Here is a 115,343-nt window from a genome sequence, read left to right as displayed (position 1 = left end):
AGACCGAGACCGAGACCGAGACCGAGACCGAGACCGAGACCGAGACCGAGACCGAGACCGAGACCGAAGTCGGCGCAACCCCCACCAGCACTGTCAAGAACGGAACGGACGGCGACGACACCCTGCGGACCTATAGCACCGATGATTCTGTGAACGGCGGTGCCGGCGATGACACCATCCAAGCGGGTGCGGGCAATGACACGGTCTATGCCGGCAGCGGCAACGATACGGTTCTGGGCGGGGAAGGCGATGACCGCGTTTTCCTGCAGGAAGGGGACGATCTGTATCGCACCTTCAACGGCATCGACAGCGGCGACGATCTCGTGCGTGGCGGCGATGGCGCGGATGTGCTGATCGACAGCTCCGGCTCCGACCAGCTTTACGGCGAATTGGGCGCCGATCTGATCGTCGCGCTCGACACCAACCCCGAAACGGCGGGGGCGGATATGCTGTCGGGCGGATATGGCGCGGATGTGCTGGTCGGGGATGACGGCGACACCATGAGCGGTGGCGCGGGCGTTGATGCCTTCGCCGTCTTTGCCTCCAAGGGTGCCGAGGCGGTGACAATCACCGATTTCGATCCTGAAACCGAAAGCCTGATCATCGCCTATGACGCCGATATGATCACCCCTTCGGGTCTGCTCAACGATCCGGGCGATCTGGACAGCCGCGTGGTGGAAAACACCCAAACCGGCGGCGCGGATATCTACATCGGTGACACGCTGGTGGCGCAGCTATCGGTCGATTACGCCAGCCTGAGCAATGAAAACCTGCAGTTCCTGCCCGCAAGCGACATCGACCTCGGGCTTCTGGACGACCTCGTTGCTGGTCAGGACGATGTCGCTGACCCTGAAACCGACCCCGTCACACCGTCGGGTCTGCATCTTTTGGGCACGCAGGGCGACGATGATATCGTCGGCTCGCAAGAGAGTGACGAAATCTACGCCCGCCCCGGCAATGATACGATCGACGATGGTGCGGGCGATGATCTGGTCTATGCCGGAAGCGGCGATGACCTGGTTGTCGGCACGCTTGGGGATGATGAAATTCACCTCGGGCTGGGGGGCGACACCTACCAAGGAAACATCACCTATCCGTCCCACGTGCAAAACGGCAATGATACGGTCTTTGGCGATGACGGCGACGATATCATTGCCGACAACAGCGGGAACGACACGATTTACGGCGGCAATGGCAACGACGCTATTATAGTCGGGGATTATCAGGGGGGCGATGTCGCGTCGGATAATGGCGCCGATATCGTCAATGCCGGAGCGGGCGACGACTATATTTCTGCCGATGCCGGCGACATCGTCACGCTCGGCGCAGGCGCGGATTTGGTCTATTTTGATACAAGCAGCGGCGCGCAGGACAACGTTCTCACCGTCACCGACTTCACTGCCGAAGATTCTTTGGGGATTTTCGGCACAAGCTATACCGCCTTCTCCGAAGATGACTGGATCGAGCCGGTTCTGACGCAGGTCGGCGACAACGTGGAAGTCACCCAGATCGAAGGCGGCAAGGTCATCTTGCTCAACACCACCGTCGAAATCGTTGCGGCCTCGGGCATCCAGTTCACCCAACTCTGAGGCCCCGCCCCCATACACACCCCATACACAAAAGGCCCGCTACGGCGGGCCTTTTTACGTTTCGAGGGCTGTTTGGACCTGTATCAGATCGCGGCTTTGCGCATTTCCTCGGTGTAGATTTCGCGCAGGCGTTTGGAAATCGTTCCCGGCACGCCGGTGCCGATGGTCGCGCCATCAATCGCGATCACCGGCTGGGCGAATCCCGTGGCCGAGGTCACAAAAGCCTCATCGGCTGCTTGCGCTTCGGCAATGGTAAAGGGACGTTCTTCGACCTGCATCTGGGCTTCGCGGGCAAAGCGCAGGATGGCTGCGCGGGTGATGCCGTGCAGGATCTCGGTGGACAGCTGGCGGGTGATGATCACGCCGTCCTTGACGATATAGGCATTGTTGGCGGAACCTTCGGTCACAAACCCGTCCTCGACCAGCCACGCATCGGCTGCGCCCGCTTTCTTGGCTTGCATCTTGGCAAAGGACGGGTAGAGCAGCTGCGTGGTCTTGATATCGCGGCGCGCCCAGCGCTGGTCCTCGACCGAAATCACCTTGATGCCCTCATCGAGCGTCTTGTTGTCCACCAGCGGCTTGGCAAAGGTGAACAGCACGATGCCTGCGGGGACTTTTTCTGGGTCGGGCCAGACGAAATCACGGTCCTCGGCCGCACCGCGGGTGATTTGCAGGTAAATCCCGCCCTCGTCCAGATCGTTGCGCGCCACCAATTCGCGGTGAATGGCGAGCAATTCATCCATCGTGCAGGGCGCGACCATTTCCAATTCGGACAGCGACCGTTGCAGACGGGCAGTGTGACCGGCGAAATCCACCAATTTGCCGCCCAGCACGGAAGTTACCTCATAGACCGCATCGGCCATCAGAAATCCACGGTCGAAAATCGACACTTTGGCTTCGGTTTCCGGCAGGTAGTCGCCGTTGACATAAACGGTGCGGGTCATGGTCTGTCTCCTATCCCCAGAGGGCGCGGTCGGGGGCATGAACCCCTTGGGCGTCGTATTTCAATGCGTTGTCACGGTCTTCGGCCAACAACAGCGGCCCGTCAAGGTCTACAACGCGCGCGCCCTGCGCCAAAAGCTGTGCAGGGGCCATCGCAAGCGAGGTGCCCACCATGCAGCCGACCATGATGCGATAGTTTTCCACCCGCGCCTGTGCCCGCAACCGCAGGGCTTCGGTCAGGCCACCGGTCTTGTCGAGCTTGAGGTTGACCATGTCGTATTTGCCCCTGAGGTCAGGCAGGCTTGCCAGATCGTGACAGCTTTCATCCGCACAGACCGGCAAGGGCCGCGCGATTTCCGCAAGCATCTGGTCCTTGCCCGCTGGCAGCGGCTGCTCCACCATCGACACGCCAAGGCGCAGCAAATGCGGGGCAAGCGCGCTATAGACCTCCGCCGTCCAGCCCTCGTTGGCATCCACGATGATGGTGGATTTCGGCGCCCCTGCGCGCACCGCCTCAAGCCGCGCCATGTCGTCCTCTGTCCCCAGCTTGATCTTGAGCAAGGGGCGATGGGCGTTTTCAGCCGCTTTGGCCTGCATCACCGCCGGTTCGGCCAGCGACAGCGTGTAGGCCGTCACCAAGGGCACCGGCGCGGGCAGTTCGAGGATCTCCCAGATCCGCTTGCCCGCCTGCTTGGCCTCCAGATCCCACAGCGCGCAATCCACTGCGTTGCGCGCCGCCCCTGCGGGCAGCGCCTGTTGCAGTTGCGCGCGGGTGATCCCCTCGGGCAAGCCGTTGATCTGCGCGATCACGCTGTCGATGCTTTCGCCGTAGCGGGCATAGGGCACGCATTCCCCCCGACCACTGTGCCCGTCGCGGGTGACGGTCACCGTCACCACATGGGTCGCCGTGCGCGATCCGCGCGAAATGGTGAACACTTCGGCGAGGCGAAAGGTCTCGGCGCGCGCGTCTATCATAGGAACTTCCTGTATTTTTGCTGGCTCGAATAGTCGCCCGCGCGGCGGCGGGCTGCAAGGCGATCAGATGGCGTCCAGCGCATCGACCAGTTTTTCAGCGCCGAAACGGAACGGATCCGTCGCAGGCAGGCCCATGCGCGTCTCGACCTCGGCCAGATAGGCCAGCGCCTCGGCCTCGGGCATGTGCTGGGTGTTGACCGAAATCCCCGTGACCACACAGGCAGGGTTTGCCACCCGCGCCATGGTCAGCGCCACATCGCGCAAAGCCTCGAGCGAGGGGGCCTGGTAGTCGGGCAGGCCGCGCATATGCGCACGCGTCGGCTCGTGACACAGCACCAGCGCATCGGGTTGGCCGCCGTGGATCAGCGCCATCGTGACGCCGGAATAGGACACGTGGAACAGGCTGCCCTGTCCTTCGATCAGGTCCCAGTGATCGGCGTCGTTGTCGGGCGACAGATATTCGACCGAACCTGCCATAAAATCCGCGATCACCGCATCGAGAGGCACGCCGCCACCGGTGATCAGAATGCCCGTCTGTCCGGTGGCGCGGAAATCGGCGTTCATGCCGCGCGCGCGCATTTCGCGTTCCATGCAAAGCGCCGTGTACATCTTGCCGACCGAGCAATCCGTGCCCACCGCAAGGCACCGCTTGCCGCTGCGCTTGACGCCGTTCGCGATCGGGTATTGCACCGAGGGCACGCGCACATCGTGCAAGCTGCGGCCCATGGCCGTGGCGACGGCCGACAAATCCGCCTCGTCGCGCAGCAGGTTGTGCAGACCGGAGGCCAGGTCAAACCCCGCTTCCAGCGCTTCGATCAACACCTTTTTCCACGCGGGGCTGATGACGCCGCCGCGGTTGGCCACACCAATCACCAGCGTCTTCGCACCGGCGGCTTTCGCCTCTGCCAAGGTCATATCGGCCAAACCCATGTCGGCTTTGCAGCCCTCCATGCGATACTGGCCGATGGCAAACTCGGGGCGCCAGTCCTTGATGCCCTGTGCCACTTTGGCGGCAAGACCATCGGGCGCGTCGCCGAGGAACAGAAGATAGGGCGTGTCAATCATGGGAGACCTCTGGGAGTAGACTGTCAAAAGAATGCGTGTTGCTCGCACTATGGCCCAACTGCGTTGGAAAACTTGTCCAAATGCGGGGGGTGCGCGCAAAACTTTGGGATACAGGCAGCGTAAATTTGGAAAAATCGGGATAAATTCCCGCATGCATTCCGTTTGGCGCAGCAATACCGACAGGCCATGGCCATTTGCGCGGCATTTACGGCGATTCTGCACCTGCGAAACAAGGGTTGAAATTCAAAGCGCAACAATATAATCACAAACGCAGAAAATTAGACACTTCATTACCCATCAAAGTCAGGCCATCCCATGAGCTTTCGCCTTCAGCCCACGCCCCCTGCCCGCCCCAACCGCTGCCAGTTGTTCGGCCCCGGCTCGAACACCAAACTTTTTGCCAAGATGGCCGCCTCTGGCGCGGATGTGATCAACCTTGATCTCGAGGATTCGGTCGCCCCTTCGGATAAGGATCAAGCCCGCATCAATGTTATCGAGGCAATCAACACCATCGATTGGGGCACCAAAACCCTTGCCGTGCGCATCAACTCGCTCGACACCCCCTATTGGTACCGCGATGTTGTCGACCTGCTGGAACAGGCGGGGCCGCGGCTGGACCAGATCATGATCCCCAAAGTCGGCTGCGCCGAAGACATCTATGCGGTCGACGCGCTGGTCACCGCCATCGAACGCGCCAAAGGCCGCATTAAACCCGTCGCCTTTGAGGTGATCATCGAATCGGCTGCGGGTCTGGCCCATGTCGAGGCGATTGCCGCCGCCTCCCCCCGCCTGCAAGCCATGAGCCTTGGCGCGGCGGATTTTGCCGCGTCGATGGGGATGCAAACCACAGGTATCGGCGGCACGCAGGAAAACTACTACATGTTGCAGGGCGAGACGCGTCACTACGCCGACCCGTGGCATTGGGCGCAGACTGCCATCGTCGCCGCCTGTCGCACCCATGGCATTTTGCCGGTCGATGGCCCCTTTGGGGATTTTTCCGACGACGAGGGCTATCGCGCGCAGGCCCGCCGCTGTGCCACGCTGGGCATGGTGGGGAAATGGGCCATTCATCCCAAGCAGATCGCCCTGGCCAACGAGGTCTTCACCCCCTCCGAGGCTGCCGTTGCCGAAGCGCGCGAAATTCTGGCCGCAATGGAAACGGCAAAGGCGCAGGGCGCAGGGGCGACTGTGTACAAAGGACGGCTTGTGGATATCGCATCGATCAAGCAAGCTGAGGTGATCGTCGCGCAATCGGACCTTATCGCGGGGGCATAGGGGCTTTGCTCCTCTCCGCCGGACCGGCACCGCGACCGTCACACATAGGGCCAACCAGCGGAGGGGAGACCGCTGGTGGTGTCCTTAAAGGCGCTCTGGCCCCCTCTGGCGCGGCCGGGGCGTCTTTTTGCCGTTTTCAAACACGCCAAGCCGCGCGCGTCCTCCCCCGCGGCCGCTGCCGCTTGTCGAGTTGCGCAGCGGGATAAAAACCGCCATATAAAGCGCAACAATCCGACCGGAGAGACCTATGGCCCATTACCTCGAATTCGAAAAGCCGCTTGCCGAAATTGAAGGCAAGGCCGAAGAACTCAGAGCCATGGCGCGCGCGAACGCCGAAATGGATGTCGAGAAAGAGGCCGCGGCCCTCGACAAAAAGGCCGCCGACATGCTGCGCGACCTGTATAAAAACCTGACCCCTTGGCGCAAATGTCAGGTGGCGCGCCACCCGGAGCGCCCCCATTGCAAGGACTATATCGAGGCGCTGTTCACCGACTACACGCCGCTGGCAGGTGATCGCAACTTCGCCGACGACCATGCGGTGATGGGCGGTTTGGCCCGGTTCAACGGCGCGCCGGTGATGGTCATCGGTCACGAAAAGGGCTTTGACACCCAAAGCCGGATTGAACGCAATTTCGGCATGGCCCGCCCCGAAGGCTACCGCAAAGCCATCCGCCTGATGGAACTGGCCGATAAATTCGGCATTCCCGTGATCGCCCTCGTTGATACTCCCGGCGCCTATCCCGGCAAAGGGGCCGAAGAACGCGGCCAGTCCGAAGCGATTGCGCGTTCCACCCAGAAATGCCTGCAACTCAAAGTCCCCATGGTGTCGATCATCATCGGCGAGGGGGGCTCTGGCGGGGCGGTTGGCTTTGCTGCCGGCAACCGCGTCGCGATGCTGGAACATTCGGTCTATTCGGTGATTTCGCCCGAAGGCTGTGCGTCGATCCTGTGGAAAGATGCCGCAAAGATGCGCGAAGCCGCAGAAGCATTGCGCTTGACCGCCCAGGACCTGTTGAAACTGGGCGTGGCGGATCGCGTCATTTCCGAACCTTTGGGCGGCGCGCAACGCGACCCCAAGGCGGCAATCGAGGCGGTGAGCAAAGCGATCGAGGCGATGCTCAAGGAGTTGAGCAAGAAAAAGCCCGACGCCCTGATCAAAGACCGCCGTCAGAAATTCATCGACATCGGCTCCAAAGGGCTCGCGGCCTGAACACCGTGCCCTTGCAGAAACCCGAAAGGCCCGCGCGGATGCGTCGGGCCTTTTTTATGGGTTCTGGTTTTATCGGTTCTGGCTTTATCGGTTCTGGCGCCCTAGCTGGGGCTGTCTGACGGATGCACCGCGGCAGCATCGGCGAGCGGGTGAAACCCCGCCTCCCCCATCAGCGCGACAGACGCGCTTTCGATCCGCGTTTCCAGTTCGTTCATAAACGGCTCCATCGCCACGCCTGCGGGCACCGGATCGAGGAATTCGACCACCGCCAGCCCCCGCTTGCGCAAAATGCCCTGCCGTGGCCAGAACACCCCGACATTGGTCGCCGCCGGAACGCATGTCTGCCCCGTCTGGGTGTAGATCAGGCCCACCCCGACCTTGTAGGGGCGCACATCGGCCGGCGCGACCCGCGTGCCCTGCGGGAAAATGATCAACTGGCCTTTTTGCGGGCTGGCAATCACGGCGGCGATCATCTTTTTCACCGCTTTGCCACCACGCCCGCGATCCACCGCGATGCAGCCGATACGGGTGGCAAACCACCCCACGATCGGCGTCCGCAGCAGCTCTTTTTTCATGATGAATTTCGGCTTGGGAACGGTCGAAACGATGAGGATGATGTCGAAAAAACTTTGATGTTTCGAGGCGATGATGACCTCGCCCACGGGTGGCGTCCCGCGAATTTCCGATTTCAATCCGACGATCCAGCGTGCCGAAAACCGCACCCAGCGACAGTAGCTGTGCACCGCGCGAAACGCATTCTCGCCGTTGATCAACGTCGGGATCACCCAAAAGAGCGCCAACACGACCATCATCAGATACATCTGGAAGATGAAAATCACGGACAAAAGATACTGGATCGGTTTGGGCATTACATCAGACCTCTCAACGTGCGCTGCGCCGCCAAACGTGTCGCCACAAAGGCAACGATTGCGGCCAGCGGCGCAATGGCCAGCGGCCAGAACCAGTGTAGCCCCTGAAAGCCTAGCCCGGTGAGAAAACTATCGCCCCCCACCGTGCCCGTCGAGGTCGCAGGCAAGAGGGCAATCGCCGCCATGCCCAGAAACGTGCCGATCAAGGCCCCTCCGAGCGCGCGCAGGGCAAAGCGGCGCACAAAGGCCTGCGCGATGTAGCTGTCTTGCGCCCCGACAAGGCGCAGCGTGCGGATGACTTGGGCATTTGCGGCCAGCGCGGCATGGGCGGCCAGCGTGATCATCGCCCCCGTCGCCGCCGCGATCAGCGCCAGCGACACAATGCCCAGCAAACGCAAACGATCCGCCGCACGCACCAGCGGTTTGCGCCAACGCGAGTGATCGTCAAGCACGGCCCCCGGCGCTTCGGCTGTCAGGCGCAGACGCAGGCCTTCCGCATCAAACCCCAGATCGTCCTCGATAATTTCGATAAGCTGGGGCATGGGCAACTGATCCAGAGGCAGATCGGGACCAAACCACGGCTCCAGCAGCGCCTGTTCTTCGCTCAGGTCCAGCGCCCGGGCCTGCGCCACGCCCGCGGTGGTCGTCAATACCGCAAGGGCCGCCTCCGTCTGGGCGCCGATCTGATCCAGCGGCGCGGAAATCCGCACGGTCGCCGTGCGCGCCAGTTCTTCGCTCCAACGGTCGGCCAATCTGCCTGTGGCAAAAGACAGCGCCAGGGCAAAGACCGCCAGAAACGCCATCGCCGCCGCCGTGAGCAGCGTCAACTGTGCCGTGAACCCCGAGGGGGGCACAACGCGATCCGCATCCGAGCGCAGGAAAAAGTCGGTCAGCCTCATAGGTCCGCTCCCGCCGCTTGCAACCTGCGGTTGGAAATGCGCAGCACGCGGGTCGCGACCTGTTGCTTGGCCACGCGGATCAGGTTCATGTCATGGGTCGCCAACAACACGGTTTTGCCCATGCGGTTCAACTCGACCAACAATGTCAGCAGGCGTTGCGACATGTCCCAATCGACGTTGCCGGTGGGTTCGTCGGCAATGATCACCTCGGGCGACATGATCACCGCGCGCGCAAGGGCCGCCCGCTGGCGTTCCCCCCCCGACAGCTCGGGTGGTAACGCATCGGCCTGTTTGCTTAGACCGACCCAGCCGAGCAGCGCCATCAGATCCTCGCCATCCACGGCCCGCCCCGCCACGGTCAGGGGCAGCGCGACATTTTCCGCGACACTCAGGTGGTCGAGAAACTGGCAATCCTGATGCACGACCCCGATGCGACGGCGCAAATCCGCCACGCCGTCCCGCGACATCTCGCGCACGTCCTGGTCAAAAATATCCAGCCGCCCCGCACTTGGCAAAAGCTCGCGATAGCACATCTTGAGAAAGGTTGTTTTGCCCGAACCCGAGGGGCCGGTCAGGAAGTGAAAGGACCCCGCTTGCAGCGACAGGTCGATCCCCGTCAGCAGATCCCCCCCGCCGTACCCGTAGGCGACATTTTTGAACTCGATCACACCGGTCCCCTGTTCTTGCGCGACAGTTTTGCCTCAGGCAGGGGCGGGTTGCAATGACGGGTTGTAAAAGCGTGGACAATCGGGCCTGTTTCATTAACACTTGTGAAAACAAGAGCGCTTAGAACCCGTTAGCACAGGCGGGAAACGCCGGGATGAGAGAATATGCGGCTAATTTGTCCGAACTGTGGAGCGCAATACGAAGTGGACGCGCAGGTCATTCCTGATGCGGGGCGCGACGTACAATGCTCCAACTGCGGAAACACCTGGTTCCAGCGGCCTGCATCCCAGGATGCAGAGCTTGCGGCTGAGCTGGGCTTTACCCTGCCAGATGAGGACCTGCACGCCGCTTCTGCGGCTGATGTTGTGGACGCGCCGCGCCCGCCCGCGCACGAGCCCTCCGAGGATTGGGACGAGGGCCCTGAGGCGGCTGACGCCCCCCAAGCCCCGCCCGAAAGCCCGCACGACGCGGCCCCCGAGCCAACGCCCGCGCCTGAGACAGCAAGCCCGACCGAAAGCCCCCCCGAGCCGCAAGACGCGCCTGACTGGGCCGCGCCCTCTGCTGCCGTAAGCGCCGCTGTCGCCGCTCAGGATGACAGCGCAGCGGCCCCGCGCCGCACCCAGCATGACGAAAGCATCCTGTCGATCCTGCGCGAAGAGGCCGAGTTCGAGACCCGCGCGCGGCGCGGCGATAGCAACCCGTTCGAAACCCAGACCGAGTTAGGGCTGGAGGAAAGCGAGAGCACATCGAAATCCTCGGCTCTGCGCGCCCGCATGGCCCGCCTGCGCGGCCAACCCGACGCAAGCGATCCGCCCGAACCGCAACCCGAACCCGAAGTTCAGGGCAGTAGCGGCAAGCGCCGTGATCTGTTGCCCGATATCGAAGAGATCAATTCGACGCTGCGCTCTGCGTCCGAGCGCGAGGATGACGGTAGTGTCGCGCAAGATGAGGTGCTGATTGCGCGCGGCAAACGTGCAGGGTTCCGCTTCGGCTTCGGGGTGATCCTTGGCCTCGTGGTCGCGGTGCTCGTGTTGTATCTGCTGGCGCCGATGCTGGCCCAGGCCGTGCCGGCGCTCACCCCCGCGCTGGATGGCTTTGTCAACGCGATCAACAGCCTGCGCGCGGGCCTCGACGGGATTTTCACGGCCGCAACATCGCGCCTGTCCCTGATGCTGGCGCAGATTTCCGGCGGCGCATGAGACTGGTATCCTGACCGCTCGCAGACGGCGTAAAAGCCGCTCTGGCGCGGGCGGGCGCGGCGAGCGTCCCGGGCCGCCTTTTTGGATTTTCGCCCCTTAGAACCTGTCCAAAAGCCGCTTGAGATAGTCCAGTTCCTCTTGCGGGCGCTCGCGCTCGCCCGCGCGTTTGCGGATTTCATCCAGCAAATCCTGAGCGCGGCGGTAGACATCCTCGTCTTGCACCATGTTTTCGTCGCTGCCCAATTGCCCTGCAGCCCCGGCACTTCGGCCCAGCGGATCGCGCTGGCGCCCCTGCGCGGATGGATCTCCCGCCTGCCCCTGCGCGCCCTGCTGCTGGTTTTGCGCCTGCTGCTGTTCGCCAAGGCTGCGCATCCCCTCGCGCAAGGCCTCCATCGCTTGCGCCTGACCGTCCAGCGCGCCGGCGTAATCCTCGTCGCGCAGCGCCTGTTGTGCCTCATCCATCGCGCGCCCGGCACGCTCCAACGCATCGCGCGCCGCGTCCCCTTCGGCAGTGCCCGCCCCGGGAAGGTTGCCTGACTGGCGGTTCAATTCGCGCCGCAAGCTGTCCTGGCGCTCGGCCAGCGTATCGCCCAGATCACCCTGATCGCCCGGGGATTGCGGTGCGCCCGACTGCCCCCCCGACTGGCCCCCCGACTGGCCACCCGGACCTTGTGACGATCCCTGCCCCTCACCCTCCTGGGGGGGCTGGCCCTGCCCTTGGGGGCTGCCCTGTTCGTCGGTTTGCCCTTGTGGCTGCGTGCCCTGACCAAACTGGTTTTGCAAATCCGAGAAGGTATCGTCGTTCAATTCCTGCTGGTCGCGCAGGGTTTCAGCCAGATCGTTCATCGCCTGTTGCCCCTGCCCGCCTTGCCCGCCCGCCCCCTGCGCGACCTGCATGTTTTCCATCAGCTCGCGCAAAACGTCCATCAGCTCGGCCGCTTCGGCCATGCGCCCCTGCTCCATCAACTCCTGAATGCGATCCATCAGCTCCTGCACCTGATCGCCGTTCATCGTCATCTGGCTGTCCGAGCCGCTTTCGCTCGGGTCCTGTTCGCCCTGTTGCTCGGCCAGTTGCTGGACATAGTCATCCATCGCCGCGCGCAATTCCTGCATCAGCTGCGCAATCTCTTCGTCGGTCGCGCCATCGCGAATGGCCTCGGACAGGCGATCCTGCGCGCGGCGCAGACGCTCAAGCGCGTCGGCCAATTCGCCATCCTCCAGCTGGGCGGCGATGTCCCAAAGGGCTTGCGCGATATCGGCTTGCACGGCATCGGACATGCTGGCGCCTTCGGCTTCGATCTGGCGCACGGCCGAGCGCAGACGCAAATAGACCGACATATCGTCAAAAATCTCTTCGGGCTTGTAGCTGAGCGCGCGCAGCACCTGCGCGGCGCGCGGGGCATTGGCACGGTTCCACAACACCTCGCGGCGCACGTCGATCACCGCGCCTGCAAGCGGATCGAAAAACCGCCGTCCGGGCAAAATCCCGTGTACAGGCTCGGACCGGCCCGCCTGATCGCCCGCATCGAACCCCGTCAAAGTGACCGACACCGGCAGACCGGACCACGGGTGCTGGGCCAGGTTTTCAACAAAATCGCTTTCGAAGACCCGACGATCCCCCGAAATCGGCATGGCAACGTCCAGCACGAGGTCCTCGCGCGGCTCGGGGGCGATTTCAAAGCCGTAGCGACGGTCCACGGCCGCAACATCAAGCGAGATCCGCGCCTGAACACGGGTCACCCCGTAGTCATCGCTGACAGAATAGGGCAGCGCCATTTCACCCGACGGTTTGCGCGTGAGCGCGCCCATCGCGACCATATGGGGGGCCAGATCGGGCGTCAGCGTAAAGGTCCAGCTTTCCTCGCCCACACTCACCGTTCCGACGCGCTCGATGCGATAGGTTTGCACCGCCTCGCGGCTGTCACGCGGCGCATCGGCGATATCCTGTGTCACTGTGATCGCATCGGGCGCCCCATAGAGACGCAGGGTCAGCGTGCTTGCGGCAGGGACGGCGACAGGTTGCTCAGTGATATCAGCGAGGTAGCGCGTTGGCGCGCCTGTATAGGCGGGCGGCTCGATCCAGCCCTCAAAGCTCGGGCCGGACAGGGTCGCGCGCGCGCCGTTGCCTTGGGGCAGAGCCGTTTGCGCCAAACGATCCAGCGAGCCGAACAACACCGCCACGGCAAGCGCCGTCAGCGCGACATAGCGCAAGGAGTAGGGGTCGCGATCCGACAGGCGCAGGTCCGGCTCGACCGGTTTTGCCGTGCGCGCGCGGGCCTGCATCCGTGCCAGATGCGCCTGCCACACGGCCGCAGATGCCGCATCCTGCGCGCCAATTGCCTGCGCATCGGCCAGCGTGGCCAGCGGATACCCTTTGAGCGTTGCATCGACCCGCGCCAGTGCCTCGGCCCGCAGGGGGCGTTGAAACCGCCAGATGCCGCCCACAAGAGCCGCGCCCAGCGCGCAGACCCCAACGCCCAGCGCCAACCACAGCGCGATATTGCCCAATGCGGCGAAAAAACCCAGCAAAGCCAAGGCAATCAAAACGATGGCGAGGCTCCACAACGGCCAAAAGGCGCGCGTCAGCCGTTCGGCCCAAAGCCCCGCAAAGGTCAGCCCCAGCGGCCAGCGCAACGCGCGTGCCAACGAGGGATCAAAAGGACGGGCGTCGTCTGCCGGAAATGAAGGGCGGCGGTCGTCAGTCATTCAGTGCCTTTCGCGGGCGCATCGCACTCGCGCGGATGCCAATCGGACCAAGGGTGGCCTGCCACTTACGATAAGGCGCAAATCGCCGGCGTCAAAGCCACTCTGGAACGGTATCGCGGTTTATCATGTCCTCATAGGTCGGACGGGCGCGGATGACAGCGAATTGATCACCATCGACCAGAACCTCGGGCACCATGGGGCGCGAATTATATTCCGACGCCATGACCGCGCCGTAGGCGCCGGCCGAGCGAAACGCGACCAGATCCTCTTCGCCAAGCGGCGTCATCATCCGCTGTTTGGCAAAAGTATCACCGGATTCACACACCGGTCCAACCACGTCATAGGGCACCTGTTCGGTGGCGGCAGGTGCCTCGATCACCGGAACAATGTCGTGGTGCGCGTCATACATCGCAGGGCGCAAAAGATCGTTCATCGCCGCATCGACGATCAGGAAATCGCGCCCCTCCCCCTCTTTGAGGTAGATCACCGAGGACACCAGAATGCCCGCATTCCCCGCGATCAGGCGCCCCGGTTCGATTTCGATTTCACAGCCCAAATGGCCCACGGTGCGTTTGATCACCTCGCCGTATTGCGCGGGCAATGGCGGGGCCTCGTTGGAGCGGGTGTAGGGAATCCCGAGGCCCCCGCCCAGATCGAGACGGCGGATATTGTGACCATCGGCGCGCAAGGCCCGGGTGAGATCGGCAACCTTGAGATAGGCCTGCTCGAAGGGCTCGAGCTGCGTGAGCTGCGAGCCGATGTGCACGTCGATGCCCACCACCTCGATTCCCGCCATCGCCGCCGCTTCACCGTAAACCGCGCGGGCTTTGGCAATCGGGATGCCGAATTTGTTCTCGGATTTGCCGGTCGCGATTTTTGCGTGGGTTTTGGCGTCCACATCGGGGTTCACCCGCACCGCGATCGGGGCTTTGACCCCCAGCGACAGGGCCACCTCGTTGAGGGCGCGCAGCTCGGGTTCGCTTTCGACGTTGAACTGGCGGATGCCGCCTTCCAGAGCGATGCGCATTTCCTCGCGGGTTTTGCCGACGCCGGAAAACACGATCCGCTCTCCGGGAATGCCCGCGGCTTTGGCACGCAGATATTCCCCGATCGACACGGTATCCACACCTGCGCCGAGGTCGCCGATGATTTTCAGCACCGCCTGGTTCGAATTCGACTTCATCGCGAAACAGACAAGGTGGTCCATGCCGTCAAGCGCCTCGTCGAACAGGCGGAAATGGCGTTCCAGCGTTGCACGGGAATAGACGTAGAACGGCGTCCCCACGGCGGCAGCGATTTCGGGAATCGCGACATCTTCGGCATGCAGCACACCGTTGCGGTAAAGAAAGTGGTCCATCAGGTCACGGGCCTTGTTCTGAGAAAGAGATAGAGAGGCAGGCCGCAGCCGACCCCGATAAGAAAGGTGACCGGGATCACCACCAGCGCCGACCAGTTGCGGCGCACAAAGGTTTCGGCCAGCACCCAAACCACCAAAGCCACCGCCGCGATGGTCGCATCCCACATCAGCCCCGTTGTCGCCGCAGTGGCAAACCACGCGTCGATCAGACTTTGTAGCGACCAGTCATGGCGCGACAGCCAGCCGATGAAATAGCGCATCGGCTGGATCGCGCCCCAAAGCGCCAGCAGCAAATAGAGGCTTCGCAAGATCATAGCGCGCAGTCCTGACGGGCTAGTTCAGCGGAATGCTGATGCCGATAGAATTGGCGGTGAACAGGCCGGAATTGCTGTTCACCCCCACCGTCGAATTGGCGGAAATCGTCGGCTTTTGCGGGGCGCCATCGGCCCCGCAGCCAGCCAGACCAAGGCTCAAAGCGCAGGCGATCACAAGACGTTTCATCCCAGGATTTCCTTCCAGCGCGCGATTTGAAGGCGCACTTGTTCAGGGGCTGTGCCGCCGTAGCTGACGCGCGAGGCGACCGAATTTTCCACCGTCAGCACAGAATAGATGCCTTTGGTGATCGCGGCGTTGACCGACTGCATGTCCTCAAGGCTGAGGTCGGGCAGATCGCAGCCCTGTTTTTCGGCCATTGCGACCAGCGTGCCGGTGACATGGTGGGCATCTCGAAACGGCAGGCCCGCTTCGCGCACCAGCCAGTCGGCAAGATCGGTCGCGGTCGAGAAACCCGATGCCGCCGCCGCGCGCAGGTTGTCCACCTGCGCCGTCATATCCGACACCATGCCGGTCATCGCCGCCAGCGCGAGCATAAAGTTGTCTGCGGCGTCAAAGACCTGTTCCTTGTCTTCCTGCATGTCTTTGGAATAGGCGAGCGGCAGGCCCTTCATTACGGTAAACAGGGCGACCATCGCGCCCATGATCCGGCCGATTTTGGCGCGGATCAATTCCGCCGCATCGGGGTTCTTCTTTTGCGGCATGATCGAGGAGCCGGTGGAAAACCGGTCCGACAGCGCGACAAAGCGGAACTGCGCCGAGGACCAGATCACCAGTTCTTCGGCAAAGCGCGACAGGTGCATCGCCGAGATCGAGCAACAGGACAAAAATTCCAGCGCGAAATCGCGGTCCGCCACGGCGTCCAGCGAATTGGCCGTCGGGCGGTCAAAACCCAGCGCCGCCGAGGTCGCAAAGCGGTCAATCGGGAACCCCGTGCCCGCGAGCGCGGCCGAGCCCAGCGGATTTTCGTTCATCCGTGCGCGCGCGTCGGCAAATCGTGACATGTCGCGGCCGAACATTTCAACATAGGCCATCATGTGATGCCCCCATGTGACGGGCTGAGCCGTTTGCAGGTGGGTAAATCCGGGCATCACCCAATCCGCGCCCGCCTCGGCCTGCGCCATCAACGCGCGGATCAGCGCCTCGAGACCGGCAATCGCCCCGTCGACCTGATCGCGGGTCCAGAGTTTGAAATCGGTCGCGACCTGATCGTTGCGCGAGCGGGCGGTGTGCAGGCGACCAGCGGGTTCGCCGATAATTTCCTTCAGCCGCGCCTCGACATTCATGTGGATGTCTTCGAGCGCCGTGGAGAATTCAAAGCTGCCGCCCTCGATTTCTGACAAAACCGTGAGAAGCCCTTCCCGAATGGTCTGGGCATCGCTATCCGTGATGATGCCTTGTGCGGCCAGCATCGCCGCATGAGCGCGCGAACCTGCGATGTCCTGGCCGTAGAGCCGCTTGTCGTATCCGATCGAGGCGTTGATGGCCTCCATGATCGCATCCGGACCGGCAGCAAAACGACCGCCCCACATCGCGTTGGATTTTTTGTCAGTCATGGGCGCCCTCGGATGATCAGGAATTTTACAGTTGCTCTCCTTTATACGGCCCTGAGCCTTACTGCAAATGTCGCGCATGCCCAAACTGCCCCCCTGCCCGCCGCGCAGATCGAGACGCTTCGGGTGGGTGAGATGCGCAAGTTGAGCTTTCTGGAAACACCCAAGGCCGTGCCAGACCTCAGCTTTACAGATCCCGACGGCACAGAGCGGTTTTTGTCGGACTATGCGGGCAAAGTGGTTGTGCTCAATTTCTGGGCCACGTGGTGCGCGCCCTGCCGCAAGGAAATGCCGACCTTCGACGCGCTGGCCCGCGAGATGGGCGCGGAAGTGGCCGTCGTGCCCATTGCGACGGGGCGCAACGCCCTGCCCGCCATCACGCGGTTTTTCGAGGAGACCGGCGTGGAAACCCTGCCGGTCTTGCTCGACCCGAAAGGCCAACTGGCCCGTTCGATGGCCGTTTTGGGCCTGCCCGCGACGCTCCTGATCGACGCGCAGGGATATGAGGTCGCGCGCATGACCGGCGAGGCGGACTGGAACGCCCCGCACGCCCGCGCGGTGATCAACGCGCTTGTGGCGCAGGGTGCGCAGTCAAACGCCGCAGAGCCCTGAAACCGGGCCTGAAATCGGCCTGAAACCCGGCTCTAGCGCAGGGTGCCGTTGATGCGGCGCGGAAGCGCGCTGTCGATATGGTTGGAAATCCGGTCGCCAATATCGTGAATCCGTTCGAGATTGGCGTCGATTTCCTTGTGAAAGCGATCCAGTTGATCAATCACCGGCGCAAGCGCCGCCGATTGTGTCCCCAAGCGCCCTGCTTCCACCCGACACAGGACCCGAATCGAATCAAGCCCTGTTACAAGTTGGCGCAGGTCCCGGGTGGCGCGCACTAGGGCGCGCACATCGGCTGTGACCGATTGCAACTCACGCCCCGCTTTCAGGGTATAATCGTTTAGCATGTCGCCCAGAATGGCATTTTCGCGGTCCCAGTCGATCGGATTGTCCCCGCCGGTGCGCTGGGTCTGCCCATCCTCGCGAACCTCGCGCTGAATGCGTGCGGTCGCCAGAACGAAAAGCGCGCCACGCACCTGTTCCAGCATCACTTCGGAAATGTCGCGCTCGTTCCCGCTGGCCATGAAAGATTTGAGATGATTGGAAATTTCCCCCGACATCAAACGATAGTTCTGTGAAATCGCGGAAATCGGCCCCCCGGCGGGTTCCAGCCGCGACGCGACGATGCGCATATTCGAGGGAATGCCGCGGATGGCCTCAAAACTCAGGAACAGTTTCTGCTGCTCGTCGCACAACGCGCGCAACGGCTCGACCAGGGCGCGCAGGCTGGACAGGCGGCGATCCGCATCGCGCCCCAGCGCCGCGTCCCGCGCCGTCAGCTCCTGCGCCAAGGCATCGGCACTAAAGGCGGAATAGCTGGCATAGCCCAGTTCGGCGAGGCGCGCGCGAATGGCTGTCGCGCTTTGTGCGGCGCTCAGCCCGCCCTCCACCTCGGCTTTGCGAAAGGCTTTATATTCCGCGCCGATGGTTTTGGCCAAAGCGGTGCTTGGCTTGATGCGCACCGACAGATAGCCCCCCTCGACGGGCGAAATCACGGCATAGACCCAGTAGAACCGGCCATCATCCGAGCAGTTTTTCACATAGGCGCCTGTCGGAATCCCTTTCTTGATCCGCTCCCAAAGGATGTGGAACACGCCAGACGGCATATCCGCATGGCGGATGACCTTATGGGGGGCGCCGATCAGGTGATCCCAGCCAAAGCCCGACACCCGCTGGAAGACATCGTTGCCCGCCTGGATCACACCACGCATGTCGGTGCGCGAGAAAAAGATTTCGTCGATGGCAAAGGGCACTTCGCCATGCGCGCTGCGGTGCGAAGACGGCGTGCTAAACTGCGCCATCGTATCTGGTTTGGTCATTGGCTGGTCCCGAAAAAGACATGAGGGCTGATTGATGCCTCACGTAGACCAGAACATCCTTTACAGCCCGTTAATCGGCACGCGACAACGCCGCAAAACAATGGCAGTCGCGCGTGTGATCCATGACCAGACCTGCGGCCTGCATAAAGGCATAGACCGTTGTCGGCCCGCAGAATTTAAAGCCGCGTGTTTTCAACGCCTTTGCCGCCGCGATGGCATGCGGCGATGATCCGGGCACATCCGAGATGGATGCCCAATCATTGAGGACGGGCGCACCGTCGACAAAAGACCACATAAAATTGGCGAACCCCTGTTCGGCATCAATGTCCAGAAACACCCGCGCATTGTGGATGGTCGCTTCGATCTTGCCGCGATGGCGCACAATCCCCGCATCCCCCAGCAAACGCGCGACATCCGCGTCGCCATAGGCCGCAACCTTCACGGGATCGAACCCGTCAAAAGCCGCGCGAAAGGACTCCCGTTTGCGCAGAATCGTGATCCAGCTCAGCCCCGACTGAAAACTCTCAAGCGTCAGTTGTTCCCAAAGCGCCCTGCTGTCGTGCACAGGAACGCCCCATTCATGATCGTGATAGTCGATATAAATTGTTTCATTTCCAACCCATTTACAGCGGTTCACCATAGAACTCTCCTACAAACAACGGCTTAGTCTGACCGCGCAAATTAAGTGAAAAATCGTCAAAAAAACACGCATTTACGCTCTGTTAGACCCTATGGCGCAAATTGGTCGCAATAGAACGGAGAAGCAAGATGTCTGTGATGCGGCCGAGCGAGATCAAGGAAATACTGGACGGTGCGCAAAGTCCGCTGTCCTTTGCCGTTGCCGAACGTGACCGCGACACGCTGAACATGGTGCGCGAGGCGCTGCGCAAACGCGATGTGATGCTGGCCTTTCAACCCATCGTGCAAACCCAGCGCCCCGACCGCCCCGCTTTCTACGAGGGGCTGATCCGTGTCCTCGATTCCTCCGGCCGCGTGATCCCGGCCAAGGATTTCATCGACGTTTGCGAGACCAACGAACTTGGCCGCATTCTGGACTGTCTGGCGCTGGAAATGGGGCTCGAGGCGCTGGCGGCCAACCCCGCGCTGCGGCTGTCGATCAACATGTCCGCCCGTTCCATCGGCTATCCGCGCTGGAAGGAAACGCTCTCTCAGGGCTTGGCGCGCCACCGCCACGTCGCCGAACGGTTAATTCTGGAAATCACCGAAAGCTCGGCCATGATCATGCCCGATCTGGTGGTCGTTTTCATGAACGAACTGCAATCGCAGGGCATTTCCTTTGCGCTGGATGATTTCGGCGCAGGCTACACGGCCTTTCGCTATCTGAAGGACTTCTACTTCGACATGATCAAAATTGACGGGCAGTTCATCAGCGGCATCGCGCGCAGCCCCGACAATCAGGTTCTGGTGCAGGCACTGGTGTCGATTGCGCAGCATTTCGAGATGTTCACCGTCGCGGAATATGTCGAAACACTGGAGGATGCGGAGTATCTGGCGAGCATCGGTATCGACTGTTTGCAAGGCTTCTATTTCGGGGCTCCGACCATTCATCCGATCTGGGAAAATGCACAGATTCGCCGCGCAGCAAGCTGACGAATTATACATGACAGGCGCAACTTTATTGCGACCAATGCCCAATTGCGCGGCGATGAATGCATAATTATTCAACGTTTTAGGGGCACAAACGCGCAGTTCTGTGGTTGCTTAATACACAAGGGTCTTGCACTCTCCCCTTAGAAAAACTGGGAGAGGAACACCATGACCCAAGTCGTTATCGCCTCCGCTGCACGCACTGCCGTGGGCAGTTTCAGCGGCTCTTTTGCCAATACACCGGCCCACGATCTTGGCGCTGCTGTCCTTGCGGAAATCGTCGCACGTGCCGGCATCGAAAAAGGCGAGGTCAGCGAGACCATTCTGGGTCAGGTTCTGACCGCCGGTCAGGGCCAAAACCCCGCCCGCCAGGCCCATATCAACGCCGGTCTGCCCCAGGCCTCCGCCGCCTGGAGCATCAATCAGGTCTGTGGGTCGGGTCTGCGCGCGGTTGCGCTTGGTGCCCAACACATCCTGTTGGGCGACGCTGATATCGTCGCCGCTGGCGGTCAGGAAAACATGTCCATGAGCCCCCATGTCGCCAATCTGCGTCAGGGCCATAAAATGGGCGATGTGTCCTTTATTGACAGCATGATCCGCGACGGGCTTTGGGATGCGTTCAACGGCTATCACATGGGGATCACCGCTGAAAACGTTGCCAAAAAATGGGAAATCTCGCGCGAGGCGCAGGATGAATTCGCCGTTGCCTCCCAGAACAAGGCCGAAGCTGCCCAAGCCGCGGGCAAATTCAAGGACGAGATCGTCCCCTTCCTGATCAAAACCCGCAAGGCCGAGATCACCGTCGACTCGGACGAATACATCCGTGCCGGTGCCTCCCTTGAAACCATGCAAAAACTGCGCCCCGCCTTTGATCGCGACGGCTCGGTAACGGCAGGCAATGCCTCGGGCCTCAATGACGGTGCGGCAGGCGTGCTGTTGATGTCGGCCGCGAATGCCGAAAAACGCGGCATCCAGCCGCTGGCGCGCATCGTGTCCTACGCGACCGTTGGTCTCGACCCGACGATCATGGGCGCAGGCCCCATCTACGCCTCGCGCAAGGCGCTGGAAAAAGCGGGCTGGAAGGCCTCCGATCTGGATCTGGTCGAAGCCAACGAAGCCTTCGCCGCACAGGCCTGCGCGGTGAACAAGGATATGGGCTGGGATCCGTCCATCGTGAACGTGAACGGCGGCGCGATTGCCATCGGCCACCCCATCGGCGCGTCCGGCTGCAGGATCCTCAACACGCTGCTGTTCGAAATGCAGCGCCGCGATGCGAAAAAGGGCCTCGCCACCCTGTGCATCGGTGGCGGCATGGGCGTCGCCCTCTGCGTCGAGCGCGACTAACCCCACTGCAGTGCGCATCAGCGGTGCGCACTGCCCAAAAAACTATCTAAAATTAAGAACTTAAGGGAGGAAACTATGGCCCGAGTAGCATTGGTTACCGGAGGATCGCGCGGCATCGGCGCATCCATTTCCAAAGCATTGCAAGCCGCAGGCTATACCGTCGCTGCCAACTATGCTGGCAACGATGACGCCGCGGCGGCCTTCACCGCCGAGACCGGCATCAAAACCTACAAATGGTCCGTTGCGGATTATGACGCCTGCGCCGCAGGCATCGCGCAGGTGGAGGCCGATCTGGGCCCGGTGGACGTGCTGATCAACAACGCAGGGATCACCCGCGATGCGCCGTTCCACAAAATGACCCGCGAGCAATGGACGCAGGTCATGGACACCAACCTGAGCGGCGTTTTCAACATGACCCATCCGATCTGGCCGGGCATGCGCGAGCGTAAATTCGGGCGGATCATCACGATTTCTTCGATTAACGGCCAAAAAGGCCAATTTGCCCAAGCCAATTACTCGGCGGCAAAAGCGGGCGATATCGGCTTTACCAAGGCGCTGGCCCAAGAGGGCGCGCGCAATGGCATCACCGTCAATGCGATTTGCCCCGGCTACATCGCGACCGAAATGGTCATGGCGGTGCCGGAAAAAGTGCGCGAAAGCATCATCGGCCAGATTCCCGTGGGCCGCTTGGGCGAACCCGAAGAAATCGCGCGCTGCGTGGTGTTCCTGGCCTCTGATGACGCAGGTTTTGTCACCGGCTCGACCATTACCGCCAACGGCGGGCAGTATTTCATCTGATCCGCGCGCTTGAACGTCAAAAGCCATCCTTCGGGGTGGCTTTTTTCGTTGCAGCTTCGGGCGCAGTCGGTTCAATGGCAAGGCCATTGCACAAAGGCTGACCATGACCCGACGCGCTGCAACCCTCACCGGCCTCATCGCCATTTTACTCTGGGCGCTTTTGGGCGTTTTTACGGTCGCAACGGCGCCGGTGTCCCCCCTTCAACTCAATGCGGTTTGTCTTGGCATCGGCGCTTTGATCGGCTTTGGCTGGATCGCCGCGAAGGGCACATGGGCAAAGCTGCGCGACGTGCCCATTTGGGTCTATGCCTTTGGAACCGCTGGAATTTTTGGCTACCACTTTCTCTATTTCACCGCATTGCGACTGGCCCCGCCCGCGCAAGCTGGATTGATCTGCTATCTTTGGCCGCTGCTGATCGTGTTGTTTTCGGGATTGCTTCCCGGCGAAAGAGTGCGCGCCGTACATTTGATCGGGGCGGGCCTTGCCTTTGCAGGGGTGGCGCTCATTTTGCTGGATCGGGGCGCGGATTTTGACCCCGCTGCAGGCGCAGGCTACGCCGTCGCTTTGGTCGCGGCGCTGTTTTGGTCGGGCTATTCCGTTGGTTCGCGCCGTCTGGGCGACACACCGACAGAGGCCGTCGCGATCTTCTGCGCGGCCTCTGCGATTTTGGCGCTGGCAGCGCATCTTGCCCTTGAGCAAACACTCTGGCCAAGCCGCCCCACGGGCTGGCTTGCTATTCTTGGGCTCGGGATCGGGCCGGTGGGCGCCGCCTTCTATGTCTGGGACATCGGCGTGAAAAAGGGCGATATCCAGCTTCTTGGCACGGCCTCCTACGCCGCACCGTTGCTTTCAACAGTCGCCCTTGTGGTGACGGGCGCGGCAATGGCACGCCCGTCCCTGTTCGTGGCGGCGGCTCTCATCACTGCGGGCGCTTTATTCGCCGCGCAAGGGAGCCGCAGGGTCACGCAAAAAGCGTGATCCGGTTTCAGTCAACAGGGTATGTCGTTACAGGGTTTGTGTTTCAGATCAGGCGTTTGCGAGCCGGTTAATCTGTTCTTTGAGACGAAGTTTCTGTTTCTTCATCTCGGCGATCCGGAGGCCATCGGTTGCCGGACTGCGCTGGGCAGATCGGACAGCCTCCGAGAGGGTTTGGTGTTTCTTCTTCAACTCCAAAACGTGAGAACTCAAGTTCATGTCGTCTCCTCTCGCTGTGTCGCGGACACTGTAACATCCGCATGACAAGTGCAGCATATTTTTTGAGTCGTGTCACGCAGCGCTGCGAATTTTTTGTGACAATCACAGGGTGCCACGCGAAATCTTACCAAAGAGTTAAGAGCATTCCGGCAACTTTTGGCCATCGCGTAAAATTGCGACCACTTCGGGGGTGTAATCGTCGCGATCACTCATATGTCGCGCGCCCGCATGCATCCGCAACGGCGGCTCAAGCACAAAGGCCGCGCGCCCCTCTTTGCGCGCCTGAACCAACACAAGGCTTGCCGCACGCCCTGCTCGCGGTTCGATAGCGCGCAGCCGGATCGAGCCGAGCGTGCCTGTGATGCAGGTCATAATTTCGGGCAACCGCTCCGCGCGATGGATCAACGACAGATACCCGCGCGGTGCGAGACGGCGCGCGGCCACCGCAAGCCAGTCTTTGAGCGGCGTCGCCTCCCCCATCGCCGCTTCGCGCGCCGCTTGTGTCGAGGAAATCGACGCAGTGCGATCAAAATAGGGCGGGTTCATGATCACATGGTCGAACCGTCGGGATTTCACCGCCATGGGCAGCGCGCCCAGATCGGCCTCGATCACGGTCATATCCACGCCGTTCTCGCGCGCGTTGCGGCGCGCCAGATCGGCATAGGCGGGCTGCAGTTCCACCCCCGTTACGCGCAAACCCGACACGCGCGCGGCCAGACAAAGTGACGCAGCCCCCGCCCCGCACCCCAATTCCAGAACGCTGTCGCCTGCGCGTGCGGGCACGCTTGCGGCCAAAAGCACAGGGTCCACGCCTGCGCGATAGCCGCGCGCAGGCTGCCACAACCGGACTTTACCGCCCAGAAAATCGTCGCATGTCAAAGGGTTCATTCTTCCAGCTCGAACCCCGCCTCACGCAAAAGCGCCCGCGCACGAAACAGGTCGCGGTCGATCACCATCAGTCGGCGGGGCAAAATTCCCAGCGAGCCATCGAGGACGCTCATATGGACGTCCAGTTCGAAGCAGGCTATATCCTCGCCTTCAAGAAGGGCGCGCGCGTAGGCCAGATCAGCCGGATTTGTACTGCGTAAAAGCTGTTTCATATGACATGACTTAAGAGCATTCGCGACGCAGTGTCGAGGGCGCGAAAAGGAGAAGGCAATGGGGCTTGATAACGCTTCGGTCAAACCGCACGAACGTCTTGCAGCGCATCTGTCGGATGACATGGCCGCCGTCAATGCGCTGATCCGCGAGCGGATGGCCTCCAAACACGCGCCGCGTATTCCCGAAGTGACCGCCCATCTCGTTGAAGCAGGCGGCAAACGTCTTCGCCCGATGCTGACCTTGGCCGCAGCCGGTGTGTGCGGCTACGAGGGCCCCTATCACATCCATCTCGCCGCGACGGTCGAATTCATCCATACCGCCACGCTGTTGCACGACGACGTGGTCGATGAAAGCGCGCAGCGGCGCGGACGCCCCACCGCGAACCTGTTGTGGGACAACAAATCTTCGGTGCTGGTGGGCGACTACCTTTTGGCGCGCGCCTTTCAGTTGATGACCGACACCGGCTCGATGCGCGTGCTGTCGATCCTGTCCAACGCGTCGGCGACGATCTCCGAAGGGGAGGTCTTGCAATTGACGGCGGCGCAGGACCTGCGCACCGGTGAGGACATCTATTTGCAGGTTGTGCGCGGCAAGACGGCCGCGCTGTTTTCCGCCGCCACCGAAGTGGGCGCGGTGATTGCGGGGGCTGACGAGACCGTTGTCGATGCGCTGCGCGATTACGGCGATGCTTTGGGGATCAGCTTCCAGATTGTCGATGACCTGCTCGATTACTGGGGCACGGGCGAGATCGGCAAAAACATCGGCGACGATTTTCGCGAACGCAAGCTTACGCTGCCGCTGATCAAAGCCGTGGCAAAAGCCGACGCCACGGAACGCGCTTTTTGGTCCAAAGTGATCGAGAAAGGCAATCAGGAGGACGGCGACCTCGAACAGGCCATCGCCTTACTCACCAAACACGGCGCCCTCGAGGACACCCGCAAAGTCGCGATCGCGTGGTCCGACAAGGCCAAGGCCGCGCTCGAGATCGTTCCCGAGAGCGACCTGCGCGACATGCTGTGCGACATTGCCGATTACGTGGTTGCGCGGTTGAAATAACGCCCGCAGGGATTGCCGCGGCGCCTAGCCTGGCAAGGTGCTTGCGGCCTGCACCCACCACCACGGGTTCATGCGCGCGATTTGATAGGCCGCCGTTTCCGCGTGAAGGCGGCTGGGGTAAAGGCCGAAACAGGTCGCGCCCGAGCCCGACATCCGCACCATCAACACGTCCGGCGACAAGGACAGCGCCACAAGCGTCGCGCCGATTTCCGGTGCCACTTTGCAGGCGGGTTTTTCCAGATCGTTGCGCTGCAAGGCCAACCAGTCGATGAAGGCAAGACTGTCAGGCCAGCGCGAGAGCCCGGCCTCCATTGGTGGATTATTCTTTGTGGTCAACCCTTTGAAGACATCGGGCGTTGCGACCGGCACGCCGGAGTTCACCAGAACCATGTGCAGCGGGGGCAAGGGCTGCGCTGTGATCACATCGCCAATGCCCTGCATCCGCGCTGACACGCCGGCAAGGCAGACCGGCACATCCGCCCCCAGCGCCAGCACCTCCTGCGCTGACGGGCGCGGCGCGCCCAATCGGCCAGCGGCTTTCAGCGCGGCGGCGGCGTCTGTCGATCCACCGCCGATGCCCGAGGCCACAGGCAGATGTTTGTCCAGGCCAAGCGCCAGCGGCACACCGCCCAATCTTGCGGCACGCAGCACCAGATTATCGGCTGTGTCCCTCAGGCCTGCCGCCATGGGACCGCTCAGCGCCAGAGAAAACATATCCGCGCGCGCCGCGCTGATTTGATCCCCAACATCGACAAAAACCACGAGGCTGTCGAGCAGGTGATACCCATCGGCACGCTGGCCGGTCACATGCAGGCTAAGATTGATTTTGGCGGGGGCAAAGACGCGCACCGCATCGGCCGTGCGCGCCACGTCAAGGTCCGGCATTGCGCGCTCAACCGTCACTGAGCGGACGTGTCGGCTCCTCGCCCTCGTCGATGAGCACGCGGTCCAGTCCGACGTCCAGCTTTTTGCGAATCCGCTCAAGTTCCTCCGGCTCCGGCTCAAAGGAAATGGCGCGGCGCCACTGGAAACGCGCCTCCCGCGTCCGCCCGACCGCCCAGAGAACATCGCCAAAGTGATCGTTGATGATCGGATCGGAAGGCATCAAAAGCGCCGCACGTTCCATTGGCGGCAGGGCTTCGTCGTATCGGCCAAGGCGAAACAGCCCCCATGCCAGAGAGTCGGTGATATAGCCGTCATCGGGGCGCGCCGCGACCGCCCCGCGGATCATCTCCATCGCCTCGTCGTAGTTGGTTTTCATTTCGAGGAAGGAATAGCCCATGTAATTGAGCACCTGCGGCTGGCCCGGCTGCAATTCCAGCGCACGGCGGAAATCGGCCTCGGCCTTGGGCCAGTCATCAAGGCGCTCATAGCTGATGCCCCGCGCAAAATGGATGAACCACTCATTGGAGGTTTCCGTTTCAAAGGTCGCAAGCGCGTCCGTATAGGCGCTGACCGCCCCTGCGTAATCCTCCTCGCGGCGCAGCGCATCGCCCAGTTCGACCTGGGCAATCGACAGCGCGGGATGGCTGGCCACAAGGGCACGCAGCACCTCCAAGGCCCCCGCATCATCGCCCGCCGCGCGCAGCGCATCGGCCTGCCCCAAGGCGGCCATCGGATAGGTCGGGGCGTCAACGGGAATGAGCGCATAGGCATCAATCGCAAGCTGCGCATTGCCCAAACGCGACAACAAATCCGCCGACAAAAGCTGTGCGTCGATCATCGTCGGGTCAAGATATTGCGCAAGCCGGACATAGAGCAGCGCATAGGCGTCATCCAATTCGCCTTCCAAGGCGCTGGCGACAGAGAAAAACACTTCGCTCGCCCCCTGCACAGGCGTCGCGACGCTGTCAAAGGGGATCAGCTCGCCTGCCTCCAGCCGCGTGCGCAGCGTCAGCAGGCCGGGGGGCAGATCACGCCCGAACACCGTGTCGAGCATGGCGATGGCGTCCTCGTTGCGCTCAAGCTGGCTCAGCACCTGCGCAAGCGCGATGGCCCCGTGACGGGTGGGCGGAAGTTCGGGGCTTTCGAGAATATCCGCCGCGCTTTCGAAATCGCCAACCTGCGCCAGCGCCAAGGCTTTGTGATACAAGCCGAATGCCCCAAGTCCGGGTCCGTCAGACACGGCATCAAAACCGTCGAGCGCCGCACTCATGTCGCCCTTGCCAAGTTCGGCCCAAGCGCCAAGCAAACCGTTGACCAGCGGGCTGACGCCAACGCCTGTCGTGAGGTCGCCGGTCAGCGCGTCGTAGTTCTGTTCGCGAAACTCCTGCGCGAGCAAAACCATATTGGCCGCCTGATTGTCGGGAAGCAGCGCGCCAAGGCGGGTCGCCAATTGCACCGCATCATCCCAGTTTCCCGCAATCAGCGCCGCCGTGGTCGCGGCTTCCAGCAAATCGACGTTCTCGGGATCGGAAATCAACGCCCGCAAAGCGTAATCCGAAACGGCAGAAAAATTGTTGTCGCGCTGCGCGGCACGGATCGCCAGATAGGCCCCCGCATCGGCACCGATGTCTTGTGCGCTGGCGCCCTGCGGCACGCAAGCAAGCGTCAGAACAGCGGCGCAGACAGCGCCCGACATCCACAATCGCGCCTGCCGCCCTGCCTGTGCAAAGCGGACCGGCACAGGCAAACTGTGGACGAAATCGGGTCGGGCGGTGGGTCGGGCAGGCATGCAAGCCCCTTTTTGTAATCGGTTTCAGGCAGATATTTCGCCCAAGCCTAGCCATACACCCGCGCAGGCGCAATGCACGAGGCGATTTGGCGCCCCCGCCTCGCAGGATGGTGAGCGCGCGCGCGCCAACCTGCGCAAATCGCGGGCGCGGCCTTACATATTGCCGTAGTTGGGCCCGTCACCGCCCTGGGGCACCGTCCAGTTGATGTTCTGGCTGGGGTCTTTGATATCGCAGGTTTTGCAATGCACACAGTTCTGGAAATTGATCTGGAACTTGCTCTGCGCGCCCTCGCCCAGAAATTCATAGACGCCTGCGGGGCAATAGCGCTGCGACGGTCCGGCAAATTGCGGCAAATTCACCTTAACCGGCACATCCGGATCGGCCAGATGCAGATGGCACGGCTGGCTTTCCTCATGGTTGGTCGCGGCAAAAGACACGTTGGTCAGGCGATCGAAACTGAGCGTGCCATCCGGTTTGGGATAGGCAATCGGCGCGTAGTCTTCGGCTTTGCCCGTCGATTGCGCATCGGTCTTGCCATGTTTGACGGTGCCAAACACCGACAGGCCAAAGAGGGAATTGGTCCACATGTCCAGACCGCCCAAAGCCAAAGAGGCCCAAAGGCCGTATTTCGACCAAAGCGGTTTGACGTTGCGCACTTTCTTGAGGTCTTTGGCGATTGGACCGCTGTGCAGTTGCGCCTCATAGTCCTCCAGAATGTCTCCCGAACGCCCCGCTTGCAGGGCAGCAAAGGCAGCCTCGGCGGCCGCTTTGCCCGACAGCATCGCGTTATGGTTGCCCTTGATGCGCGGCACGTTGACCATGCCCACCGAACAGCCCAAAAGCGCGCCGCCGGGGAAAGCGGCCTTGGGCATGGATTGATACCCGCCCTCGGTGATGGCACGCGCGCCATACGCGATGCGTTTGCCACCTTTGAGCAACTCGGCAATCATCGGGTGATGCTTGAGGCGCTGGAATTCCATGTAGGGATAGAGATGCGGGTTCTTGTAGTTCAGATGAACCACAAACCCGATGAAAACCTGATTGTTTTCGGCGTGATAAATAAAGGACCCGCCGCCTGCGTTGCCCCCCAGAGGCCAGCCCATCGTATGGGTCACGGTTCCGAGCTTGTGTTTCTCGGGGTCGATTTCCCAGATTTCCTTCATCCCGAGGCCGAATTTCTGCGGCTCGCGCCCCGCAGACAGATCGAATCTCGCGATCACCTCTTTGGACAGGGACCCGCGCACGCCCTCGCCCAGCAAAACATATTTGCCGTGAAGTTCCATGCCCGGCTCATAGGCATCCCCGATGCTGCCATCGGAGTTCTTGCCGAATTCACCGGCCACAACGCCTTTGACTTCGCCGGCATCGCCCCAGACCAGCTCGGAACAGGACATGCCGGGGAAGACCTCAACCCCCAGTTCCTCGGCCTGCTCGGCCAGCCAGCGACAGACATTGCCCATCGAGACGATGTAGTTGCCGTGGTTGTTCATCAGCGGCGGCATGGGGAAATTGGGCACCCGCAACTGCCCCGCCTCCCCCAGAATATAAAAGTTGTCCTTGGCGACCTTGGTCGACACCGGCGCGCCCTTGGCTTTCCAGTCAGGGATCAGCGCATCCAGCCCGACAGGGTCCAGAACCGCGCCCGACAGGATATGCGCCCCCACTTCAGAGCCTTTTTCCAACACAACAACGCTTAAATCGGCATCCAATTGCTTGAGACGGATCGCGGCGGACAGACCGGCGGGGCCTGCGCCGACGATCACAACGTCATATTCCATCGTTTCGCGTTCAATTTGGGACATAAAATGATTCCTGTAGCTTATCGCTCTTGCCTCGTGCATAGCTGCATTGGAGGGTAACGGTCAATTTAAGCCGTAAAATTTCCTTCCGTCACAAGCCGTTTCACAGGGTTTGGGGCAATTTCGCGCAGCTTGCCACTGCATTTGCTCCAATCCCCGCTCGCTGGGCTGTGCCGCCACGGACCTTGCGCGCTGAATCTCTTGCAATCCCCTCCCGATTTGGGTCAGGTGGTGCGACGAAAGCGCCTTGCTGGGCCCCCGCGCGGGACCCTGCGGGGTATCTGTGTATCCAACGCGTCCAAAGAGATGCGCAAACAGCGTGAACTGAGTGCTATGGAAAAGATCCTGATGACACGCGCGGGCCACACCGCGCTGAGCAGCGAGCTGAAACAGCTCAAGTCCAAGGACCGGCCGGAAATCATCCGCGCCATTGCCGAGGCCCGCGAGCATGGCGATTTGTCCGAAAACGCCGAATACCATTCCGCGCGTGAAAAGCAGAGCTTTATCGAGGGGCGGATCAAGGAACTTGAGGGGGTTTTGTCCCTCACAGAAGTCATTGATCCCAAAACCCTTTCCGGCTCGATCAAGTTTTCCGCGACCGTCACCATCGTCGATGAAGACACCGATGAGGAAAAGACCTATCAAATCGTCGGGCAATATGAGGCCAATATTGAAAAGGGTCTTTTGAACATCAAATCGCCCATCGCTCGCGCCCTGATCGGCAAGGAAGAAGGCGATAGTATCGAGGTTTCGACCCCCGGTGGCGTGAAAGGCTATGAAATCCTGAAAGTGGCGTATATCTGACGCCAAACGCCCGATTTGGGGCAGCACAGGGACGCGTGAAGTGACCGAAGCCAAAAGCGAAACCGTCGACATGGGCGTTTACCGCCGCCCCGAAGAACAGCCCCGCATCACCTCGACCGAGCTGATCGCGGCGGTGCTGTCGCTTCTGTGGCTGCTGTTCACCGTGGCCTATTTCCTGATCGCCAGCCCCGCCGAGGGGGGCGATGGCTTTGAGTCTATCCGCTTTGTGATGATCTTGATCGCCATTTTCATGCCCATCGGGATGATTTGGGTCGGCGCGATGTCGATGCGCGCGGCGACCATCATGCGCGAGGAAGCAACGCGGTTGGACGCGGCTATTTCCGCCCTGCGCACAAGCTATCTGCAATCCAAACAGGGCGGCGCGAACCATTCGGTCGAGAAAAAACTCGAAGAAATCGCCGCGGCCCAGCGCAAGACCGAGACAACCTTGGCGATGTTCACATCGATCCGCCCCACCTCGATGGCGGATGACAAACTTGCCATCGCCGCGCCGGTTTTGACCGAGGATCAGGGCAGTCTCGCCCTTGGCACCCCCGCCGAGGCGCTGTCGACGCCGCTATCCGTGGCCGATTTTGTCAAAGCGTTGAACTTCCCCGAGACGGCCGAGGACAAAGAGGGGTTTCGCGCCCTGCGCCGTGCGCTTTCGGATCGCTCCGTCAGCCAGTTGATCCAGGCCGCGCAAGACGTTCTGACCTTGCTCAGCCAGGACGGTATCTACATGGACGACCTCAAACCGGACCGTGCCAAACCCGACGTGTGGCGCAAATTTGCACAGGGCGAGCGCGGCAAGGCCGTCGCCCCCTTGGGGGGGGTGCGCGACCGCTCGTCTCTGGCGCTCACCGCAGGGCGTATGCGCCAGGATGCGATTTTCCGCGACGCGGTGCACCATTTCCTGCGCAAATTTGACAAAACCTTTGCCGAGTTCGAAAAAACCGCCTCCGATAGCGAGATCGCCGAGCTGGCCGATACCCGCACCGCGCGCGGTTTCATGTTGCTGGGGCGTGTGACGGGCACTTTCGACTGACCGCCCCCTTTTCCCTCAGGATATCGTCTCAGGCCATGACCCAACCCGACCTCTCCCAAAGCCGCTATCGCGGCGCATGGCTTGCGACCGAGGCGCAGCGCTTGCTGGATTTTCACGCCGGATCGCTTGCCCCCGAAGGCGGGTTTGCCGTGCTCGACCGCCAAGGCCGCCCGCTGCCCGCCAGCCCGCGCGCGCTGCATGAAACCTGCCGGATGGTGCATTCCTACGCCATTGCCGCGCCGCTCGGCCATTTGATGACCTCGCAAGTCGTCGATCACGGCCTGACCTATCTGCTTGAGAGCCATTTTGACGCGCAAAACGGCGGCTTCATCTGGTCGCTGGACGCAAACGGCCCCCTCGACACCCAAAAACAGGCCTATGGCCATGCCTTTGTCCTGCTGGCCGCGAGTTCTGCAGGCAGGCTTGGCCACCCCAAAGCCGCCGTGCTGCGCGACCATGCGCTGGCGGCTCTTGAGGATCATTTTCGCGACGACACCGGACTGGTGGCCGATACCTTCGCCGCCGATTGGTCTGCCGCTCTCCCCTATCGCGGCATGAATGCGAATATGCATCTGACCGAGGCGCTGCTTGCCGCCTATGCCACCTGGGGGCAGCAGGCGGTGTTGGACTGGGCCCTGCACATCGCGACGTTCTTCATCGACAGGCAGGCCCGCGCCGCAAACTGGGTCGTGCCCGAACATTTCCACACAGATTGGACCGTTGATCGCAGTTTTGACGGCGATGCGATGTTTCGCCCCTCAGGCACCACCCCCGGCCATGCGATCGAATGGGCCCGCCTTCTGGTCGAGTTGCACAGCGCCCATCCGACGCCGCCCGAATGGCTCATCCCCGCCGCCCAAGCGCTGTTCGAGCGCGCAATGCGCGAAGCTTGGCTGGCGACAGGCGGGCTTGCCTACACGTTGGACTGGGACGGCAGCGTATCGCGCGACTGGCGGTTCTGGTGGCCCTGCGCCGAGGCCATCGGCGCGGCCTACCGCCTTGGACAAGTCACGGGCAAAGCACAGTTTTTCGAGGCCTACGAGCGGGTTTGGGCCTTTGCAGACACCACGTTGATCGACCATGAAAACGGCGGGTGGTTTCACGAAGTGGACGCGGCAGGCGTGCCGAAGGAAACCGTTTTCGCCGGAAAGCCGGACATTTACCACGCGCTGCAGGCCTGTTTGATCCCGCTGGAAGCCGAGCTTATCCCTCAGATCACCTGACGGCGCATCTGGACGATCTGGCGCAGCAACTCGATCGGCGAGGCGCTGGAAAACAAATCGCCCATCATCCGCAGATCGGCTTTTACCCCCGCCCAAACGCCGAATTTCGCGGATTTGAGCGGGCTGTCGACCGCATCCCAGCGCACCACAGCGATGCGCGCGCGATGTGCAACGCAGCGCCGGTTCAGCCAGACCTCAAAGCCAAAGCGCGGCAAAGCGGCAAGTTCGTCCAGCCCGTCTTCCAGCAAGGCGCGGCGCATCATCCGTTCACCCGAAATATAGTCCAGTCCGATCCAGTGCCACGGGCGCGGCGCATTGCGGCGCAGGCTGATCGACATATCCGCACGCCCCGCGCGCACCGGCGCAATCAAGCGCTCCAGATCATCGGCGGCCAAGCCGCTCAGATCCGCGTCGATGAACAAAAGGCTGTCACCGCGCGCGCGCGCAATGCCCGCCGCCAAGGCACGGGTCTTGCCGCCGTTTTGCCCCATACGGTGAACCACTACGCCCGCAATCGCTTGGGCCACTGCCACCGTATCATCGCTTGAGCCGTCATCGACCACGATGATCTCGTCGATCAACGGCTGCGCCAGCAACGCCTCCAGCACCGCCCGCAGACGGGGCCCCTCGTTATAGGCAGGAACGATGCAGGAGACCTGCACAGGCTGAGAAACGGTCATGTTTTACACCGGTGTTTGAGGAACATGCGCAGCAAGAGGGCAAGGCAGATGGCAAAGCCGACCAGCGTGGCGACGAAAACCAGATGGGCAAGCCCCTGATCCGTGCGCCCGAACACATAGCCCAAGGCCAACAGAGCGGCCGTTTTGGGGAGCGTGCCGAGAAGGTTGAAAAAGAGGAACGATCCGAATGGCATCCGCGCCGCGCCCGCAGCGACAAGGGCCGCAAACCCCAAACTATGGGTAATCTTGGCCACGAATAGCGTCCGCCCGCCTTTCTGCGCGAAATGGGCGACCATCGGCGCGATCTGGTCGGGGGTTGCATGACAGCGACGCTGCCAGCGTTCGGGCAAAATCCGCAGGCCCGACCGCCCCAGCGCATAGTGAAGCGCATCTCCGGTCAGATCGCCCGCGACCAGCACCCCAAACGCCCAACCAAGCGGCAGCAATTCCTGACGGGCCAGAAACCCTGCCAGAACCGTCACGATCGGCCCCTCGAGCACCGAAAGCGGAAACAGCAACGACAGCCCGTAGGTCTGCACAAGGTTATAAAGGTCCGCGCTGGTCATGAGAGGTCCTTTGCGCGCTGAGGGCCTGCGCCCATGGCGTTGCCGCGCCATTCAAAACTGCGTCCCGCGTAGCCGGCGCCCCAGATCGCGGGCAACAACAGGTCGCGCGCCACCCAGGCCACGCGGTCTTTGGGACCACAGGGCCATCCGGCCACGGCCGCCAGCGCCCATTCGCTGCCGTACCACACAAGGATGAACAAAACCGCCAGAACGAGCGGGGCCTGCCCCCCGAGGACAAGCGCCAGGAGCGCGAGAAACGGCACAAGCGCCATGGACAGAAGTTCCGCCCCATAGAGCGCCGCAAACCCGTCGCGGCGCACTTTGGCCCAGCGCACTTGCCGCTGCCAGACCGCCGCAAAGCTGCGCGGCCCCAGGGGCTGGGCAAAAGGCTGCGCCAGGACGCGCACCCGCAACCCCGCGCTGCGCACCACTTTGGTGGAGGCGACATCTTCTGCAAGATTATGCGACAAGGCCGCAAGACCGCCACGCGCATCAAGGAAATCTTTGCGCCACATCAACACCTTGCCCTGCGCGTATCCCATGCCAAAGCTGTCGGCGGCCAACTGCCAGCGATCCTGATAGGTATTGAGACAGGCCGCCTCAAGCCTTGCGCCGAAATCGGGCGCACGGATAGCGACCGGCGGGGAGGTCACAAGGCCGACCTGCGCGCCGCCCGCCTGCCAGGTCGCGCTTAGAATTTGCAAATAGTCCTGTGGTAACAAGACATTGCTGTCGATCATCACCACATGGTCCTGCGTTGCCGCATGCCAGCCTTTGTGAAGATTGTTCAGTTTGGGGTTGCCGCTGATCTGGGTCTCGCCGATCAGCACCCGCGCCACATCGGCGTGGCGCGCCACAACCCGCCGCACCGTTGGCAGCGCGGGATCGCTGGCGCTGGCAAGGCAAAAGATCACCTCGCTCGGGGCGCGCAGACCGGCAAAGCTGGTTTCAAGCGTTTCCTCCATCAAGGGATCGTCGCCACAGACCGGACGCAGGATGCTCAGGGGCAAAGGCGCGGCCACTGGTGGCGCAGGGCGCTTTCGAAACCGCACCGCCACGACAGCGCAGGTCACCACATGCACCAGCAAGGCTGCCAGCGCGAACAGGCCCAAAATGATCCAAAGCAAGCCCATCAGATTGCGAGCGCGTGCTCGCCCTCCTCGGCAGCAACGTCAAACCGCCGCGACGGATGCGGAGCTTGCGGGCTACCGATCAGGCGCAACCGGCCGTCCGCGCCTTCGACCATCGCCGTATTCGACCCGACCCAGTCGCCGCAATTGGCATAGGTCACGCCCTCGATATCGCGCAGGCTCGCTTGGTGGAAATGTCCACAAATGACCCCGTCATACCCGCCTGCGCGCGCCAGATCGCTCAACCGTTCCTCGAAACGGTCATGCTTTCGGATCATGGCGTTGGTGGCCGAAATCGTACGCTCGATCCCGTCCCAGTCCCGCCAGTCCAAGCGCCGGGTCACCGCTTTTTGCAGGGCATCAAGGCTGCGCACACCGGTTTCGATCATGGCCCCGAGGCGCGACAAAATCGGGGCGCGGCGCGAAAACACGTCGCAGCAATCGCCATGCACCACAAGATATTGCGCCCCGTCAGCCGCGCGATGCACCGCGTCCAGACGCACTTCGATGCCCTCGTACATCCGTCCAGCGTATTGGCGGAAAAACGCATCATGATTGCCTGGCACATAAATCACCCGCGCCCCCTGGGCAGGCAACGCAAGCAGATGATGCAGCACATCGTGATGCTCCTGCGTCCAGTTTTGCGCCAGCGGGTGCCAGTTATCGACGATATCCCCGACCAGATAGACCGTATCGGCGGTATTCTGGCGCAAGAATGCCAGAATCAGATCGGGGCGGGCCGATTTTGCGCCCAGATGGAGGTCGGACAAAAACAGGCTGCGGTGATGCGTCGCTTCGGGAGAAATCCGCGCCCCGCGCACCGCATCCGGCAGCCTTGCAGCACCAGCGGGCGTTGGCGCGGTGGGGGGGACGGTCGGGAACCCGGCTGGGGAGCGCAAGAAACTGTCTGATGTCCGAAAGGTCATATCAGTCTTGGATCGGGGGCCCGAAAAAGTCGTCATTGCTCCGCCTCATGCGCGTATTGCTGTCTGTCTTTGGATATGGCGCGCCCGTGCCGCGTTCACATCTCATTTTGATTACAATTTTGTGATATTCGCGCCAGCACGGTTCTCCACGCTGGGGATCGGGCATTTTATGCTAGAAATCAGCGTGTTAAACGCCGCTCAAAAGACGCTGCGTTGCAGAATATACGAGGTCCAGCACGGCTTGCGGGCCGTTTTTTGCGTAAAACGATCCCATCGGCACCTCGACGCCAACCGGGATATCGGCGCGCATCCCAGCCAGAAGCGTGGGCAGATCAATCGCCCCCTGCCCCGCAGGAAGGCGATCCTCACGCGCGGTGTGCAGCAACTCCTGGGTGTTGTAGGGCGGGTGCACAGGGGCATCGCACAGATGCACAAAAGGCAGTCGCTCGGGCGGGATCTGCGCAAGGTCGGCGAGCGTCGATCCGGAGCGGTCGAAATGCAAACTATCGACCAACACACCCGTGTCCGGACCTGCCGCCTGCACCACACGCCACGCGCTTGCAAGGTCGGGCACCACCGTCCAGGGGAAGAATTCCAACACGGTGACGATCCCGAAGGTCTTAGACAGCGCGCTGAGCGCCCCCAAATTCTGCGCGAGTCGCGACAAATCCTCGTCATAGGGTGCCGCAATAAGGTGTCGGGCACCAAGGGCCGCGCCGCTGTCCAGAATCGGGCGCAAGGCCTGCACGTCGAAATCCGGCGTAATTTTCACGAATTCGATATCGGGCACCACCAATCCGGTGTCGCGCAACGCCGCTTGGGTTTCGCGCAGGGCGACGCTGCCCAGCGGCACGGGATAGGCCGCGCTCGTGTCGGTCACCTGCAGCAACCGCAGGCCCACCCCGCCGAAACCGGCACGCGCGGCGGCCTCGATGAACGGCACAGGCGCAAGGTCCAGCGCGGTCAGATGGGCGACGGAAATCAAACGGCTCATGGGGGGGCTCCTGTGCTGGGCTGCGCCGCGCAGCTGTGAGGTTGTGCGGGACGCCAAATTTTGGTGAACGGTCACCCTTTGACGCGGCGGGGTCAAATACCTTACAGGTCATAGGGGTAACCTCGGGTTAAGCCCCCACCCCGCCGCGCGCCAAGTATTAACATCATGTTCACAGGTGTCCTCGCAATGTATTTGACGTTATCCGCGACTTCGGGAATCCTATTTTACGACGGAACGCAGTCATCGGGACTGCGCCGCATCCAATCTCTGGGAGGAGAGACATGAAACACCTTATTCTCGGTGCTGTTTCGGCACTTGCACTTGGCGTCACCGGTGCAGTTGCCCAAGATTACCCCACCAAAGAAATCCAAGGCATCATCCAATGGGGTGCCGGCGGTTCGACCGATACCGTGATGCGTTCGGTCACCCCCCACGCCGAAGAGGCGCTTGGCGGCACCATCGTGATGCAAAACGTCACCGGCGGCGTGGGCGCAATCGCGCTGAACCAGGTCGCAAACGGCGATGCCGATGGCTACACTTTGATGATGGGCGCGGAAAACCCGCTGCTCTACAAGGTCATGGGCCTTGGTGACAAAGACTACAACGACTTCACCCCCATCAACATTCTGGCGCGCGGCACGCCGATCCTCGTGGCTGGCCCCGATGCCCCCTTCGACGATTACGCCGGCATGATGCAGTTCATCGCCGACAATCCGGGCGATCTGCGCTTTGGCTCGACCGGCCCCGGCGGTCTGCCCTCGGTCGTGACGGCGATGATCGAATCCGTCGAGGGTGACCTCGATGTGATCTTTGTGCCCTACGACGGTGACGGCCCCGCGCTGACCGCTCTGCAAGGTGGCGCAATCGACGTTATGCCCGCCGTGCTTGGCGCTGCCGTGGAAGGCATCCGTGCCGGCACGATGAAACCGCTGGCCGTCTTTGACAACACCGCCTCCTCGGCGCTGCCGGATGTTCCCACGATCTCTTCCGCCCAGCCCGACTATGAGTCGCTGCTGCCTTGGGGTCCGTTCTTTGGCGTTTTCGTCAAAAAGGGCACGCCGGATGACGTTGTTGCCAAGCTGTCGGACGCCTACGCCACCGGCGCAGAAGCCGAAGACTTCAAAGCCCTGATGGACGGTCGTGGGTTCACCATGATGAACATCTCCGGCGATGAGGCCTCCGACTTCCTGACCAAATGGCAGGAAACCACTGCCTGGCTGATGCAGGACGCAGGTCTGACCAAGACCTCGCCCGAAGAGTTCGGCATCGCACGTCCGGGTGAATAAGCCCTCGCGCTTTCCCTGACGACAGTTTTGTCCGGCACGCGCACCCGTGTCGGACATCCAGAACCGGCGCCGCTCTTTTCCTCGACAGAAGGGCGGCGTTTGTCGTTTCAGAGGCAGGCCTGCCGTTGCGGGCGGCCCCTCTACCCCCTTTCCGGCCCATAAGGGACAGATCATGACCTCCACACCTACTGCCAGCCAAACCGCAAGCGAGGCGCCCGACGTGGCAGCCGTCGCCCCTGCCGCTCCCCGCCCACAGATGAAACGCAAGCCCGGCGAGGCCGTCTTTGCGCTGCTCGTCGCGCTTGCGAGCGCTGGTCTGATGTGGAGCGCCTATGATATTTCCGGCTTTGAAAGCCTCTCTGCGCCGGGCACCGTGCCGATGGTCACCGCCTTTGCGATGTTCGTGGCGGCGGTGATCACCGCTGCGCAGACCCTGCGCCTGCCCGCGATGGGGGGCAGCTTCCTGCGCGAAGTCCTGCCGCTGAACGTCGTTTTGATGGCGCTTTTGTTGCTGGCCTACGGTTTTGCCCTCAAGCCGCTCGGTTTTTTGCCCACATCGGCAATTTTCCTGATCGCCGCGATCAAGCTGCTCGCCAAGCGCAGCTGGGGCTTTACCGTCCTGGTGTCCCTTGCCAGCCTCATCGGCATCTATTTCGTGTTTCGCGTGGTGTTCACGGTGTTGATGCCTGCGGGCATCGTCCCCGAGGGCGAAATGATCCAATTCTTCCGTAATCTTTTGTCGAAGGGCCAATCGTGATGGAAATGCTCTCTGCCTTCTTCATGGTCTTCACCCATCCCCAGCTGTTGATGCTGGTGGGCCTGGGTACCTTGGCGGGCGTCTACGTCGGCGCCATTCCCGGCCTCTCGGTCACGATGGCTGTGTCGATCCTGATCTCCTTTACCTTTTCGTGGGATGTCCATCCGGCCATCGCGCTGATGATCGGGATTTACATGGGCGGCGTCTACGGCGGCTCGCGCACGGCGATCCTGCTCAACATTCCCGGCGCGCCCTCGGCGATTGCCACCGCGATGGACGGCTACCCGATGGCCAAACGCGGCGAGGCGGGCACGGCCATTGGCGTCACCACCGTCATGTCGTTCTTTGGCGGATTTATCGGCATCGGCGTGCTGGCACTGGCCGCGCCCTTCGTGTCGGATTTCGCGCTCGGGTTCCAGCCGCGCGACTACATGCTGCTGGCGATCCTGGGCATTTTGCTGGTCGGCTCCCTCTCGGGCGGCAGCCTTGTCAAAGGCATCTTCGCCGGTGCATTCGGCATCGCGCTTGGCGCTGTGGGCATGGACCCGCTGACCTTCACCGAACGCTTTACCTTCGACCTACCGGTCATGCGCTCGGGTATTTCCTTTATCGCCGTGATGATCGGGATGTTCGGGGTGTCCGAAGCGCTGGCGCAATTGCACCACGTCGATACCGTTGCCGTGAAACAGAAAATCAGCCGCATCGTGCCCTCCTTTGGCACCATCCGCAAACATCTGCCGCTCAGCCTTCAGACCTCGACCATCGGGGTGATCATCGGTGCCTTGCCGGGCACGGGCGGTGATATCGCCGCGCTCATGGCCTATGACCATGCCAAACGCGTCACCCGCAATCCCGAGCGTGAATTCGGCGATGGCGCCATCGAGGGCCTCGTGGCCCCTGAAACCGCGAACAACGCCGCCGTTGGCGGGGCCTTCATCCCGATGATGACCTTGGGCATTCCCGGGGATGCGGTGACCGCGATCATGATCGGCGCGCTGTTCATCCATGGCCTCAACCCCGGCCCGATGCTGATGGTCGACCAACCCGATATGTTCTGGTTTATCGTTGGCTCGCTGGTGGTTGCGAACTTCTTCATGCTGATCTTCGGCCTCACCGGCATCAAGATCTTTACCAAGATCGTGGAAATGCCGCGTGCGGTGCTGATCCCGCTGATCCTGCTGTTGTCCATTGTCGGGGCCTATGCGGTGAACAACTCGATCACCGATGTCTACTGGATGCTCGGCTTTGGCGTTCTTGGCTATTTCATGCGCTACTACGGCTATCCGCTTGGCCCTGTGATCCTTGGCGTGATCCTGTCGCGCCTGCTGGATGATAACTGGCGGCGTGCGATCATTTCGGCCAAGGGCGACTTCGGCCTGTTCATGCAGGGTATCGTCACCAGCCCGCTGTCGCTTGTGCTGTTCATTGCGGTGATCTTCATCTTTGTGAACCAGACGCCGCTCTGGCCGATGATCAAACGCCGCGTCTTTGGCCGTGGCAAAGCGGCGGAGTGACGTCCATGTCTGACACCGCTCCTGACCTTCACCTTGGCCTGATCGGCGATAATATCGCCCGCTCTCGCTCGCCGCTGTTGCATCGGCTGGCGGGGGCGCAGAACGGGATGGACGTGGTCTATGACCGCCTGATCCCCGCCACCCTCAAAACGGATTTCGAGGCGACATTTGCCAATTGCGCGCGCCACGGCTTTCGCGGCATCAATGTCACCTATCCCTACAAGGAACGCGCGGCCCGACTGGTCGAGATCGACGATCCGCTCGTGCGCGCCATCGGTGCGGTGAACACGGTGATTTTCGACACCGATGGCCCGAAAGGCCATAACACCGACTACTCCGGGTTTGTCGCCGCCTACCAAAGCCTGCGCGGTGAGGCCCTCCCGGGGCCCACGCTGATGATCGGCACGGGCGGCGTCGGGCGGGCCGTGGCCTTTGGCCTGATCGCGCTGGGGGTGGAGCGTCTTCACCTTGTGGATCGCGACCGTCAGAAAGCCGAAAGCCTTGCCCAGGATCTGCGCGATGCCGCCCCTGCGGTACAGGTTACGGTGTTTGACGACGCAAGCGCCGCGGCCCAAGAGGCGCAGGGCCTGATCAATTGCACGCCGGTTGGCATGGTTGGCCTCGAAGGCACCCCCTTGCCGCGCGCTGCCATGCGCGGGGCCCATTGGGCCTTTGATGCGGTCTATACCCCTGTGGATACACAATTCCTGCAAGACGCCGAGGCCGAGGGCCTGCAAGTCATTTCCGGCTGGCAGCTCTTTTTCTTTCAAGGTGTCCATGCGTGGAAACTCTTCGCTGCCCGCCCCCTGAACGAGGCACAGCTGATGGCGGATCTTTTGGCGGATAAAGACGCCTAGTCAAAGACCTACACATGACATCCCTGCCCTGCACGCCCCGTCGCGCGCAGGGTTTTTTATGGCTCCCGGCGCCGGTGACAAATCGTCACCTATAGCGCAAGATTATGAGTTCACGACAAATCTAATTGGCAGGCATGACCCGGTGACTCCACCCTAAGTGCCGGAGAGAATGCTTATCGCAAGTCTGGGAGGGCTTCATGATCAAATCAACACTCATGGCAGGTGCCATGTCGATGCTTCTTGCGTCCACGCTGGCAACAGGGGCAATGGCGCAGGATCGCGTGTCCATCGGTACCGGCGGCACGGGCGGCGTATTCTACGCGGTCGGCGCAGGGATGGCCGATATCCTGAGCCGCAACCTTGAGGGTGTCAGCGCCAATGCCGAAGTGACCGGCGCATCGGTGGAAAACGTGCGCCGCGTGTCGAACGGCGAGATGACGATGGGGTTCTCCTCGGCCTCGACCCTCTATGAAGGCAAAGAAGGCACAGGGACCTTCGAGGGCGACGCCCAAAACGTTGCCGCCATCGCCTATCTCTATCCTGCCACGCTGCAAATCGCTGTTTCCGCTGCAAAAGCCTTGGACGATGTGGCCGATATCGGTGATCTCAAAGTGTCTGTCGGCCCGCCGGGATCGAACGCCTCGGTGATTTCCGAGCGGTTGCTGACCTCGGTGGATGCGTTCAACCTGGGCAGAATCTCGTTCCTGTCCTATGGCGAAGCCACGGGCGCGATCCAGAACGGCCAATTGGACGGCACCTTTGTGCTGGCGGGGGTGCCTGCCGCAGCGCTGATCGAACTAAGCACCACCAAAGACGTCAAGCTGGTGCCGGTCACGCGCGCGCAGGCCGACGCAGTGATTGCCGACTACCCGTTTTATGAATTCAACGAAATTCCCGCAGGGGTCTATGCAGGCAACGATGACACCATCGGCGCTTTGGGCGATCCGGCGATCCTGTTTACAGCCGCAGATGCCGACCCCGAACTGGTCTACAGCATCACCAAGACGCTGTTTGACAACCTCGAGGCCCTCGGCGCGGTTCACCCCGCCGCCAAAAGCATGACCCTTGCGGGGGCGACGGCGACACCGATTGCCCTGCACGAAGGCGCGCAGCGCTACTTCGACGAACAGTAAGTCGGCTTCCCCCCCTATAAGCAGGCCGGCGTTCACGCGCCGGTCTGTTGCCTTTTGCGGAGCATTCCCATGAGCGAATTCTGGACCATCCTGCCGCAAGGCACCCTGTCGCGCGCCGAACATCGCGCTGCGACGCTGGCCTTGGCGCTGCTGTCGTTTCTTGCCACCGCCCTTGTCATCAACTCGGCGTGGTATGGCAATGTCACCGCGCTGATCCTGCGCTCGACCTTCTTTTCCTTGCTGGTTTCGGCGGGGCTTGTTGCGGTCGCCACGAAACGCACCAGCGTCTTGTGGCGCGGCGCGCTGTACCTGCTGGCGCTCGCTGTGCTGATCCCCGGTCCTTACCTTTGGACCAACTACATGAACATCATCCGCTCGGGCGGAATCGCCAACGAGACAGATATGGCGCTGTTCATCGTGTCGGCGCTCGCGACGCTGGTTCTGGTGCGCTACCTGATCGGCTGGGTCATGGTGGGCCTTGGCATCCTTGCGCTTGCCTATGCGTTTTTCGGGGATCTGATCCCGGGAACCTACGGCCATGCGGGCTATTCGCTGGGGCGCGTCACCTCGAACCTGTTCTTGCGCACCGAGGGCCTGTTTGGCCTGCCGATGGGGGTGGCGGCGCAGTATATCGTGCTGTTTTCCCTGCTTGGAACGCTGTTGTTGCGCACGGGACTGGGGCAGGTCTTTGTCGACCTCGCCCATTCCCTGACCGGTCGCATTCAGGGCGGTCCGGCCCTGACGGCGGTGATTTCCTCGACCATGTTTTCCTCGATCAACGGCTCTGCGGTGGCCGGCGTTGTGACCACGGGCACCTTCACCATCCCGCTGATGAAGCGCACAGGCTATCGCCCCAAAGTGGCGGGCGCGATTGAAGCGGCGGCCTCGTCGGCGGGGCAGATCATGCCGCCCGTGATGGGAGCTGCGGCCTTCTTGATGGCCGAGCTGACGCAGACGCCCTATGCCACGATTGCGGCGGCGGCGCTGATCCCTGCCCTGCTCTATGTGTTTGCCCTGTTGGTCGGCGTGCGCGAAGAGGCGGGAAAATACGACCTCGGGCGCGGTGATGATGGCGAGATCCCCAAGCTGCGCGAAGTGCTGTTCAAACGCGGCCATCTGTTGCTGCCGCTTCTGGCGTTGATCGTCTTTCTCGCCATCGGCTACACGCCCGCTGCGGCGGCTGTGCTGTGCCTGATTGCCACGCTAATCGTCGCCACCGCCACCAAAGCAACCCGCATCGGCCCCGTTGCCATCCTCGAAGTGATGATGAACACGGTGAAAAACGTCTTGCCCGTGGTCGCCGCCGTGGCCGTCGCGGGCATGTTGATCGGGGTTCTGACGCTCACGGGCATGGCGCTTAAACTCAGCTCGTTGATCCTCGACTTTGGCGGCGACAACCTGTTTTTGGTGCTGATCCTCACGATGGTTGCAAGCTTCGTCTTGGGGCTCGGGATGCCGACCTCCGCCGCCTATCTCCTGCTTGCGATCCTCATCGCCCCCGCGCTGGAAAGCTTCGGGCTGCCGGTCATCGCGGCGCATATGTTCATCTTTTACTACGGGTTGCTGTCGGCCATCACGCCCCCTGTCGCCCTTGCGGCCTATGCGGGGGCCTCCATCGCGGGGGCCGAGCCGAATGAAACAGCCGTTGAGGCAATGCGGCTCGGGTTTGTGAAGGTGGTCGCCCCCTTCCTCTTTGTCTATGCGCCGCAATTGCTGCTGATCGGCACGCCGCTGACAATCACGCTTGCAACGGTTGCGGCCTTTACCGGCGTCTTTGCTGCGGGGACGGCGATGACAGGCTGGTTCGTGCGCCACCTCAGCTGGGCGCATCGCATCGGGCTGTTTTGCGCCGCAGCGCTGACGACTCTGGCTCTGGTTTGGCCTGTGGGCAGTGCTGCCAGCCTCATCGTCGAGGCCGCCGGACTGGTTTTGACGGCGGTCATTTGCTGGATCAACGCCCGCAGCGGGCGCGCGCAGGTCCAAGAGACTTCGCGACAGGACGGCTAACCCTTTCGAATCCATTCGGTTTTTCGCAAACCACGCCCCTGCCTGCCCGCCTTGCAAAACCAGCATGGCGGGCATGTTCTTTTGGCATTGGCGTTCTTAAACCGCCTAACTTATGTGCGGATTCAGAACACGATTGACCGCGCAATCAGCGCAAAATGAACAAAGGCATCCTAACCATGGCGACCCTCACCTCCTCCGCCGTTTCCACCCCTGTTGCAAACAGCGCTTTTGCCGGCCTCAAGCGCGTGGCACAAAAAGCCATCCGTGCGCTCCAAGCCGAAAAAACCATCCGCATGCTCAACGCGATGTCCGATCACGAATTGAACGACATCGGCCTGAGCCGCGGGGCGATCAGCAGCGTTGTGCGCGGCACCCGCTAAGGCCAGATTTCGCCATCAAAAGGGCCGCCCCAGCATTGGCTGGTGGCGGCCCTTTTTTATGTTCCGGCTCTGGTAAATCAGCGTGACGGCATGCCCTTGGCGCGCATGTGGCGCTTCTGGCTGGCGATCCGGAAGGGCGCGTTGGGCGCGCCGTAGCCATTGTACCCTGCGCAACGCTGGATAATTTCAAAAAAAAGACCACCGGCCTGCGGGCGGCTGTAAACCTGGAAAAACTGCCCCTGCGCATCCTCGTCATACAGGATATCGAGCGCCTGCATTTTTTCGATCAATTCGGGCGCAAGACCAAAGCGCGCCGCAAGATCGTCGTAGTAGTTTTGCGGCATATCGAGCGGTTTGAACCCGCGCGCCACGATCCCCTCCATCGTCGCGAAAATATCACCGGTCTCGAAGGCGATATGCTGGACCGAAGAACCAAAGCTATCGGCCAGAAAATGCCCCGCAAAGGTACGGTGGGTTTCAGCCCCGTTCAGCGTGAGGCGCAGCGCACCATCGGGGGTTTCGACCGCCTGACTGCGCACCAGCCCGTCAGGGTCGATCACATCGACCATCGGACTTTTGCCCATCTCAAACAACGAGGTGTAAAACAGCGACCAGCTGAGCATTTCATCGTAGCTCATGGTTTCGGCAACGTGATCGACACGCGTCAGGCCTGCGCCGGTGGTGTCGGTGTCGAGATGGTCGAATTCCACATCCCACACACGGTCCAAACCGCTGGTTTCATCCAGAAAATGCATCACCGAACTGCCGACGGAGCGGATTGCGGGGATCACCAATTCCCCCGGCCCGACCTCCTGCGCAAAGGGAACAGCCCCCAAGGCCTGCGCGCGGGTGACCGTAGCGGCGGCGTTATCCACCCGCAGGCCGATATCACAAACGCCGGTGCCATGCGTGGCGTAGGACGCATGGGCAAAGCCCGCTTCCTCGGTGTTGATCACGATGTTGATCGCCCCTTGCCGCCACAATGCCACCCGTTTGGATTTATGCTGTCCGGCGTGGGAAAACCCCAGTTGCGTCAGGGTGGTCGCAAGCTTGTCAGCCTCCGCGCCGTGGCTGGCGAATTCGATAAATTCGACACCGTCGATTTTGGTGGGGGCGGGCAGCGCGGGCTGACCCAGAACGGTGGTCGGTTCGGCGCGCTGCACCTGATCCGTCAGGTTGATAAGCGAGCGATACCCATCGCGCGCCAAGCCGCGCGGACTGCCGCCCCGAAACTGGTCGTTGAAAATCTCAAGGCTCATCGGGCCGGAGTAGCCCGTCGCGGCCACAGCGCGCATGAAATCCACCACCGGCAGGTCGCCCTCGCCGGGCATGGAGCGGAAATGGCGCGACCAATAGAGGTAATCCATTTCGATCAGCGGCGCATCGGCGAGCTGGAGAAAGAAGATCTTGTCCCCCGGAATGGCGTGGATCGAATTGCTGTCGATGCCGCGCGAGAGCGAGTGGAAACTGTCGAGACACAGGCCGATATTGGGGTGATCGGCGCGGCGCACGGTTTCCCAGGCATCACGGTGATCCCAGACATATTTCCCCCAGGCCAGCGCCTCATAGGCGACCTTGATGCCGCGCGGTGCGGCCATCTCGCCAAGTTCGCGGTAATCGTCGGCAGCGCGGTCGATGCCGCCCAGAGCCTTGGGGTGCAGCGTCGAGCAGAACAGGATCGTATCGGTGCCAAGCTGGTCCATCACGTCGAATTTGCGCGCGGCGCGATCAAAGGCACGCTGGCGCAGATCGCCGGTCAGACCTTCGAAATCGCGAAACGGCTGGAACAGGGTGATCTCGAGCCCGTGGTCGCGGATCATATTGCCAATCTCGCGCGGGCTGCCAATGTCTGCGACGAAATCCTGTTCGAAAATCTCGATCCCGTCAAAACCTGCGGCTGCAATCGCTTCCAGCTTTTCGCGCAGGTTGCCCGAAATGGAGACGGTGGCAATCGAGGTTTTCAACGGCGAGGTTTTGATCAGCGAAGATGGCGCAGGGCGGGTCATGGCACGTCTCTTTTTTTGGGGGTCAGAGCGATTGTGACAGAATAGCGCAGGCTTTGGGTTAACGGCAAATACATCTTCACCACCCCAGATAACATGACGTTAAGACGAGGACTCGATCTGCCCCCCCGATTTGGACCTGCTGGTCGGGGCATCGTCCCATGCCGTGCGCTCGGTGGCTTTGGTCAGTTCGCGGCGGAACTGTTCGATGGCGAATTCCGCAAAGGACGACATCTGCCGCCCCTTTTTCGTCACCACATAGGCGGTGATCTCGCCCCCTTCGACCAAGGCGCGGCGCGCAACGCCGGGCATATAGACTTCGGCGACGGAAAATTCGTCGATCAAGGCCACCCCCAACCCGTGACGCACAAGGCTGACCACGGATTGGGCAAAGCGGCCACGCATCGAATAGGGCACATCAAGGCCCGCGTTGGTGAAAGGCGCCGCCAGAATGCGGCCATAGGGGTCTTTGGGATCGACGCCGACGATGGGATAATTCACCAAATCCTGCACCGACACCACGGGCTGCGCGGCCAGCGGGTGATCGTCAGGCATGATCGCCACAACGCGCCCGACGGCCAATTCGGCACTCTCGAGGGCGGCGTTATTGGTGAGCGACGACATGACCACGAACTCGCCCTTTTCAAGCAACAGATAGTCTACCATCTCCTCGATCTTGAGGATGTTGAGGTCGATCGCCAGGTCGGGAAAGCGGGTGCGGATACCACGGATCGAGCGCGCGGCAATGAATTGCGCAATCGAGGGCGCGCAGGCAAAGGCAACGCCGACGTCCTCGCCTTTGCGCAGGGCAGCGACGCTTTCGTTGAGGTTTTCGACCTGTCGGTAAACCTGATGCACCATTTCGAAAATCGCACGCGCTTCCTCGGCGGGAACGAACAGACCCGCTTTGCGCTCGAACAGACGCAGGCCAAGGCTGTCTTCGAGGTGGCGGATAAGACGCGAAATGCCGGGGGAGGACACGTTGAGCAGGTCGGCTGCACCTTTGATCGTGCCCGCCAGCATCACGGCGCGCAGCACTTCGATCTGGCGAAGGGTCAGCTCTTTCATTTTGGGTCCCGTTTTTTGCCTGCGCCGCAACTTGCCCGATTTTTACAGGCTTGGCGAGGGGCGATCAAACGGGCATGCGCAGGGTGATATCGGCTTCCAAAGGAGCGGCGCGCACCCGTGCGGCATTGGGCAAGTCGTTGGATTCGGCCCGTTGCAGCGCCGCCTCCGCCGAAAGCCCGTGATCCAGCCAGCGTTGCACCAGCCGCGCGCGCAGCACGCGTTCAGGCACATCAAGGCAGATCGACAAGTCCCATAGCGACGCCAGTTCGCGCCAGTTCTCGTCGTCAAACAACAGGTAATTGCCCTCGAAAATCGCGATTTCCGTATCGGCGCTGATCACATCCGCCCCGTTCAGCGACAGGTCGCGCGCGCGGTCAAACAGCGGGATAAAGACCTCCGGGTCGGTGCCAATGGCGCGCACCAGTCGGGCAAACCCGCCCGCATCAAAGGTTTCGGGGGCGCCCTTGCGCGCCAAAAGCCCGCGGGCCTCAAGGAGGGCATTGTCGAGGTGAAAACCGTCCATCGGCACGACTTTGGCACGCCGCCCCTGCGCGTTCAGGCGTTCACACAGCACGTCGGCCAGCGTGGATTTCCCGCTGGCCGGCGCTCCGGCAATCGCGATGCGATACCGGATCATTTCAGAGGGTCCCGCGCGCAGACCGCTGCCCGAAAAGCGGGGAGGAAGGGCAGCGATCCGCGCAACGAGACTGTCGATCATGCCGCTTCAACTGCCCCCTCGGGAAGTTTCGCGCCGGTCATAAAGGCCACCGCATCGGACATGGAATACTCTTTGGGATCGATCACGCACAGACGCTTGCCCAGACGATGGATGTGGATTTTATCCGCCACCTCAAAGACATGGGGCATGTTGTGCGAGATCAGGATGATCGGAATGCCGCGCGAGCGCACATCCAGAATGAGTTCCAGCACGCGCCGGCTTTCCTTCACCCCAAGCGCCGCTGTCGGCTCGTCGAGGATGATGACCTTGGACCCGAAGGCCGCAGCGCGCGCAACGGCGACACCCTGACGCTGCCCCCCCGAAAGGGTTTCGACCGGCTGGTCGATGTTCTGGATGGTCATCAGGCCAAGTTCGGACAGCTTTTCGCGGGCAATCTCGCGCATTTTGGCGTGATCAAGTGCCCGAAAGACCGACCCTGCGATCCCTTCTTTGCGGATTTCGCGCCCCATGAACATGTTGTCCACGATCGACAAGGCAGGCGACAGCGCAAGCGTCTGGTAGACGGTCGCAATGCCCGCATCCTGGGCCTCAAGCGGGGAGGAAAAGCTGATCGGCTTGCCTTCCAACTCGATGGTGCCCGCGTCGATCGAAACCGCGCCGCTGATCGCCTTGATCAGGGAGGACTTGCCTGCCCCGTTGTCACCGATCACCGCCACGATTTCACCGGGCATGAGGTCGAAGTCACAGTGATCAAGGGCCGTCACTTTGCCGTAGCGTTTTACCAGACCACGGGCTTTGATTACGGGTTGTGTCATGCCGAAACCTTTCTAATCCATTGGTCGATGGCAACTGCGAAGATGATGAGCCAGCCGATGGCAAAGACCTGCCAGAGCACGTCCACCCCGGCGAGGCGCAGACCGGACTGGAAGACCCCCACGATCAGCGCGCCAAACAGAGCGCCCATGATCGAGCCGCGCCCGCCAAAGAGCGAGATGCCCCCGATAACCACTGCGGTGATCGACTGCAGGTTGCCCTCGTAGAAGGCTTGCGGCGAGATCGAGCCCACGCGGCCGATCGAGGCCCAGGCGGCAATCGCACAGACAAAACCGGACAGCGCGTAGACGGAAAGCAACGTGCGGTCGGTGCGGATACCGGCAAGTTCTGCCGAGTCCTTGTCGTCGCCGATAGCATAGACGTGGCGGCCCCAGGCGGTTTTGTTCAGCATATACCATAGCACCGCAAAAACAGCGACCATCAGGATCGAGCCGTAGGTGATGCGCGCGCCGCCCAAGGCGATGTTATTGCCAAAGAATTTCAGGATCGAGGCATTGGCGTCAATGTCTTGCGAGCGGATGGATTGCGCGCCCGACAGCCAGAGGTTCAGCGCGTAAAAGATCGACCATGTGCCCAGCGTCGTGATGAAGGGCGGCAATTTCACGCGCGTGACCAGAAGGCCGTTCATCAGGCCCGCCGCCGTACCGCCAACGAATGAGGCCAGCAAGCCAAGCACGGGCGGCACACCCATGTAGACCGACAGATTGCCCGCGATGACGGCCATCAGCACCATGATCGCGGCGACGGACAGGTCGATGCCTGCGGTCAGAACGATCAGCGATTGCGCCGCTGCCAGAATGCCGATGATCGACACCTGCTGGATGATCAAAGACAGGTTGAAGGCGGAGAAAAACTTGCCCCCCGCAATCAGACCGAACACGGCAACGGCCCCGATCAGCACGATCACGGGCACAAGCGTGGGATTGCTGTGCAGCGCGTGCTGAAGACGGTCGACGAACCCGCGACTTTCGTGTTCGAAAGAGGCGACGGTTTTGTCGGAGGCGTCCAGTGTTTGTTCAAATTCCTGACCCTTGCGGGTCGGTTGGGTTGTATCGCTCATGAGGCCCCCCATGCTCGTGTCTGAAATAAAGAAGAGAGGCGGACAGAGCCGCCTCCCCTCAAACGGTTAGGCGGGAATTAGCCCCAGCACTTGCCGAGCGCTTCCTCGGAGGTGATCGAGGGGATGCCCTCGACGGGCGCATCTGTCACCAGCTCGACGCCGGTGTTCACGAAATCAAGGCCGTCGGTGTTTTGCGGCTTTTCGCCGGTTTCCGCATAGGCTTTGATCGCTTCGATGCCCTTGGAGGCCATCAGCAGCGGGAACTGCATGGAGGTTGCGCCGATCACGCCGTCCGCGACGTTCTGCACGCCCGGGCAGCCGCCATCGACGGAGACGATCAGCGCCTGATCTTCAAGACCGACCGATTTCAGGGCCTCATAGGCACCCGCAGCGGCAGGTTCGTTGATGGTGTAGACCACGTTCACACCGCTGTCTTTTTGCAGCAGGTTTTCCATGGCGGTGCGCCCGCCCTCTTCGTTGCCGTTGGTCACGTCGTTGCCAACGATGCGTGCGTCATCTTCGTCACCCATTTTGGTGGGGTCTTTGATGTCGACGCCAAAGCCCTGCAAGAAGCCGTTGTCGCGCAGGTAATCCACGGAGATTTGCGAGGGGTTGAGGTCGAGCAGCGCGATTTTCGCCTCCGACGTGTCGCCCATCGTGGCCGCGGCCCACTGGCCGATCAGCTCACCGGCAAGGAAGTTGTCGGTGGCAAAGGTTGCATCTGCCGTCTCGGCAGGCTCAAAGGGGGTGTCGAGGGCAATCACAAGCAGACCTGCGTCGCGGGCCTGACCCACAACGGGAGCCAAAGCGCGGCTGTCGGAGGGGGTGATCAGAATGCCTTTCGCGCCCGCAGCGATGCAGGATTCAACGGCGGCGATTTGAGTTTCCACGTCGCCGTCGATTTTGCCGGCGAAAGTGTTGAGATCAATACCGTTTTCAGCCGCCGCTGCCGAGGCGCCTTCTTTCATTTTCACGAAGAAGGGGTTGGTGTCGGTTTTGGTGATGAGGCACGCAGTGGTGTCAGCAGCAAAGGATGCGCCGGACATGGATGCAAATGCGAGGGCCGTACCGGCCAGAAGTTTTTTCATGGTATTCCTCCCAGAAATTGGGTGCCAACTCCCCTTGGCCCCTTCATGTCCTGTGCCACTCGGGCCATCAGGATTGCCCACAAGAAACCCGATTCACCGCAACACGTCAATAAATAAATCTACTTGATTTATTAATTAAACCGGAGGCTAGATGTGATCAGGAGGAGACAGAATATGGACGGAGACCAGATCACCGCCATCAGCGCTGGCGTGAACCAGCGCGGGGTACGTGACCATAACGAACGGCTGATCATGACGTTGCTGCAACGCCATGGCGCCATGCCCGGCAGCGATCTTGCACGCCTGTCCAACCTGTCTCCCCAGACCGTTTCGGTCATCCTGCGCAAACTGGAAACCGACGGGTTTCTTGAACGTGGCGAACCGGTTCGCGGCAAAGTGGGCAAGCCGTCCATCCCGATGAAACTGGCCGCTTCGGGCGCGTATTCCATCGGAATGAAGGTCGGGCGCCGCTCTGCCGATCTGGTCATCATGGACTTGCACGGCGCAATTCACGGGCAAAGCCAGCTCACCTACCGCTACCCGATGCCCGACCTCATTCTGGGCTATCTGCGCGAGGGAATCACCAAGCTGACCCTTGGCCTGCCCGCCGACCATCGCAACCGCATCACGGGCATCGGCCTTGCGGCGCCCTTCGAGATCTGGAACTGGACCGAAGCCCTCGGCGCGCCGCCCGAAGAATCGGTGACATGGCGCGATGTGGATATCGTCGCGCGGATCGCGGAGTTTTCCGACCTGCCCGTCTACATCGAAAATGACGCAACTGCCGCCTGTCGGGCCGAACATGCCTTTGGCCGGGGCCGCGCCTTTCGCGACTATGCCTATTTCTTTCTGGGCTCGTTTATCGGGGGCGGTGTGGTGCTCGACAACTCGGTTCTGGAGGGCCATCAGCGCAACGCCGGCGCCTTCGGGTCGCTGCGCACCGCAGACGCCGCAGGCAATCCGCGCCAACTGATCGACACCGCGTCGATCTACCTTCTGGAAGCCGATCTGGTGATGGCGGGGAAAGACCCCAGCATCCTGTGGCAGCAACCGCAGGACTGGACCACCATCGAACCTTTTGTCGCAGCATGGATCGAACGGACGGGGCGCGAAATTGCCCGCGCATCGATTTCCGTCTGCGCCGTCATCGACTTCGAGGCCATCGTCATCGACGGCGCTTTTCCAACGGATGTGCGCGCGCGGCTGGTCGAGGTGGTGCGCGACAGCTTCGCGTCGCTCGATACACGCGGGCTGATCCCGCCGCGCATCGAACAGGGCAGCGTCGGCGGCAATGCGCGCGTGATCGGCGGGGCGAGCGCGCCGATTTTCGCGCAATATTTCCTGAACTAGCCCTGAAAACCCCGCCGCGTGCCCCCGCGCGGCGCAGCCTGCGGTGCGCCTGTCCGCAGCCGCCAAGGCGTTGGCCAAGACCCCGCCAACAAGAGGCGCACCGATTCCTGCACGCGCAGAAATCAGGCATTTTGCACAATTATTGACCATCGGCGCATTTATTCATCGCCGCATCAATGCCCCCTTTACACCGTCTTAACAGAGCGCCGGTTCCGAGCGAGCCGCACCAAGCCCTGCCCCGCGACGTGCATCTGCGCAGGGCCGGTCCTGAAAAAAACTACAATCTTTTATGCGCTTTACTCATCTCCGCGCACGGCAAAAGCGCCCCGCACCCCCCACAGGGAATCACGGGCGTGCCGGGGCCTCAGGCCCGAACCCGCCCCCGCGCGCCTCCGGTCGGCCCAGTGGCTGTGCCAAAATTTTCGACAAGACAAAACCCCGTGACCTCCCGCAGGGTCATCCACGGACCGAGGCACAGGCTCGACGCCGCGCCACGTCCAACAGGGAAAAATAAACTGGGACATCTACCATGAAAAAGCTTCTCGCGACCGCCAGCCTGAGCGTTCTGGCCGCCACGACCGCAGCACATGCCGACATCAAAGTCGGCGTCTTGCACTCGCTCTCCGGCACGATGGCCATCTCCGAAACCACGTTGAAAGACACCGTTTTGATGCTCATCGAAGAGCAGAACAAAAAGGGCGGCATCAACGGCGAAATGCTGGTGCCCGTGGTCGTGGACCCCGCGTCCGACTGGCCGCTGTTTGCTGAAAAAGCCCGCGAGCTGATCACCGTCGAAGGCGTTGACGTGATGTTCGGCTGCTGGACCTCCGTGTCGCGCAAATCGGTACTGCCCGTGATCGAAGAGCTCAACGGCCTGCTGTTCTACCCCGTGCAATACGAGGGCGAGGAATCGTCCAAAAACGTGTTCTACACCGGCGCGGCCCCGAACCAGCAAGCAATCCCCGCCACCGACTATTTCCTCGAAGAACTGGGCGTCGAGAAATTCGCGCTGCTGGGCACCGACTATGTCTACCCGCGTACCACGAACAACATTCTTGAGGCCTACCTGGGCGACAAGGGCATCGCGGACGACGATATTTTCGTGAACTACACCCCCTTTGGCCATTCCGACTGGTCGAAAATCGTTTCCGACGTTGTGGCACTGGGCGCGGACGGCAAAAAGGTCGGCGTGATTTCGACCATCAACGGCGATGCGAACATCGGCTTTTACAAAGAACTCGCCGCGCAGGGCATTTCGGCCGATGACATCCCCGTCGTCGCCTTCTCGGTGGGCGAGGAAGAACTGTCGGGTCTCGACACCTCCAACCTTGTCGGTCACCTCGCAGCGTGGAACTACTTTGAATCCGCTGACACCCCCGAAAACGAGACCTTCATCGAGGCGTGGCATGCGTTCACCGGCGACGACACCCGCGTGACCAACGATCCCATGGAAGCCACCTACATCGGCTTCAACATGTGGGTTCAGGCCGTTGAAGCCGCCGGCACCACCGATGTGGACGCCGTTGTCGATGCGATGGTCGGCCAGACTTTCCCCAACCTCACCGGCTCCACGGCGGAAATGCTGCCCAACCACCACCTCACCAAGCCGGTTCTGATCGGCGAGATCCTTGAGGATGGCCAGTTCGACATCATCAGCCAGACCGATCCGGTTCCCGGCGATGCCTGGACCGACTTCCTGCCGGAATCTGCAGTGCTGACCTCCGACTGGAGCGAACTCGACTGCGGGATGTACAACACCGAAACCGAGACCTGCGTTCAGGTCAAATCGAACTACTGATCGGCCTTTGCATGATCCTGACGGGAGCCTCTTTGCGGGCTCCCGTTTCGCCCCCTCCTCCTCAGTCAGGCGACCCCATGATTTTCAAGACTTCCGGACGGCTTGCCGCGCTTTTGTGCGCCCTTGCCCTTGCCCATGGCACAGCGGCGCTGGCGCAAGATGGCGCGCCCACGCAAACAGAGACACCACCTCAGGCCAGTGAGGCACCCGGTGAGGCACCCGGTGCGACAGCCAGTGCGGCGATGCCCGCGCTTTCGCCCATCCAGTCCCTGTTGCAAGCCAACCGCGACCTCATCGAGGCCGCGTCGCGGCGTACCATCCAGCCCGCAATCGATGCCCTTGCCACCTCCGGCCTGCCCCAAGCGCAAAGCGTGCTGGAAAAATGGCAAGCGCGCGAGATGTGGCAGCGCGACAGCGACGGTTTGTTTTTCTACGCAGAGGAAGTGGACCGCGACACGCTGCGGATTTTTGATTTTTCGACCGGCGAGCCCCTTGGGGACATGCCCGAGGATGACTTCACCCAGCTCAAGCCCAACTCCGGCATTCGCGGATTGATGGGGGCGGCTCTGGTGTCCTTCCAGCTCAATTCCGACGATCCGGCCGTGCGCGGCGCGGCTTTAGCGGGCATCGAACGCGACGGCGACGCCTCGCATCTGGCCCCGCTGCGCAGCGTTCTGGACAAAGACATGGATGCGGCCAATCGCGCCCGCGCCGAGCGGCTGGAACGCCTGTTAACCGTGCGATTTGGCGAGAGTGACGCAGAGCGCGTCGAGGCGATTGGCTATTTCAACGGCGATCTGGGGGTCGATGCGCGCGCCGCGTTGAACCCGCTGGTCGCCACCACCCTGCGCGTCGGCACAACCCTGCCCGAGGGCGGAAATGTCGCGCGCACGCTCAAAGTCGGTTCGGACGCCCTGCCGCGCCTTGAGGCCTACGCCTTGCTGGTCGACAACGACCTTGCGCCGCCGCTCCTTACGGTGGCGGACAACCGCGCCGCGCTTGAGGCCAATATCGTTGATGGTCAGGTCGGCGGCATCGCCGTTGCCGATCTCGACAGTGATGAGACCCGCGCGCGCGCCTATGCGGCCTTGGCCGCCGAGGGCACAGTGCCGCTGGCCGCAACGCCGGATGAAATCGACACCATTCTGGACGGCTTTACCTTTTACGAGACCTTCGCAGAACCCTCTGCGCTGGTCACGGATGCGGCCAGCGACGCGTTGACAGGGATCGGTACGAAAGTGGGCTTTAACCAGTTCCTCGATCTGTCGCTGGACGGGCTGTCGCTGGCCTCGATCTATTTCCTTGCCGCCATCGGCCTTGCCATCACCTTTGGCGTGATGGGGGTGATCAACATGGCCCATGGCGAATTCATCATGATGGGCGCCTACACGGGCTACGTGGTCCAACAGATCATTCCCGACTACACCCTGTCGCTGATCGTTGCGATTCCGGCCGCCTTTGCCGTGACCTTCGCGGCCGGCGTGGCGATGGAGCGGCTGATCATCCGCTGGCTCTACAACCGCCCGCTCGAAACGCTGCTTTCGACCTTCGGGGTGTCGATTGCCCTGCAACAACTTGCCAAGAACATCTTTGGCACCCAGGCGCGCCCTCTTACCTCGCCCTCCTGGCTGGATGGGTCGTTCCAGCTCAACGATGTGGTGGGGATTTCCTACATCCGCATCGCGATCTTCGTGCTGGCGTTGATTTTCCTTGGGATTTTCCTGTTCATCATGAAGAAAACCCGACTGGGTCTGGAAACCCGCGCGGTGACGCAAAACCCGCGCATGGCCGCCTCCATGGGGATCAACCCCGACCGCGTGAACATGCTGACCTTTGGCCTTGGCTCGGGCATTGCCGGTATCGCCGGTGTCGCCATCGGGCTTTATGCCAAGGTAACTTCCGAGCTTGGGGCGGATTACATCGTCCAGTCCTTCATGACCGTGGTCGTGGGCGGGGTTGGCAACATCTGGGGCACGCTTTTGGGCGCGACCATGATCGGCTTTTTGCAAAAGGGAATCGAGTGGTTCAATCCGGCCAATACGCTCGCCGCCCAGACCTACATGATCATTTTCATCATCATTTTCATCCAGTTCCGTCCCAGAGGCATCATCGCCCTCAAGGGCCGCGCGGCGGGAGACTAACATGCAAAATACTTTCTTTGCCAAGAACCCCTCGATCCTCATCTTTATCGGCCTGCTGGCGCTGTTCACGCTCTTTGTGACCGTCGGCTCCGAGGCCACCGGAATGGGCTTTATTTCCACGTCTTTCGTGAAAACCCTCGGCAAGACCCTGTGCCTGTGCCTGATCGCTCTCGCGATGGATCTGGTCTGGGGCTACATCGGCATCCTGTCGCTCGGGCATTTCGCCTTTTTCGGCCTTGGCGGCTACATGATCGGCATGTGGCTGATGTACGAGCGCACCCGCGACATCGTCATGGGTTCCTTGATGAACGCGGCCCTGCCCCCCACCCCGACCGAAATCCGCGACGCCATCGGCGGGCAGATTTTCGGCGTCGTCGGATCGAACCAATTCCCCGCTGTCTGGGCCTTTGCCCATAGCCTGCCGCTGCAACTGATCCTTGTCGTGCTGGTGCCGGGCCTTTTGGCGCTGGTGTTTGGCTGGCTCGCGTTTCGCAGCCGCGTCACGGGCGTCTACCTGTCGATCCTGACCCAAGCGATGACGCTGGCCCTCTCGCTCTACCTCTACCAGAACGAAAGCGGGTTGCGCGGCAACAACGGCCTGTCGGGCCTGCAAAACCTGCCTCACCTCGACGCAGTGCCCCAATCGCTGATCTCGATCTGGTTCTTCTGGGCCTCGGCGCTGGCGCTGGCGTTGGGCTATCTGCTCTGTGCCTGGGTGGTGTCGGGCAAATTCGGCTCGGTCATTCGCGGCATCCGCGACGACGAGCAGCGCGTGCGCTTCATGGGCTATTCGGTCGAGGGCTATAAACTCTTCGTCTTTGTCCTCACCGCCGTGATCGCAGGCATCGCCGGCGCGCTCTATTATCCGCAGGCGGGTATCATCAACCCCGGAGAAATGGCGCCGATTGCCTCGATCTACCTCGCGGTCTGGGTCGCCATCGGCGGGCGCGGACGGCTTTACGGCGCCGTGCTTGGCGCGGCCTTTGTCAGCCTCGTCTCCACCTGGTTCACGGGCGGTCAGGTGCCGTCCATCCCGCTTGGGTTCTACACCGTGGACTGGGTGGATTGGTGGCTGGTCCTCCTGGGCCTGTCCTTTGTGCTGGTCACGCTGTTTGCCCCGCAGGGCATCGGCGGTCTGGTGGACCTGATCGCGGGTAAACTTGCTCCCAACCGTCACGGCGCGCCGCTTGGCCCCGATCAAGGGTCGTTGCGCGAAGAGGAGGCCGAAAAATGAGCCAGCTTCTGGAAGTGTCCGGCGTCTCCGTTTCTTTTGACGGGTTCAAGGCGATCAACAACCTGTCGTTTTCCATCGGTGAGGCCGAAATGCGTGCCATCATCGGGCCCAACGGCGCGGGCAAGACCACCTTCATGGATATCGTGACCGGCAAGACCAAACCCAACGCCGGAACGGTGCTTTGGGGCGAGATGTCGCGCAACCTGATCGGCATGAACGAGGCAAAAATCGCGCGCATCGGCGTGGGCCGCAAATTCCAGCGCCCCACCGTGTTCGAGGACCAAAGCGTCTTTGACAACCTGATGATGGCCGTCAAAAACACCCGCGCGCCCTGGTCGGTGCTGTTTTTCAAACCCAAGTTCAAAGACATCGCCAAGGTCGAGGAACTGGCCTCGGAAATCGGCCTCTCCGACCAGCTCAAACGCAAATCGGGCGAACTGAGCCACGGGCAAAAACAGTGGCTCGAAATCGGCATGTTGCTGGCGCAGGACCCGCGCTTGCTGCTGGTTGATGAACCGGCGGCGGGCATGACTCTGGCCGAGCGTGAACACACGACCGACATTCTCAAACGCACCGCCAAGACCCGCGCGGTCGTGGTCGTCGAGCATGACATGGAATTCGTGCGCCGTCTTGAGTGCAAGGTTACCGTGTTGCACGAGGGGTCGGTTCTGGCCGAAGGGTCACTGGACCATGTTACCGCCAATCCGCAAGTCATCGAAGTCTATCTGGGACGCTGAGGAACCAACATGCTCAAGACTGAAAACCTCACGCTGCACTACGGCGGATCGCAAATCCTGCATGGCCTTTCGATCGAGGCGAAAGTGGGCGAGGTCACCGTGATCACCGGCACCAACGGGGTTGGAAAGACCTCGTTTTTCAAGGCCGTGTCAGGCACGCACCCTGCCTCCTCCGGCAAGGTCTGGCTGGATGGCAAGGATGTCAGCGGTCAGCCTTCGCACCAGCTTGCCCATGGGGGAATCGGCTATGTGCCTCAGGGCAGGATGATTTTCCCCCTGCTCACCGTGCGCGAGAACCTCGAGACCGCCTATGCCTGCCTGCCACGCTCCGAGCACCATATCCCCGCTGAAGTTTTTGAACTTTTCCCGATTCTCAAAGAGTTTTTACATCGGCGCGGCGGCGATCTTTCAGGGGGGCAACAGCAACAACTTGCCATTGCGCGCGCGATGATGACCAAGCCCAAGGTGCTGCTGCTTGACGAGCCGACCGAGGGCATTCAGCCCAATATCATCCAGCAAATCGGACGCGTGATCGAGTATCTGCGCGACCAGGGAAACATGGCGATTATCCTTGTCGAACAATACTTTGAATTCGCCTATGCCCTTGCTGATACCTTCTATGTGCTCACGCGCGGCGCTGTCTCGCTTGAGGGGCGCAAAGGCGTGCTCACCAAAGAAGAAGTCATGGCCTCTGTGTCCGTCTAGTCGGGACACGCGCGAAGGGCGCGGGGTACATCGGGCGGGATTAAGCGAAAAATAGGAAATTGGTCCTAGGCTGCAGAAGAATTTTTTGCACCCGAAAGGCTGATCCATGAAACTTTCCCTCGTCTATGCGCTCGCCCTGAGCAGCCTGACCGCAACTGCGGCGCAGGCCACCGATTTCACCGCTGTCTTGCAAACCTACCTCGACACCGAGGTCAGCACTTGGGCCGCGAGCCCTGAAATCGTTGCCGCGTTGAAGGCGCAAAACGCGGTCACTGCGGATTTTGATCAGGCCAAAATCGACGCACTGGATGCCGAGTGGCGGGCGACGGTGGCCTCCCCCGACACGCCGATCATCGCCGATGTGCTCAATGATCCGCTGTCGGACTATCTGCGCGGCGTGATGATGCAGGCAGGCGGGCAGATCGCCGAAATCATCGTCATGGATGCCAAAGGCCTGAACGCGGGGATCACCGGCGTCACCTCCGACTACTGGCAGGGCGATGAAGCCAAACACCAGAAAACCTATGGCGCGGGCGCGAACGGGCAATTTGTGGATGAGGTCGAATTCGACGAATCGACCCAATCCTATGTCGGTCAGGTGTCTGTTGTGGTGGTCGATCCCGAAAGCGGTGCCCCCATTGGCGCTGTCACCGTCGGTGTCGACGCGGAATCCCTGCTCTAACCTTCGCTAGTTGATCGGAAAAGATTATGACCAAAGACTCCACACGCCCGAGAGGTCGCGGGCTGCGTTCTATCATTGCGAAAATGCTCGCCGCCGTGGTGCTGATGGGTCTCGTCGTCGTGGTGCCGCTGGTTTTGACAAATATCAAAACCGTCAATCAAACCGCCGGCACCGCCATCAAAGAGACGGGGCGCATGATGTCGCCCATCTTGGCGGATGCCGCGCGCGGCGCGGTCGCCTTTGGAAAATTCGACGCGCTGGAGTCTTTGGTCGCCTCGGTCAATGAAACGACAAGCGGAAGTCTGGTGCGGGTTATTTTGCTCAATGCCGACAGCGACGTGTTGTTCGAATTTGGCACCACGACCGGCACAGACACCGCCCTCGCGCAGGCGCTTGCCACCGCTTTGGACACGGGCGAGGAAGTGATTACCAGCGACGGGTTTGGCGTCGTGGAGCCCATCCTTGGAAACTCTGCCAGCGCGCCCATGGGCGCGATTGCCGCCGTCTGGTCAGAGACGGTCCTTTTGAACAAGGCCGGGGAAAACCGCCAAACCGCGCTGATGCTGGCAATTGGCATTTTCGCAATCGGCACTGTGGGACTTGGCGCAGTGATCTACTTCGACATTTCCAAACCCTTGGGAAAGCTCGCCAAAGCCGTTCAAGCGATTGCGCAAAAGGACTACACCACCACGGTCGCGGGTACGAAACGCCACGACGAAATCGGTGAGATCGCCAAATCCGTTGACCGGTTCCGAACCGATCTGGGCGACGCGGAAACGGCGTCCATCGAGGCAAGCTATCGCAGTTCGGCCTTTGAGGCCTGTTCTGCGGCGCTGATCGTTATTGACCGCGATTTGGAAATCAAATTCGCCAATGCCGCGTTTCAGAACATGATGACCTCCCACAGCGACGAATTGAAGCGCCGCATCCCCAAATTCGACCCCGAGGCAATTGTGGGTCAAAAAATCGACTTCTTTCATGGGCCCGACAACCGGTCGCACAGCATGCTCTCGCAGGCGACCAGCTGGCCGATGCTTGTGCCTGTCGAACTGGAAAACCTGAGCCTCGAGCTTGAAATCAATCCCGTCCGCGACGCAAGCGGCGCGCCCAACGGCTATGTTCTGGAATGGAAAGACACCACCAAAGCCTCCTTTGATTCGGCCATCATGGATGCGATTGACAGCAACCTGGCCTTTGCCGAATTCTCGAAAGACGGCAGCCTCTCGCACCAGAACACGAATTTTGCCAATGCGTTGAATGTCACCGCCCAAGACCTCAAGGGGCAGCGCTTTTCGAACCTCTTTGAAACTGTTGGCGACCTGACGCCAGAGGTGATCTGGGAGGCCGTCAGCGGGGGTGATCCTGTCACGGGGCAGTTCCATGTGTCCCTCAATGGCGGGAAAACCGCGATCTTTGATGGGTCGATCTGCCCGATCCGCACCGCCAGCGGCAAAACCAGCCGCGTTGTTCTGATGGCAAATGACATCACCGCAGCGCAAACGGCCATCGAAGCCGCGAACACCGCGCGGCGTGACTTCGAGGCCGCCCAAGGCCTTGTGGTCGAGCGCCTGCGCGATGGTCTGGCCCGCCTGTCAGGCGGCGATCTTACCACCGTGATCGAGGACCCTTTCTCCGCCGATTACGAAAGCTTGCGCCTCGATTTCAACAGCGCCGTCACGCGTCTTCAGGATGCAATCCTGAGCGTTGTGGAAAATGCCGATATGATCCGCGGCGAAGCATCGGAGATTTCCAATGCCGCCGACGATTTGTCACGGCGCACCGAAAAACAGGCCGCAACACTGGAAGAAACCGCAACAGCGCTGGATCAGTTGACAGCCTCTGTGCACACCGCAGCGGATCGCGCCAACCAAGCCAGCACGATGGTGGGCGATGCCCGCAAGAATGCCGAAGCCAGTGGCGACGTTGTGCGCGAGGCCGTGACGGCCATGAGTGAAATCGAAAACTCTTCGAACCAGATCTCCAAAATCACCTCCGTGATCGACGATATCGCCTTTCAAACCAACCTCTTGGCGCTCAACGCCGGTGTCGAGGCGGCGCGGGCGGGCGAAGCGGGCCGTGGCTTTGCCGTCGTCGCCTCCGAAGTGCGTGCCCTTGCACAGCGCTCCTCGGATGCGGCGCGCGAAATCAACCAGCTGATCACCGCGTCCAGTGGTCAGGTCACCCGCGGCGTGAACCTTGTGGATGAGGCGGGCGGAGCATTGAAAGGCATCGTCGTCTCCGTGACAAATATTGCCACGCAAGTCGAGGAAATCGCGATCTCTGCGCGCGAACAATCCAGTGGTCTCGCTGAAATCAACTCTGCCGTGAACCAGTTGGATCAGGTCACCCAGCAAAACGCCGCCATGTTCGAGCAAACAACGGCCGCCAGCCATGCACTCAACCGCGAGGCCGAAACCCTGTCGCGCACCACGGCGATTTTCACCGTCGCGACCACCCCAAGCGCGCGCAGGGCGCATCCGGCGCCCGCTTCAGTGCCGTCTCCGCCACGCCCCACTGCGCCGACGGGCCACCCCCAGGGCGCAGCAACGGCCGTGGCGCTGGCCCCTGACCCCGCATCGGATTGGGAAGATTTCTAGGCCCCGCACATGCCCGCGCCGCCCGTCCTGCCCCCCCCCGTCCTGTAAGGGCCAAGGGGCGTCAGGGCGGCGGCGCGGGCTAAGCGCCAGAGCGATACCTCAGTCGTCAGCGCGCAGAACCCGTGCTGGCGCACTGCGCAACGCCACCGAAATCACCCGCAGCGAGGCCAAGACCGACAGGCCAACCCCGATGCCGCCGATCAGACCTGCAATCACAAGATCCGGCACGAAATCGGCCTCCATCACGAAACGCATCACGCCCCAGGCGCCCGCCATGCCCAACCCCACCGACACAAGGGCCGCCGCCGCGCCCAAAAGGGCCGAGCGCAAGGCAAAACTGGTGAAAATCACCCGCCGCGATGCCCCCAGGGCTTTGAAGATGGCCGCGTCGTAGCGCCTGCGCCCCTCGCCTGCGGTGGCCGCGCCGATCAACACCAGCGCGCCGGTTACCAGCGTCGCACCGGCCCCCGCCAAGGAAGCCGCCGCCAAACTGCGGACGATATCGGCAACTTGTGCAATCGCGTCGCGCACCCCGATCACCGTCACATTGGGCATGTCGCGCCCCAAAAGGCGTGAAATATCGCCTTCAGCCGTCGTCGACGCATAGATCGTCGCGATAAATGTGTGGGGGGCGCCCGACAGGGCGGCGCTATTCATCGACAAAACGAAGCCCATCCCCGCGCCGGAAAAATCGACCGCGCGAAAACTGGTGACTTCGCCACGAATGTCGCGGCCCAGCACGTTGACCGTCAGCGTGTCGCCAAGCGCCAACCCGATTTCCTCGGCCTGCTCCTGCCCAAAGGAAATTTGCGGCGGGCCGCTGTAATCCTCGGGCCACCACGCACCGGCGGTAACTTCGGAATTGTCGGGCGGCAGGTCGGAATAGGTAATGCCGCGATCGCCGCGCACGACCCAGCTGTCGGGCGCCACTTCGGCGGCGTCCTGCCCGTTGATCTGGGTGATAATCCCGCGCAGCATCGGCGCGGTCTCCAGGCGATCCACACCGGCGGTGCCGGAAATTGCGCTTCGAAACGCCGCGATCTGGTCGCTTTGGATATCGACCACGAAAAAGGACGGGGCTTTGTCGGGCAAATCGCGCGTGATCGCCCCGCGAATGTTGGAATCGACCTGTCCGATTGCGCAGAGCACCGTCAGCCCCAATCCAAGCGACAGCACAACCGAGCGTGTTTCGGCAGGCGAGGCCGCAATCGAGGCAAGCGCCGCACGCAGGGCAAAGCGTTTGCGCACAAATCCCACCTGACTGAGGCGGCGCGCGAAAAACCGGATAGCCGCCGACAGGCCCAACAACACGCCAAAGGACACCACGACACCGGCGCAAAACCAGACCGCGAGTCGCGTCGATCCGGTAAAGACCACCGCCATGGCGACAAGGGCTGCAACAAGGCCCGCCAAGACGCAGAGGTAGCGCGCGCGCGGCCAGCCCGTGGGTCCGGCCAGCGCCGAGCGAAACAGGGCGGCAGGGCGAATATGTTCCGCTTGCGCCAAGGGCCAGAGCGTGAACAATCCCGCGCTGAGCACGCCGTAGGCCGCGGCCTGCGCCAGTGCGACGGGGTAGATGCCGGTGAGGATCGGCACGGGCGATCGGGCGGCGATCACCGGCATGACCGCCAGCGGAATCAGCGCCCCCAAGATCGCCCCCACCGCAATCCCGGCAAGGGCGAGCACAAAGATTTGCAGAAAATAGACTTGAAACACAAAACTTTGGCTGGCCCCGAGCGTGCGCAGCGTGGCGATCACACCGGTTTTGCGATCCAGATAGGCCCGCACCGCGGCCGAGACACCGACACCGCCGACCGCAAGCCCTGCAAGCCCGACAAGCACAAGGAAATCGGCCAGCCGGTTGACGAAACGCTCGACACCGGGGGCCCCGCGCCGCGCGTCCCGCCAGCGAAAGCCCGCACCGCCCAGCGCCTCGGTCGCGCGGGCTTCAACGGCGTCCAAATCCGCGCCCTCAGGCAGCAAGAGCCGATACTGGCTTTCGAACAACGTGCCCGCGCCGAGCAATCCTGCCGCCTGCAAATCACGCGTCAGCGCCAGAGTGCGCGGCCCCAGGGCGATGCCCCCGACCAGATTGTCGGGCTCGTTCACAAGGGCCGCCATCACCACGAAGGGCGCGCCACCCAGCGTGACCGGATCGCCCGCGACAACCCCGAGGCGTTCCATCAATTCGGGGGCCATGACCGCCCCTGCCAGACCGTCTTTGCCCGCGAAGGCCTGCGCGAGCGGCATGGGCGGGTCAAGTTCGACCGCGCCGATCAGCGGATAGGCCGCATCAACCGCTTTGATCTGTGTGAGGCTGCGCGCAGGACCGCTGCCCGCCCCCGCAGTAGACGCCCCCGCCGTGGCTGTCCTGTCCGCTGGCAGGTTGGCCGCGGCCATGGAGCGGAAATCGGCGGTTTCCGACAGGGCGGTGGTGTTTTCCTCCATCCACGCGCGTTCGCCCGGCGCGGCAAACCGGTAGGTGAATTCCATTTCCGCATCCCCGCCGAGCAGGCGTGCGCCCTGTTGGGCCAGCCCCGCCTCGATCCCGCTGCGCAGGCTGCCAACCGCTGCGATGGCCATCACCCCCAGCGCAAGACAGGCCAAAAAGATGCGAAAGTTGCGCAAACCGCCGCGCAGTTCCCGCCCGGCGTAGCGCGCGGCAAGGCGCAGGCTCATGCAGGGACCCCGGCGGCGAGAGGCGCACTTGTCCCTGCGCCCTCATGCACCCGCCCGTCGCGCAGTTCGATCACGCGGTCGCAGCGCGCGGCAAGATCGGGCGAATGGGTGACCAGCACCAGCGTCGCGCCGTGGCGCTCTTGCAGGCCAAACAGCATGTCCATGATCGCTGCGCCATTGGTTTCGTCCAGATTGCCGGTCGGCTCATCCGCCAGCAGGATATCGGGACGTGCAACGCTGGCCCGCGCAAGGGCCACCCTTTGTTGCTCGCCCCCCGAAAGCTGCGCGGGATAATGACTCTGGCGATGGCCCAGCCCGACAAGGTCAAGTTCCGCCTTCGCGCGGGCAAATGCGTCCTTCACCCCCGCCAGTTCCAGCGGTATGGCGACATTTTCCAGCGCTGTCATCGTCGGCACAAGGTGGAAGGATTGAAACACAACCCCCATATGATCCCTACGCAGGCGCGCCAGCCCGTCCTCGGACAACACCCCAAGGTCGTGGCCGAGCACCTGCACCATACCACCCGTGGCGCGTTCAAGCCCGCCCAGCAACATGAGGAGAGACGATTTGCCAGAGCCCGAAGGCCCGATCAGCCCGACCGAAGTTCCCTTGGCGATGGCAAGGGTGATGCCCTTGAGTATCTCGATCCGCCCCGCATTGCCATCCAGCGTAAGCTGCGCCTCTGACACGGAAATTATCGCATCCGCTGCATCGGCGCGCTCGATGGCGCGCAGGTCTGGGGTCGCTGGGGTCATAGGATCACTTTCTGCTTGGCTCCAAAGAGGATATGGGCGCTTGGCGCGGGCAAGCAAGGGGAGCCTGGCAATCGTGGTAACCACGGCGGGCCTGCTGGGCGCAGGCCCCGCGCTTGGGGATCCGCTACAGGTTCTGGCGCTGGGGGACAGTTTGACGGCGGGCTATGGGCTCGCGCGCGACAGCGGCTTTGTCCCGCAATTGCAGGCAGCGTTGGATGCGCGCGGGACCGATGTCGTCATCGTGAACGCGGGAGTATCGGGCGACACCACCGCGGGCGGACGCGCACGGCTGGATTGGAGCCTGACCCCCGACATTGACGCGGTGATCGTCGAATTGGGCGGCAACGACTTGCTGCGCGCGCTTGATCCGGCGCAATCCAAGGCCAATCTGGACGCGATTGTCGCCACGGCGCAGGCCCGCGACCTGCCGGTTCTGATCGCCGGCTTACAGGCCCCCGCCAACTACGGCGCTGCGTACAAAGCGGCGTTTGACGGGATGTTTCGCGACCTGTCGGTGCAATACGACACGTTGCTTTACCCCGACTTTTTCGCCGGCCTGCGCAGCACGGCGGATCGTGCCAGCGTGTTTCAGGCGGATGGCATCCACCCCAACCAGACAGGCGTCGCGCTGATTGTGGCCGACATTCTACCTCAGGTTGAAGCCCTCATCGCGCGCGCGCAGCCCTGACCTCAGGATTTGGGCGCATCGTCATAGGCCTGCGACAGAATGCGCTGCGCGTCGCCTTCAGGGTCATCGAACTGGCCGCTGCGGATCGCCCAGAAATAGGCGCCAAGCCCCACACCCCCGAGGAAAATCGACACCGGAATAAGGTAAACAAGAACAGTCATACCCTGCGCCTCGCGGTCGCGGCGCGGCGCAGGCGCACGGCGTTCAGCGACACCAGAACGGAGGAGCTGGACATGGCAATCGCCGCCGCAAGGGGCGTGGCAAACCCCGCCAAAGCCACCGGTACGGCGATCAGATTGTAGACCACCGCAACGGCGAAGTTTTCCTTGATCCGGCGGCGTGCAGACACGGCGACCTCAAGCGCCTGCGCGACCGGCGCAAGCGAGCGGCCCAACAGCACGATGTCCGACACGACCCGCGCAGCCTCAAGCGCCGAAGCCGGCGAAATCGACACATGCGCCCCCGCCAAAGCTGCGGTGTCGTTCAACCCGTCGCCCACCATCAGCACCCGTTTGCCACTGGCCGCCAGCGCCGCGATCCGCGCTGCTTTGGACTGGGGCAGACAGTCAGCCTCCCACGACACGATGCCCAAGCGCGCGGCGATCTGAGCGACCGCTTGCGCGCTGTCGCCCGATAGCAGCACCACCTGCTTGCCCTGCGCTTGCAAGCCTGCGACCAATTCCACCGCCCCCGCGCGCAGCTCGTCGGTAAACTCAAAGGCGCGCGCAGGGGCCTTCGCGATGACAAGCCAGGCGGCCGTCCCGCCCTGCCCGACCGCCCCCCCTGCCCAAGCGGCGCGGCCCAATCGCACGGTCTGCCCGCGCCAGAGCCCCTCGACCCCGAAACCTGCGACTTCGCGGATATCCGTGACCTGCGCCGCGCGATGCCCCGCCGCGCGGGCGGCCTCGCTCAGGGCAAGGCTGAGCGGATGGGCAGACCCCTGCGCCAAGGCCAGCGCCACACCGATTTCATCCGCACAAAACGCCGCAAGGTTGGTCAGCTGCGCTGTGCCCGTTGTCAGAGTGCCCGTTTTGTCAAACACCACCGTGTCGACCTCGGCGAGGCGTTCGAGGGCGGTGGCGGATTTGATCAACAGCCCCGCGCGAAACAACCGCCCCGACGCCGCAGTGACCACCGCCGGCACGGCAAGGCCAAGCGCACAGGGGCAGGTGATAATCAGGACCGCCACGGCGATATTGAGCGACAGGCGCAGGTCGCGCGACGCGGCAAACCACGCCACAAAGGCCAAAAGCGCCAGCAGATGCACCAGCGGCGCGTAGATGCGCGCGGCGCGGTCGGCCAGCGAGGTATAGCGGTTGCGGGCGGTTTCCGCCAAAGCCACAAGATCCGCGATGCGGTGCAGGCTGCTGTCGCGCCCCGCCGCCGTGACGCGCAGCACGAGCGCACCGGTCAGATTGACCTCCCCCGCCGTGACGCGATCACCGGTTTCAACAAGCGCCGGCAGGCTTTCACCCGTCAACCACGCGCGGTCCACCTCGGAGGTGCCGCTGATGACCACCCCGTCGACCGGCACCCGCGCGCCGGGAACAACGCGCACCGTCGCGCCGGGCGCAACTTCGGCCACGGGCACGATGCGGCCATCTTGCAACGTGGCGCGCGGCACTTCGAGAGCGGCCAACTGTTCGGCTGCAGAGCGCGCGAGCGAGCGGGTGCGAAAATCCAGATACCGCCCCGCAAGCAGGAAAAAGGTAAGCGAGAGGGCGGCATCGAAATAGGCTTGCTCGCCGCCCTGAACGGTCTCAAACAGCGACATGGCACAGGCCAACAGGATCGCCAGCGAGATCGGCACATCCATGTTCAACCGCCCCCCTTTCACCGCCCGCCACGCCGCGCCGAAAAACGGCTGCGCCGCAAAGGCCACCGCAGGCAGGGCAATGGCCGCCGACACCCAGTGAAACATGTCGCGCGTGGCCGCTTGCGCCCCCGACCAGATCGCGACCGACAACAGCATGACGTTCATCATCGCAAACCCCGCGACCGCGATGCGCGTCAGGATCGCACGGCCCCGTTTGTCGGTCTCGCTCGCCGCCAGGGCGTCGGGGTCCAGTTCATACGCCTCGAAGCCCACGCGTGTCAGCGCCTGCACCAATGTTTGCGCGGTGACCTGCGCGGCCGCATCGACCTGCACACGCTTGAGGGTCAGGTTCACCCGCGCCGCGCGCACACCCTCCTGTCGCAACAGGGTGCGCTCGACCCCGGTGATGCAGGCCGCGCAATGTATGGCGGGCAGCGAGAGGCAAAGGCGCGCCGTGCGCAAGGGCTGCGCGCGCGCCAGTTCCGCGGCCGCAGGCGCAGCCACACAGGCCGGACAAGCGGCAAAAGACACGTCAGCCATGAGGGGCTACCTTTGAATATCCAGAGGGATTTTTTGATGAAAGGGCGTGCCATCGGGTGCGATGGCGGTGACGCGCAGGTCCCAGTTGCCCGGCAGCAACGGGCCGATATGCGCCAGATAGACGCCGCCGTCGATCTGCAACTGCGGGCTGAAATCGGCAGCTTGCGTGGTGGCGCGACCAATGCTGACATTGAGCGCGCGCGGAACCACAACAGCCCCCTGCGCATCTGTGATCTCAAGGCGCAGCACCTCCTGTGCAACGCGCGCGTCTATCGTCCAGCCCAGCCGGATCTGGTTGGCGCGCTCGATGTCGAAGGTCTGGCTTGCGATGTAGGAATTCTTGACCTCAAGGCCGGGAAAGCTGCGGACCGCCTGGACGGCCATAAACAGGTTGACGGCGATGATCAGGGCAAAGGCGCACAGAGTGATCGCCAGAACATGCGTGCCCGTGAGGCGAAAACCGCTGTCGTGCGGGGGGCGGGCGGGACTGTCAGGCAGGGTCATGGTTGGGCCTCCTTTGCGTTGAACACAGTGGCGGTTGCGACCGACAGGCCGCTGATATCATCCGTCACGACCAGATCGATTTTGCTTCGATCCCGATGCGCGGCCAGCGTATGCGGGCCCGCAAGGACAAAGACCCGCGCAATCGCCATGGCATCGACACCCGCGCGAATGTGGTCGGTGTCAGAGCCTTCGACCACCACGCGCGCGCCCTCGATGCCGGTGACGGCAACGGAGAAATCGGTGGCATCCCCGCCCTTGTTGCGCACCCGCACATCATAGGCGTTGCGGATCGTGCCATCGGAAAGCGTGACGAAGGTCGGGTTGCGCAGCGGCGCAACGGCCACATCAAAAGGCGAGCGCAAGACCATGGCCACGACCAACCCAAGGCCGATCCCCGCCCAGAGCAGGCTGTAGAGCAGCGTGCGCGGGCGCAAGATATGCCGCCAGACCGATCTGGGCGCCCCACCGGCGCGCTCGCGGGTCTCATCGGTCAGCGCCATGTAGTCAATCAGCCCGCGCGGCTTGCCGATTTTATCCATCACCTCGTCGCAGGCGTCGATGCACAGCGCGCAGGTGATACATTCAAGCTGTTGCCCGTTGCGAATGTCGATGCCCATCGGGCAGACATTCACGCAGGCCATGCAGTCGATACAATCGCCCAGCGCTTGGACATGGTTTTGGGGCAGAGCCACCTGCGTCTGGGGCGCTTTTCGCAAGCCCGGCATCGGAGTAGAGCGGTATTTTGGCCCCGTGCTGTCCTGGGCTGCATAGGTCACAGCATCATGGGGCGCTTGGGCGGCCTTGCGCCGGATCTTTCCCTTGCCACGCGGCTCGCCGCGCCAATGGCGATAGCCCACAACCAGCGTGTCCTCATCCATCATCGCCGCCTGAATGCGCGGCCAGGGGCAGGCGTAGATACAGATCTGTTCACGCGCAAACCCGCCAAAGAAAAACGTTGTCGCGGTGAGTAACGCCATCGTGGTGTAGGCAATCGGGTGGGCTTCACCGCGCAAAAGGCCCAGCAAAAGCGTTGGCGCATCGGTAAAATAAAAGACCCAAGCCCCCCCCGTGGCAAAGCCGATCCCCAACCACAGCCCCCATTTCGTGAGCCGCAAGCGGGCCTTGTGCCAGGAGTATTTTTGGCGCCACAGGCGCAGGCGGGCGTTGCGGTCGCCCTCCACCCAGCGTTCGACGAGGACAAAGAGGTCGGTCCAGACTGTTTGCGGGCAGGCATAGCCGCACCACACCCGCCCCGCCGCCGAGGTGAAAAGAAACAGGCCAAGCCCCGCCATGATCAGCAATCCCGCCACGAAGTAGAATTCGTGGCTCCAGATTTCGATCATGAAAAAATAAAAACGCCGGTTGGCCAGATCTATCAGCACCGCCTGATCGGGCAAGGCCGCACCGCGATCCCAGCGCAGCCACGGGGTGACATAATAGATGCCAAGCGCAACAGCCATGATCGCCCATTTGAGGGTGCGGTACCGTCCTTTGACGCGCCGCGGAAACACGGGGACATGGGCAGCGTAGAGGTCTGTTTCCAAGCTGGAAGACGGGCTGGGGGGGCGCATGCAGCGGCCTTTTTACAAAGTAGCAATACCACCTTGTGCCCCCCTTTGTCCGCGCTTGCCTTGACACAGGTCAAAGCGCGCAAATGAAAACAGGCGCGAGCTTGTGCCCACGCCTGTTGTCGTCGATGTCCAAGGCCGTTCAGCTGGCTTTGCGTTCGTCCATCAAGCCTTTGAAAATGGCGTAGCACATCACCAAAAGCACGATCGTGAACGGCAGGCCGGTGGAAATCACCATCGACTGAAGCGATTGCAAACCGCCTGCTGAGAGCAACAATGTCACCGCGACCGCGCCTTCGAACACGCACCAGAACACACGCTGGGGAACGGGGCTGTCGACTTTCCCGCCCGAGGTGATCGTGTCGATCACCAGCGAACCGGAATCCGAGGAGGTCACGAAGAACACGATGACCAGCACGATGCCGATCAGCGATGTAATCCCTGCCAAAGGCAAAACGTCGAGCATTTTGAACAACTTGAGTTCAAGAGCCGCCTCTTGCGCCGCCGTGTAGCCATCTTGGACCACCTGCTGGATCGCAACGCCGCCAAAGACCGACATCCACAACACGCAAACGATCGAGGGGATCAGCAGCACACAAATCAGGAATTCGCGCACCGAGCGGCCCCGGCTGACGCGGGCGATGAACATGCCGACGAAGGGCGACCAGCTGATCCACCAGGCCCAATAGAAGGCCGTCCAGCCCTGCATAAAGTTTGTGTCGTCGCGCCCCACGGGGTTCGACAATGCAGGCAGGTTCTTCACATAGGCGGCAAAGTAGTCGACAAAGCCGGTGAGGATTGCCAGTGTCGGCCCCGCAATAAGCACGAACAGCAGCAAAAGCGTCGCCAACCCCATGTTGATTTCCGACAGGATCTTGACCCCGCCATCAAGGCCACGCACGACCGAAAAGGTCGCCACAGCCGAAATGGCGGTGATCAACAGCACCTGCGTTGTCGCCCCCATCGGGATGCCGAACAATTCGTTCAGACCCGCATTGGCCTGGGTCGCGCCAAAGCCGAGCGATGTGGCAAGGCCGAAAAGCGTTGCAAAGACCGCCAGAATGTCGATGGCATGGCCCCACCAGCCCCAAACGCGTTCGCCCAGGATCGGGTAGAACGCCGAGCGGATAGTCAAAGGCAACCCTTTGTTATAGCTAAACAAAGCTAGCGCGAGCGCGACAACCGCATAGATTGCCCAAGGGTGCAGACCCCAGTGGAAAATCGTTGCCGCCATGCCGAGGCGAATTGCGGCCTGGGTGTCGCCTTCGGCCCCGCCAAGCGGCGCCCAATCGGTGCGCGCCCCGTTTTCCAGCGCGGTCCCTCCGATGGAGGACGAAAAATGCGACAGCGGTTCGGACACGCCATAGAACATCAAACCGATGCCCATGCCGGCCGCAAACAACATCGCAAACCAGCCTGTGTAGCTGTAATCGGGTGTTGCCTGCGCGCCGCCAAGACGGATACGCCCCAGCGGAGAGACGATCAACGCAAGGCAAAACAGCACGAAAATATTGGCCGCCCCGAGGAAAAACCAATCGAATTTCTGCGTCACCTCGGCAAAAAGCCATGAAAACACGCTCGACGCCTGATCGGGCAGCGCCAGCGTGAAGAACACGAAGGCCACAACCGCTAGTCCCGAAAACAGGAACACCGGATTGTGGATATCGAAGCCGAACGGTCCTATCGAGCTTTCGATATTGTCCTGTCCGATTTCGTAATTTGTGTCGATGACATCCGATGCGCCTTCTGGCGCGGGAATGCCGCTTGCGGAAGTATCCGTCATGAAACCTCGATTTCCAAGGTGTACGCAAAAGCAAAACGGGCCGGAATGCTTCCGGTCCGCGCGGCAGGACATACACCGTTACATTTCTAGCGAGCGCATCTGCGAGCCCGCATTTTTCGTACAGATTTATGCCTGCCTCGCCGAAGTGCGGCCCTCACCGGTTGCAGTGAAATGCCCCGAAGAACCACGGCAAAAACCGTGAGGCGATGCAGAGGACCAAATTCCGTACCGGCCCTGCGTTGGGTTCACTATAGGCGGATTTTCGCAAAATTCTACCCACAGCCTCGCGGTTTTGTGAAAGGGCACTGTTGCACCGCAGCAAGACCACGGGCCGCCCCATGGGTAAACACTTACTTCTAAACATAAAAAGAGCGGCGCACCAAAATATGCGCCGCTTTGGAGAAACAGGTGCACCAGCCCGAGACATCGTGAACACGGCCACTGACAGACCCATGGGCTGGTGCTCTTGCGCGCGAAACCTCCCCTGCGCGCAAGATTTGCTGGCGCGCGCGGCGCTATTCTCCGCCCCCTTGGGCGTGGACATAGGTGACAACGGCGTTCACTTCGGCGCTCGAAAGCCGCAGGCCCATGGCAGGCATGACCCCGAACCGCGCGTTGGTGACGCTATCGGTCAGGGTGACGGCATCGCCGCCATACAGCCAGATCGCATCCGTCAGGTCCGGCGCGCCAAACGCGCGCATCCCCGTGCCATCCGCGCCGTGACACGCCGTGCAGTTGTCCTCAAAGACCGCCGCCCCCGCGCGCGCGAGACCGGCATCAAAGTCCTGCCCCGATATCTGCAGAACATAGTTCACAACCTGCGCGATCTGCGCATCCTCCAGAATCCCGTCCGCGCCGAATTTGGGCATTTGCGAATAGCGCGCATCGGCGTCATCGGTGTTTCGCACGCCGTGGGTCACACTGTACTGGATATCGGCAAGGGTGCCGCCCCAGAGCCAGTCATCGTCAAGCAGGTTGGGATAGCCCACATTGCCCGCCGCCCCGGCGCCGTGACACTGTGCGCAGTTGTTGAGGAACACCGAATGCCCCGCGTTCAGCGCGTAGGTGTAGAGGTCGCTACCGGGCGTGATTTCGGTCAGATCCGCCGCTGCCAGGGCGCTGTCGATGCTGGCATTCAGCGCCTCGAACCGCGCGATATCCCCGGCCACTTCGCCGCGCGTCGAAAAGCCTAAGAACCCCGCACTTGCGCCGCGAAGACCGGGCCATGCAGGATAGGCCAGCGCGTAAATAAACGCCCAGACGATGGTGACGTACAGCGTGTACAGCCACCATTTCGGCAAAGGATTGTTGAGTTCCTCAATGCCATCCCAGCTGTGGCCGGTGGTTTCGACCTCTTGGTTTTGCGGTGATTTTCTCGTCATTTCTGCACCTCCTCGGGCGACGTTGCGCGATCGGCCGCAGGGGCGTCTTCGTGGCGGAACGGCGTGCCTGCCGCCTCGGCATGGGACGCGCCGCTACCGGGGCGAAAGACCCAAAGGCTGGCCGCCGTAAAGAACACGAACATGGCCAAAAGCACCCAGCTGTCCGCAATTTCGCGAAAGATATGATAGGTCATAGCGGCCCCCTAGCGGCTGGCATCGGGCGTGAAGGTCGAAAAATCGACCAGCGTTCCGAGCATCTGGAGATAGGCGATCAGCGCATCCATTTCTGAAATCCCCGGTTCCATATCAAAGTTGCGCACCTGTGCTTTGGGGTAGCGGGCAACCATGTCTTCCCAGTCGCCGTAGGGGTCGATCTGGACGTTGAAATCGGCAACCGCGTTTTCGATCATTTCATCCGTATAGGGCACGCCCACCGCGCGGTGCGCGCCAAGCAGGTCCCTGATGTAGGTGGGTTTGATGATGGTTTCGGTCAGATAGCCGTATTTGGGCATCACCGATTCCGGCACCACCGATTGCGGATCGCTCATGTGATCGACATGCCACTCGTCCGAGTAGCGCCCCCCAACCCGCGCAAGATCCGGTCCCGTGCGTTTGGACCCCCATTGAAACGGGTGGTCATACTGGCTTTCGGCGGCAAGGCTGTAGTTGCCGTAGCGCTCCACCTCGTCGCGCATGGGGCGGATCATCTGGCTGTGGCAGTTGTAGCAGCCCTCGCGGATGTAGATTTCGCGCCCCGTCAGTTCGAGCGGCGAATAGGGCCGCATCCCCTCGACATCCTCGATGGTGTTTTCAAGGTAGAACAGTGGCGCGATTTCCACGATCCCGCCGATGGAGACCACCAAAAGCGAGGCGACCAGCATCAGCGTGGCGTTCTTTTCGAGCATGGCGTGTCTGGACAAAAATGACATGCGATCCCTCCTTATTGTGCCGCTGCCATCACCGGCGTCTCTGCTTTTACAGGCGCACGGCGGATGGTCATCAGCAGGTTGAAGCCCATGATCAGCGCGCCGGTGAGGTACAACAAACCTCCGGTTGCGCGGACCACATACATCGGGAATTTGGCACCAACGGTGTCGGCAAAGCTGTTCACAAGGAAGCCCTGCGGGTCGACTTCGCGCCACATCAGCCCTTCCATGATTCCGGTCACCCACATCGACGCCGCGTAGAGAACGATCCCGATGGTGGCGAGCCAGAAGTGCAGGTCCACCAGTCGCAGCGAATACAACCGATCCTTGTTCCACAGGCGCGGCGTGAGGAAATAGAGCACCCCGAAGGTGATCATCCCGTTCCAGCCCAGCGCGCCGGAGTGGACATGACCGATGGTCCAGTCGGTGTAATGGGACAGCGCGTTGACGGCGCGGATCGACATCATCGGGCCTTCAAAGGTCGACATGCCGTAAAAGCCGATGGAGATGACCATCATGCGGATGATGGGATCGGTGCGCAGCTTGTCCCACGCGCCCGAAAGCGTCATCAGCCCGTTGATCATGCCGCCCCAGCTTGGCATCCAGAGCACGATCGAGAACACCATTCCCAGCGTCGAGGCCCAATCGGGCAAAGCCGTGTAGTGCAGGTGGTGCGGCCCCGCCCAGATATACAGAAAGATCAGCGCCCAGAAGTGGATGATCGACAGTTTGTACGAATAGACCGGGCGTTCGGCCTGTTTGGGAACGAAGTAATACATCATGCCCAGAAAGCCTGCGGTGAGGAAAAAGCCGACCGCGTTATGGCCGTACCACCACTGGGTCATCGCGTCCTGCACGCCCGAAAACAACTGCACCGAGCGCGAGCCGAAAATCGACACCGGCAGCACGAGGTTGTTGACGATGTGCAACATGGCGATGGTCACGATAAAGGCGAGGTAAAACCAGTTCGCCACATAGATGTGCTTTTCCTTGCGGATCAGGATGGTGCCGAGGAACACGGCCAGATAGGCGACCCAAACGATGGTAAGCCAGATATCGACGTACCATTCGGGTTCGGCGTATTCCTTGCCCTGGGTGACGCCCATCAGATAGCCGGTCGCGGCCAGAACGATGAACAGGTTGTAGCCCCAGAACACGAACCACGCGAGGTTGCCGCCCCAAAGCCGCGCCGCGGATGTGCGCTGCACGACGTAAAAGGAGGATGCAATCAAGGCATTGCCGCCAAAGGCAAAAATCACCGCAGATGTGTGCAGGGGACGCAAACGGCCAAAGTTTCCATAGCCCTGTAGCGCGGCGAAATTGAGCGCGGGAAAGGCCAGTTGCAAGGCAATCACCAGCCCCACAAGGAAGCCGACGATGCCCCAGACAGTCGTCGCGACAACGCCAAAGCGGATGACCCCGTCCTGATACCCCGTGTCACGGGGTTTGGCCGGCTCGCCCGTGGCGCGCAGCACATACACAAAGGTGACAGCCGCCGCGAGCATCACAATGAACGCATGGACCTGATAGGCAAAGTCCCTGCCGTAATTCGAGGCCATCGCCGCCAGCAATGTGATCAGCGCCAGCCCCCCCAGTTTAACAGTATTCCACATAGTTTAGCGTCCCTTCGTCTCCTCTGTGCGCCGATACCGCGCGCAGGTCGCAGGACACGATATCGGTCCCGATGCGTGGCTGAGGGTGTGACGGTTTCGCCCGCGCTGCTCTTTGATCTGTGTCAATCGGCTGCGGTTTTCTTGCGTTGCGCCCTGTGCTGCAGCTTGTGCAGGGGCGGTTTGTTCAGGGGCGGTTTGTTCAGGGGCGGTGCGATGGCGGGGTTGATCAGGATCAAGGCACGCGCCCTTCGCCCCGCCTAGCCTTCGCTCATCGCCACAACCGCAGGGAGGCTGCCATGGCTTACAAGACCCTCACCACCATCATTTGCGATCCCGAGCAGGATCAGCATGCCCTTGGCGCGGCCATCGCGCTGGCGCGCCGCTTCGAGGCGCATCTTGACGTGCTGTGCCTTGGAATCGACCGCACCCAGCCGGGGACATTTTATGCCGGTGCCAATGCGATGATCTTGCAAAACACGCTGCAACAGGCCCGCGCAGAGGCGCTCGACATCGAAGCCGCAATGCGCGCGCAACTGGAGAAAAGCGATATTTCATGGGCGACCGTTGCGATCACCACGCAGATCGCGGGGCTGACATCCCAACTCGCCCATGCCTTGCGGTTTTGCGATCTGACCGTGCTGGCGCGCCCCTATGGGGCCGGGCGCGGGCATGAGCACGAGCAAATTCTGGAAGCCGCGCTCTTTGCCGGAAAAATTCCGGTGCTGGTGATCCCCGAAGGCGTGGACCTGCCCGACAGCTTTGCGCGCATCACCGTGGCATGGAATGAAAGCAGCGAGGCGATGACGGCCATTCGCGCCGCCCTTCCGGTTTTAAGCTGTGCGACCAATGTCGATATCACCCTGATCGACCCGCCCCAACATAGCCCCGACCGCTCCGATCCGGGCGGTGCGCTGAGCCAGATGCTGGCGCGCCACGGCGTCTGCGTCGAGGTGTCGGTGCTGGCAAAAACCATGCCACGGGTGTCGGATGTCTTGAGCCGCCACCTGCGCGACAGCGCCGCCGATTTGCTGGTCATGGGGGCCTATGGCCATTCGCGGTTTCGCGAATCCATTCTGGGCGGCGCGACGCGCCACATGTTGGAAACCGCCACAGGGCCCGTGCTTATGGCGCATTGATCACAGCGCCAGCAACACCGCAAAGCCGGATCAGGCGAAGACGCCACCATCCACGTCATCGCCTGTTTCCGCCACCAAGGCGTCGAAATCGGGGATGACGATCCGCCGCTTGCCGTCCAGCACGATCACCCCGTCCCGTTTAAGGGCCGAAACCTGCCGCGACACGGTTTCAAGCGTCAGGCCCAGATAGTCGGCCATGGCTTCGCGGGTCAGCGGGAGGTCAAAGGACATATCGTCCTGCCCCCGCTCCGGTGCCAGCGAGGCCTCACGCCGCGCGATGATCGCCAACAGCGAGGCGATTTTTTCGCGCGCGGTTTTGCGCCCCAGAACCAGCATCCATTCGCGCGCCGCATCCAGTTCATCCAGCGTCATTTCCAGCAGGCGCTGCGCCAGATGCGGGGTCGCCCCCATCATCGTCTCGAAGGGTTTGCGCCGAAAGCAACACAGCGTGGTGTTGGTCACGGCGACCACGTCATAGGGGGCCGCCGCACGTCCCGGACGGCCCAGAAAATCGGACGGCAGCAAAAGACCCACCATCTGCGTGCGCCCGTCTTCCATCGCCTGGCTCAGAGAGGCCACGCCCGTCACCACCGAGCCGACAAAATCCATGCGATCCCCCGACCAGACGATGGGCTGGCCCGCCTCGAAGCTGCGGTAGTATTTCATCGCTTCCAGCGTGGCCAGTTCGTCGGTCTCGCAGCGCGCACAGACCGCTCGGTGCTGGATCGGACAGGTGCCGCAGTCTTTTGCATTGAAACCAAGGTCAGTCATACCGCATCCATCCTGCGCAACGGGGTATCGCCCCGTCAAATCCGCGCCAGCTTGATCCACGTCAAAGTGCACGCCCGCGCCTGCGCTAAAACCTATCCCCATGACCAAACATATTCAACTCCGCAGCCTCGGCCTGTTTGACGCACGCGTGCCGCGCTACACAAGCTACCCCACGGCCAACCATTTCAGCGCCGGTTTCAAGCCGGAGCGTTTTGCCGACTGGCTTGGCGCGCTCGACCCCGCGGTGCCGGTGTCGCTTTATGTGCATGTGCCGTTCTGCCGCCGTTTGTGCTGGTTTTGCGCCTGTCGCACGCAGGGCACCACCACCCTAAGCCCCGTTGCCGCCTATGTTGACACCCTCAAGGCCGAACTGGCGCTGGTGGCACGTCATTTGCCAAAGGGGCTGCAGCTGGGGCAGATGCATTGGGGGGGCGGGACGCCGACCCTGTTGGACGCGGGGATGATCGGCGATCTTGCGCAGGCGGTGGCGCAGGTGCTGCCCTTTGCCAAAGACGCGGAATTTTCCGTCGAGATCGACCCCAACGAAATCGACGATGCGCGGCTTGACGCCTTGGCGCAGGCGGGGATGACCCGTGCCTCCATCGGGGTGCAGGATTTCGACCCCGCCATCCAGTCCACGATCGGGCGCGCCCAAAGCTACACTGTCACGGCGCAGGCGGTCGAGGGGCTGCGCGCGCGTGGCGTGCGCTCGCTCAATGCCGATATCCTCTACGGTCTGCCCGAACAGACGCCTGCGAAAATGAGCGACAGCGTGCAAAAACTGCTGTCTCTCGCGCCCGATCGTGTGGCCTTGTTCGGCTATGCCCATGTGCCGTGGATGGCGCGCCGCCAGACCATGATCCCCACCGACAGGCTGCCCGACCCCGAGCAGCGGCTGGCGCTGTTTGACACCGCGCGCGATCTGTTCGTCGCAGCGGGCTATGTCGAGATCGGCATCGACCATTTTGCCCGCCCTCAGGACAGTCTTGCCAAGGCCCAACGGGGCGGCCGGCTGCGGCGCAATTTTCAGGGGTACACCAGTGATGACTGCCCGACGCTGATCGGGCTTGGCGCCTCGTCGATTTCGCGCTTTGCCCAAGGATTTGCGCAAAATGCCCCCGCCACCTCGGCCTATACCCAAGCGATCCGCGCAGGCCGTCTGGCCAGCCACAAAGGTCATGGTTTCGCCGGTGATGACCTGCTGCGCGCGCGGCTGATCGAGGCATTGATGTGTGATTTCAACGTGCGGCTGGGGGATCTGGACCCGCTCGGGGTGACGGCTGAACAATGGCAGGGCTGGTGTGCCACCGCCACCGCCGCCTTCCCCGAGATGCTTGATGTCAGTGCGCGCCACATGGCCATTTTGCCGCACGCCCGCCCGCTCACGCGGATGATTGCCCGCCATTTTGACGCCTACGACGTGAAGGCGGCGGGGCATTCCAGCGCGGTTTAGGCGCTACGTCCAGTCGAAAAAGCCCGGCCCCGCGCGGGCCAAAAGCCCCCGCGCCAGGGCATGGCCCAGCGCCGCGGCGTCTTCGAGCGGCGCGGTTTGCACATCGCTCAGCGCCTCGGAGCCATCGGTGCGCAGGATTTCGCCCGACAGGCGGATGGTACCGCCCTCCAGCACCGCGAGCCCCGCAATCGGTGTCTGGCACGACCCGTCGAGCGCCGCCAGAAAGGCGCGTTCTGCGGCAAGACGCTGACCGGTTTGCACGTGGTGGATCGCCGCAAGCATTTCGCCCATCCGCGCATCCGACGCGCGGCGTTCGATCCCGATGGCCCCCTGCGCCACGGCGGGAAGCATCTCGGTGACCTCGATCGGGGTGCAGGGCACATCGTCGCGCCCCAGACGGTTCAGACCGGCCATCGCCAGAAAGGTCGCCTGGGCCACGTTGTCGGTCAGCTTGCGCAGGCGGGTCTGAACGTTGCCGCGAAATTCCACGACCTGCAAATCGGGGCGCTTGTTCAAAAGCTGCGCTTTGCGGCGCAGGCTGGAGGTGCCCACCACACTGCCCGCCGCCAGATCCGCCAGCTTGCCGCCCGAAAGCTGCACGAAAGCGTCGCGCGGGTCTTCGCGTGGCAAATAGCAGTCCAGCGTCAGCCCCTCAGGCTGGTCAACCGGCATGTCCTTCATCGAATGCACGGCAATGTCGATGGCCCCCGACAACAGGTCGTCCTCGATCTCGCGGGTAAACAGCCCCTTGCCGCCCAATTCCTTCAGCGGGCGATCCGTCACGCGGTCGCCTTGGGTGGAAATAACGACGATTTCAAAGGCCTCGACCGGCAGGGCAAAGGCCGTCATCAGCCGCTCGCGGGTTTCATGCGCCTGCGCCAGCGCAAGCGGCGAGCCACGGGTTCCGATCTTGAGCGTCTGGGCGGGGGTGGGAAGCGCGAAAGTCATGGCCAAAGCCTTAGCCGTGCGGGGGCAAGCTGACAAGCTGCGCGCGGGCGAAAAACCCTGCGTCACCCTGTCCTGCGACGTTTTTTTCAAGCCTTTCGCCCCCCTGTCTGCCTTGACTTATCATGCGCAGCGCTAGACCTAGGTGACGACAGTTTGAAGGGGACGACCATGACGCAAAAAACCATCCTCAAGGCGCTCGCGGGCGAAACGCAGGCCGTGCCGCCGATCTGGATGATGCGTCAGGCGGGGCGCTACCTGCCCGAATATCGTGCCACCCGCGCGCAGGCCGGCGACTTTTTGAAACTGTGTTACAATCCCGACCTCGCCGCAGAAGTGACCCTGCAACCGATCCGCCGCTTCGGGTTTGACGCCGCCATTCTGTTTGCCGATATCTTGCTCGTCCCCCAAGCGCTGGGGGCGGATCTTTGGTTTGTGACCGGCGAAGGGCCGCGCCTCTCGACGATCACCACGGCGGATGATTTTGCCAAACTGGGCGGCAAGGATGATATCCACGACACGCTTGGGCCAGTGTATGAAACCGTGCGGATTCTTGCGCGCGAATTGCCCCGCGAGACGACGCTGATCGGCTTTGCCGGTGCGCCCTGGACCGTGGCGACCTATATGATCGCCGGTCGTGGCACCCCCGATCAGGGCCCTGCCCATGCGCTCAGAATGGGCAATGTGGCGGTGTTTGACGCGCTGATCGACCGTATCACCGAGGCCACGATCGAATATCTCGATATGCAGGTTCAAGCGGGCGCGGAGGTGGTCAAAATCTTTGACAGCTGGGCAGGCTCGCTCAAGGGCGAGGCATTTGAAAAATACGCGGTCGCGCCTGCGGCCAAAATCACCGCCGAATTGAAGCGGCGTCATCCCGGCCTGCCGATCATCGGGTTCCCGCGCGAAGCGGGCGAGGGCTATATCGGCTTTCACGCCAAAACCGGTGTCGATTGCGTGGCGCTGGACAATTCGATCACCCCCGAATGGGGCGCGGCCAACGTGCAAAAGGACGGCTGCGTGCAAGGTAACCTGGCCTCGTCGCATATGGTTACGGGGGGGCAGGCGCTGGTGGACGAAGTGCTGCATGTGCGCGCGGCCTTTTCGAAGGGCGCGCATATTTTCAACCTTGGTCACGGGATTACGCCCGATGCCGATCCCGACAACGTCGCCCTGATGATCGAGGCGCTGCGCGCTTAGGCGCAGCGCCTCACGCGCCGCTCACACCCATTTGGCCATCGGCGGTAGGCTCATCAGAACCGCATTGGCGTCATGGCCGGTTTCCAGCCCGAATTTCGTGCCCCGATCATACACAAGGTTGTATTCGGCATAGAGGCCGCGGTGCACAAGCTGGGCGTCCTTGTCGGCGGCGTCCCACGGGGTGTCGCGCCGGGTTTGCGTCACGCCGGTAAAAGCGGGCAAAAAGGCGCGCCCGACATCTTGGGTAAAGGCGAAATCGGCCTCCCAGTCCCCTGTGCAATGGTCGTCGTAAAAAATCCCCCCGACCCCACGGGCGCGGCCACGATGGGGAATGAAAAAATACTCGTCCGCCCATGCCTTGAACCGCGGGTAGTAATCGGGCGAATGCCGGTCGCAATGGGCCTTTTGCACGGCGTGAAACGCGGCGGTGTCCGCGTCGTATTCGATGCAGGGGTTCAAATCGGACCCGCCCCCGAACCACCACGCATGGGGTGTCCAGAACATGCGGGTGTTCATATGCACCGCCGGCGTGTGGGGGTTTTGCATATGCGCCACAAGGCTGATGCCGGCGGCCCAGAACCGCGGGTCATCCTTCATTCCGGGCAGACCCTTACGCGCGGCCATCGCGTTTTGCGCGCGCGCGCCCAATGTGCCGTAAACGGTAGAAATATTGACGCCGACTTTTTCAAACACCCGTCCGCCGCGCATCACGCTCATCAGACCGCCCCCCGCATCCGATCCGTCATCCGCGGTGCGCTTGGTCGGCGTGACGTCGAAGCGGCCCGCGGGCTGGTCGGCAAAGGGGCCACGCGTCTGCGTGTCCTCCAGCCCCTCGAACGTCGCAACGATATCGTCGCGCAGCGTGCGAAACCACGCAGAGGCGCGGGCTTTTTCAGCCTCCATCGGGGCGGGATTTGGTGTGGTCATCGGGGTCTCCAGCCATGACAAGCAATTGCGCGTGAGGTAGCAGGTTTCCGCCTTGGGCGCCAACGGCGCTTTTGTCGCGGCAAAACTGCGCTATGATCATGCAAACCCTATCCGGAGTGATCCAATGCGTTCCATCCTCTTTGCCGCCCTGCCCGCTGCTCTGGCCCTGTCAGCCTGCACGCAACAAGATATTTGCATCAACGGGGCCACGCGCGATTTGCGGGTGGTCAATTCCCTGACCGCGCAGGTGCAGCGCAATCTGGATCGCGGCTATGCCATGGAAGAATATACCGAACGCACGTTTGATCGCGAACGCTGCGGCACCAACAAAGAGGGCAAGCCCGTTTATTGCACCGTGCCGAGCGAAATCACCCGCGAGCGTCCGGTCGCGATTGATCTGGCCGCCGAGGCACAGAAACTTGCCTCTCTGCAAGCCAAGCAAAAGCAACTGAGCGCCCGCGCGGCGCAAACGGTCGCCAGCTGCAAAGCCCAATTTCCCGAAAGCTGAGTCAGTGGAAGGGTGAGGGCACGCTATCGACCAGCGTGCGCCCGCCATCGACGGTGATCACCTGACCGGTCATGAAACCGGAGGCCTCGCTGGCCAGGAAATGCACCGCTTCGGCGACTTCACTGGCGGATGCGATCCGCGCAAGCGGCGTGTGGTTGATGATTTGCTCGCGGTACTCGGGCTGCTCGACCAGAAACCGTTGCAAGGAGGCGCTCATCACCGATCCGGTGGACACGGCGTTGACGCGGATGCCGTGCGGTGCCAGGGCCAGCGCCATCGAGCGCGTCATCTGATCCACCGCGGCGGCACTGATCGAAAAGCCCGTCAACTCTGCTAGCGTGCGCTGGTTGGCAATCGTCGTGAGGTTGACGATGGAGCCGACATTGCCCTCGCGGCCCTCTTTTTCGGCGGCTTTGATCATCCATTTGGACACGTGCTGGATCACGCGCAGCGAGGTCATCAGGTTTTGCTCAAGCAGGGTTTCCACCCCGTCCGTTTCGGCGCAAAGCGGGTCGCCGTAGCTGACCTGCCGCGAGGCGTTTACCAGAATATCGACCCGCTCGAAGGCGTCGATTGTCGCGGACATCAGGTTGGTCACCGTCAGTTTCTTGCGCAGGTCTCCGGCGTAAAAGCGGATGTTGCTGCCCTCGTCGCGCGCCTCTTCGCCCATGGCCTCGATCAAAGCGGCCTCGTCGATATCGGCGCACATGACATTGGCACCGGCCTCGGCCAGATGGCGGGCGATCGCAAGGCCGATGCCATTGCCGGCACCGGTGACAATCGCGGTTTTTCCAGCGATAGAAAAGCTCATGGCAGGCTCCGATTAAGCGGTTTGGGAGGGGCGTGTGTTTGGGCGTGCGGCAAAGAGCACTTTGAACCCCTTGGAGGTTTCCACTTCACGAACGTCGCGAAACAGGTCGGCCAAAGTGGTTTCATAGGGCAATTGCCGGTTTGCGACCAGCCATAATTGCCCGTTGGGCTTGAGCATCCCGGCCCCTGCACGAATAAAGGCCTGACCGAGCGCCGGATCGGCCGCACGGCTGGTGTGAAACGGCGGGTTCATCACCACCGCGTCCAGTTTTTCAGGCGGCCTCCACCCTGTGGCGTCTGCCCAGTGAAACTGCGCGCGCGGGTCGGTGACATTGCGGCGTGCACAGGCAAGCGCGGCCTGTTCGGCTTCGACAAGATGCAGAGTTTTGACACCGGCGCGCGTCAGAATGTGGCGCGACAGATATCCCCAGCCCGCCCCGAGATCACCAACCGTCCCGGCCAGTTTCTCCGGCAAGGCGTCGACCAGGAGCCGGCTCGCAACGTCGATCCCGTCGGCGGAAAAAATCCCCGCGCGGGTGACAAACCCGTCAGCGACCTGTTTGTCTGCAGGCAACGCCCAATCCGCAAGCGCGTCACCGATCTGCGCGGTCGTGATCCCCAAAGCCTTGCCGTGGGATTTGGACAGGATCGGGCCAATTGCCCCTTCCCCCAGCCGCTTGCGCAGATCACGTGACAGGCTGTCGATCCCATCGGTCTTTTGCCCGTCCACGACAACGAAATCCGCGCAGGCCACGGCATCGTGGATCATCGCGCGCGTCAACAGTTTCGAGCGATCTGCAAAAACGACGGCCGTGCGATAGCGCCCTGACGGGGCGGTGACCGTCCAGCCACGCGCCTCCAGCGCCGCGATCGCGGGGATAAACCCGTGCACCACATCGCAGCGCTCGGGCAAGAGCCCCGCCAGATCCGCGTCGGGAGACGGGCGGAACACAACGCAACGATCAGGCGTGTCGCCGGCGGCGGGCTGTGCGTCGAGCACTTGGGAGAGGCGTGTTGCGCACATGGCAATCGGCGGGCGAGCGCCCTATTCCTTTTCCATGGTGCATTGCAGCGGATGCTGGTGACGGCGCGCAAAATCCATCACTTGGGTCACTTTCGTTTCGGCGATTTCATAGGCGAAAACCCCCACGACAGCCAATCCCTTTTTGTGGACGGTCAGCATGATCTCGATCGCCTGGGCATGGGTGATGCCGAAAAACCGTTCCAAAACGGTGACGACAAATTCCATTGGCGTGTAGTCATCATTGAGCAGCATCACCTTGTACATCGGTGGCCGCTTGGTTTTCGGACGGGTTTCGAGAATGACCCCGAGGTCACCATCGTCGTCACGCGTCGAGCGCTTGTCCGACATCATGCGAGGCAAGTCGTGCAAGAGAGGCTCCAGAATTCTGTTCGTTCGTGAGTGAACTGCACTATATAAGGGCTCTCCCGAAAGAGAAAAGGGGGTGCTGTGCAATCCCGCGCCAAGGTTTAACCGATGACGAAAAAATGTCTGTAAAAAAGAACATATCCCCCCTGACCACCATCGCTTTTGATGCGGACGATACGCTTTGGGAAAACGAACAGTTCTTTCGCCTCACCCAGGATCGATTCGCTGCCTTGCTGGCGGATCACAGCGACCCCGACCACCTCGGCGAACGCCTGTTGGCGGCCGAGCGGCGCAACCTGGGGCACTACGGATTCGGTGTGAAGGGGTTCGTGCTTTCAATGATCGAAACCGCCATCGAAGTGACCGAACAAAGAGTCCCCGCCGCTGTCATTGCCGAACTGATCGCCATGGGTCAGGAGATGCTTGCCCATCCCATCCACCTGCTGGACGGGGCTGATGCGATCACCCGTGCGCTCGCCAAGGACTACCACCTGCTGCTGATCACCAAGGGGGACCTGCTGGATCAGGAACGCAAACTGGCGCAATCGGGGCTTGGGGACCGTTTTGACGGCGTCGAAATCGTTTCGGATAAAACGCCCCGCGTCTACGCCGACCTTTTCGCGCGGCGCGGACTGGACCCCGCGCGCACCCTCATGCTGGGCAATTCGATGAAATCCGATGTGGTCGCGCCGATTGACGCGGGGGCTTGGGGCGTCTTTGTCCCCCATGGCACGCCCTGGGCGCTGGAAGTGGCGCAAGCCCCCACCCATCACCCCCGCTTTCGTCACATCGACAGTCTGCGCGACCTTCCGCTTGTTCTTGACGAAATTTCAACTGCGCAGTCTCGTTAAACAAGCGTCCTTCGACATGGCGATCACACATGTAGATGAATGGCAAATTCCCACCACTACATGCGGCGTTGCACATGGGTCGCAGGATAATTTTCCCAATAATTTTCGTAGTTTCCAGCCCGAAAAACCCGTGTTAGCCTGTCCGGTATAAATGCTGGGCGACAATGATCCGGCAAATCGAGGCAGATGAATATGGCAAGCAGCGCGACAGCGTTTGGACGGCTTTTGGGCCGTCTTGGACGACGCATTTTTCCTTCAAATCTACTTGGATTGGGCGCTGGTCTGATTCTCTGCGCCCTTCCGATCGCTTTGCAGGCGGGTGAATTTGCCTCGATGGTGATGGATGCACGCAGCGGGCAGATCTATCAGGAAGAAAACGCCGATGCGCGGGTGCACCCTGCCTCGCTGACCAAAATGATGACGCTCTACATTGTGTTTGAAGCCGTCGAACATGGCGAGTTGTCGCTTGATCAGGAGGTCACCATCAGCGCCAATGCCGCCAAGGAACCCCCGTCGAAATTGGGCCTGAGCGCGGGTCAAAAGATCAAGCTGCGCTATCTTGTGCGCGCCGCTGCGGTGAAGTCGGCAAATGACGCCGCCACCGCTTTGGGCGAGGCCGTTTCAGGGTCCGAAAGCGCCTTTGCCGAGCGGATGAACCGCACCGCCAAACTGCTGGGCATGACCCGCACCACGTTCAAAAACGCCCACGGCCTGACCCGCGAAGGACATCTGTCCACCGCGCGCGACATGACCAACCTCGGGCGCCACCTGTTCTATGATTTCCCCGAATACTACAACCTTTTCAGCCGCTTGACGGCGGATGCCGGTGTGCGTCAGGTCGGCCACTCCAACGCGCGGTTCCTGTCGAATTACGCCGGCGCGGATGGCATTAAAACCGGCTATACCTCGGCAGCCGGTTGGAACCTTGTCGCATCGGCACAGCGCGGCAACGAACGGATCATCACCACCGTGATGGGTGGTCGCTCCTCGGCGGCGCGCAACGCGAAAGTGGCGGAACTGATGGATTTCGGCTTTCGTAAAGCCCCCTCGAATGTGGCGGTGAACAAGCCGGCGCGCCCGCCCTACATGGGCCGTGGCACCAGCGCGACCAACGAGATGTTGCTTGCCGGAGCCGCCTCGAAAACGATTCGCATGAACCTGACCGTCGCCGCAAGCCCGATCCCGCAACCGCGTCCCGGCCGTGCCCCGGAGATAGCCCCAGAGCAAGAAGAAATCCTCGTCGCCATGTCGAGCGACATTCTGGTCGCCGTACAGGCCGCTCAGGCGCAGGTCGCCGCCGAAGCCGCCGCCGCCAATGCCCAAGCCGCCGCCTCAGCCGCCGCGCAGCTTGCACAGGCCCAAGAAGCCGCCAAGGCCCAAGCCATTGAAGAGGCGCTGGAAAACACAACAACCGCGCGCATCACCAGCATCTCGCCGACCCCGCGACCCGAGCGCATCGAATTGGCGGCTGTTCAACAGATCACCGCCGAAACCGGCACGCAGGTTGCGGCGATCGACCCGAGCGGCCCCGAAGTGGTGACGCGCATGTCCACCTCGGGCGGGCGCGAATGGGGCATCAAGATCGGCACCTACAACACCCAGTTTGCCGCTGAAAAAGAACTGCTGACGGTGGCTTTGCGCGAAATGAACACGCTTTCGGGCGCCCTGCGCAAGGTGACGCGCGGCAACCGTGGCTGGGAGGCCAATTTCGTTGGCCTCACGCAGGAGAGTGCCGATCTTGCCTGTCGCAAACTGGTTGCGCGCGGCTCGGATTGCGCGCAATTCGGCCCCAGCTAAGCAGGAGCCAACCAAACGAAAACGGGCGCAGCGGATCACTCCCTGCGCCCGTTTTCGTTTCAGAACAAGGTGGTTAGACCCCTGCCCCCTCCATTTCCTTCAGATCAAATGCAGCCGCCATCAGCGCGCGCGTATAGGCGGTTTTGGGGGCATCGAATATCTCGTCCGCGCTGCCGGCCTCCACGACATCGCCGCGCTTCATTACCATCACCTTATGGCTCAGCGCGCGCACGACACGCAGGTCATGCGAAATGAACAAATACGCCAGCTTGTGTTTCATCTGCAAAGAGCGCAGCAAATCGACGATCTGCACCTGCACTGTCATATCGAGCGCAGAGGTGGGTTCATCCAGCACCACCAGACGCGGACGCAGGATCATCGCGCGGGCAATGGCGATGCGCTGGCGTTGCCCGCCGGAAAATTCGTGGGGATAGCGGGTCATGGTCGCGGGATCGAGGCCGACCTCGCGCATGATGTCGCTCACGGCCTCATGGGGCGAGGCGTGCTCGCCCAAACCATGCACGCCAAGCCCCTCGGCGATGATCTGTTCGACCGTCATGCGCGGCGAGAGCGAGCCATAGGGATCCTGAAACACGATCTGCATGTCGCGGCGCAGCGGGCGCATCTGGGCAGAGGTCCAGCCCTGCACATCCTGCCCCAGAAACACGATCGGCCCGTCGGAGGCGATCAGGCGCATCGTGGCCAGCGCCAGCGTGGTCTTGCCCGATCCCGATTCGCCTACGATCCCGACCGTTTCGCCCGCACGCACACTGAAAGACGCCGCGTTGACGGCCTTAACATGCCCCGTGACGCGTTTGAGCAGCCCCGTCTGGATCGGAAACCAGATCCGCAGGTCCCGCGCCTCGATGATCGCTTGTGCATCGTTGGGCACAGGTGCCGGGCGCCCTACCGATTCGGCTTCCAGCAGGATGCGGGTATAGGGGTGCTGGGGATTGTCGAAAATTTCCGCCGTGGGACCCGTTTCGACGATTTCCCCGTCCTTCATCACGCAGACACGGTCGGCAATTTTGCGCACGATCCCGAGGTCATGGGTGATGAACAACATCGACATGCCTTCGGCCCGCTTGATGTCAGCCAAAAGGCTGAGAATCTGCGCCTGAATGGTCACATCAAGCGCGGTTGTCGGCTCGTCCGCGATCAACAAATCCGGCCCGTTGGCCAGCGCCATCGCGATCATCACCCGCTGCCGCTGCCCGCCCGACAACTGGTGCGGATAGGCGCCAAGACGGCTTTGCGCGTCGTTGATTCCAACTTTTTCCAGCAGATCAAGGATGCGCGCCCGCGCCTTTGCCCCCGACAGTCCCTGGTGGATCAACAGGCTTTCGGACAGTTGTTTTTCAAGCGTATGCAAGGGGTTGAGCGACGTCATCGGCTCTTGGAAAATGAAACTGATGTCATTTCCGCGCACGCGGCGCAGGTCCTTTTCGGACGCGCCGACCATCTGCACGCCCTCATAGGTGATCGAGCCGTCCAGCACCGCGTTGTCGGACAAAAGATTGACCGTGGAGAGGGCGGTGACCGATTTTCCCGATCCGCTTTCCCCCACCAGCGCGACGGTTTCGCCCTTGTTGACGTGAAAGGACACGCCTTTGACAGCCGGATGCAGCTGCCCGTCCTGACGAAAAGACACACGCAGATTTTGGACGTCTAGAACTTTCATTGGAACGTCTTTCTCGGATCGAACGCATCGCGCACGCCCTCAAAAATGAAGACGAGAAGCGAAAGCATGATCGCGTAGGTGAAAAAGGCTGTGAAACCAAGCCAGGGCGCTTGCAGGTTTTGTTTTGCCTGAAGGGTCAGCTCCCCCAGCGAGGGATAACTTGACGGCAGGCCATAGCCGAGAAAATCGAGCGAGGCGAGCGTGCCGATCGTGCCGGTGACAATGAATGGCAGAATGGTCAGCGTGGCCACCATCGCGTTTGGCAACATGTGGCGGAACATGATCACGCGGTTCGACACGCCCAATGCCCGCGCGGCGCGCACATATTCAAAGTTGCGCGCGCGCAGGAACTCTGCCCGCACAACCCCCACCAGCGCCGGCCAGCCGAACAGGATCGTGATAAACACCAACAGCCAGAAACTTCGCCCCAGAATGGCAAAGAGAATGATGATGACATAAAGCGACGGCATTGCGCCCCAGATTTCCAGAAAGCGTTGAAATCCAAGATCGACCCAGCCGCCAAAAAAGCCCTGAACCGCACCGACAATCACCCCGACGATGGAGGTGACGACCGAGACCACCAACGTGAAGAAAATCGACAGCCGGAAACCGTAAATCACCCGCGCCAGCACGTCGCGTTTCGTGTCATCCGTTCCAAGCCAGTTCTGTGCCGTCGGGGCGGAGGGCGCCGCACCGGGACCGTCGACGGGCGTGCGGAAACTATAGGGAATGGGCGGCCACAGCATCCAACCCTTTTCGATTTTCTCGCCGTTCACCTCGCCGTCCGCCGCATCATCATAGAGCCCTTGCGGATCGTCAAAGCAGTCTTCCATCCCGCCGGTGCGCACCAGACATTTCACCTCGATGTAGCGATAGACCGCTTCGGTGCGAAAATCCCCGCCGAATTCGGTTTCGGGGTAAAAGTTGAAAATCGGCGTGTAGTAGCTGCCGCGATAGTTCACGAGGATCGGTTTGTCGTTGGCGATGAATTCCGCAAAAAGCGACAGGATGAACAGGGTGCCAAAGATCACCAGCGACCAATAGGCCCGCTTGTTGGCTTTGAAATTGCGCCAGCGGCGTTGGTTAAGGGGAGACAGGATCATGAGGCGCGTTTCTCGAAATCAATGCGGGGATCGACGAAAACATACATCAGGTCGGACACGATCCCGATGAGCAGGCCGATGAGACCAAAGAAGAACAGCGTGCCGAAGATCACCGGATAATCGCGCTGCACCGCGGCCTCGAACCCCATGCGGCCCAGCCCGTCGAGCGAGAAAATCGTCTCGATGATCAGCGAGGAGCCAAAGAAGACCGACAGGAACAGGGCGGGAAATCCGGCGATCACGATCAGCATCGCGTTGCGAAAGACATGCCCGTAAAGCACGCGGCTCTCCGAGAGGCCCTTGGCCTTGGCGGTGGTCACATATTGCTTGCGGATTTCATCGAGAAAGCTGTTTTTGGTCAGCAGCGTAAGGGTGGCAAAACTCGAAATCAGCGAGGCCAGCACTGGCAGCGTGATGTGCCACAGGTAATCGGCGATCTTGCCAAAGAACGACAGCTGGTCAAAGTCGTTGGAGGTAAGGCCGCGCAGCGGGAACCACTGCAAATAGGACCCGCCCGCGAACATGATCAAGAGCATGATCGCAAAGAGAAACCCCGGAATCGCATAGGCCACGATGATCAGGGCCGAGGTCCAGGTGTCGAATTTGGAGCCGTCGCGCACGGCTTTGCGAATGCCAAGCGGGATCGAGATCGCATAGGCGATCAGCGTGGACCACAAGCCCAGCGTGATCGACACAGGCAGTTTTTCCCAGACCAGATCGAGCACGCCAACCGAGCGGAAATAGCTTTCGCCAAAATCAAACCGCGCATAGTCCCACATCATCGTCAAAAAGCGTTCCAGCGGCGGCTTGTCAAAGCCGAATTGCGCTTCGAGTTCCTTGATGAACTCGGGCGGCAAGCCGCGCGCGCCGATATATTGCGAGGTGGAGGCCCCGCCCCCCAGCGCATCATCCATGGAGGACAGGCTGTCGCCCTGCATATCGCCGGAGTTGTTAAAGGAGGAAAACGCGTCCCCCTCCCCCTGCATTTTGGCCAGCACCTGTTCGATCGGGCCACCGGGGACGAATTGGGTCAGCGTGAAGTTGATGATCATAATGCCCAGCAGGGTGGGAATGATCAGCAACAACCGCCGCAGGATATAGGCACCCATAGGGGAGGCTCTCCGCTTGGTCAGGGTTTGTTGTGGCGCGCGTTAGCGAATGGCACCCGCGGCTTTCAACTCGGCCGCTTTATCCGCGTTGTACCACCAGAAATCGAGATACCCCAGCGCATAGGGCGGCATTTGCGCCTCGGGCGGATGTTCGAACATGGCGTAATAGGCGACGAGGAATTTATTGTTAAACCACGTTGGAACAATGAAAAATTCATACCGCATCACCCGATCCAGCGCACGCACACCTGCCGCCATCTCGTCATAGGTCTGCGCCTGGATAATCGTGTCGATGATTTTGTCGGTCGCGGGCGACGCAAACCCCGAGGGGTTGAAAATATCCTCAGTGCCGGAGCTGCCATAGCGTTGCATCAGCCCCGTGCCTTCCTCAAGCCCGTTGTTATAGCCGTCGATGATCATGTCGTAATCGAAGTTTTGGGTGCGCGCCTGATATTGGTTGGGGTCAACGCGCGTATATTTCGCGTTCACGCCAAGCGCTTTGAGGTTTTCGATATAGGGGTTGATGATCCGGTCATACCCTTGATAGCCCGACAGAAATTCCAGATCAAAGGTCATGCCATCGGCATTGCGCAACATCCCTGTATCGTCGGGTTCATAGCCAGCCTCGGCAAATAGCGCCAAGGCCTTGCGCAGGTTCCCCCGATCCAGCGCACGATCGCCCGAACTATGGGGCATGCGCACTTCCTCGGTGAAAATTGCCTCTGGCAAATCGTCCTTCACGCTTTCAAGGATTTCCAACTCGCGCCCCTGGGGAAGGCCAACGGCCTTGAGTTCGGGGTTTTCCCAAAAGCTTTCGCGCTGTGCAAAGAGGCCGTATTGCAGGTTATCGTTGGTCCAGCTGAAATTATACATCAACGCAATGGCGTCGCGGATGCGCGGGTCGTCGAATTTATCCTCGCGGATGTTGAAAACAAAGCCGGTGGCAGGCGGCAAAGACCCGTCCGCCAGCTCTTCCTTGATCACATCCCCCCGATCAAGCGCGGGAAAGTCATAGGCCGTCGCCCAGTTCAGCGAGGAATTTTCCTGACGGAAGGTGATATCCCCCGCTTTGAACGCCTCGAACGCCGCCGAGGTATCGGCAAAATACTCGACGCGGATCGTGTCGAAATTCTCCGTGCCGACCTTGAGCGGCTGGGTGATCCCCCAATAATCGGGGTTACGGCGGTATTCGATCCACTCGCCCGGTTTGTAGTCGCCCAGCATGTAGGGGCCGGTGCCAAGCGGCACATTATAGCTGGCCTCGTCAAGGCGCGTGCCGGTTTCTTCGAACCAGGCCTTGGAAAACACCGGCGTATTGCCCGCTTGAGAAATCAAGGCCTTGCGCGGGACATCGGGGTTGAAATCATAGCGCACGGTCAGCGGGCCGGTCGCCTCGACCTTGTCAACGCGCTTGGACACCGCCTCGCGAAACGATGGTGTCGCCTGTTCAAGCAGCAGATTGAACGAAAAGGCCACATCCTCGGCCGTCATCGGGGTGCCGTCGGAAAAGGTAACGTCGTCGCGCAGATGGAAAATCACGTAGTCCTGATTTTGCGGATATTCGATCGTGGTGCAGAGCAGGCAATATTGCCCCGACACATCATCCGCCGTGCCAACCATCAAGGTCTCGGATGTGATCGACGACAGCGCCCCCGGCGTGCCGGACAGGGTCGCATAGGGCATCAGGCTGTCAAAGGTGCCATTGGCAGAAATCGTGATGGTGCCGCCCTTGGGTGCCTCGGGATTCACGTAGTCCAGATGCGCGAAGGGCGCATCGTATTTGACCTCCCCCCATGTCGAAAAATAGCTTGAGGTGATCAGGGTCTCGCCCTCTGCCGCAGCCTCGGGCGTCTCGGCCTCCGCCGCCTCTTGGGCCAGCGCGGGCCACGCCAGACCGCCCCCCGCTAGCGTGCCCAAAAGCAGGGCGTTCAGGGTCAGGCGACGGGACAGATGGATCATGGGGCCTCCGGTATCGGCATCGGCACGCGCCGCAAGGTACGGTCGGGTGCCATGATGCGGGCAATTGCGCTTTTTCACAGAGTGCGGCGAAAATCCGCTCCTGCCAATGGCGAACTGCACCTCATGCGTTCACGAGAGGGAGAATGGCCTGTGATTTGCGCAGCGCCCATTGCAGAACTTGGCGTGCAGAACTCGGGCGTGAAGTATTCAGACGGGCGAACATGGGCGGTTCCTTTGGGCGCGTTCCACAAAAAAGGCCCCCGCGCCAAAGCACGGGAGCCTCTTGAAACGCGGGTGCGCCGCAGCACCCCCAATGGCCTTAATTGGGCATCGTCGCGAGATAGGCGATGATGTTGGCGCGATCTTCCACTTTGGGAAGGCCGGCAAAACCCATTTTCGTGCCCGGTGCGTAGCCTTTGGGGCTTGCCAGGAATTCCGACAGATGCTCGGGTGTCCAGGCGTTGTCGAGACCGGCCAGCGCGTCGGAATAGGCAAAGCCGTCCAAGGACGCGACCTGACGATCCACAACACCGTCAAGGTGCGGACCGGTCGAATTGGTGCCGTCCAGCTTGTGGCAGGCTTTACATTTGTTGAAGACTTTCGCGCCCGCATCCGCATCCGCCATCGCGTAGACGTCGGCAAAGGGGATCGCTTCTTCTTCGCTTTCGCCACCGGCGTCCGCGACTTCAATCGCATAGGCCTGAGCAACCTCGTTTTCACCGTGCGAGCCCGAGGGTCCGACGTGGTAGATGGTTTCTGCCACCCAGTTGCCAAGCAGGAAGATCAGAAAGGTGCCGCAAAGGCCACCGACGACCTTCGTCAGAGTCATAGTGTTGAACATGTCGCGTCCCGTTCGATGCAGGTTTCGGCGTTATCTACATGCTTCCCTCACATGATTTCAAGGTATAAGACCCGCGACCGAATGACATAGTCGCAATCAATCCATAAAATAGGGGCATATCATGGCAAAACACATCGCATTCCAGGGCGAACCCGGTGCCTATTCACATCAGGCCTGTGTCGAATCCTGCCCCGACTTCACGCCGCTGCCCTGCCCCACCTTCGAGGATGCGATGGAAGCGGTGCGTTCGGGGGCTGCCGATCTGGGCATGATCGCGGTGGAAAATTCGACCTATGGCCGCGTGCAGGATGTCTACCACCTGCTGCCCGATTCCGGCCTGCATATCATCGACGAGACCTTTGTGCGGGTGCATGTGAACCTGCTGGGCCTGCCCGGAACCAAGGTGAGCGACATCAAAACCGTGCGCGCCATGTCCGTACTTTTGGGGCAAGCGCGCGGCTTCGTCAAAGAGCACGCGCTGGCGACACGCAACTGGTCCGACAATGCCGCCGCCGCCCGATCCGTTGTGGAAGACGGCGACGCGAGCTGTGGCGCCTTTGCCTCGGAACTGGCGGGGGAAATTTTCGGATTGGACGTTTTGGCGCGTCAGATCGAGGATCACAAACTCAACACCACGCGCTTTTTGATCATGGCGCGCGCGCCCGATTATACGCGCCGCGCTGACAAAATGGTCACCGCTTTCATGTTCCGTGTGCGCAATATTCCCGCTGCGCTCTACAAGGCGATGGGGGGCTTTGCGACCAATGGTGTGAACATGACCAAACTCGAAAGCTACATGGTCGACGGCGTGTTCACCGCAACACAGTTCTACGCCGACATCGAGGGCCACCCTGACGATGAAAACGTCAAACTGGCGCTGGATGAACTGGGGTATTTCACCGAGATGGTCAAAATTCTGGGGGTGTATCCCGCCGATCCGCGTCGCCAGTAAGCGCGCACAAGCGGCTCAGGCCACCGTTGAATAGCGCTCTTCGACGGTGGCTGCGAGGTCCGAAATCCGCGTATCAAAGCGTTTTTGCACCGAGCTTTTCGCCAGTTTCACGGACTGGAGCAACAGGCGCGCCGACAGGGTTTGCGGGCGGACATCCAACCCCACCGTCACGCGGGTCGATGTTCGCGACAAGGCCACCACATCGACCTCAAGGACTCCCGACAAGCCCGCCGAATGAAACGTCAGGCTAAAGGCGTTGGGCGGATCATAGGTGGCAACTTCGGTTTCGACTTCACGGACTGCCCCCCGAAAGGAGGCGCGGATCGACCACGCCAGTCCGACAGCGGCAACAAGCGTGTCCTGCTTGCGTTTCACACGAATGCCCCGACGCAGGGCCTGACGTTCAAAAGCGGAAAAATCGGTAATCTGGCCAAAGACATAGTCGATTGGTGCTTCGATATCCTGACGCGTCGAAAATTTCATAACCACTCTTCCACTTTTAGCCCTCGCGAGGCGTTTATCGGGTCAATCCAGCCGATCTGCAAGCCACCTCTCCAAAAGAAACGCGGCAATTGCCCCTTTGCGCGGAGGGCTGATCAAAGGGTGATCACCGGCCACAATTTCCATCGCCTTCTCGCGCGTCACCCAGCGCGCATCTTCCAGTTCCAGCGGGTCGATCGTGATCTCTCGCGTCAGGGCCTGCGCGGCGCAGCCAAACATCAAGGATGCGGGGAAAACCCAAGGCTGTGAGGCAAGATAGCTGACCGCGCCCACCCGGATGCCGGCCTCCTCGAAGACCTCGCGCCGCACAGCCGCCTCCATGGTTTCGCCCGGCTCGATAAAGCCTGCCAGCAGGGAATACATGCCCTCCGGCCAGCCGGGCGAGCGGCCCAACAGCAGCGAATTTCCATCGCTCACCAGCATGATCACCACCGGATCGGTGCGCGGGAAATGCGCCGCGCCGCAAGTTGGGCACTGGCGTTGCCAGCCCGCCGCGCTGATCTGCGAGGCAGAGCCGCAGCGCGCGCAAAACCCGTGACTGCGATGCCATTCAAACAGCGCCCGCGTCATGGCCGCCAGTTCCGCCTCGCGTGGGCTAAGCTGCGTCATGATGCTGCGCAATTCGGCAAATCCGGCAGTCGGGGGCAGGTCCGGATGGCGCTGGAGGGATGTGTCGTCAAAGCTGTCCTGCGCCTCGTCCGGCGGGGTAAACCCCGTTAACTCCACGGCAAAAAGCGGCCGCTCGTCTTCGGACAGCCCCAAGAAGAGGGGTGTTTTTGTGGCAGCAACAAGCGGGTGTGTTGCGGGCGCAAAATGCAAATGCACCATGCTATCCGCTGCGATGTTTACCAGGATTTTTCCGCGCCACGCCAGCACAAAGCCCGCCTGCGGATGCTGCGCCAACTGCGCCAAAGCCGCCCCGTCGTTGCGCAAATGCGCCGCCCGCTCAAGGCCGGAGCCACCGAAAGTCACCTGTTCCGCATCGCGCATATCGTCCGAATCTCTCTTTGCTGTCCGCCCTGACGCAAGGGTTTTGCCACGCCAGGGCCGCCAATACGAGGCACAGCATCCCCCCAACGCGGGCAAAGCGCGATCAGGGCGCGCGCAGGCCGCGGCCAGGCTGTTGCAACTGTGTCACATTTTCGCGCAACACAACCTAAAGTTGTTCAAATTCGCGCTAAATTCCCCCAGTCAAGGTGACTCCGGACAGAAAGCTCCCCTAACACAGAGACATGTCATGCGATCTTCGTGTCAGCATGCCTTCTTGGAGCAATCCGTGCGCCGCGACAGGCGCGTCACCCCAGGAGGTCAAATTGACACAGGATCACAATTCTTTCTCCCGCCGCACGTTCCTGTCCGGCACCATCGCAGGTGCGTCTATGATCGCTCTCCATCCTTTTTCCGCCCATGCGGCCGCTGGTCAGGTTCACCTGCGGGTGATGGAGACAACCGATCTACATGTCCATGTGTTTCCCTACGACTATTATGCAGACAAGCCGGTCGATACGGTCGGGCTGGCGCGGACTGCATCCCATATTGACAAAATCCGCGCCGAAGCCACGAATTCTATGTTGGTAGACAACGGCGACTTTCTACAGGGCAATCCGATGGGCGACTACATCGCCTATGAACGCGGTATGAAAGAGGGCGACATGCACCCCGTCATCACCGCGATGAACACATTGGGGTTCGATGCCTCGACGCTTGGAAACCATGAATTCAACTACGGGCTCGATTTTCTGATGAAGTCGCTTGCAGGGGCAAAATTCCCTGTTGTTTCAGCGAATGTCGTCAAAGAACAGGGCGCGACAGCCCGCGACGATGTCACCTTGGTAAAGCCCTATATCATTCTCGAGAAAACGGTGATGGATGGCGCGGGCCAGCCGCAGAAAATCAAAGTAGGATTTATTGGCTTCGTCCCGCCCCAGATCATGACATGGGACCGCAAGCACCTTGAAGGCGCGGTCACCGTGCGCGATATCGTTGACACCGCGCAGGCCTATGTCCCGCAGATGCGCGAAGAAGGGGCGGACATTATTTTCGCCCTCTCGCACTCGGGGATCGGCGCGGCCAATCACACCGATCTGATGGAAAATGCCTCCGTCCCGCTGGCCGGCGTGGCGGGCATTGACGCGCTGATGACCGGCCACTCGCACCTCGTGTTTCCCTCGCCCGCTTTCGCGGATATGGCCGCCGTCGATGCCGCCAGTGGCACCGTGCACGGCAAACCGACGGTGATGGGCGGATTTTGGGGCTCGCATCTGGGGGTCATCGACCTGATGCTCGAACGCGAGGCGGGTGCGTGGCGTATTGTCACCACCAGCGTGCAAACGCGCCCCATCTTTGAGCGCGGCGAGGACCGCACGGTCACGCCCCTCGTTGAAAGCAACGCCCGCGTCGAAGCCTCGGTCGCTGACATCCACAGCCAGACGTTGGACTATGTGCGGCGCGCTGTTGGCAAAACGGCCGCCCCGCTGCACAGCTATTTCGCGCTGGTGGCCGACGACCCTTCGGTCCAGATCGTGTCCAATGCCCAGATGTGGTATATGGCGCAGATGATGAAGGGCACCGAATTCGAGGCCCTGCCCCTGCTTTCTGCGGCGGCGCCGTTCAAGGCGGGAGGGCGCGCGGGGCCGGACTATTACACCGATGTACCCGTTGGGGATGTCGCCATCAAAAACGTGGCCGATCTCTACCTCTACCCCAACACGATCCGCGCTGTAAAAATCAACGGAGCACAGTTGAAAGGTTGGCTGGAGCGCTCCGCTGGCATGTTCAATCAGATCCCGCAGGGCAGCACGGACGAGATGCTGCTCAATGCCGAATTTCCCTCGTATAATTTCGACGTGATCGACGGGGTCAGCTATAAAATCGACCTCAGCCAGCCGCTGATGTTCGACAGGGATGGCGGTGTTATCAACGCACAAGCCAATCGCATCGTGGATCTGACCTATGCGGGCGCGCCGGTCACCGATGACATGGAATTTATCGTCGCCACCAATAATTACCGCGCCGGAGGCGGTGGCACCTTTCCCGGCGCCGATGGTTCGACCATTGTTTTTGAAGGACCCGACACCAATCGCGATATCGTTGTACGATACATTGTGGATCAGGGCACCGTCGACCCCAAGGCCAATAACAACTGGTCCTTTGTGGCGATGCCCGACACCACGGTCCTGTTCGAAACCGGCCCCAAAGCCGCCGATTACGTTGCGGCGATGACCGCACTCGACATCACCCAAGAGGGCGCAGGATCGGATGGGTTTGCGCGGTTCCGCATCGCTCTCTGAGCCGCTGCGAGCCGACCAAAGCGGGCGGCAACCCCCGCTTTGGTCCTTGCAGGGTCACCGGCCCAAAGGATTCTGGCCCAAAGGATTCTGGCCCAAAGGATTCTGGCCCAAAGGATTCTGGCCCAAAGGAATAGCGCCCCTCCCCCTTGCTTTTATAATCCGCCTTCCTTAAGTGGGGCGGTGAGAGGTTGGCGCGGGCGAGCGCCTCGCCAACCCGGTCAGGTCCGGAAGGAAGCAGCCGTAACGAGCCCCGCTTGGGTCGTTGTCCAGCCTCTCACCTTTTCGCCTTTGGCATCCGGCCTGCGCGCAGCCGGGTGCGTTTCTACAGGGTGCGTGATCGGCATCGCAGCGCTAAACGCGCGCGCCAAGGCATCCCTATTCCTCCTCCCCGGACGTGTCCCCTTCGCCCACTCGATTTAGCCCTCGTTTGGCGCGTCAAACCCGCGTAGACTGCGCCCAAGCGCCTGCGCACCCGTGCGCCCAACGGAATGCACTCATGAATGACCCTGACGTCACCCTTTTGGGGTGGTCCGACACTTTTGCCGATCAGATCACGCCCGAGGAGGCAGGCCTTGTGCCGCTGCGCCTGTCGGAGGTGCGGCGCAACCGTGTCATGGCCCTGACGCCCGCGCTTGACGTGGTCGAAATGGCATTATCAGGCGACATGGTGGCGACCGATCTGGCCGTGGGCGACTTTGCCCTTGGCGACATGGACGCTGGCCGCCTGGCGCGCGTGCTGGAGCGCCGCTCCGTGATTCGCCGCCGCGCCGCCGGGGCGACCGCCGCCGCGCAGTTGATCGCCGCCAACATCGACACGCTGTTCATCACCACCTCCTGCAATGCCGATTTCAACGAGGCGCGGCTGGAACGCTACGTGGCCTTGGCCATCGAGGCCGAAACAACCCCCGTGGTGATCCTGACCAAAGCCGACAAGGCGCTTGGCACCCCGGCCGAGTATCTTGCACGCGCCGAGGCAATTTCCCCCCGCGTCGAGGCAATCGCGATCAACGCCAAAGATCTGGACGATATCGCGCGGCTCGAACACTGGTGCGGGACGGGCCAGACGATTGCGCTGGTGGGCAGTTCCGGTGTCGGAAAATCGACCATCGGCAAGCGGCTGTCGGGGGCCGATCTGGCGACGGGCGACATCCGCGAGGACGACGCCAAAGGGCGTCACACCACCACCGCGCGCTCGATGCACCGGATGCACGCGGGCGGCTGGCTGATCGACACCCCTGGCATGCGCGAACTGGCGCTGGTGGATACGGCGGCGGGCATCGCCACGCTGTTCGAGGACATCACCGATCTGGAAACCGACTGCAAATTTTCCGACTGTAAACACCAGACCGAACCGGGTTGTGCGGTGCAGGCAGCTGTTCGGGCGGGCCGTCTGAACGCCGAACGTCTGGAGCGCTGGCGCAAGCTCAAGGCCGAAGATGCGGCCAATTCGGAAACCATCGCGGAAACCCGCCAGCGCGGGCGCAAGTTTTCCAAAACCTATAAATCCGCGATGAAAGCCAAGCGCGGCAAGCGCGGCGAATAACCCGCAGCGCCGCGCTTGGGTGGTTGCAGGGCCACGCGCGCGCCCTTAGTTTATGGCGACACCACGGGAGACGACGATGAGCAGCCAAGCGGATTACAAGGTTCTTGCGCGCAAGTACCGCCCTGAAACCTTCGCCGATCTCGTCGGGCAGGATGCGATGGTGCGCACCCTCAAAAATGCTTTTGCCGCCGACCGGATCGCACAGGCCTTCATCATGACGGGCATTCGCGGCACCGGCAAAACCACCACCGCGCGCATCATCGCCAAAGGCATGAACTGCGTTGGTGCGGATGGCACGGGGGGGCCGACGACCGAACCCTGCGGGACCTGCGAGCATTGCGCGGCGATTTCCGAGGGCCGTCATGTCGATGTGATGGAAATGGACGCCGCCTCGCGCACGGGGGTGGGCGACATCCGTGAAATCATTGATTCCGTTCACTATCGCGCCGCATCCGCCCGCTATAAAATCTACATCATCGATGAGGTTCACATGCTCTCGACCAGCGCCTTCAACGCGCTGCTCAAAACGCTGGAGGAACCACCGGAACACGTCAAATTCATCTTTGCCACGACCGAAATCCGCAAGGTTCCGGTCACGGTCCTGTCGCGCTGCCAGCGGTTCGATTTGCGCCGGATCGAACCCGAGGTGATGATGGCCCTGCTGCGCAAGATTGCCAGCAGCGAGGGCGGCGACATCACCGATGACGCGCTGGCGCTGATCACCCGCGCCGCCGAAGGGTCGGCGCGCGATGCGACCTCGCTGCTGGATCAGGCGATCAGTCACGGCGCGGGGGAAACCACGGTCGATCAGGTGCGCGCCATGCTTGGCCTTGCGGATCGCGGGCGGGTTCTGGACCTCTTTGATCTGGTGTTGCGCGGCGATGCAGCGGGGGCGCTGACCGAACTCAGCCGCCAATATGCCGACGGGGCCGACCCGATGGCGGTCCTGCGCGATCTGGCGGAAATCACCCATTGGGTGTCGGTGATCAAAGTGACCCCCGAAAGTCTGGATGATCCCACCATCAGCCCCGACGAGCGCGACCGGGGCAAAGCCATGGCCGATGCGATTGCGATGCGGGTGCTCACCCGCCTGTGGCAGATGTTGTTGAAAGCCCTCGAAGAAGTCGCCGCCGCGCCCAATGCGATGATGGCGGCGGAAATGGCCGTGATCCGCCTTACCCATGTGGCCGACCTGCCCGCCCCCGAAGATCTGGTAAAACGGCTGAACGCCGAAAGCCCGCCCCCGCGCCCGCCCTCGGGCGGCGGCGCATATGCGGGCGCAGCGGGCAGCAGTTTGAACGCACAGGGCAACATGGCCTCCGGCCCGCAGGTCACCCATGGCGCGGTCATGGCCTCGGGTGCGGCGACCGCCCTGGCCCAAGCGCCCGAAGAACAGCTGGCCCGCTACGCAGGCTTTGACGATGTGGTCGAACTGATCCGCCTGCACCGCGACGCCGTGCTCTTGTTCGAGGTGGAAACCTACGTCAGCGTGGCGAAATACACGCCCGGACGCCTTGAGTTCGTGATGAAACCCGGCGCGCCCGGCGATCTTCCCGGCCGGTTGAAATCGCGGCTGGTAAGCTACACGGGCGCAAGCTGGACAGTGACGCTTGTCAACACCGGTGGCGCGCCGACCATGGCCGAAATCCGCGCCGAAGAAAAACTGGCGCGTGAGGCCGAGGTGCGCGCGCACCCGCTGGTCAACGCGGTATTCGAAGCCTTTCCGGGCGCGAAGATTACCAACATCAAAACCCCGCAAGCCCTTGCTCAGGAGGCCGCCGTCGAGGCGCTGCCTGAGGTCGAGGACGAATGGGACCCGTTTGAAGAGGATTAAAACATGCTAAAAGGTTTGGGCGGTCTGGGCGATATGGCCAAGATGATGAAAGCCGCACAAGAGATGCAAGGCAAAGTGGGCGAGCTGCAAGAGCGGCTCGACACGATCACCGTTGTCGGCGAAAGCGGTGCCGGATTGGTCAAGGCGACAGCCACCGCCAAGGGCGTGCTGACCGGCCTCGACATCGATCCCTCGATCTTCCAGCCCACCGAAAAAGAGGTGGTCGAAGACCTGATCCTGGCGGCCATCAAGGATGCGCAGGCCCGCGCACAGGAACGTTCACAGCGCGAAATGGAAGAAATCACCCAAGGCCTCGGCCTGCCCGCCGATTTCAAGATGCCGTTCTGAGGCGCGCGTGAACGACGCCGCCCGCGAGATCGAGGCGCTCATCGCGCTGATGGCCAAGCTGCCCGGCTTGGGCCCGCGTTCAGCGCGGCGCGCGGTGTTGCATCTGCTTAAAAAGCGCAGCCGCGTGATGGTGCCGCTGGCCACGGCCATGGCCGAAGTGGCGACGCGCGCCCGCGATTGCGTGACCTGCGGGAATATCGGCACCGCGGAAATCTGCGACATTTGCGCCTCGGACAAACGGGCAACGGGCGAGATTTGCGTGGTCGAGGATGTGGCCGATCTTTGGGCGATGGAGCGCGCGCAGGTGTTTGGCGGGCGCTACCATGTGCTGGGCGGCACCCTCTCGGCGCTGGATGCCATCGGCCCCGATGAGCTGCGTATCCCCCAACTCAAAGCGCGGGTCCGCGACGAGGGTGTGCGCGAGGTCATCCTTGCGCTCGGGGCGACGGTGGACGGCCAAACCACCGCGCATTACATCGCCGACGAGTTGGGCGGCCTGTGCACCCTCACCTCCCTCGCCCAAGGGGTGCCCGTGGGCGGCGAATTGGACTATCTCGACGAGGGCACGATTTCCGCCGCCCTGCGGGCGCGCAAAGGCCTCTGACCCCCGCACGCCCCAAAGCAGGAACGCTCAGCCGGCCTAGAACTTCTTTTTGGCCTGTCCGCGATAGCTGCGCGTGCCGCCTTTGCCGCCCGTCGAGCGCCCGCGCGCGCTTGACGCCGCTTCGACCGCCGACTGACGCGCCATCGGGTCGTCCGCAATGGCCAGCTCGACCGCTTCGAGGCGCTTGACCTCGTCGCGCAGTCGCGCCGCTTCCTCGAACTCCAGGTTTTCGGCGGCTTTGCGCATATCGGCCCGCATGCCCTCCAAAACCGCCGCCAAATTTCCCCCCGCAAGTGGCGCGTCGATCGTTGCGGTGACGCGGTTCATGTCCACATCGCCCTTGTAGAGGCCGGCCAGCACATCCTCGACGTTCTTTTTGACCGTCTGCGGCGTGATGCCATGCTCAAGGTTGTAGGCCATCTGGCGTTCGCGGCGGCGTTCGGTTTCGCCCATCGCCCGCTCCATCGAGCCGGTGATCTTGTCGGCATACAGGATCACCCGCCCGTCGGCATTGCGCGCCGCGCGCCCGATGGTCTGGATCAGCGAGGTTTCCGAGCGCAAAAAGCCCTCTTTGTCGGCATCCAGAATCGCCACCAGCCCGCATTCGGGAATATCGAGCCCCTCGCGCAACAGGTTGATCCCGATCAGCACGTCAAAAGCGCCAAGCCGCAGGTCGCGCAGGATTTCGATCCGCTCGATCGTGTCGATATCGGAATGCATGTAGCGCACTTTGATGCCCTGCTCATGCATGTATTCGGTCAAATCCTCGGCCATGCGTTTGGTCAGCGTAGTGCACAGAACCCGCATTCCGTTGTCGATCACCCGCCGCGCTTCGTCGATCAGGTCATCGACCTGCGTATCGACGGGACGGATCTCGATCACCGGATCCAGCAGGCCGGTAGGACGGATGATCTGCTCGGTGAACACACCGCCGGTCTGTTCCAGTTCCCAAGCGGCGGGGGTGGCGGACACGAATACCGACTGCGGGCGCATCGCATCCCATTCCTCGAATTTGAGCGGTCGGTTGTCCATACAGGATGGCAAGCGGAACCCGTGTTCGGCCAAGGTCATCTTGCGCCGGAAGTCTCCTTTGTACATGCCGCCGATCTGGGGCACGGAAACATGGGATTCATCCGCAAAAACAATGGCATTATCGGGGATAAACTCGAACAAAGTGGGCGGCGGCTCGCCGGGCGCGCGCCCTGTGAGATAGCGCGAATAATTCTCGATTCCGTTGCACACCCCGGTCGCTTCCAACATCTCGATGTCAAAATTCGTGCGCTGTTCGAGCCGCTGCGCCTCAAGCAGTTTCCCCTCGTTTGTGAGTTGATCCAACCGCACGCGCAGCTCTTTCTTGATGCCTTGCAAGGCGGTGCGCATCGCCGGTTTGGGGGTGACATAGTGCGAATTCGCATAGACCCGCACATGGTCCATCGCGCCGGATTTGGCCCCTGTCAGCGGGTCGAACTCAACGATTCCCTCCAGTTCCTCGCCAAAGAACGACAACCGCCATGCCGCATCATCCAGGTGGGCGGGCCAAACTTCGACGCTATCGCCGCGCACCCGAAACGTGCCCCGCTGGAAGGCGGCATCGTTGCGCTTGTATTGCTGGGCAATCAGGTCACCGATGACCTGACGCTGATCATAATTTTCACCAACCTTCAGGTCCTGCGTCATCGCCCCGTAGGTTTCGACGCTCCCGATCCCGTAGATACACGACACCGATGCAACGATGATCACATCATCGCGCTCCAGCAAAGCGCGCGTCGCCGCATGGCGCATCCGGTCGATCTGGTCGTTGATCTGGCTTTCTTTTTCGATGAACGTATCCGAGCGCGCGACATAGGCCTCGGGCTGGTAGTAGTCGTAAAAGGACACGAAATACTCAACGGCGTTATCGGGGAAAAACCCTTTGAATTCTCCGTAGAGCTGCGCCGCCAGCGTCTTGTTTGGCGCAAGAATGATCGCGGGGCGCTGGGTCTCCTCGATGATTTTCGCCATGGTGAAAGTCTTGCCGGTGCCCGTTGCCCCCAAAAGCACCTGATCGCGTTCGCCCTGCAATACGCCGCCCACAAGTTCCTTGATTGCGGTCGGCTGATCCCCTGCCGGCGCAAATTCGGAATTCAGCACAAAGGCTTTGCCGCCCTCCAGCTTGGGGCGGTTGCGCACGTCAGGGGTCGGCGCGGTCAGCGGATAATCTGGGGCGTCCAAAGCGGGCTCCTTGCGGCAGGTCGGTGCAAGACTAGAAATGGTCCGCATTTGTTCCATTATCAAGGGCGCCGGCCAATACATCGCCCTATCTGCGCAAAGGTTAAGAAATTGTTACCACTTTAGGCTGAATTTTTTGAATTTATGCACAACTTAAGCGATTATTTTTCTTGTTTTGTCGGAAAAATCGACCTAGCCTGAAGAGGCAAGCAGCAAGATCGATTGACCCGACCCGCGACATATACCCACCCACCCCACCCCTCGCTCCAGTGTCGCAGGTCGGGCGATCACCTCTTAACCACTCACGGTTCCTTCCCAGACCGTCGACCTCTCACGGGTCGGCGGTTTGAGGGCATCTTTGTCCGATCCTGCGCTAGATGGGCAGAATTTCAACGTAAATCACACTTGATCGGGCGACGTGGCTGGGGGATAAAGCTCGCAACCGGCTGGCCGCCCCCATGCGGCGGCGTCCCAGCCTTTTCCAGCCTCTAGCTCAAGGAGCCGCAGATGCGCGCACGTATCTACCAACCCGCCCGCACAGCGATGCAGTCCGGCCAAGCCAAGACCAAAGATTGGGTGCTGGATTTCGCACCGGCATCAAGCCGCGAAGTGGACCCTTTGATGGGCTGGACCTCCTCTGACGACACCCAAAGCCAGGTCCGCCTCCGTTTCCCCACCAAGGAAGCGGCACTGGACTATGCCAAAGCAAACGGCATCGACGCCGCCGTCCAGGACCCCAAATCCCGCGCCCACAACGTGCGCGCCGGCGGATATGGCGAAAACTTCGCCACAAACCGCCGTCAGGTTTGGACGCACTGACGTTTGTAAAACTAACCTGAGTTTTTCCCAACGCAGGCTAAGCTTTCCCCAAGATCTATATATAGGGCGCCCACTGGGCGCCTTTTCCATATGCTGATTTCCCCTCGCCATCGGCTAGGCTAAGCCGATCTCTCAGACCCAAGGGCGTATTTCATGGCCGGCAAATCCCTCAACAAAGCCAACCTGACCGCGCTCGGAGCGGAAGTGCTGGCCGATCTGCTTCTTGAGGCAGTGAAGGGCGATGCCGCGCGGCAGCGCAGGGTGCGGATGGCTCTGGCCGCCGATGACGGGCCCGAGACGGTTGCCGCCGATATCCGCAAGCGCTTTGCCGCGATCCGGCGGGGCAAGAGTTTCCTCAACCGCCCCTCGCAGAAAAAGCTCGCGCAGGAGCTGACCGAGGCGATTCAGCTGATCGAGACCCGTATCGCGCCCACCGCGCCGGGCCTGGCCTTTGACCTCCTTTGGGCGCAGCTGCATCTGGCCGAAGCCATCCACGAGCGCACCGATGACAGCTGGGGCACCATCGGCGACACGATGCACGCGGCGATGGAGGCGATCGGTGAGATCGCTCCGCGTCTGAAGCTTACACCCGACATGCTGGCCGAACAGATCCTTGAGGTTACGGTTGCGGATGGTTACGGCGCTTTTGATCGCGCGATTAAGGCCCTTGCACCCGCGCTCGGCCCAGAGGGTCTGGCCGCGCTGAAGGAGAAGGCCACCACAGCATGCGAGGCGCCGATCACGGCAGCAGAGCTGGCCCGCCACGACTATGTCCGCAAATCCGACCGCGAAAACCGCGCCCGTAGGCATCGTAACAGCACGCTCGAGCGCATCTTGCAGGAGGTGGCTGATCAGCAGGGCGACGTGGATAGCTGGATGGCGAAATACACGCCCGAGCAGTTGACCTACCACACCATCGCCCCCGATGCCGCGACCCGCCTTCTGGACGCGGGCCGCCCCGAGGAGGCCCTCGTGCTGATCCGCACGGCCCTCGCCGCGCAGAAACTTGATCAGCGGTCCGACTGGCATGACCCGCGCGAGCTCGATGATGCGCATTTCGCCTGCCTCTCGGCGCTCGGGCGAAAGAACGAGGTGCGCGATGCGCTTTGGGCGCGGTTCGAAGCGCGGCTCTGCCCCGATGCGCTGCGCCATCATCTGAAGCTGCAGCCGGATTTCGAGGATATCGATGCAGCCGACGCCGCCCGCGCGATCGTGCTGGCCTATCCATCGATGACCAAAGCGCTGTGGTTCTGCCGCGCCACGCAGGACCTACAACTGGCCCGCCAGTTGATCGACGCGCGCCACGCCGATCTTGATGGCAATGTCTACGAGATCCTGACGCCGCTGGCAGAGGAACTGGCTCCAAACCACCCGCTTCAAGCCGTGCTCCTCTGGCGCGCCCTGATCGATTACGCGCTCACTCAGCAACGCAAAGGCCGCTACGGTCACGCCGCTCGCCACCTCCAAAGCTGCGCCGAGGCTGACACCCGTATCAGCAACTACGGTCCGCACCTCCCGCACGCCGCCTACCTGCAGGCGCTGGAGGACGCCCATGCCCGGAAGTCATCCTTCTGGGCAGAGGTCGCAAGATAATCAACGCAGCGCAGCATACGACTAAGATGGGCGGATTCTGTTGAAAAACACCTGTTTGCTCGCGCAGAAATTCAGGTGCTGATGAGCGCGCAAGCGCCTTTCTTGTCAGGCTGGGCGATCATGCTGCGGTGCAGGAAGGATCTTGGCCAATTTCCGGAGGTTTTGGGCGGTGGCGGCGAGCAAGAATTCGTCATTCGCGCCGTTGGGACCGCGCAATCGGAGCCGCACCAGCCGCAGAATGCGGTTGAGGTGGGCGAAGAGCATCTCGACCTTCTTACGGAGCCGCATTGAGACGGCGTATTGCGCCGTCCTGGCGATATCGCGGGCAACCTGGCGGGCGTCTTCATGCTCTTCGCGGGTGATCTTGCGGGCGTCGGCATTCGGGCAGCATTTCGGCTTCGAGGGGCAGGATTGGCAGGTCAGCTTCAGGGCCTGATACTTGGCTACGCCCTTGCCGGTCGGGCCACGGTTCGGGTCTGAGTAGTTGCGTCGGAATTGCTTGAGGGTTTCGCCTTGCGGGCAGATGTATTGGTTGTTCTCGGCGTCCCATTCGAAGTCAGCGCGAGACCACGTGCCGTCTGTGCGGCCCGCCTTGTCGATGACCGGAATATGCGGTGCGATCTTGCGGTCCACCAGCCAGCCCAGCATCGGCCCGGAACCGTAAGCGGTGTCTGCGATGATGCGCTCGGGATGCAGGTCGAACGTGTCTTTGACCCGATCCAGCATCGTGCGAACGGACCCGACCTCGGCCTGCCGGATCGACCGGGTCGCTTCAACATCGACGATGACGGCGTGGTGGGTATCGATCAGGTAGTTCGTCGAATAAGCAAAGAACGCAGGGCCTTTGCGGGCAGCCGTCCACTGGCTTGACGGGTCGGAATGGGACGTGAACTTCGGCTTGACGGGCGTGGCCGCGCCGAAGGCGGCATCATCGAGAACTTCGAGATATTCCCGAACGGCCCGCGACGCATCCGCTGGATTTATGGCTTCAGGGTGCCAGTCTTCCTTGGCGGACGAGTTCTGCTTGTTGGCATCGGCTTCGATCAGGCTTGCGTCTGCTGCGAAGCGCTGGCCGCTGACCAGACCCTCCGCGATACACCGCGCGACAACCGTCTCGAACACGTGACGCAACAGGTCGCTGTCCCGGAACCGGCCGTGGCGGTTCTTCGAAAAGCTGGAATGGTCTGGCACCCGATCCGCCAGATCGAGGCGACAAAACCAGCGGTATGCGAGATTCAGATGCACCTCTTCGCAGAGCCGCCGCTCCGACCGGATGCCCAGGCAATACCCGACCAGGAGCATGCGGATCAGCAGCTCGGGATCGATGGAGGGGCGGCCGGTATTGCTGTAGAACGGAGCCAGATGCTGGCGGATACCTGTCAGATCCACGAAGCGGTCGATGGATCGCAGCAGGTGATCCTGCGGGACATGATCCTCTATCGAGAACTCGTAAAACAATGCGTGCTGCGCCTCTTGTCTTGGTCCCAGCATCGCAGATCCCCCCGCTTCACTAACGAAAGTGAATCAGCGACCAAGCCACAAATCAACAAGAGTTTTTCAACGGAATAGGCGGAAAGCAGACCTTCGCTGCGTTATATTCTAATGTCTGGTGAGCATGGGTAGAATGTACAAATTTCAAGTCAGCGACGGCGAAAAAACTACTGGTTTGGCCAGTTTGCCGCATCAAGTTGACATATTTCGAAAACATATCGGTCAATAAGTTCGCGCAAGGTAGCGGTCTCGCCATCCCACGTCGCCAATATATCTTTCAGATGAGGATCGCTCCGCTCGTCGATTCTTTTGCTTTCGCCGCGGCGAATGCGAATTTCTTCCGAAATATCCGGCGATAAGCAGTTGCTGGAGCGCGCGTGGTTTCCTTTTTCGAAGGCCAGTCTATAAGGGCTACCGGGCCGATCTTCATCGTAGGTTGCGTTTACACGCAAGCTTACGAAGAATGAGTGCCCTCTGACTTCCAAACGGTAACGACCGCCGAATAGGCCTATCTTTCTTGCCTTTCCGAACTTCCCACTAGGCTGCATTTCCTCGAGAATACGGCGCGCAGCAGAACGATCCATCGGGTCAGGCGATGCATATTCAAATGGCGTCCATTCAGGAAGATCCTGAGCCGTATTATAAAGCTCGGTCCAGCGGTCAAGGAATTGATGTTGATTGTCACTGAGAACTGACCCGGTATTTTCACCGAGATTTGACCCACCCTCAGTTATGCGTCGTGGTTTATGACGTGGTCAATGTTTTGGCCTCCTTTCGTGTTTTCTTTGCAGCCTCAGCGCTGGCTTTGAAGCGGTAGCTATCGTTTCCGGTTTCGAGGATGTGGCAGCGGTGGGTCAGCCTATCGAGGAGCGCGGTTGTCATTTTTGCATCCCCGAAGACCTGCGCCCATTCTGAGAATCTGAGGTTTGTGGTGATGATGACGCTGGTGCGCTCGTAGAGTTTGCTGAGCAGATGGAAGAGCAGCGCCCCGCCAGATGAACTGAACGGCAGGTAGCCGAGTTCGTCCAAGATGACCAAGTCGACCTTCGTCAGCATCTCAGCGAGTTTGCCTGCCTTACCAAGCGCCTTCTCCTGCTCCAGCGCGTTGACCAATTCCACGGTCGAGAAGAAGCGCACCTTACGCCGGTGATGTTCGATGGCTTGGACGCCGATTGCTGTGGCTGTGTGGCTCTTGCCCGTTCCGGGACCGCCGATCAAAACGACATTCTCGGCCGCTTCGATAAACTCGCATCGGTGTAGCTGCCGCACTGTTGCTTCGTTGATCTCACTCGATGCAAAGTCGAAGCCCGTCAGATCTTTGTATGCGGGGAAGCGGGCAACCTTCGTGTGGTAGGCGATGGACCGTACCTCACGTTCGGCGATCTCGGCTTTGAGCAATTGTGACAGCATTGGCGTGGCAGCCTCGAATGCTGGCGCGCCCTGGGCGACCAGATCGTCGACCGCATTTGCCATGCCATAGAGCTTGAGGCTGCGCAGCATGATGACGATAGAGGCTCCTGCCGGGTCATGACGCATGGCGCTTCTCCTCAGTCTGGCGCAACCCGTCATAGCGACCGACGTTGGCAACTGGCGTTGTCTGCAATGCCAGTGCGTCCGGCGGATCGACCTTGGGGTGATCTGTCGGTCTGCGGTCGATCAATCGATGTAACAGGTTCAGGATATGCGTCTTGGTGGGGACGCCTGCTTCAAGTGCCAGTTCCACTGCACACAAAACGTCCTCTTCGTTGTGCTGAAGAACCAAAGACAGAATGTCGACCATCTCTCGGTCACCGCCTTCTTTACGCGAGCCATGTGATCCTGCAATTGACGGAAGGCATCGGGCATCTGCGTGAACGGCGCACCATTCCGAAGTGCGCCCGGTTTGCGTTGGAGCGAGGCCTTGTCCGCCATTGGTCCGAGGACAATGGACGAGCGCGAGATAGTGGCGCCAGTCATAGATGACCTTGCCGGGCTTGCCCCCTCTCATGCATGTAAACATGCACTGCCGGGGCAGTGGATGAGACCGCTCGATGATCCGCGCATGCTCGCACACCGTTTGCCCTTCAGCGACCACGATCAGCCGTTCGGGATAGACATGCAAACTGACACGGCGGTTCGCAAAGCTGGCGGGAACGCTGTAGCGATTGCGTTCGAACGTGATCAGGCATGTGGGTGACACACGCTTACTGTGTTCGATGAAGCCATCGAATGCCGGGGGCAGTGCCATCAGCGTAGGCTTCTCGGCCTCCCACACGTCAGCGATGGACCCCGGTAGAGCCTTGTGCGGTGTCTCTGTCCAAAGGGCGATGTCGTGCTGGAAGCACGCCTGTGGCGTGACGATCTTCAAGCCATTGGTTCAGCTCTGCCAGATCGGCGCAGACCGGCATGACCTGCCACATGCGGTTGCGCGCATCCTGCACATTCTTCTCAACCTGGCCTTTCTCCCAACCGGCCGCCGGATTGCAGAACTCCGGCTCAAACACGTAGTGGCTGGCCATAGCCTTGAAGCGTGCATTGACGTCTCGCTGCTTACCTTTGCCCACACGATCAACGGCGGTCTTCATATTGTCATAGATCCCGCGACCAGGCACGCCGCCGAACACACGGAATGCATGCCAGTGGGCGTCAAACAGCATCTCATGCGTTTGCAGCGGGTAGGCCCGCACCAAGAAAGCGCGGCTGTGTGACAGTTTGATATGAGCGACCTGAAGTTTGACGCGCTCACCGCCGATGTCGTGCTGAAAGCACGCCTTTGGCGTGACCCCAGTCCTCGCTCCAATCGAATTGGAAGGCTTCGCCGGGCGCGAACACCAAAGGCACGTAGGTGCCGCGCCCCGTCGTCTGTTCCGCTCGATGCCGATCTTCACGCCATGCCCGGGCGAAAGCTGCCACGCGTTCATAAGAGCTATCATATCCCAGCTTCACCAGATCAGCATGCATTTGCTTCACTGTCCGCCGCTCTTTGCGTGACTTCCGCGTCTGGATCAAAAGCCAGGCTGACAGCCGATCCGCGTAGGGATCCATCTTGCTTGGACGCTTGGGCGTCTTGAACTGCGGTTCCACCGCACCTTCGCGCAGATACTTCTTGATAGTATTCCGAGACAAACCCGTCCGCCGGGCAATCTCGCGTATCGGCATTTTGTCACGCAATGCCCAGCGTCGAATGACACTCAAAAATCCCATGTCGATCACTCCAAATCACCCCAACCAAAACCGTCGGGGAAGTGTGTTCACATGGGTCAATTCTCAGTGACAATTTATGGGGCTACCGGGTCAGTTCTCAGTGACAATCAACAAGGTTCGGGGCAATGTTGAACGTGTGATCACTGTCTGTCGTCACCTTATGTTTGCGTGTTCTCACAACAGATATGCCGTTCTGACGCATTGATCTGCCAACACGGCGATGCCCCACGTCCAAGCCGATCTCCTTCAGCTCTTCGGTCATCCGCAGCCTGCCATAGCTGCCCAGGCTGAGACGAGACTGTTCCTTGATGTGTGCCAGCGTCACCAGATCACTGCGTTGTCTACGGCTGGCCGGGCGACTACGGAAAGCCCGCAATCCGCGCGCGCTAACCTCCATGACATGACACAAGCGCTCTGTCGGAAACTGACCTCGGTGTTCTTCCACAAACCTGAACCTCACGGCTTTTGGCACGTGAAGAACTGCGTTGCTTCCTAAGAAACAGCCTCTGGGTTGGGCATGGGCGCCAAGGCGTAACCCAAGGTCTTTGCGCGCCGCTTACGGTTAGCCAGAACCCTTTGGCGATGCCTCTCGTCATAGGCCGCAGCGCCCTGATCCTGATATGTCATGCGATGTCTGATGGCGTTATAGAACAGGACGGCGATCTTGCGGGCGGTTGGCGTCACCGCCTTCTGCTTTCCAATCCGTGCCGAAAGGCGACGGTAGAAGGCACCATCGGCCGTGTCGCTCCGGCCGTGTCGCTCCGGCCGATGGTCGTGGCGGCCAGCCGTAATAAGGCCGCAGCCCGACTTGATGATCGCCGC

101 protein-coding genes, 1 other RNA gene and 3 pseudogenes (1 of these 105 running past the window's edge) are annotated in these 115,343 nt (G+C 61.6%); 44 read left to right on the top strand and 61 right to left on the bottom strand.

Going from position 1 to position 115,343, the window contains the following annotated elements; translation table 11 throughout:
* Positions 1-1,589, top strand: partial view of a calcium-binding protein gene (locus AQS8620_RS10120; RefSeq protein ID WP_085836759.1) — the 3' portion only. 148 nt of this gene lie to the left of the window's left edge; 1,589 of the gene's 1,737 nt are visible here — the last part of the coding sequence; its start codon lies off the left edge, out of view; the stop codon is at positions 1,587-1,589.
* 83 nt (positions 1,590-1,672) lie between these two features.
* Here AQS8620_RS10120 and AQS8620_RS10115 read toward each other — a convergent pair whose 3' ends face one another.
* The 3 genes from AQS8620_RS10115 to dgcN all read right to left on the bottom strand — a co-directional run bounded on the left by AQS8620_RS10115 (position 1,673) and on the right by dgcN (position 4,571).
* The gene (locus tag AQS8620_RS10115; protein WP_085836757.1) at positions 1,673-2,533 is read right to left on the bottom strand and encodes a D-amino-acid transaminase; all 861 of its coding nucleotides are present in this window, start codon (positions 2,531-2,533) and stop codon (positions 1,673-1,675) included.
* A 10-nt stretch (positions 2,534-2,543) separates the two neighbouring features.
* Complete coding sequence (dgcA, locus tag AQS8620_RS10110; RefSeq protein WP_085836756.1) at positions 2,544-3,506, bottom strand: N-acetyl-D-Glu racemase DgcA; 963 nt, start codon at positions 3,504-3,506, stop codon at positions 2,544-2,546.
* A gap of 63 nt (positions 3,507-3,569) precedes the next feature.
* Positions 3,570-4,571, bottom strand: a complete 1,002-nt coding sequence (dgcN, locus tag AQS8620_RS10105) for an N-acetyltransferase DgcN (RefSeq protein WP_085836755.1) — start codon at positions 4,569-4,571, stop codon at positions 3,570-3,572.
* Between the two features lie 315 nt (positions 4,572-4,886).
* Here dgcN and AQS8620_RS10100 point away from each other — a divergent pair, with 315 nt between their 5' ends.
* Positions 4,887-5,846: an L-malyl-CoA/beta-methylmalyl-CoA lyase gene (locus AQS8620_RS10100; RefSeq protein ID WP_085836754.1), complete on the top strand. Its 960-nt coding sequence runs from the start codon at positions 4,887-4,889 to the stop codon at positions 5,844-5,846.
* A gap of 247 nt (positions 5,847-6,093) precedes the next feature.
* Complete coding sequence (locus AQS8620_RS10095; protein ID WP_085836753.1) at positions 6,094-7,056, top strand: acetyl-CoA carboxylase carboxyltransferase subunit alpha; 963 nt, start codon at positions 6,094-6,096, stop codon at positions 7,054-7,056.
* Positions 7,057-7,157: 101 nt separating this feature from the next.
* On the opposite strand, the gene AQS8620_RS10090 is transcribed toward AQS8620_RS10095, so the two are convergent.
* Genes AQS8620_RS10090 through AQS8620_RS10080 form a run of 3 tightly spaced genes read right to left on the bottom strand, consistent with a single transcriptional unit; the run spans position 7,158 to position 9,492 of the window.
* A complete protein-coding gene (locus tag AQS8620_RS10090) occupies positions 7,158-7,925 on the bottom strand; it encodes a lysophospholipid acyltransferase family protein (RefSeq protein ID WP_085836751.1) in 768 nt (255 codons plus the stop codon).
* Entirely contained in the window at positions 7,925-8,824 is a 900-nt protein-coding gene (locus tag AQS8620_RS10085; protein WP_085836750.1) for a cell division protein FtsX, read from the bottom strand. Before AQS8620_RS10085 ends, AQS8620_RS10090 begins: the two co-directional genes overlap by 1 nt.
* A complete protein-coding gene (locus AQS8620_RS10080; protein ID WP_085836749.1) occupies positions 8,821-9,492 on the bottom strand; it encodes a cell division ATP-binding protein FtsE in 672 nt (223 codons plus the stop codon). Before AQS8620_RS10080 ends, AQS8620_RS10085 begins: the two co-directional genes overlap by 4 nt.
* Before the next feature lie 162 nt (positions 9,493-9,654).
* On the opposite strand from AQS8620_RS10080, the gene AQS8620_RS10075 reads away from it, so the two are divergent.
* A complete protein-coding gene (locus AQS8620_RS10075; protein ID WP_085836747.1) occupies positions 9,655-10,689 on the top strand; it encodes a zinc-ribbon domain-containing protein in 1,035 nt (344 codons plus the stop codon).
* Positions 10,690-10,785: 96 nt separating this feature from the next.
* Here AQS8620_RS10075 and AQS8620_RS10070 read toward each other — a convergent pair whose 3' ends face one another.
* The 5 genes from AQS8620_RS10070 to argH form a co-directional block, all read right to left on the bottom strand.
* On the bottom strand, positions 10,786-13,395 hold the full coding sequence (locus AQS8620_RS10070) for a DUF4175 domain-containing protein (protein WP_085836745.1): 2,610 nt from the start codon (positions 13,393-13,395) through the stop codon (positions 10,786-10,788).
* A 91-nt stretch (positions 13,396-13,486) separates the two neighbouring features.
* Complete coding sequence (lysA, locus tag AQS8620_RS10065) at positions 13,487-14,752, bottom strand: diaminopimelate decarboxylase (RefSeq protein ID WP_085836744.1); 1,266 nt, start codon at positions 14,750-14,752, stop codon at positions 13,487-13,489.
* On the bottom strand, positions 14,752-15,066 hold the full coding sequence (locus tag AQS8620_RS10060) for a DUF2834 domain-containing protein (RefSeq protein WP_085836743.1): 315 nt from the start codon (positions 15,064-15,066) through the stop codon (positions 14,752-14,754). The genes lysA and AQS8620_RS10060 overlap by 1 nt, the downstream gene beginning before the upstream one ends.
* 19 nt (positions 15,067-15,085) lie before the next feature.
* Entirely contained in the window at positions 15,086-15,253 is a 168-nt protein-coding gene (locus AQS8620_RS16900) for a putative periplasmic lipoprotein (RefSeq protein WP_143267497.1), read from the bottom strand.
* The gene (gene argH, locus AQS8620_RS10055) at positions 15,250-16,641 is read right to left on the bottom strand and encodes an argininosuccinate lyase (RefSeq protein WP_085836741.1); all 1,392 of its coding nucleotides are present in this window, start codon (positions 16,639-16,641) and stop codon (positions 15,250-15,252) included. Before argH ends, AQS8620_RS16900 begins: the two co-directional genes overlap by 4 nt.
* Positions 16,642-16,653: 12 nt before the next feature.
* Here argH and AQS8620_RS10050 point away from each other — a divergent pair, with 12 nt between their 5' ends.
* Positions 16,654-17,250 carry a TlpA family protein disulfide reductase gene (locus AQS8620_RS10050; protein WP_085836740.1) on the top strand — a complete coding sequence of 199 codons (597 nt, stop codon included), beginning with the start codon at positions 16,654-16,656 and terminating at the stop codon, positions 17,248-17,250.
* Between the two features lie 32 nt (positions 17,251-17,282).
* Here AQS8620_RS10050 and AQS8620_RS10045 read toward each other — a convergent pair whose 3' ends face one another.
* Positions 17,283-18,566, bottom strand: coding sequence for a PAS domain-containing protein (locus AQS8620_RS10045; RefSeq protein ID WP_085836739.1), 1,284 nt, complete (start codon positions 18,564-18,566; stop codon positions 17,283-17,285).
* Positions 18,567-18,636: 70 nt separating this feature from the next.
* Positions 18,637-19,206 (bottom strand): DNA-3-methyladenine glycosylase I, encoded by a 570-nt coding sequence (locus tag AQS8620_RS10040; protein WP_085836738.1) that lies wholly within the window; start codon positions 19,204-19,206, stop codon positions 18,637-18,639.
* A 128-nt stretch (positions 19,207-19,334) separates the two neighbouring features.
* Here AQS8620_RS10040 and AQS8620_RS10035 point away from each other — a divergent pair, with 128 nt between their 5' ends.
* The 4 genes from AQS8620_RS10035 (at position 19,335) to yddG (ending at position 23,295) form a co-directional block, all read left to right on the top strand.
* Positions 19,335-20,177, top strand: a complete 843-nt coding sequence (locus AQS8620_RS10035) for an EAL domain-containing protein (RefSeq protein WP_085836737.1) — start codon at positions 19,335-19,337, stop codon at positions 20,175-20,177.
* Between the two features lie 165 nt (positions 20,178-20,342).
* Positions 20,343-21,518, top strand: a complete 1,176-nt coding sequence (locus AQS8620_RS10030) for an acetyl-CoA C-acetyltransferase (RefSeq protein WP_085836735.1) — start codon at positions 20,343-20,345, stop codon at positions 21,516-21,518.
* A gap of 75 nt (positions 21,519-21,593) precedes the next feature.
* Positions 21,594-22,316 (top strand): acetoacetyl-CoA reductase, encoded by a 723-nt coding sequence (phbB, locus tag AQS8620_RS10025; protein ID WP_085836733.1) that lies wholly within the window; start codon positions 21,594-21,596, stop codon positions 22,314-22,316.
* A gap of 103 nt (positions 22,317-22,419) precedes the next feature.
* A complete protein-coding gene (gene yddG, locus AQS8620_RS10020) occupies positions 22,420-23,295 on the top strand; it encodes an aromatic amino acid exporter YddG (RefSeq protein ID WP_085836732.1) in 876 nt (291 codons plus the stop codon).
* A gap of 48 nt (positions 23,296-23,343) precedes the next feature.
* Here yddG and AQS8620_RS10015 read toward each other — a convergent pair whose 3' ends face one another.
* The 3 genes from AQS8620_RS10015 to AQS8620_RS10005 form a co-directional block, all read right to left on the bottom strand.
* A complete protein-coding gene (locus AQS8620_RS10015) occupies positions 23,344-23,511 on the bottom strand; it encodes a YdcH family protein (protein WP_085836893.1) in 168 nt (55 codons plus the stop codon).
* A gap of 135 nt (positions 23,512-23,646) precedes the next feature.
* Positions 23,647-24,399 (bottom strand): tRNA1(Val) (adenine(37)-N6)-methyltransferase, encoded by a 753-nt coding sequence (locus AQS8620_RS10010; protein ID WP_085836731.1) that lies wholly within the window; start codon positions 24,397-24,399, stop codon positions 23,647-23,649.
* The gene (locus AQS8620_RS10005) at positions 24,396-24,611 is read right to left on the bottom strand and encodes a putative signal transducing protein (RefSeq protein ID WP_085836730.1); all 216 of its coding nucleotides are present in this window, start codon (positions 24,609-24,611) and stop codon (positions 24,396-24,398) included. The genes AQS8620_RS10010 and AQS8620_RS10005 overlap by 4 nt, the downstream gene beginning before the upstream one ends.
* 58 nt (positions 24,612-24,669) lie before the next feature.
* Between AQS8620_RS10005 and AQS8620_RS10000 the strand changes: the two genes are divergently transcribed.
* Positions 24,670-25,668, top strand: coding sequence for a polyprenyl synthetase family protein (locus AQS8620_RS10000; RefSeq protein ID WP_085836729.1), 999 nt, complete (start codon positions 24,670-24,672; stop codon positions 25,666-25,668).
* Positions 25,669-25,692: 24 nt separating this feature from the next.
* Here AQS8620_RS10000 and AQS8620_RS09995 read toward each other — a convergent pair whose 3' ends face one another.
* From AQS8620_RS09995 to AQS8620_RS09985, 3 genes are all read right to left on the bottom strand, one after another.
* Complete coding sequence (locus tag AQS8620_RS09995) at positions 25,693-26,553, bottom strand: 4-(cytidine 5'-diphospho)-2-C-methyl-D-erythritol kinase (protein WP_085836728.1); 861 nt, start codon at positions 26,551-26,553, stop codon at positions 25,693-25,695.
* A 7-nt stretch (positions 26,554-26,560) separates the two neighbouring features.
* Complete coding sequence (locus AQS8620_RS09990) at positions 26,561-28,342, bottom strand: tetratricopeptide repeat protein (RefSeq protein WP_234990446.1); 1,782 nt, start codon at positions 28,340-28,342, stop codon at positions 26,561-26,563.
* Between the two features lie 153 nt (positions 28,343-28,495).
* Positions 28,496-30,145 (bottom strand): electron transfer flavoprotein-ubiquinone oxidoreductase, encoded by a 1,650-nt coding sequence (locus AQS8620_RS09985; RefSeq protein ID WP_085836726.1) that lies wholly within the window; start codon positions 30,143-30,145, stop codon positions 28,496-28,498.
* Between the two features lie 330 nt (positions 30,146-30,475).
* Here AQS8620_RS09985 and greA point away from each other — a divergent pair, with 330 nt between their 5' ends.
* From greA to AQS8620_RS09970, 3 genes are all read left to right on the top strand, one after another.
* Positions 30,476-30,946, top strand: a complete 471-nt coding sequence (gene greA / locus AQS8620_RS09980) for a transcription elongation factor GreA (RefSeq protein WP_085836724.1) — start codon at positions 30,476-30,478, stop codon at positions 30,944-30,946.
* Between the two features lie 70 nt (positions 30,947-31,016).
* Positions 31,017-31,991 carry a hypothetical protein gene (locus tag AQS8620_RS09975; protein WP_143267501.1) on the top strand — a complete coding sequence of 325 codons (975 nt, stop codon included), beginning with the start codon at positions 31,017-31,019 and terminating at the stop codon, positions 31,989-31,991.
* Between the two features lie 35 nt (positions 31,992-32,026).
* Positions 32,027-33,214 (top strand): AGE family epimerase/isomerase, encoded by a 1,188-nt coding sequence (locus AQS8620_RS09970; protein WP_085836721.1) that lies wholly within the window; start codon positions 32,027-32,029, stop codon positions 33,212-33,214.
* Here AQS8620_RS09970 and AQS8620_RS09965 read toward each other — a convergent pair.
* The 5 genes from AQS8620_RS09965 to AQS8620_RS09945 all read right to left on the bottom strand — a co-directional run bounded on the left by AQS8620_RS09965 (position 33,202) and on the right by AQS8620_RS09945 (position 37,510).
* Entirely contained in the window at positions 33,202-33,894 is a 693-nt protein-coding gene (locus AQS8620_RS09965) for a glycosyltransferase family 2 protein (RefSeq protein ID WP_085836720.1), read from the bottom strand. The genes AQS8620_RS09970 and AQS8620_RS09965 overlap by 13 nt on opposite strands.
* A complete protein-coding gene (locus tag AQS8620_RS09960; protein WP_159453230.1) occupies positions 33,891-34,460 on the bottom strand; it encodes a DedA family protein in 570 nt (189 codons plus the stop codon). The genes AQS8620_RS09965 and AQS8620_RS09960 overlap by 4 nt, the downstream gene beginning before the upstream one ends.
* A complete protein-coding gene (locus AQS8620_RS09955; protein ID WP_085836718.1) occupies positions 34,457-35,593 on the bottom strand; it encodes a glycosyltransferase in 1,137 nt (378 codons plus the stop codon). Before AQS8620_RS09955 ends, AQS8620_RS09960 begins: the two co-directional genes overlap by 4 nt.
* Positions 35,593-36,489, bottom strand: a complete 897-nt coding sequence (locus tag AQS8620_RS09950; protein ID WP_159453229.1) for a UDP-2,3-diacylglucosamine diphosphatase — start codon at positions 36,487-36,489, stop codon at positions 35,593-35,595. The genes AQS8620_RS09955 and AQS8620_RS09950 overlap by 1 nt, the downstream gene beginning before the upstream one ends.
* A gap of 214 nt (positions 36,490-36,703) precedes the next feature.
* On the bottom strand, positions 36,704-37,510 hold the full coding sequence (locus AQS8620_RS09945) for a sugar phosphate isomerase/epimerase family protein (RefSeq protein ID WP_085836716.1): 807 nt from the start codon (positions 37,508-37,510) through the stop codon (positions 36,704-36,706).
* 281 nt (positions 37,511-37,791) lie between these two features.
* Here AQS8620_RS09945 and AQS8620_RS09940 point away from each other — a divergent pair, with 281 nt between their 5' ends.
* The 7 genes from AQS8620_RS09940 to AQS8620_RS09910 all read left to right on the top strand — a co-directional run bounded on the left by AQS8620_RS09940 (position 37,792) and on the right by AQS8620_RS09910 (position 45,444).
* Positions 37,792-38,796 carry a Bug family tripartite tricarboxylate transporter substrate binding protein gene (locus tag AQS8620_RS09940; protein ID WP_085836715.1) on the top strand — a complete coding sequence of 335 codons (1,005 nt, stop codon included), beginning with the start codon at positions 37,792-37,794 and terminating at the stop codon, positions 38,794-38,796.
* A gap of 172 nt (positions 38,797-38,968) precedes the next feature.
* Positions 38,969-39,553 (top strand): tripartite tricarboxylate transporter TctB family protein, encoded by a 585-nt coding sequence (locus AQS8620_RS09935; RefSeq protein ID WP_085836714.1) that lies wholly within the window; start codon positions 38,969-38,971, stop codon positions 39,551-39,553.
* Entirely contained in the window at positions 39,553-41,067 is a 1,515-nt protein-coding gene (locus tag AQS8620_RS09930) for a tripartite tricarboxylate transporter permease (protein ID WP_085836713.1), read from the top strand. Before AQS8620_RS09935 ends, AQS8620_RS09930 begins: the two co-directional genes overlap by 1 nt.
* 5 nt (positions 41,068-41,072) lie before the next feature.
* The gene (locus AQS8620_RS09925; protein WP_085836712.1) at positions 41,073-41,924 is read left to right on the top strand and encodes a shikimate dehydrogenase family protein; all 852 of its coding nucleotides are present in this window, start codon (positions 41,073-41,075) and stop codon (positions 41,922-41,924) included.
* A 197-nt stretch (positions 41,925-42,121) separates the two neighbouring features.
* Entirely contained in the window at positions 42,122-43,057 is a 936-nt protein-coding gene (locus AQS8620_RS09920) for a TAXI family TRAP transporter solute-binding subunit (RefSeq protein WP_085836711.1), read from the top strand.
* 69 nt (positions 43,058-43,126) lie between these two features.
* On the top strand, positions 43,127-45,064 hold the full coding sequence (locus AQS8620_RS09915) for a TRAP transporter permease (RefSeq protein WP_085836710.1): 1,938 nt from the start codon (positions 43,127-43,129) through the stop codon (positions 45,062-45,064).
* Positions 45,065-45,240: 176 nt separating this feature from the next.
* Entirely contained in the window at positions 45,241-45,444 is a 204-nt protein-coding gene (locus AQS8620_RS09910) for a DUF1127 domain-containing protein (protein ID WP_159453228.1), read from the top strand.
* A gap of 77 nt (positions 45,445-45,521) precedes the next feature.
* On the opposite strand, the gene AQS8620_RS09905 is transcribed toward AQS8620_RS09910, so the two are convergent.
* The 6 genes from AQS8620_RS09905 to AQS8620_RS09880 form a co-directional block, all read right to left on the bottom strand.
* Positions 45,522-47,408 (bottom strand): bifunctional sugar phosphate isomerase/epimerase/4-hydroxyphenylpyruvate dioxygenase family protein, encoded by a 1,887-nt coding sequence (locus tag AQS8620_RS09905; RefSeq protein WP_085836892.1) that lies wholly within the window; start codon positions 47,406-47,408, stop codon positions 45,522-45,524.
* Positions 47,409-47,549: 141 nt separating this feature from the next.
* Positions 47,550-48,515: a LysR family transcriptional regulator gene (locus tag AQS8620_RS09900; RefSeq protein WP_085836708.1), complete on the bottom strand. Its 966-nt coding sequence runs from the start codon at positions 48,513-48,515 to the stop codon at positions 47,550-47,552.
* A 64-nt stretch (positions 48,516-48,579) separates the two neighbouring features.
* Complete coding sequence (locus tag AQS8620_RS09895) at positions 48,580-49,233, bottom strand: nucleoside/nucleotide kinase family protein (RefSeq protein WP_085836707.1); 654 nt, start codon at positions 49,231-49,233, stop codon at positions 48,580-48,582.
* Positions 49,230-50,009, bottom strand: a complete 780-nt coding sequence (locus AQS8620_RS09890; protein WP_085836706.1) for an ATP-binding cassette domain-containing protein — start codon at positions 50,007-50,009, stop codon at positions 49,230-49,232. Before AQS8620_RS09890 ends, AQS8620_RS09895 begins: the two co-directional genes overlap by 4 nt.
* The gene (locus AQS8620_RS09885; protein WP_085836705.1) at positions 50,006-51,088 is read right to left on the bottom strand and encodes an ABC transporter permease; all 1,083 of its coding nucleotides are present in this window, start codon (positions 51,086-51,088) and stop codon (positions 50,006-50,008) included. Before AQS8620_RS09885 ends, AQS8620_RS09890 begins: the two co-directional genes overlap by 4 nt.
* 77 nt (positions 51,089-51,165) lie before the next feature.
* Positions 51,166-52,176 (bottom strand): sugar ABC transporter substrate-binding protein, encoded by a 1,011-nt coding sequence (locus AQS8620_RS09880; protein ID WP_085836704.1) that lies wholly within the window; start codon positions 52,174-52,176, stop codon positions 51,166-51,168.
* 174 nt (positions 52,177-52,350) lie between these two features.
* On the opposite strand from AQS8620_RS09880, the gene AQS8620_RS09875 reads away from it, so the two are divergent.
* From AQS8620_RS09875 to AQS8620_RS09840, 8 genes are all read left to right on the top strand, one after another.
* Complete coding sequence (locus AQS8620_RS09875) at positions 52,351-53,526, top strand: ROK family transcriptional regulator (protein WP_085836703.1); 1,176 nt, start codon at positions 52,351-52,353, stop codon at positions 53,524-53,526.
* Between the two features lie 529 nt (positions 53,527-54,055).
* Positions 54,056-55,324 carry an urea ABC transporter substrate-binding protein gene (urtA, locus tag AQS8620_RS09870; RefSeq protein ID WP_085836702.1) on the top strand — a complete coding sequence of 423 codons (1,269 nt, stop codon included), beginning with the start codon at positions 54,056-54,058 and terminating at the stop codon, positions 55,322-55,324.
* Between the two features lie 242 nt (positions 55,325-55,566).
* Complete coding sequence (urtB, locus tag AQS8620_RS09865; protein WP_085836891.1) at positions 55,567-57,465, top strand: urea ABC transporter permease subunit UrtB; 1,899 nt, start codon at positions 55,567-55,569, stop codon at positions 57,463-57,465.
* Between the two features lies 1 nt (position 57,466).
* Positions 57,467-58,699 carry an urea ABC transporter permease subunit UrtC gene (gene urtC / locus AQS8620_RS09860; RefSeq protein ID WP_085836701.1) on the top strand — a complete coding sequence of 411 codons (1,233 nt, stop codon included), beginning with the start codon at positions 57,467-57,469 and terminating at the stop codon, positions 58,697-58,699.
* The gene (gene urtD, locus AQS8620_RS09855; RefSeq protein WP_085836700.1) at positions 58,696-59,436 is read left to right on the top strand and encodes an urea ABC transporter ATP-binding protein UrtD; all 741 of its coding nucleotides are present in this window, start codon (positions 58,696-58,698) and stop codon (positions 59,434-59,436) included. The genes urtC and urtD overlap by 4 nt, the downstream gene beginning before the upstream one ends.
* Before the next feature lie 9 nt (positions 59,437-59,445).
* Positions 59,446-60,141, top strand: coding sequence for an urea ABC transporter ATP-binding subunit UrtE (gene urtE, locus AQS8620_RS09850; RefSeq protein WP_085836698.1), 696 nt, complete (start codon positions 59,446-59,448; stop codon positions 60,139-60,141).
* Positions 60,142-60,247: 106 nt separating this feature from the next.
* Complete coding sequence (locus tag AQS8620_RS09845) at positions 60,248-60,823, top strand: hypothetical protein (protein WP_085836697.1); 576 nt, start codon at positions 60,248-60,250, stop codon at positions 60,821-60,823.
* Positions 60,824-60,849: 26 nt separating this feature from the next.
* The gene (locus tag AQS8620_RS09840) at positions 60,850-63,420 is read left to right on the top strand and encodes a methyl-accepting chemotaxis protein (protein WP_085836696.1); all 2,571 of its coding nucleotides are present in this window, start codon (positions 60,850-60,852) and stop codon (positions 63,418-63,420) included.
* Positions 63,421-63,519: 99 nt separating this feature from the next.
* Here the strand turns inward: AQS8620_RS09840 and AQS8620_RS09835 are convergent, their stop codons facing one another.
* Positions 63,520-66,099: an ABC transporter permease gene (locus AQS8620_RS09835; RefSeq protein ID WP_085836695.1), complete on the bottom strand. Its 2,580-nt coding sequence runs from the start codon at positions 66,097-66,099 to the stop codon at positions 63,520-63,522.
* Positions 66,096-66,854, bottom strand: coding sequence for an ABC transporter ATP-binding protein (locus AQS8620_RS09830; protein ID WP_085836694.1), 759 nt, complete (start codon positions 66,852-66,854; stop codon positions 66,096-66,098). Before AQS8620_RS09830 ends, AQS8620_RS09835 begins: the two co-directional genes overlap by 4 nt.
* A 73-nt stretch (positions 66,855-66,927) precedes the next feature.
* On the opposite strand from AQS8620_RS09830, the gene AQS8620_RS09825 reads away from it, so the two are divergent.
* Complete coding sequence (locus AQS8620_RS09825; RefSeq protein WP_234990445.1) at positions 66,928-67,542, top strand: arylesterase; 615 nt, start codon at positions 66,928-66,930, stop codon at positions 67,540-67,542.
* A 2-nt stretch (positions 67,543-67,544) separates the two neighbouring features.
* Here the strand turns inward: AQS8620_RS09825 and ccoS are convergent, their stop codons facing one another.
* The 9 genes from ccoS to ccoN form a co-directional block, all read right to left on the bottom strand.
* Positions 67,545-67,703: a cbb3-type cytochrome oxidase assembly protein CcoS gene (gene ccoS, locus AQS8620_RS09820; RefSeq protein ID WP_085836691.1), complete on the bottom strand. Its 159-nt coding sequence runs from the start codon at positions 67,701-67,703 to the stop codon at positions 67,545-67,547.
* A complete protein-coding gene (locus AQS8620_RS09815) occupies positions 67,700-69,898 on the bottom strand; it encodes a heavy metal translocating P-type ATPase (protein ID WP_085836690.1) in 2,199 nt (732 codons plus the stop codon). The genes ccoS and AQS8620_RS09815 overlap by 4 nt, the downstream gene beginning before the upstream one ends.
* Before the next feature lie 6 nt (positions 69,899-69,904).
* Positions 69,905-70,402 carry a FixH family protein gene (locus tag AQS8620_RS09810; RefSeq protein WP_085836688.1) on the bottom strand — a complete coding sequence of 166 codons (498 nt, stop codon included), beginning with the start codon at positions 70,400-70,402 and terminating at the stop codon, positions 69,905-69,907.
* Positions 70,399-71,973 (bottom strand): 4Fe-4S dicluster domain-containing protein, encoded by a 1,575-nt coding sequence (locus AQS8620_RS09805; RefSeq protein ID WP_085836687.1) that lies wholly within the window; start codon positions 71,971-71,973, stop codon positions 70,399-70,401. Before AQS8620_RS09805 ends, AQS8620_RS09810 begins: the two co-directional genes overlap by 4 nt.
* 139 nt (positions 71,974-72,112) lie before the next feature.
* Positions 72,113-73,753 (bottom strand): BCCT family transporter, encoded by a 1,641-nt coding sequence (locus tag AQS8620_RS09800; RefSeq protein WP_085836686.1) that lies wholly within the window; start codon positions 73,751-73,753, stop codon positions 72,113-72,115.
* A 515-nt stretch (positions 73,754-74,268) separates the two neighbouring features.
* Positions 74,269-75,135, bottom strand: a complete 867-nt coding sequence (gene ccoP / locus AQS8620_RS09795; protein WP_085836685.1) for a cytochrome-c oxidase, cbb3-type subunit III — start codon at positions 75,133-75,135, stop codon at positions 74,269-74,271.
* A complete protein-coding gene (locus AQS8620_RS09790) occupies positions 75,132-75,329 on the bottom strand; it encodes a cbb3-type cytochrome oxidase subunit 3 (RefSeq protein ID WP_085836684.1) in 198 nt (65 codons plus the stop codon). The genes ccoP and AQS8620_RS09790 overlap by 4 nt, the downstream gene beginning before the upstream one ends.
* Before the next feature lie 9 nt (positions 75,330-75,338).
* Positions 75,339-76,064, bottom strand: coding sequence for a cytochrome-c oxidase, cbb3-type subunit II (gene ccoO / locus AQS8620_RS09785; RefSeq protein WP_085836683.1), 726 nt, complete (start codon positions 76,062-76,064; stop codon positions 75,339-75,341).
* 11 nt (positions 76,065-76,075) lie between these two features.
* On the bottom strand, positions 76,076-77,674 hold the full coding sequence (gene ccoN / locus AQS8620_RS09780) for a cytochrome-c oxidase, cbb3-type subunit I (protein ID WP_085836682.1): 1,599 nt from the start codon (positions 77,672-77,674) through the stop codon (positions 76,076-76,078).
* Positions 77,675-77,970: 296 nt separating this feature from the next.
* Between ccoN and AQS8620_RS09775 the strand changes: the two genes are divergently transcribed.
* Positions 77,971-78,810 carry a universal stress protein gene (locus tag AQS8620_RS09775; RefSeq protein ID WP_085836890.1) on the top strand — a complete coding sequence of 280 codons (840 nt, stop codon included), beginning with the start codon at positions 77,971-77,973 and terminating at the stop codon, positions 78,808-78,810.
* Positions 78,811-78,840: 30 nt separating this feature from the next.
* On the opposite strand, the gene fnrL is transcribed toward AQS8620_RS09775, so the two are convergent.
* Entirely contained in the window at positions 78,841-79,581 is a 741-nt protein-coding gene (gene fnrL, locus AQS8620_RS09770; RefSeq protein ID WP_085836889.1) for a transcriptional regulator FnrL, read from the bottom strand.
* Positions 79,582-79,681: 100 nt separating this feature from the next.
* Between fnrL and hemN the strand changes: the two genes are divergently transcribed.
* Positions 79,682-81,034, top strand: coding sequence for an oxygen-independent coproporphyrinogen III oxidase (gene hemN, locus AQS8620_RS09765; protein ID WP_085836681.1), 1,353 nt, complete (start codon positions 79,682-79,684; stop codon positions 81,032-81,034).
* A 3-nt stretch (positions 81,035-81,037) separates the two neighbouring features.
* On the opposite strand, the gene hemC is transcribed toward hemN, so the two are convergent.
* Entirely contained in the window at positions 81,038-81,982 is a 945-nt protein-coding gene (hemC, locus tag AQS8620_RS09760) for a hydroxymethylbilane synthase (protein ID WP_085836680.1), read from the bottom strand.
* A 168-nt stretch (positions 81,983-82,150) separates the two neighbouring features.
* Here hemC and hemE point away from each other — a divergent pair, with 168 nt between their 5' ends.
* Positions 82,151-83,179, top strand: a complete 1,029-nt coding sequence (gene hemE / locus AQS8620_RS09755) for a uroporphyrinogen decarboxylase (protein ID WP_085836679.1) — start codon at positions 82,151-82,153, stop codon at positions 83,177-83,179.
* A 21-nt stretch (positions 83,180-83,200) separates the two neighbouring features.
* Here the strand turns inward: hemE and hemF are convergent, their stop codons facing one another.
* Positions 83,201-84,106, bottom strand: a complete 906-nt coding sequence (gene hemF, locus AQS8620_RS09750) for an oxygen-dependent coproporphyrinogen oxidase (protein WP_085836678.1) — start codon at positions 84,104-84,106, stop codon at positions 83,201-83,203.
* 124 nt (positions 84,107-84,230) lie between these two features.
* Here hemF and AQS8620_RS09745 point away from each other — a divergent pair, with 124 nt between their 5' ends.
* The gene (locus AQS8620_RS09745; RefSeq protein WP_143267496.1) at positions 84,231-84,614 is read left to right on the top strand and encodes a hypothetical protein; all 384 of its coding nucleotides are present in this window, start codon (positions 84,231-84,233) and stop codon (positions 84,612-84,614) included.
* 1 nt (position 84,615) lies between these two features.
* Here AQS8620_RS09745 and AQS8620_RS09740 read toward each other — a convergent pair whose 3' ends face one another.
* Genes AQS8620_RS09740 through clpS form a run of 3 tightly spaced genes read right to left on the bottom strand, consistent with a single transcriptional unit; the run spans position 84,616 to position 86,799 of the window.
* On the bottom strand, positions 84,616-85,425 hold the full coding sequence (locus tag AQS8620_RS09740; protein ID WP_085836676.1) for an SDR family NAD(P)-dependent oxidoreductase: 810 nt from the start codon (positions 85,423-85,425) through the stop codon (positions 84,616-84,618).
* Between the two features lie 12 nt (positions 85,426-85,437).
* A complete protein-coding gene (locus tag AQS8620_RS09735) occupies positions 85,438-86,424 on the bottom strand; it encodes a class I SAM-dependent methyltransferase (RefSeq protein ID WP_234990444.1) in 987 nt (328 codons plus the stop codon).
* 45 nt (positions 86,425-86,469) lie between these two features.
* Complete coding sequence (gene clpS / locus AQS8620_RS09730) at positions 86,470-86,799, bottom strand: ATP-dependent Clp protease adapter ClpS (RefSeq protein WP_085836674.1); 330 nt, start codon at positions 86,797-86,799, stop codon at positions 86,470-86,472.
* A gap of 134 nt (positions 86,800-86,933) precedes the next feature.
* Between clpS and AQS8620_RS09725 the strand changes: the two genes are divergently transcribed.
* Positions 86,934-87,665, top strand: coding sequence for an HAD family hydrolase (locus AQS8620_RS09725; RefSeq protein WP_085836673.1), 732 nt, complete (start codon positions 86,934-86,936; stop codon positions 87,663-87,665).
* A 333-nt stretch (positions 87,666-87,998) separates the two neighbouring features.
* Positions 87,999-89,462: a D-alanyl-D-alanine carboxypeptidase family protein gene (locus AQS8620_RS09720; protein WP_234990443.1), complete on the top strand. Its 1,464-nt coding sequence runs from the start codon at positions 87,999-88,001 to the stop codon at positions 89,460-89,462.
* A 73-nt stretch (positions 89,463-89,535) separates the two neighbouring features.
* On the opposite strand, the gene AQS8620_RS09715 is transcribed toward AQS8620_RS09720, so the two are convergent.
* The 5 genes from AQS8620_RS09715 to AQS8620_RS09695 all read right to left on the bottom strand — a co-directional run bounded on the left by AQS8620_RS09715 (position 89,536) and on the right by AQS8620_RS09695 (position 96,155).
* Positions 89,536-91,143: an ABC transporter ATP-binding protein gene (locus AQS8620_RS09715; protein ID WP_085836672.1), complete on the bottom strand. Its 1,608-nt coding sequence runs from the start codon at positions 91,141-91,143 to the stop codon at positions 89,536-89,538.
* Entirely contained in the window at positions 91,140-92,246 is a 1,107-nt protein-coding gene (locus tag AQS8620_RS09710) for an ABC transporter permease (protein WP_085836671.1), read from the bottom strand. The genes AQS8620_RS09715 and AQS8620_RS09710 overlap by 4 nt, the downstream gene beginning before the upstream one ends.
* Complete coding sequence (locus AQS8620_RS09705; RefSeq protein WP_085836670.1) at positions 92,243-93,355, bottom strand: microcin C ABC transporter permease YejB; 1,113 nt, start codon at positions 93,353-93,355, stop codon at positions 92,243-92,245. Before AQS8620_RS09705 ends, AQS8620_RS09710 begins: the two co-directional genes overlap by 4 nt.
* 42 nt (positions 93,356-93,397) lie before the next feature.
* Positions 93,398-95,314 carry an extracellular solute-binding protein gene (locus tag AQS8620_RS09700; protein WP_085836887.1) on the bottom strand — a complete coding sequence of 639 codons (1,917 nt, stop codon included), beginning with the start codon at positions 95,312-95,314 and terminating at the stop codon, positions 93,398-93,400.
* Positions 95,315-95,633: 319 nt separating this feature from the next.
* Entirely contained in the window at positions 95,634-96,155 is a 522-nt protein-coding gene (locus tag AQS8620_RS09695; protein ID WP_085836669.1) for a c-type cytochrome, read from the bottom strand.
* Positions 96,156-96,276: 121 nt separating this feature from the next.
* Here AQS8620_RS09695 and AQS8620_RS09690 point away from each other — a divergent pair, with 121 nt between their 5' ends.
* A complete protein-coding gene (locus AQS8620_RS09690; protein ID WP_085836668.1) occupies positions 96,277-97,107 on the top strand; it encodes a prephenate dehydratase in 831 nt (276 codons plus the stop codon).
* Positions 97,108-97,122: 15 nt separating this feature from the next.
* Here AQS8620_RS09690 and AQS8620_RS09685 read toward each other — a convergent pair whose 3' ends face one another.
* Positions 97,123-97,590: an SRPBCC family protein gene (locus AQS8620_RS09685; RefSeq protein WP_085836667.1), complete on the bottom strand. Its 468-nt coding sequence runs from the start codon at positions 97,588-97,590 to the stop codon at positions 97,123-97,125.
* A gap of 42 nt (positions 97,591-97,632) precedes the next feature.
* Positions 97,633-98,598 carry an NAD(+) diphosphatase gene (gene nudC / locus AQS8620_RS09680; RefSeq protein WP_085836666.1) on the bottom strand — a complete coding sequence of 322 codons (966 nt, stop codon included), beginning with the start codon at positions 98,596-98,598 and terminating at the stop codon, positions 97,633-97,635.
* A 389-nt stretch (positions 98,599-98,987) separates the two neighbouring features.
* On the opposite strand from nudC, the gene AQS8620_RS09675 reads away from it, so the two are divergent.
* The 6 genes from AQS8620_RS09675 to recR all read left to right on the top strand — a co-directional run bounded on the left by AQS8620_RS09675 (position 98,988) and on the right by recR (position 105,227).
* Entirely contained in the window at positions 98,988-100,898 is a 1,911-nt protein-coding gene (locus AQS8620_RS09675; RefSeq protein WP_234990454.1) for a bifunctional 2',3'-cyclic-nucleotide 2'-phosphodiesterase/3'-nucleotidase, read from the top strand.
* 181 nt (positions 100,899-101,079) lie between these two features.
* Positions 101,080-101,178: signal recognition particle sRNA small type (ffs, locus tag AQS8620_RS09670), an RNA gene on the top strand.
* A gap of 216 nt (positions 101,179-101,394) precedes the next feature.
* Positions 101,395-102,441, top strand: coding sequence for a ribosome small subunit-dependent GTPase A (gene rsgA, locus AQS8620_RS09665; RefSeq protein ID WP_085836664.1), 1,047 nt, complete (start codon positions 101,395-101,397; stop codon positions 102,439-102,441).
* A gap of 76 nt (positions 102,442-102,517) precedes the next feature.
* A complete protein-coding gene (locus AQS8620_RS09660; protein WP_085836663.1) occupies positions 102,518-104,275 on the top strand; it encodes a DNA polymerase III subunit gamma/tau in 1,758 nt (585 codons plus the stop codon).
* Between the two features lie 3 nt (positions 104,276-104,278).
* Complete coding sequence (locus tag AQS8620_RS09655) at positions 104,279-104,623, top strand: YbaB/EbfC family nucleoid-associated protein (RefSeq protein WP_085836662.1); 345 nt, start codon at positions 104,279-104,281, stop codon at positions 104,621-104,623.
* Positions 104,624-104,630: 7 nt separating this feature from the next.
* Positions 104,631-105,227, top strand: a complete 597-nt coding sequence (recR, locus tag AQS8620_RS09650; RefSeq protein ID WP_268805404.1) for a recombination mediator RecR — start codon at positions 104,631-104,633, stop codon at positions 105,225-105,227.
* Between the two features lie 36 nt (positions 105,228-105,263).
* Here recR and uvrB read toward each other — a convergent pair whose 3' ends face one another.
* Positions 105,264-107,438 carry an excinuclease ABC subunit UvrB gene (gene uvrB, locus AQS8620_RS09645; protein ID WP_306345905.1) on the bottom strand — a complete coding sequence of 725 codons (2,175 nt, stop codon included), beginning with the start codon at positions 107,436-107,438 and terminating at the stop codon, positions 105,264-105,266.
* A 504-nt stretch (positions 107,439-107,942) separates the two neighbouring features.
* Here uvrB and AQS8620_RS09640 point away from each other — a divergent pair.
* The gene (locus tag AQS8620_RS09640; protein WP_085836660.1) at positions 107,943-108,254 is read left to right on the top strand and encodes an ETC complex I subunit; all 312 of its coding nucleotides are present in this window, start codon (positions 107,943-107,945) and stop codon (positions 108,252-108,254) included.
* A gap of 153 nt (positions 108,255-108,407) precedes the next feature.
* Positions 108,408-109,847, top strand: a complete 1,440-nt coding sequence (locus AQS8620_RS09635; protein WP_085836659.1) for a DUF6880 family protein — start codon at positions 108,408-108,410, stop codon at positions 109,845-109,847.
* Positions 109,848-109,952: 105 nt separating this feature from the next.
* On the opposite strand, the gene AQS8620_RS09630 is transcribed toward AQS8620_RS09635, so the two are convergent.
* From AQS8620_RS09630 to AQS8620_RS17230, 6 genes and pseudogenes are all read right to left on the bottom strand, one after another.
* Positions 109,953-111,338 carry an IS1182 family transposase gene (locus AQS8620_RS09630; protein WP_085836658.1) on the bottom strand — a complete coding sequence of 462 codons (1,386 nt, stop codon included), beginning with the start codon at positions 111,336-111,338 and terminating at the stop codon, positions 109,953-109,955.
* Positions 111,339-111,505: 167 nt separating this feature from the next.
* On the bottom strand, positions 111,506-111,922 hold the full coding sequence (locus tag AQS8620_RS17080; protein ID WP_159453227.1) for a hypothetical protein: 417 nt from the start codon (positions 111,920-111,922) through the stop codon (positions 111,506-111,508).
* Positions 111,923-112,082: 160 nt separating this feature from the next.
* Positions 112,083-112,874, bottom strand: coding sequence for an IS21-like element helper ATPase IstB (istB, locus tag AQS8620_RS09625; RefSeq protein WP_085836657.1), 792 nt, complete (start codon positions 112,872-112,874; stop codon positions 112,083-112,085).
* Positions 112,864-114,521, bottom strand: a pseudogene (gene istA, locus AQS8620_RS09620) (IS21 family transposase). Before istA ends, istB begins: the two are co-directional and overlap by 11 nt.
* 106 nt (positions 114,522-114,627) lie before the next feature.
* Positions 114,628-115,011: pseudogene (locus AQS8620_RS09615) on the bottom strand (IS3 family transposase); the annotation flags it as partial.
* Between the two features lie 2 nt (positions 115,012-115,013).
* A pseudogene (locus AQS8620_RS17230) lies at positions 115,014-115,343 on the bottom strand (hypothetical protein); the annotation flags it as partial.

It is taken from the genome of Aquimixticola soesokkakensis, from assembly GCF_900172375.1.
Lineage (GTDB): Bacteria > Pseudomonadota > Alphaproteobacteria > Rhodobacterales > Rhodobacteraceae > Aquimixticola > Aquimixticola soesokkakensis.
The sequence above is the reverse complement of the archived record's forward strand: the minus strand, read 5'-3'. Positions and strand labels throughout refer to the sequence as shown.

Coding starts and splice junctions, on each gene's coding strand:
- AQS8620_RS10115 (WP_085836757.1), bottom strand. CDS start 2,533: ATGACCCGCACCGTTTATGTCAACGGCGACTACCTGCCGGAAACCGAA.
- dgcA (WP_085836756.1), bottom strand. CDS start 3,506: ATGATAGACGCGCGCGCCGAGACCTTTCGCCTCGCCGAAGTGTTCACC.
- dgcN (WP_085836755.1), bottom strand. CDS start 4,571: ATGATTGACACGCCCTATCTTCTGTTCCTCGGCGACGCGCCCGATGGT.
- AQS8620_RS10100 (WP_085836754.1), top strand. CDS start 4,887: ATGAGCTTTCGCCTTCAGCCCACGCCCCCTGCCCGCCCCAACCGCTGC.
- AQS8620_RS10095 (WP_085836753.1), top strand. CDS start 6,094: ATGGCCCATTACCTCGAATTCGAAAAGCCGCTTGCCGAAATTGAAGGC.
- AQS8620_RS10090 (WP_085836751.1), bottom strand. CDS start 7,925: ATGCCCAAACCGATCCAGTATCTTTTGTCCGTGATTTTCATCTTCCAG.
- AQS8620_RS10085 (WP_085836750.1), bottom strand. CDS start 8,824: ATGAGGCTGACCGACTTTTTCCTGCGCTCGGATGCGGATCGCGTTGTG.
- AQS8620_RS10075 (WP_085836747.1), top strand. CDS start 9,655: ATGCGGCTAATTTGTCCGAACTGTGGAGCGCAATACGAAGTGGACGCG.
- AQS8620_RS10070 (WP_085836745.1), bottom strand. CDS start 13,395: ATGACTGACGACCGCCGCCCTTCATTTCCGGCAGACGACGCCCGTCCT.
- lysA (WP_085836744.1), bottom strand. CDS start 14,752: ATGGACCACTTTCTTTACCGCAACGGTGTGCTGCATGCCGAAGATGTC.
- AQS8620_RS10060 (WP_085836743.1), bottom strand. CDS start 15,066: ATGATCTTGCGAAGCCTCTATTTGCTGCTGGCGCTTTGGGGCGCGATC.
- AQS8620_RS16900 (WP_143267497.1), bottom strand. CDS start 15,253: ATGAAACGTCTTGTGATCGCCTGCGCTTTGAGCCTTGGTCTGGCTGGC.
- argH (WP_085836741.1), bottom strand. CDS start 16,641: ATGACTGACAAAAAATCCAACGCGATGTGGGGCGGTCGTTTTGCTGCC.
- AQS8620_RS10050 (WP_085836740.1), top strand. CDS start 16,654: ATGATCAGGAATTTTACAGTTGCTCTCCTTTATACGGCCCTGAGCCTT.
- AQS8620_RS10045 (WP_085836739.1), bottom strand. CDS start 18,566: ATGACCAAACCAGATACGATGGCGCAGTTTAGCACGCCGTCTTCGCAC.
- AQS8620_RS10040 (WP_085836738.1), bottom strand. CDS start 19,206: ATGGTGAACCGCTGTAAATGGGTTGGAAATGAAACAATTTATATCGAC.
- AQS8620_RS10035 (WP_085836737.1), top strand. CDS start 19,335: ATGTCTGTGATGCGGCCGAGCGAGATCAAGGAAATACTGGACGGTGCG.
- AQS8620_RS10030 (WP_085836735.1), top strand. CDS start 20,343: ATGACCCAAGTCGTTATCGCCTCCGCTGCACGCACTGCCGTGGGCAGT.
- phbB (WP_085836733.1), top strand. CDS start 21,594: ATGGCCCGAGTAGCATTGGTTACCGGAGGATCGCGCGGCATCGGCGCA.
- yddG (WP_085836732.1), top strand. CDS start 22,420: ATGACCCGACGCGCTGCAACCCTCACCGGCCTCATCGCCATTTTACTC.
- AQS8620_RS10015 (WP_085836893.1), bottom strand. CDS start 23,511: ATGAACTTGAGTTCTCACGTTTTGGAGTTGAAGAAGAAACACCAAACC.
- AQS8620_RS10010 (WP_085836731.1), bottom strand. CDS start 24,399: ATGAACCCTTTGACATGCGACGATTTTCTGGGCGGTAAAGTCCGGTTG.
- AQS8620_RS10005 (WP_085836730.1), bottom strand. CDS start 24,611: ATGAAACAGCTTTTACGCAGTACAAATCCGGCTGATCTGGCCTACGCG.
- AQS8620_RS10000 (WP_085836729.1), top strand. CDS start 24,670: ATGGGGCTTGATAACGCTTCGGTCAAACCGCACGAACGTCTTGCAGCG.
- AQS8620_RS09995 (WP_085836728.1), bottom strand. CDS start 26,553: ATGCCGGACCTTGACGTGGCGCGCACGGCCGATGCGGTGCGCGTCTTT.
- AQS8620_RS09990 (WP_234990446.1), bottom strand. CDS start 28,342: ATGCCTGCCCGACCCACCGCCCGACCCGATTTCGTCCACAGTTTGCCT.
- AQS8620_RS09985 (WP_085836726.1), bottom strand. CDS start 30,145: ATGTCCCAAATTGAACGCGAAACGATGGAATATGACGTTGTGATCGTC.
- greA (WP_085836724.1), top strand. CDS start 30,476: ATGGAAAAGATCCTGATGACACGCGCGGGCCACACCGCGCTGAGCAGC.
- AQS8620_RS09975 (WP_143267501.1), top strand. CDS start 31,017: ATGGGCGTTTACCGCCGCCCCGAAGAACAGCCCCGCATCACCTCGACC.
- AQS8620_RS09970 (WP_085836721.1), top strand. CDS start 32,027: ATGACCCAACCCGACCTCTCCCAAAGCCGCTATCGCGGCGCATGGCTT.
- AQS8620_RS09965 (WP_085836720.1), bottom strand. CDS start 33,894: ATGACCGTTTCTCAGCCTGTGCAGGTCTCCTGCATCGTTCCTGCCTAT.
- AQS8620_RS09960 (WP_159453230.1), bottom strand. CDS start 34,460: ATGACCAGCGCGGACCTTTATAACCTTGTGCAGACCTACGGGCTGTCG.
- AQS8620_RS09955 (WP_085836718.1), bottom strand. CDS start 35,593: ATGGGCTTGCTTTGGATCATTTTGGGCCTGTTCGCGCTGGCAGCCTTG.
- AQS8620_RS09945 (WP_085836716.1), bottom strand. CDS start 37,510: ATGAGCCGTTTGATTTCCGTCGCCCATCTGACCGCGCTGGACCTTGCG.
- AQS8620_RS09940 (WP_085836715.1), top strand. CDS start 37,792: ATGAAACACCTTATTCTCGGTGCTGTTTCGGCACTTGCACTTGGCGTC.
- AQS8620_RS09935 (WP_085836714.1), top strand. CDS start 38,969: ATGACCTCCACACCTACTGCCAGCCAAACCGCAAGCGAGGCGCCCGAC.
- AQS8620_RS09930 (WP_085836713.1), top strand. CDS start 39,553: ATGGAAATGCTCTCTGCCTTCTTCATGGTCTTCACCCATCCCCAGCTG.
- AQS8620_RS09925 (WP_085836712.1), top strand. CDS start 41,073: ATGTCTGACACCGCTCCTGACCTTCACCTTGGCCTGATCGGCGATAAT.
- AQS8620_RS09920 (WP_085836711.1), top strand. CDS start 42,122: ATGATCAAATCAACACTCATGGCAGGTGCCATGTCGATGCTTCTTGCG.
- AQS8620_RS09915 (WP_085836710.1), top strand. CDS start 43,127: ATGAGCGAATTCTGGACCATCCTGCCGCAAGGCACCCTGTCGCGCGCC.
- AQS8620_RS09910 (WP_159453228.1), top strand. CDS start 45,241: ATGGCGACCCTCACCTCCTCCGCCGTTTCCACCCCTGTTGCAAACAGC.
- AQS8620_RS09900 (WP_085836708.1), bottom strand. CDS start 48,515: ATGAAAGAGCTGACCCTTCGCCAGATCGAAGTGCTGCGCGCCGTGATG.
- AQS8620_RS09895 (WP_085836707.1), bottom strand. CDS start 49,233: ATGATCGACAGTCTCGTTGCGCGGATCGCTGCCCTTCCTCCCCGCTTT.
- AQS8620_RS09890 (WP_085836706.1), bottom strand. CDS start 50,009: ATGACACAACCCGTAATCAAAGCCCGTGGTCTGGTAAAACGCTACGGC.
- AQS8620_RS09885 (WP_085836705.1), bottom strand. CDS start 51,088: ATGAGCGATACAACCCAACCGACCCGCAAGGGTCAGGAATTTGAACAA.
- AQS8620_RS09880 (WP_085836704.1), bottom strand. CDS start 52,176: ATGAAAAAACTTCTGGCCGGTACGGCCCTCGCATTTGCATCCATGTCC.
- AQS8620_RS09875 (WP_085836703.1), top strand. CDS start 52,351: ATGGACGGAGACCAGATCACCGCCATCAGCGCTGGCGTGAACCAGCGC.
- urtA (WP_085836702.1), top strand. CDS start 54,056: ATGAAAAAGCTTCTCGCGACCGCCAGCCTGAGCGTTCTGGCCGCCACG.
- urtB (WP_085836891.1), top strand. CDS start 55,567: ATGCCCGCGCTTTCGCCCATCCAGTCCCTGTTGCAAGCCAACCGCGAC.
- urtC (WP_085836701.1), top strand. CDS start 57,467: ATGCAAAATACTTTCTTTGCCAAGAACCCCTCGATCCTCATCTTTATC.
- urtD (WP_085836700.1), top strand. CDS start 58,696: ATGAGCCAGCTTCTGGAAGTGTCCGGCGTCTCCGTTTCTTTTGACGGG.
- urtE (WP_085836698.1), top strand. CDS start 59,446: ATGCTCAAGACTGAAAACCTCACGCTGCACTACGGCGGATCGCAAATC.
- AQS8620_RS09845 (WP_085836697.1), top strand. CDS start 60,248: ATGAAACTTTCCCTCGTCTATGCGCTCGCCCTGAGCAGCCTGACCGCA.
- AQS8620_RS09840 (WP_085836696.1), top strand. CDS start 60,850: ATGACCAAAGACTCCACACGCCCGAGAGGTCGCGGGCTGCGTTCTATC.
- AQS8620_RS09835 (WP_085836695.1), bottom strand. CDS start 66,099: ATGAGCCTGCGCCTTGCCGCGCGCTACGCCGGGCGGGAACTGCGCGGC.
- AQS8620_RS09830 (WP_085836694.1), bottom strand. CDS start 66,854: ATGACCCCAGCGACCCCAGACCTGCGCGCCATCGAGCGCGCCGATGCA.
- ccoS (WP_085836691.1), bottom strand. CDS start 67,703: ATGACTGTTCTTGTTTACCTTATTCCGGTGTCGATTTTCCTCGGGGGT.
- AQS8620_RS09815 (WP_085836690.1), bottom strand. CDS start 69,898: ATGGCTGACGTGTCTTTTGCCGCTTGTCCGGCCTGTGTGGCTGCGCCT.
- AQS8620_RS09810 (WP_085836688.1), bottom strand. CDS start 70,402: ATGACCCTGCCTGACAGTCCCGCCCGCCCCCCGCACGACAGCGGTTTT.
- AQS8620_RS09805 (WP_085836687.1), bottom strand. CDS start 71,973: ATGCGCCCCCCCAGCCCGTCTTCCAGCTTGGAAACAGACCTCTACGCT.
- AQS8620_RS09800 (WP_085836686.1), bottom strand. CDS start 73,753: ATGACGGATACTTCCGCAAGCGGCATTCCCGCGCCAGAAGGCGCATCG.
- ccoP (WP_085836685.1), bottom strand. CDS start 75,135: ATGACGAGAAAATCACCGCAAAACCAAGAGGTCGAAACCACCGGCCAC.
- AQS8620_RS09790 (WP_085836684.1), bottom strand. CDS start 75,329: ATGACCTATCATATCTTTCGCGAAATTGCGGACAGCTGGGTGCTTTTG.
- ccoO (WP_085836683.1), bottom strand. CDS start 76,064: ATGTCATTTTTGTCCAGACACGCCATGCTCGAAAAGAACGCCACGCTG.
- ccoN (WP_085836682.1), bottom strand. CDS start 77,674: ATGTGGAATACTGTTAAACTGGGGGGGCTGGCGCTGATCACATTGCTG.
- AQS8620_RS09775 (WP_085836890.1), top strand. CDS start 77,971: ATGGCTTACAAGACCCTCACCACCATCATTTGCGATCCCGAGCAGGAT.
- fnrL (WP_085836889.1), bottom strand. CDS start 79,581: ATGACTGACCTTGGTTTCAATGCAAAAGACTGCGGCACCTGTCCGATC.
- hemN (WP_085836681.1), top strand. CDS start 79,682: ATGACCAAACATATTCAACTCCGCAGCCTCGGCCTGTTTGACGCACGC.
- hemC (WP_085836680.1), bottom strand. CDS start 81,982: ATGACTTTCGCGCTTCCCACCCCCGCCCAGACGCTCAAGATCGGAACC.
- hemE (WP_085836679.1), top strand. CDS start 82,151: ATGACGCAAAAAACCATCCTCAAGGCGCTCGCGGGCGAAACGCAGGCC.
- hemF (WP_085836678.1), bottom strand. CDS start 84,106: ATGACCACACCAAATCCCGCCCCGATGGAGGCTGAAAAAGCCCGCGCC.
- AQS8620_RS09745 (WP_143267496.1), top strand. CDS start 84,231: ATGCGTTCCATCCTCTTTGCCGCCCTGCCCGCTGCTCTGGCCCTGTCA.
- AQS8620_RS09740 (WP_085836676.1), bottom strand. CDS start 85,425: ATGAGCTTTTCTATCGCTGGAAAAACCGCGATTGTCACCGGTGCCGGC.
- clpS (WP_085836674.1), bottom strand. CDS start 86,799: ATGATGTCGGACAAGCGCTCGACGCGTGACGACGATGGTGACCTCGGG.
- AQS8620_RS09725 (WP_085836673.1), top strand. CDS start 86,934: ATGTCTGTAAAAAAGAACATATCCCCCCTGACCACCATCGCTTTTGAT.
- AQS8620_RS09720 (WP_234990443.1), top strand. CDS start 87,999: ATGGTGATGGATGCACGCAGCGGGCAGATCTATCAGGAAGAAAACGCC.
- AQS8620_RS09715 (WP_085836672.1), bottom strand. CDS start 91,143: ATGAAAGTTCTAGACGTCCAAAATCTGCGTGTGTCTTTTCGTCAGGAC.
- AQS8620_RS09710 (WP_085836671.1), bottom strand. CDS start 92,246: ATGATCCTGTCTCCCCTTAACCAACGCCGCTGGCGCAATTTCAAAGCC.
- AQS8620_RS09705 (WP_085836670.1), bottom strand. CDS start 93,355: ATGGGTGCCTATATCCTGCGGCGGTTGTTGCTGATCATTCCCACCCTG.
- AQS8620_RS09700 (WP_085836887.1), bottom strand. CDS start 95,314: ATGATCCATCTGTCCCGTCGCCTGACCCTGAACGCCCTGCTTTTGGGC.
- AQS8620_RS09695 (WP_085836669.1), bottom strand. CDS start 96,155: ATGTTCAACACTATGACTCTGACGAAGGTCGTCGGTGGCCTTTGCGGC.
- AQS8620_RS09690 (WP_085836668.1), top strand. CDS start 96,277: ATGGCAAAACACATCGCATTCCAGGGCGAACCCGGTGCCTATTCACAT.
- AQS8620_RS09685 (WP_085836667.1), bottom strand. CDS start 97,590: ATGAAATTTTCGACGCGTCAGGATATCGAAGCACCAATCGACTATGTC.
- nudC (WP_085836666.1), bottom strand. CDS start 98,598: ATGCGCGATGCGGAACAGGTGACTTTCGGTGGCTCCGGCCTTGAGCGG.
- AQS8620_RS09675 (WP_234990454.1), top strand. CDS start 98,988: ATGATCGCTCTCCATCCTTTTTCCGCCCATGCGGCCGCTGGTCAGGTT.
- rsgA (WP_085836664.1), top strand. CDS start 101,395: ATGAATGACCCTGACGTCACCCTTTTGGGGTGGTCCGACACTTTTGCC.
- AQS8620_RS09660 (WP_085836663.1), top strand. CDS start 102,518: ATGAGCAGCCAAGCGGATTACAAGGTTCTTGCGCGCAAGTACCGCCCT.
- AQS8620_RS09655 (WP_085836662.1), top strand. CDS start 104,279: ATGCTAAAAGGTTTGGGCGGTCTGGGCGATATGGCCAAGATGATGAAA.
- AQS8620_RS09640 (WP_085836660.1), top strand. CDS start 107,943: ATGCGCGCACGTATCTACCAACCCGCCCGCACAGCGATGCAGTCCGGC.
- AQS8620_RS09635 (WP_085836659.1), top strand. CDS start 108,408: ATGGCCGGCAAATCCCTCAACAAAGCCAACCTGACCGCGCTCGGAGCG.
- AQS8620_RS09630 (WP_085836658.1), bottom strand. CDS start 111,338: ATGCTGGGACCAAGACAAGAGGCGCAGCACGCATTGTTTTACGAGTTC.
- AQS8620_RS17080 (WP_159453227.1), bottom strand. CDS start 111,922: ATGGATCGTTCTGCTGCGCGCCGTATTCTCGAGGAAATGCAGCCTAGT.
- istB (WP_085836657.1), bottom strand. CDS start 112,874: ATGCGTCATGACCCGGCAGGAGCCTCTATCGTCATCATGCTGCGCAGC.